Raw genomic sequence first — 113,365 nt, forward strand, 5'->3', positions numbered from 1 at the left:
CGTTCGAAACCGGCAAGACCGTCCGCCCGTGCCACATCCCCGCTCGACACCTCGCCGGGACACCCGTTTGCGGGTAACGATGTTCACAGCGCGAAGGAAAACCCCGCCGATATCGATCTGTGACCGCGGAAGTGTTGACCTGCTCCAGGAAATCTGTTTATCGTGTAAATAACAATGGTGTTAACCAGGAGGCCCCTATGTCCCAGAAGCGTTTGCGGAGACTCGCCGTCCCCGCAGCTGTCGTCATCCTCGCCGTCGTTCTGACCGGCTGCCAGGGAGCAAACCCCTCGGGCGGAGGTGACGGGAAGAAGATCGTCATCGCCTCCGTGAACAACGGCCCGATGATGACGATGCAGGAACTCGCCCCGGAGTTCACGAAGGAGACCGGCATCGAGGTCGAGTTCGTCATGCTCACCGAGAACGACATCCGTTCCAAGATCCAGCAGGACGTCGCCGTCAACGGCGGCCAGTTCGACGTCGTCACCCTCGGGACGTCCGACGCCGGCACCTACCTCGACTCTGGCTGGACCGTCCCGCTCGACCCGATGTTCGAGAAGATGGACGCCGACGAGAAGGCCGCGTACGACGAGGACGACCTCATCGCTGGCACCGTCTCGGCCTTCTCCTCCGAGAAGCAGGGTATGGCCGCGATCCCGCTCTACGGCGAGAGCACGATGACCATGTATCGCAAGGACCTGTTCGACGCCGCCGGGCTCACCATGCCGGCCCAGCCGACGTGGGACGAGATCTACGACTTCGCCACCCAGCTGAACGACCCGGCCACCGGCCAGGTCGGCATCGCGATCCGCGGCAAGGCGGGCTACGGCGAGAACATGTACATCCACAACACCATCCAGTACGCCTACGGTGCGCAGATCGCCGACGACGACTGGAACGCCGGCTACGACTCGCCCGAGATGGCCGAGGCGTGGGAGTTCTACCGCAAGCTGCAGAAGGACGCGGGCGCACCCGAGGCCTCGTCGAACGGCTACACCGAGACGCTCAACCTGATGTCGAGCGGCAAGGCCGCCATCTACTACGACGCGACCGTCTCGGCCGACGTCTTCGAGGGCGCCGACTCCGCCGTCGCCGGGAAGATGGGCTACGCCTTGTCGCCCGCCGGCCCCGGCAAGGGCAACACGCAGACCGTCGGCGGCTGGGGCATCGGCCTCACCTCCTCCTCGAAGAACCAGGACGCCGCGTTCAAGTTCATGACCTGGGTCACCTCGAAGGACTACGTCAAGCTCGTCGCCGAGAAGAAGGGATGGCTGAACGTCCTCACCGGCGCCCGTGCCTCCACCTACCAGGCGCCCGAGTACCAGGCCGTCGCCCCGTACGCGAGCCTCGTGCTCGAGTCGCTCGAGAACGTGGACTTCACTCACCCCGCCGTCGGTGACACCCCGTACGTCGGCAACTCCCTGCCGAGCATCCCCGAGTGGTCCGGCATGGGCGAGAAGATCGGCCAGATCCTCGCGGAGTACATCTCCGGCTCCGGGTCGACGAAGGACGCACTCGCGAACGCCCAGAAGGTCGCGACCGACGCGTTCGTCGACGGCGGCCGCACCAAGTAGCACCCCGGGCGGGCGGGCCAGGCTCATCAGCCGGCCCGTCCGCCCACCGCTGTCCCCCACCTCCCGAAGAGAATGGCCATGACCCTCGTCCGCAATCGTGTGAACCTGCTCCAGGTTCCCGGCTTGATCGTCGTCCTCGTCGTGACCCAGGTCCCCTTCCTGGTCACGATCGTGCTGTCGTTCGTCAGCTGGAACATCCGCCGCCCAGACCTGCCCGTGACCTTCACCGGCATCGACAACTTCCTCTACCTGTTCCAGGACGGCGACTTCTACGTCGTCCTGCGCAACACGCTCCTCATCACGGGAGCCTCGCTGGTCATCTCCCTCGTGCTCGCGTTCGTCCTCGCGCTCGCCTTCAACCGGCGGTTCCCCGGCGTGGCCATCGCCCGATCGCTGCTGATCATCCCCTACTTCGTGATGGAGCCGGTCATCGGCATCGTCTGGAAGACCCTGATCCTCAGCCCCTCGTTCGGGATCAACGACGTCGTCTCTCGCGCCCTCGGCGGCCAGGCCGTGTCCTTCTTCAGCGCTGACACCGCGCTGCCGACGATCATCATGCTCTGCGTCTGGCAGTGGACGCCGTTCCTCTTCCTCATCCTGCTGTCCGGGCTCCAGAGCCTGCCCGAGGACGTCCTCGAAGCCGCACACGTCGACGGCGCAGGCTTCCTGCGACAGATCTGGTACTTCAAGATCCCGCTCATGAAGCCCTTCTTCAAGGTCGCCGCGACCTTCGGGCTCATCAACCTCATGAAGGTCTTCGGCATCATCTTCGTCACCACCCAGGGCGGACCCGGTGTCGCCTCCGCGAACCTGCCGTACTACGTGTACCGCACCGCCTTCTACGACTGGCAGGTCGGCCGATCGGCCGCCATCTCGGTGGTGATGGTCGTCCTCACCCTCATCATCATCAATGTCTTCTTCCGGACGCAGAAGGATGTGACCGAGCGATGAACCGCACGCAGAAAGCACGAGTGAGGAAGGTCACCGGCGCCCTGGCAGCCGTGGCGCTGTTCGCCGTGGCGATCGTGTATTCCTTCCCGATCCTCTACATGGTGTACTCCTCCTTCAAGTCGGAGCAGGACATCGCGCCGCCGTCGTGGAACTTCGCGCCGACGCTCGAGAACTACCAGGCGGTCATCACGCCGGACCTCGTGCACCACCTCGTGAACTCGATCGTCATCACGGTGATCACGGTGATCCTGACGCTGATCCTCGGGGTGCCGATCGCGTACACGATCGTCTTCGGCCGCCTCAAGCGACCGACGGTCCACTTCAACTGGTACATCACGACGACCCTGCTCCCCGCGGTCGCGGTGATCATCCCGATCTACCTGATCGTGAACTGGCTGGGTCTGCTGGACTCGCCCGTCGTCCTCATCCTGCTGTACACCTCGATCGGCATCCCGCTCATGGTGTGGATGTGCACCACCTACATGACCGACATCCCGGTGTCGATCCTCGAGGCCGCACAGATCGACGGCGCCACCCGCTGGCAGTCGTTCCTGAGCGTCATGCTGCCGATCATCCGCGGTGGGCTCATCTCCACCGCGCTGCTCGTCTTCGTGCTCACCTGGAACGAGTTCCTCCTCGCGGTGTCGTTCACCTTCACCGAGTCGGGCACGCTCCCCGTGTACATGAACCGCTTCATGACCCAGCAGGGGCTGTTCTGGGGCAAGATGTCCGCCGTCGCGACGATCGCGGTGATCGTGCCGATCATCCTCGGCTTCGTCGCCCAGAAGAGTCTGATCAAGGGTCTGCTGAGCGGAGCCGTGAAGGAATGAGCACCACCATGCGCGCAGCGGTCCTGACCGAACCCGGCGTCCTGGAGCTGCAGGAGCGACCGATCCCCGAGATCGCACCGGACGAGGCGCTCGTCCGCGTGTCCTACGTCGGCATCTGCGGCTCCGACATGGCGCTGTTCCAGAACGGCTACATCGGCGAGAGCGTCGTGACCGAGCCGATGGTGCTCGGCCACGAGGCCTCCGGTGTGGTGGTCGCGGTCGGCTCCGCCGTGACCGACCTCTCCCCCGGCACCAGGGTCGCACTCGAACCGGGCGTGCCCTGCGGCGAGTGCGAGTTCTGTCGGGGTGGACGCTACAACCTCTGCCCGGACGTGTACTTCTGGGCCTCGTTGCCCGTGGTGGAGGGGACGTTCCAGGAGTACGTGCGTCACCGCGCGAGTTTCTGTCACCCGCTGCCGGACTCCGTGGGACTCCTCGAGGGCGCGATGATCGAACCGCTCTCCGTCGCCTTCCACGCCGTCGACCGCTCGGGCGTGGGGCTCGGTGCGAGCGCCGTGGTCCTCGGTGCCGGCTGCATCGGCCTCCTCACCCTGTTGACCCTCCGGGCCGCCGGGGTGCGGGACGTCGTGGTCGTCGACGTCGTCGACAACCGCTTGGATCTCGCCCGTCGACTCGGAGCCGAGGTCGTGAACGCGTCGACGACCCCGGACCTGTTCGCCGAACTCACGGCGCGCTTCGGCTACGGGCCGGACGCCGTCTTCGAGACCGCGGGCAACCGCGTGACCATGGACCAGTCCATCCGGATCGCGAAGCGGGGCGGGTCGGTCACCTTCGTCGGCTACACGAAGGACGGCCGCGCCGACCTCAACGTCAACCTCCTGATCGACAAGGAGCTCACGCTGACGACGGTCTTCCGCTACCGCAACACCTACCCCAAGGCCATCGCGGCCGTGGCCGCGGGCACCATCCCGGTGCAGGACGTCGTATCCGCCGTCTACGGACTCGACGACGTCCAGCAGGGCATGGACCACGCGGTGCACCACAAGGCCGAGGTCACCAAGTGCGTGATCCGGATCGACCCGACGGCATGAGCGGCGTCCAGCCGAACCTCGTCGCGGGAGTCGACTACGGCAGCGACTCGGTCCGCGTCGCGGTGGTCGACGCGTCCTCCGGCGAGGGGGTGCTGACGGTCAGTCGGAGCTACCCGCGCTGGGCCACCGGCGCCTACTGCGACCCGCTCGAACACCGCTTCCGCCAGCACCCGCTCGACCACCTCGAGACCTTGGAGGCCTGCTTCGCCGAGATCGCCGATCGCCTCGGTGACGGGGCCGTCGGTGCGATCGCGATCGACGCGACCGGATCCACGCCGGCGCCCGTCGACCGCAACGGCGTCCCGCTCGCCCTCCATCCCGAGTTCGCCGACGAGCCCGACGCGATGTTCTGGCTCTGGAAGGACCGGACCTCGGCCGCCGAAGCCGAGGAGGTCGACCGGGCCCTCCGCGAGTCGGAACCGGACCACACCTCCTACCAGGGCGTCTACAGCTCGGAGTGGTGGTGGGCGAAGATGCTGCGCGCCGTCCGCACGAACGGGCGGATCCTCGAACACGCCCACTCCTGGGTGGAGCACGCCGACTGGCTGCCGAACCTCCTCACCGGCGCCGACGACGTGGAGCGTTTCGCCCGCAACGCCTGCGCGGCCGGCCACAAGGCGCTCTACAACACGCGACTCGGCGGCATGGTGCCGCGCGCGGTGCTGTCGGCCGTCCACCCCCATCTGGCGGCGGTGGCCGACACCTTCGCGACCCCGCCCGTCCCGGCGGGCGCGCGGGTCGGCACCCTGAGCCCCGAGTGGGCCGCCCGGTTGCGGCTCTCGACCGAGACCGTCGTCGGCATGGGCTCGCTGGACGCCCACGCCGGCGGGGTCGGTGCGGGCATCGACGACCGCAGCATGGTCACCGTCATGGGCACGTCCACCGTCGACCTCTTCCTCACCGACGACGATGCGATCAGCGGTCGCGACCTCCGCCGCCTGTGCGGTATCGCCGAGGACTCGATCATCCCGGGTCGCCTCGGCGGCGAGACCAGCCAGGCCGCGTTCGGCGACCTCTTCGCCTGGTACGCGCGCGTGCTGCTCTGGCCCGTCCGCACAATGCTCGCACCGGAGTTGCGCGCCGTCCTGCCGGAGGACCAGGTCGCCGAGATCGTCGAGCGCACCGCCGACCGGCTGCTCGGCGACCTCGAACAGCACCTGGTCGAGCGCCCTCCGACCACGATCGTCGCCCACGACTGGATCAACGGGCGCCGCTACCCCGACGTCGACGAGGACGCGAGCGCCGCCCTCCTCGGCCTCCGGATCGGACACGACGCCGTCGACGTCTACCGCGCCCTCGTCGAAGCCGCCGTCCTCGGCACGAAGGCGATCGTCGACGGACTCGCCGCGAACGGCCTCCGCTTCGAACGGGTCATCCTCGTCGGCGGGATCGCCCGGAAGTCACCGTTCATCTGCCAGAGCATGGCGGACGCCCTCGGCGTCGACGTCCTCGTCAGCGAGGAACGCGAGGCGAGCGCGACGGGCGCCGCGATGTACGCCGCCACGGCGGCCGGCCACTACGAGACCCTCCCGGCGGCACAGCGCGCGCTCGGACGCGGCTTCGTCGCGCGCTACGCCCCGCAGCCCGCGGGTGTGGCCCACCTCGACGCTGCATTCTCGCGCTATCGGGCCGCCGGTAGACTCCTCGCAGGTGGGGGCGACCCGGTCGACCCTGCCGAGATCGTGAAAGGACGCTGATGGGTGGTCCGCAACGTGTGAACCCGGACGAGGTCCTCGGGCTCATCCTCCAACAGGCTCCCATCTCCCGCTCCGACCTGGCCCGAGAGGCCGGGCTCAGCCGCGCCGCCGTCACCCTGCTGGTGCAGGACCTCATCGGCCTCGGCATCGTCGAGGACAACATCCCGACGTTCTCCGCCGGCGGCCGGCGCGCCACCGGGATCCGGCTCGATCTCGCCGAGTACTTCATGGTGGCGGTCCGGATCAACCGCTACGAACTCACCTTCCGCATCTTCGACGGTTCCGGGATCGAGGTCGAGACGACCGAGGTCCCCATCGCCTCGGACATCAAGATCGAACCGCTCCTGGCGCTCATCGAACAGACCCTGCGCGGAATCCTGGAACGTCGGGATGAACGGTGCTTCCTCGGCGTCGCGATATCGAGCCTCGGTTGGCTCTTCGAGACCGACGGCGAGGTCATCCTCCACACCGACGGCTTCTCGGAACTCGGCAAGCGGGACATCCGGGCGTCCGTGCAGGCGATGTTCCCCGAGGTCCCCGTCCTGCTCGAACACGATGCGAAGACCAGTGCGCTCGCGGAGTACCAGGACCACGTCCGGGAGACCGGACGGAAGCCGGCCTGTCTGCTCAACATCGTCGGCGGTATCGGCTTCGGCGGTGGCATCATCATCGACGGCAAGATCTTCCGCGGCGCCCGGGGCGTTGCCGGCGAGGTTGGCCACCTCGGCATCAACTTCAACTCCGGCATCCACACCCGCAACGTCGACACCCACGAGTTCAACGGGCTCTTCGAGGACTACGCGTCACCGCGGGCCCTCCGGCAGCATGTGACGAGCCGGCTGCTCGACTTCCCGGAGTCGTCGCTCACCGAGCAGTCCACGCCGGAGGAGATCTTCGCCGCCTTCGAGGTGGACGATCCGCTGGCCGTCTGGGCCGTCGAACGCGTCTGCCAGCTCCTCGCCTACGGCCTCGCCGGACTCACCTTCGTCCTCGATCCGGACGTCATCGTCGTCGGCGACGCGTTCCCGGCCTCGGAGACGATCCTCGAGCGCATCCGCGGTTGCCTGGCGACGTACCTCCCCGCGGTCCGGATGGAGCACCTGGAGCTGAAGTTCTCCCAGCGCGGTACCTCCGGGGTCCTCTATGGCTCCTACCTCCTGCTCATCCAGTGGTACCTCACCAACGGCGAACTCTTCGCCCGGATCCAGCAGTCCCAGGCCGCGTCCGCGTCCTGATCACACCCCCAGGGGTGCCGGCGGCGTGCCGGCACCCCACCTCCCTGTCCCCGAAGGAGACATCATGCAGACCCTCGAACCCGGCACCGTCGCCGTCGTAACCGGAGCCGCCGGCGGGATCGGTTCCGCGATCGTCGCCGCGATCGCCGCGCAAGGCGTCGCGGTGGCCTGCCTCGACCGGGCCGGAGCCGACTTCACGAACACCCTTCGTCTGTGCGCGGACGCCGGCGTCGAAGCGAGGGCGATCGAGGTCGACGTCCGCGACCGCGACGCCATGCGCGAGGCGGTCTCGACGGCCGCCGAGCTCGGTCCGGTGCGCTACGCGGTCAACTGCGCCGGCATCGACCACCTGGAGCCGACCGTCGAGATGTCGACTGCGGACTGGGACCGCGTCCTCGACGTCAACCTGAGCGGCGTCCTCTTCAGCTGCCTCGCGGAGTTCGAGGTCATGCGCGAGGTCGGCGGCTCGATCGTCAACATCGCCTCGGCGAGCGGCACCATCTACAACCGCGGCGCGGAGCCGCACATCGGGTACGCCTCGTCGAAGGCCGCGGTCATCCACCTCTCCCGGTCGCTCGCCGTGGAGTGGGTCCCGCAGGGCATCCGAGTGAACGCCGTCAGCCCCGGGTACACGAGGACGGAGATGACGGACCTCAACCCGCCGGAGCGCAACCGCTTCCTCGCCGACCAGACGCCGATGGGTCGCATGGCCGAGGTGACGGAGATCGCCGCGCCGGTGGTGTTCCTGCTCGGCGCGGGAGCGAGCTACGTCAACGGCGTCAACCTCCCGATCGACGGCGCGCTCACCGCCTGGTAGCGGCGAGCGCACCGGTCGGCCCGGGGCGGTGTCGACCCGGGCCGTCGTGCGATCAGCGGGCGTCGGCGACCGCGCGGATCGCGTCTAGCACGCGGTCGACGGTCATCCCACGCTCGCGGAGGGCGTCTTCGGCCGGTGCGGACAGGCCGAACTCGTCGATGCCGACGATGCGACCGGCGGGCCCGGCGACGTCGTGCCAGCCGAAGCTCGTCGCCGCCTCGACGACCACCCGGGCGGTGACGTGCTCGGGCAGCAGGGTAGCCCGATCCTCGGCCGGCTGCTCGGCGAACCACTCCCGGCACGGCATGGAGACCACGCGGACGGAGAGCCCGTCCCGGCCCGCGTGTTCCGCCGCCTCGAGGGCGAGCGCGACCTCGGAACCGGTCGCGACGACGATCACGTCGGGCTCCTCACAGTCGAGCACGGCGTACGCGCCGCGGCGCACCCCGTCGAGGACGACGTCGCGGTCCGTGCCCGCGACGGGGAGGGGCTGCCGTGCGAGCACGAGGCCGGCCGGCCGACGCCGCTCGAGGATCGCGAGCCAGGCGGCGGCCGTCTCAGCGGCGTCGGCGGGGCGGACCACGTCGAAGCCGGGGATGGCCCGCAGGCTCGCGAGGTGCTCGATCGGCTGGTGGGTGGGCCCGTCGGCACCCAGTGCGACCGAGTCGTGACTCCACAGGTAGGTGACCGGCAGCTGCATGAGGGCTGCCAGACGGATGGCCGGTCGCTGGTAGTCGCTGAACACGAGGAAAGTGCCGGCGAAGAACCGGGACCCGCCGACGAGTGCGATCCCGTTCATCGCCGCGGCCATCGCGTGCTCGCGGACCCCCCAGTGCACATTGCGTCCGGTCCGCCCGGTCCCCTCGGTCGCCTCGGGCAGGAACGACCGGCCGCCAGCGATCGCGGTGCGGTTGGGCTCGGCGAGGTCGGCCGACCCGCCCCACAGTTCGGGGAGTCGGGCGGCGAGCGCCTGGATCGTCTGGCCCGATGCGTCGCGGGTCGCCAGGGTCTGTCCGGGCTCGTAGACGGGGAGGGCGTCGCGGAGGTCCTGGGGCAGGAGTCCGCTCCTCGCGCGGTCGGACTCGGCCGCGCGGTCGGGGTGGTCGGCCCGCCAGCGCGTGAACTCCTCCTGCCAGTCCTCCTGCGACGCCTGGCCGCGATCGGTCGCCTGTCGCGTGTGAGCGAGGACGTCGTCGTCGATCTCGAACGGTGCGGTGTCCACTCGGAGCACCTCGCGCAGGAGCGCTGCCTCTGTCGAACCGAGCGGAGCCCCGTGCGCCGCCGAGGTGTTCGTCGCGTTCGGCGCCGGCCAGGCGATCTGCGACTTGAGGACGACGAGCCGCGGACGGCCGTCCGCCGCCGCACGGTCCGCGAGGACGGCGTCGAGTCGATCGAGGTCGACGTCGCCGTCCGCGGCCAGTTCGATCCGTTCGACGTGCCACCCCTGCGCGGTGAAGCGGGCGACGACGTCCTCGGAGCTCGTCAGCGAGGTGTCGCCCTCGATCTGGATGTCGTTGTCGTCATAGACGACGACGAGGTTGTCGAGGCGATGACGCCCCGCGAGTGCACCGGCCTCGGCGGACACCCCCTCCTGGAGGTCCCCGTCGGAGGCCAGGACCCAGACGGTGCGGTCGAACACGGACGTCCCGGGTGCGGCGTCGGGGTCGAGCAGTGCGCGCTCGTGCTGCATCGCCATCGCCATGCCGACGGCGGTGGCGAGGCCCTGTCCGAGCGGACCGGTCGTGGTCTCGACGCCCGCGGTGTGCCCGAACTCCGGGTGTCCGGGGGTCTTCGCGCCGAGGCTCCGGAAGGCACGGAGGTCGTCGATCTCGAGTCCGTACCCGGTGAGGAAGAGCTGCGTGTAGAGCAGGATGCTGGCGTGCCCGCACGACAGGATGAACCGGTCCCGGCCGATCCAGGCGGGGTCGGCCGGGTTGTGGCGGACGTGCCGCTGGAAGAGCAGGTGGGCGACCGGGGCGAGCGCGATGGCCGTCCCCGGATGCCCGGATCCGGCCGACTCGACGGCGTCGAGGGCGAGGAGACGCGCGGTGGTGATCGCGCGGTCGTCGAGTGAGGGCATCGGTTCTCCTGAGGTCGTGGTCCGTCGAACGCTACGCAAGACGTCATGACGTAATAATGAATCGAGACGAATTCCGGCTGTCGTCGCACGACTCCGGAGACAGGTGGGCAGGACTCCGATGCGGATGAGCGGCAGCAAGTACCTCACGGTCAGGGCGCTCCTCCTGGCGCGAGTCCGCGTGCTCCCTGCGGGCGCTCGACTGCCGGCCGAGCCGACGCTCTGCACCGAATACGGTGTGAGCCGGATCACCCTGCGTCACGCCGTCGACGGGCTCATCGACGAGGGGTTCCTCGTCCGCGAACAGGGGCGCGGCACCTTCGTCACGGAGCCGCAGCACCGCATGCGCTACCGCGAGCGCTTCGCCGGGGCGGTCACCGGCTTCCATGCGCAACAGACAGCGCAGGGCTTCACGGTGTCGAGCCGGGTGGTGGAGCTGGCCGACCGTACCGTCCGCGAGCCGGCCGCCGGTCGGTTGGACCTCGTCCCCGGCGACCGGGTCGCCAGGCTGACCCGGCTGCGTTCGGTCGACGGCGCCGTGCACCATCTCGCGATCACCGAGTTGCCGCTGGACCGGTTCCCGGACCTCCTCGACACCGACCTGACCGATGCGTCCCTGTTCGCGGCCCTTCGCGACCACCACGGCGTGGACCTCGCTCGGAACGACCTCCTCGTCTCGATCCGCGGAGCAGAGGCTGAGGTCGCAGAGCACCTGTTCGTCGAACCCGGCGAGCGGCTGCTGACCGTCGAGTCGACGGTGTTCGACGCGGACGATCGTCCCGTCGCGTCCGGCATCTCCTGGCTCACCCCGCGGAACAGCGAGGTGGCGTTCAGCCTGCGGCCCTGAACGGGGTGACGGAGCTCAGCTCGTCCCTCAGCGAGCGGCACCGAGCCCGTCGATCCACTGCGCGAAGGTCTGCACACCGCGTTGTGCACCGGGCCCGGCGAGGGTGGTGCCGTCGCGCATCGCCTTGCCGAAGCCGCCGGGCAGCGGGATCTGCACGACCGGGCCACGGATGCCCGTGGCGGCGGTGTAGGCCTTGACCATCGCGGACATCCGCAGTTCCTCGGGGCCAGCGAGGTCGGCAGGGCGCCCCCGCGACTCACCCTCAGCCAGCTCCACCAGGTGCTCGGCGACTTCGCGTGCAGCGACCGGCTGCGAGGTCATCGTCGGCACCATCGTGACCGGACCGAAGCGAAACCGTTCGACCATCTGCTGCGCGAACTCGTGGAACTGCGTCGCCCGGAGGATCGTCCACGGGATGCGCCCGGTGCTGACGAGTTCCTCCTGCAGCGCCTTGCCCGCGTAGTAGCCGAAGGGCGCCTTGTCGCTTCCGACGATCGACAGCGCGACGTGGTGGGGCACGCCTGCGGCGCCCTCGGCTTCGAGCAGGTTGCGGGTGACCGCCCCGAAGAACCGGCGGGACGCGGCGCCCGACTGGGTGGCCGTCGACGTCACGTCGATGACGACGTCCGCGGCCTCCAGCTGCTGCGCGAGCCCGGCTCCGGTGGCGAGGTCGACGCCGGTGGCACGCGACAGCGCGACCACCTGGTGTCCGCGCTCCTGGGCCACCGCGACGACGTGTCGCCCGACCATTCCGCTGCCTCCTGCGACGACGATCTTCATGCGACACTCCCCTCTACTCGACGGATGTCACTCTATCGGCGGGAGGAAGCAGCCGTTCTCGACTGTGATCCGCAGCACGTCGGCATCGGATCGGAGCTCCCGTTCGAAGATGATGGCGTCGTCGCGGAGCTGCGCCGACAGCTCCAGCTCGCCGGGTGAGGGCACGATCAGCTCCGACCGGAACTCGTCCGAGTCGGCCGCGAGTTCGAGCGGCGGCGCGTACCCGTTGATGAGGTCGACGAGCACGGCGCGACTCGTTCCGACCGGCAGCTCGACCTCGACGGTCATGCGTGCCAGCTTCGTGGCCCGACCGGACGGCGCCAGACTGCTGCAGGGCGCCTCCGAGGCCTGGGGCGAGAACGCGAACGGCTGCCCACCCGTCGCCGTGTTGACCATCCGCCCGAGGAGGTCTGCAGCCACGGCGAACACCTCGTCTCGGGTGGGAAGCTCGTCGTCGCGCTGAGGAGCGCTCGGGTCGATCGCCGGCGCCTCGGGCACCGTCGAAACATGATCACCCCGCGGCTCCCCGACCTGACCCGTGCAGGCGACGATCACCAGGGCGAACACACTCAGCTGAGCGACCGCCGCGACGACGATCGCCGTGGTCGAGCGCCGCCCGAGCGACCTGGAACGGCCTCCTGGCGGCGCTTCCCGCGCTTCCCCGAGAGAATCGGTGCCCATGTCATCCGGGATCGTGTCCACACCTGCTCCTGTTCTGGCCATGCCGCGACGATGGCCGTCGCGATGCTGCAGCGACGGTATCGATCGGGAACCGGTCGACGGCTCGACACTTGGTGGGCATGACGCGGCGAGCGCGGATCGGGTGCCTGTGGAGCGGCGTCAAGCTTGTACACCGTGGGTGATGCCGCATCGACGACTTGCAGGCACGTCTACCACGGTGTATAACAAATCTGCACTTCAAGATACAGATTTGAACCCAACCGATCAGCGTCCCCGAAGCGCGTCTCCCGACCGAACCCGACCAGGAACCACCCGACTCCGATGACGACCCTGCAGCACCCCGCGACCACCGGCTCCATCCCCACCCCTCGGCAGCAGCTCGCGGCCCTTCCACGCACCCTTCGGCGGCGTATCCCGACCGAGCAGCGCCAGCGATTCCGTACGCTCGCTGCCACCATCGGCGGCTACATCCTCGCGACCGGCCTCGTGGGTGCGTTCATCACCGGCTGGTTGATCCTCCTCGGCCTCCCGGCCGCGGCGATCCTCCTGAGCGCGACCGCGCCCTGAGCGCGGCCGGCCCCGGTGGATGACAGCGCATCACCGGTGCCGAGCGGTGCCTAGAAGTGCGTCCGCAGGAAAGGCGCCTGCTCCGTCGCGAACGCGCGGTCGAGCGCTTGCACTGCGGCCGGCGAGCCGGTGATGAGTCCTGCTTCGGCGAGCGCCGACACGCGCGGGCCGCCGAGAAGGACGGCCGACAGCTCATTGATGGTGAGGCGCACGGCGTCCGTGTCGTCGTCGGCCGACTCGGGGACGTCGCCGAGGCGTTCCGCAGCCGCGGCACCGTGCTCGTCGATGCGGAGCGCGAACCGACCGCCTGCCAGTCCGAGGGCGTCATCGACGTCGAGCAGGTGCTCGCGACGCTCGGACGCCGCCGGGATCGCGAACCGGCGCGCACCGAGCACGGTCGGCACGTCGACGATGCGCAGCCAGAGGGAGTCGGCTCGCGCGGTGGTCTTGACGGCGCGACGGTCGACGAGTCGCCACTGGATGGCTTCGACGGCCGGCGACTGGTGGAAGGTCACCTTCGTGGTGAGGCTGATCCCGGTGAGGTGCCGCCAGAGCGCGTAGCGGGCCTCGGCAGTGGTGGCGACGAGGTCGTCGACGACGATCGTGCCCCACTCCTCGCCGACCCGGTAGAGCGCGTAGCCCTGCGGTTCACCGTCGGCGTCGTCGTAGCGGAGGGCGAGCGTGTCCCCCTCGCCGTGGCTGAAGTGGCGGATGGTCACCTCACGGAGGGCCTGCTTCCACCAGGCGACCCCGCGGTCGATGTCGCCCGCACCGCGGGAGCGCTCGAACAGCTCGGGTGCGACGATCGCGAGTGAGCGCGGGTCGAGCGTGTGGACGCGTCCGGCGGGCGCCGTACCCCGCCAAGCGACGCGCTTGGGGTCGACCTCGTGCGTGAACTCCCAGGTCGCCGGGGCGAAGCCGTAGCGACCGTAGATGGTCGCCTCGCTCGCCGTGAGCGCGACGACCGCGGCGCCGGTGGCCTTCGCGTGGTGGAGTCGGTTCTCCATCAGCGATCGGGCGATCCCTCGACGTTCGTGGGAAGTAGAGACGGTCACCTCGGTGATGGCCAGGGCGCGGACGGAGCCACCCGGGATCGACAGGGCGGTCGGGAAGGAACCGAGCGTGCCGACGGGGACGAGTGGTTCGGCCGCGGTGTCGTCGTAGACCCCGAGGATGGAGCTGCCGACGAGGAGCTGACGCCGCTCGGCACGCACCGCCACGTCGGTCTCGGGCTTCGAGAGGAAGCCGCGGGACGCCGCACCCCACCAGAGGTCCAGGGCGGCGTGGTCCGTGTGGTCGAGCTCGACGGTGCGCAGGTTCATGCGACAAGCCTATTGGGGGCGCGGTGACGGACCCCGGTCACTGAGCCCACCACCGGTCACCGAGCCCTCCACCGGTCACTGAGCCTGTCGAAGTGCACACGCAGAACACCACCCGAGGAGCAGAGGCAGCCCGAGAACCCTTCGACAAGCTCAGGGACCGGAGGAGGCTGAGCGCACGGACCGGAGGAGGCTGAGTGCAGGGACCGAAGGACCGAGTCAGGCGACGTAGACCTTGCGGAGGGTCTCGCGGACCGTCCAGGTGGTGCGGGTGCCGGCTGCAAGCCGGCCGATGGAGCCCGCACGGAGCTCGAGCGACGGGGTGCCGTCAGCGAAGTCGACGGTCGCCTCACCGGAGAGGACCACGAACACCTCGTCGATCTCGGTGTCCTGCACGACGCCGACACCCAGCTCCCAGACGCCGACCTCGGTATCACCGACGGCCGTGAGCGACACGATCCCGCTCCGCGGCGACCCCGAGACGACGTCCTCGGGCGCGAGCGGGTTGTCGGCGAGCGCCACGTCAGCGCCCTGGAGCACCGCATTCGGAGCGAGCAGGTGGTCGGTCATGAGGTACCTCTCTGAGCAGGACGGAGACGAGCGGGGTCGGCGCAGCCCGACGACCTACCCGACGCCCCAGCCGTAGGCGAGCTTGTGGGCTTCGAGCACGAAGAACGTCTCGGTCGACCGCACCCCGGGCGTCGGCTGCAGGGTGTCGAGGAGGAACGTCTTGTAGTGGTCCATGTCGCGGCACACGGCCTCGACCATCACGTCAAAGCCGCCGCTCGTGAGGACCACGTAGCTCGTCTCCGCGTGCTTCGACAGCTCCTGGCACACCCCACGCGCCATCCCCGGCTCGCAGCGGATACCGATGAGCGCCAGGTGGTCGAAGCCGATCGACAGCGGGTTCGCGATGCCGACGATCTGCAGGATCCCGGTGTCCTCGAGTCGCTGGATCCGGTAGCGGACGGACGACGCCGGCAACCCGGTTTCGGTGGCGATCTCGGAGAACGCCTTCCGTCCGTCCTGCTGCAGGATCGCGATCAGCCGACGGTCGATGTCGTCAAGGTCGTTCATGTGGCTCCTCCGGCAGCGGGCGGATGGTCATCTGGCAAGCGTAGCGAGGGAAGCCGTGCGGCCCGGGTGCGGTGTCCGCCCCACCCGAGCCACGAGCCCCGGCCGGCCGACCGACCCGAACGCGGGCGGTCGACCGGGGTGACGCCGATCGAGCGGACCGAGGGAGGTCGCCGATCGGCGGATCGGTCCGACTAGCGGACGTGGATCGCGCCGGTGCGGAGATCGGTCATGTCATGCAGCGTGTACATGCCGCCGATCCGACCCCAGCCGGTGCCCTTACCGCCAGCGCCACCGAACGGCATGTTGATGTCCCACCAGCCGTTGGAGTCGTTGACGATGACCTGACCGGTCTCGAGCTCCTCCATGAAGCGGTAGGCCTTCGACAGGCTCTCGGTGAACACCGCGGACTGCAGGCCGAGCGCGTCGGCGTTGGCGATGCGGAGGATGTCGTCGTCGTCCTGCGCCGTGAGGATGGGGAGGACCGGACCGAACGACTCCTCGCGCGACAGCAGGCTGTCCTCGGACACGCCGTCGACGATCGTGAAGTCGTAGTAGAGGTCCGTCGGGTGGCCGGTGGCACGGCCGCCGCCGAGCAGGATGTCGAAGCCGAGCGCGCGAGCTTCGTCGAGGTGGCGGTCCATCTTCGCGGCGACGCCCTCGTTGTTGAGCGGGCCGAGGTTGATGCCCTCGTCGAAGGGGTTGCCGAGTCGCACCGTGGCCTTCGCATAAGAGAGGGCCGCCTCGACGAAGACGTCGTGGACGTTCTGGTGCACGATGAGCCGCTCGGTCGCGCAGCAGACCTGCCCACCGCTGTAGAACGCGGAGTCGACGGCGGCCTTCGCGGCGCGTTCGATGTTCGCGTCCTCGAGGACGACGATCGGGCCGTTGCCGGAGCACTCCATGAGCGAGCGCTTGAGACCGGCGGTGCGGACGATCTTCGCCCCGGTGGCGGACGAGCCGATGAACCCGATCGCGTCGATGCCGTCGTGCGAGACGAGCTCGGAACCGAACGCGCCGTCGCCGGGGAGGACGCTGACGAGCCCGGCCGGGACGCCCGCCTCGACGAGGCAGTCCATCGCCGCGAGGACCGCGAGGGGCGTGTTGCTCGGCGGCTTGACGATGCAGGCGTTGCCGGTCGCGAGGCCGGGGGCGACGAACTCGCTGAACATGAGGAGCGGGAAGTTCCAGGGCGTGATGATGCCCCAGACGCCGACCGGCGCGCGCCAGGTGAACATGCGCTTGTCGATGTCGCTCGACGGCAGCGTCTCGCCGTAGAGACGGAGGGCATCCTCGGCGTGGAGGTGGAAGAGCTGCGCGGCCTCGGCGATGTCGGCGATCGACTCGGCGAGCGGCTTGCCCTGCTCCAGCGTCTGCAGGCGGGCGAGCTCCTCCACGCGGGCGTTGATCGCGTCGCCGACCCGGTGGCAGATCTCCGCGCGCTTGAACACGCCGAGCTTCCGCCACTCCCGCTGTGCCTCGTGCGCACGTCGCACCGCCTCGTCGAGTTCGGCGGTGCCGGCCACGGGGATCGACGCGATGACGTCACCGGTGACGGGGCTGATCACCTCCGAGCGCTCCGAGCTGGTTCCGTCGGTGAACTCGCCGGCGATGAAGAGCTGGGTGCGAGTGGGTGTCGGCAACGTGGTCATTCCGGACCTCCTGGTGTCGTGGCTGGGCCGACGACGCCGAACAGCGTCGTGCGGATGTCGTCGGGAGAATGTGGGATCAGCCTAGGACCTTGCGATTCCTCGAACAAGCAGTATTGTTTCGTCAAAGTTACGATTACAACAACGAGACCGACACGATCTTGTCGTCACAACAATTCTTCGGCACATTGAGTGCACCAGCAGCGAGACAGCGACGTCCCGTCCCCCACGAATCGAGAAGAGCCCATGTCGACCGAACACGTCACCAGCACCGACGAGACCACGCACCTGCCGAAACGGATGCGCTGGTTCGACGGCTTCGCCATGGCGATGACCATGCCAGCCGCGCTCATCGCCACCCTCGGCGCCTCCATCACCGGCCTCGGCGGCTGGGGGGCCGCCGTCCTGTGGGCGATCTCCATGATCCTCGCCATGGGCGTCAACTGGATCTACACCGAACTCGCCACCATGTTCCCGAACTCCTCCGGCGGCATCGCGCACTACGCGGCCGAAGCGTGGAAGTCGCGCGCGCCCTGGGTCGCTCCGATCACGGGCGTCGGCTACTGGCTCCCCTGGGGCACCAACCTCGCCACCTACGGCGCGGTGACCGGTGCGCTCATCCAGGCGCAGTGGTTCCCGAACGAGGACTGGGTGATCCAGCTCGGCCCGATCTCCATCACCTTCCCGATCCTCATCGGGCTCGGCGTCATCGGCGTGATGTACCTCATCAACGTCATCGGCGTCCGCGTCACGATGGCGTTCGTCTACATCACGGCGGGCATCCTGCTCATCCCGCTGTTCGTGTTCATCGTCTTCCCGCTCTTCAGCGCCGACTGGGCACCGCTCGACCTCACCTGGAAGCTCGAGGGGATCGAGGGCCTGCACACCGCGATCGTCTGGCTGTACATCATGGCGTGGACCACCTTCGGCATCGAGGTCTGCGCGACCTTCGCCCCGGAGTACCGCGACTCGGTCAAGGACACGACCAAGGCGATCAAGGCCTCCGTCCTCTTCTGCCTCGGCGTCTTCTTCGTCATCCCGCTGACCCTCGGCGGCTACGCGGGTGAAGCGGCGATCGCCGACAACCCGGCGACCTTCTTCGTCGCCAGCTTCGCCTCGCTCGTCGGTGGCGCCGCGGACGTCATGGTGCTCTGCCTCATCGCCTCGCTGCTGCTCATCATGACCACCTCGGTGGCCGACGCCTCACGCGTGCTGTTCAACATGGGCAAGGAGCGCGTCACCGTCCCGTCGCTCGGCGTGCTGAACCGTCGCGGTGTGCCGTTCCGCTCGCTCAACGTGATGCTCGTCATGAACGTCGTCATCCTCGTCGTGCTGCAGAACCCGCTCGCGATCATCGTGACCGGCAACCTCGGGTACATCCTCACGCACTTCTTCGCCGTCTCCGGCTTCTTCCTCCTGCGCAAGGACCGCCCCGACGCCGTCCGCCCGATCCGCCTGCCGCGCTTCTTCGTGCCGCTTTCGGTCGTGCTGTCGGTGCTCCTCGCGATCATCCTCATCGTCGGCGCCACCGGGTTCTCCACCACGGGCTACGGCGGGTTCCTCGAGCTCGGCATCGCGCTCGGACTGCTCGCGCTGGGCGTCGTGATCTGGCTGTTCGTGCAGCGGAGCACCAAGCGCGACGCGGGGCTCGGGACCGGCGGGGCATCCTCCGGAGCCCCACGTGCCGAGGCCGAACACACCGACGCCGCCCGCACCGACTGACCGCGCACCACGGACCGCACCGAACCACGCACCACAGGGGAACCCACCATGAGAACCACCTACGAACTGGCCGAAGAGCTCGCCGACACCGCACGCCTGCGGGAGCAGCTGGCGTCGGCCGAACCGGAGCCGTACTGGCTCGACGACCCGGCACGGCCCGCTCCGCTCCCCCGCCTCGAGGCGGACGTCGAGACGGACCTGGCGATCGTCGGTGGTGGGTACTCGGGCCTGTGGACCGCCCTGCTGGCGAAGGAGCGCGACCCGGACCGCCGGGTCGTGCTCCTCGAAGGCCGGCGCATCGCGTGGGCGGCGTCCGGTCGCAACGGTGGGTTCTGCGAGCCGAGCCTCACCCATGGTTCGTCGAACGGCAAGAGTCGCCTGCCGCACGAGTTCGACCGCCTGGAGGAGCTGGGGCGCGAGAACCTGCGCGAGATCGGCGAGACCATCGCCCGCTACGGCATGGACTGCGACTGGGAGGAGACCGGGCTGCTGCAGGCGGCGACGGCTCCACACCACGTCGACTGGTTGCGGGAGAGCGCCGAGGAGCACGGCGCGCGGTTCCTCGACCGCGAGGCGATGCAGGCGGAGGTCCACTCGCCGATCTTCCAGGCCGGCCTGTTCGAGCCGACCGGAGCGGCGCTCGTCAACCCCGCCAAGCTGGCGTGGGAGCTGCGCCGCGTCTGCCTCGACCTGGGTGTGGAGATCCACGAGTACACGCACGTCCGCTCGATCCGGTCTGACGCGACGTCGGTCACCCTGACGACGACGCACGGCTCGGTGGTCGCGAAGCACGTCGCCCTCGGCACCAACGTCTTCAAAGCCCTCATCCCGAGTGCCCGGAAGTACACGGTGCCGGTCTACGACTACGCACTCATGACGAACCCGCTCTCCGCCGAACAGCTCGAGAGCCTGGGGTGGAAGGGCCGGCAGGGCATCTCCGACCTCGACAACCGCTTCCACTACTCGCGGCTCACGACCGACGCGAACGGGTCGACCCGGATCCTCTACGGCGGCTACGACGCGGTCTACAACTACGGCGGGCGAGTCGAGCCGCGGTTCGACCAGCGCGAGGAGTCCTTCCTCAAGCTCGCCGCCCACTTCGCCCACACCTACCCGCAGCTCGCCGACCTCGGCTTCTCCCACAAGTGGGGCGGCGCGATCGACACCTGCGGGCGGTTCTTCTCCTTCTTCGAGACCGCGCACGGCGGCAAGGTCGCGCACGCGGCCGGGTTCACCGGGCTCGGCGTCGGCGCGACGCGGTACGGGGCGAACGTCATGCTCGACCTCCTCGCCGGAACACCGACCGAGCGCACGACGATGGACTTCGTCCAGAAGAAGCCGACGCCGTTCCCGCCCGACCCGCTCGCGTTCATCGGCGCGCGCATCTCGCTGTCGGAGATGGCCCGGGCCGACCGCAACGAGGGCAAGCGCGGGCTCTGGCTCCGCACGATGGACGCCGTCGGGCTGGGCTTCGACTCCTGAGCCGGGTTTCGACACAGGAGCCGCCGTCCAACCCATGACAGGCGGAGCCTGGTTCGATACGGTGCAGGTGGTGGTCCCGCTCACGTCGAACCCGCACAGCTCGCATCGGCCGCAACGGACACCGCACCGCACCAGCAGCACCTCAGACAAAGGAGCACACCAGTGAGCGACTACGCCGTCGTCAACCCCGCGACCGGAGAGACTCTCCGCGACTACCCGACGATCACGGACGAGGAGTTGCAGCAGGCGATCACCGCCGCCTACGACGCCCACGAGGAATGGTCGCGTCGCGCTCCCGTCGCCGACCGCGCCGCGCTCATCGCCCGCGTCGCCGCCTTCCACACGGAGCGCCGCGAGCAGCTCGCCGAGATCGCCGTCCGCGAGATGGGCAAGACGTACGAGCAGGCGCTCGGCGAGGTCGACTTCGCCGCCGCGATCTACCAGTACTACGCCGACAACGGTGAGGCATTCTCCGCCGACGAGCCGATCGAGCTGTCCGACGGCACCGGCTCGGCGTTCATCCGTCGTGCATCGCTCGGCGTGCTGCTCGGCATCATGCCGTGGAACTTCCCGTACTACCAGGTGGCGCGGTTCGTCGGTCCGAACGTCGTCAACGGCAACACGATCCTCCTCAAGCACGCACCGCAGTGCCCGGAGTCTGCGCTGGCGATCGCGCAGATCTTCGACGACGCCGAAGCCGAGCTGGGCGCCCACGACTCCGTGTACGTGAACATCTTCGCGACGAACGACCAGATCGCGACGGTCATCGCCGACCCGCGCGTGCAGGGCGTCTCGGTCACCGGCTCGGAGCGCGCCGGGTCCGCCGTCGCCGAGCTGGCCGGCAAGCACCTCAAGAAGGTCGTGCTCGAGCTCGGCGGGTCCGACCCGTTCATCCTGCTGTCGACCGACGACCTCGACGCCGCCGTCCAGGACGCCGTCAACGCCCGCATCGACAACAACGGTCAGTCCTGCAACGCCGCCAAGCGGTTCATCATCATCGACGAGCTGTTCGACGACTTCGCCGCCAAGTTCACCGAGGTCTTCACCGCGAACGCGCCGGCCGACCCGATGGCGGAGAGCACGCAGCTCGGCCCGCTGTCGTCGGCCGCCGCGACCGAGCGACTCGGCGAGCAGCTGGGCCGCGCAAAGGCGCAGGGCGCGACGATCCTGGCATCGGGCGAACCGGATGGGAACTTCTTCCCGCCGGCTGTGCTCACCGACGTGACGCCTGAGATGGACGCGTTCCACGAGGAGTTCTTCGGGCCCGTCGCGTCGCTCTACCGGGTCGCGTCCGAGGAGGAGGCCGTGCGTCTCGCGAACGACACCCCGTTCGGCCTCGGCTCGTACGTGTACACGACCGACCAGGAGCAGGCGCTGCGGGTCGCGGACGGGATCGACGCCGGCATGGTGTGGATCAACCTCGTCCTCGGCGACGCGGCGGAGCTGCCCTTCGGCGGCGTGAAGCGCTCCGGCACCGGCCGCGAGATGGGCAAGCCCGCGATGGACGAGTTCGTCAACAAGAAGCTCATCCGCATCGCGTAGGCGCGTCGGCCCCGGTCAGTGGGCTCGCACCACCGGTCACTGACGCCCCCACCCCGACACTGACGCCCCACCCGGCCACTGAGCTTGTCGAAGTGCTTCATACGCACCTCGACAAGCTCGGTGGCCGCGCTGTACTCGGTGGCCGAACGTCCCCCACAGAGCGTGCATCACTCCCGTTGTCCACAGAGCGTGCGCACCCGATCAGGTGCGATGACGTCGCGAGCTAGCCTTGCCCTGTTCTCCCGCACCGACAGACGACCAGGAGGGTGGCGGATGACCGCAGCAACCGTGACCAAGACGCTCGACGTCGTGACCTACCTCGACGGCAAGTGGTGGACGTTCGAGATCCCCGCGCTCACCGCCGGCTCCCCCCGCGGCGCAGGACACCGGATCGTCGCCATGGGCTCGGCGAAACGATTCAAGGACGTCGAGGCAGCAGCCCGCGACGTCGCGGCGCTGTGGCTCGATCTCGATGACTACGACGGGAACGTCGTTGTGACGGTCCGGGAAGAGGCGGTCGGTCTTTGGAGCGAATCCAACACCCTTGAAGAGCAGGCACGCCAGCAGGTGCGCGAGGCAGCGCGGAAGCGCCGCGAGGCCGTCCTGAGCCTCATCGCCAAGGGAGCCAGCCAGAGCGACGCCGCGGCCGTCTTCGGCGTCTCGGTGCAACGTGTGAGCCAGCTCGTGCACTGACGCTCCTCGACCGGCAGTCCCCACCGAGGCCCTCCCCCGCTCTCTGAGCCCCATCCGGTCACTGAGCTTGTCGAAGTGCAGTCCCGCCCCGATGACCACCGCCCTTCGACAAGCTCAGGGACCGAAGGGGTGACTCTGGGAACACGAGGGTGCACGACGCGCGAATCGTTCAGCCGTCGGCGAGCTGGAGGGCGCTCCACAGCTCGGCTCGGTCGCCGAAGCGCGAGAGGTCGAGGTCGAGCAGCGACTCGAGTGTGGTGATGCGCGCGCGGAGGGTCTGCCGGTGGATCCCGAGGCGGCCGGCAGCCTGATCGGTCACGCAGTTCGCCTCCAACCACACCCGGGCCGTCGCCACGTGGACCGCCCGCGCCTCGGTTCCGAGCCCACCAAGCGGCTCCAGCAGCCGGTTCGCCAGCACCTCCCCGCCCGACGCACTCAGCAACCCGAGCAACCCCTGCTCGGCGAGCGCCTCGTACCGCACGAGTCGCGGCGTCTCCCCGGCCGACGCGCGCGCCCGCTCGGCCTCGGACAGCCCGTCCCGCAAGCCCTCCCAGCTCGTCCTCGCCGACACCCCACCCGACAGCCCGTGGCGGCCGACGACGGCGTCCCAGAGTCCGGTGTCCGCGTCGCTCGACACGATGACGATCCGCTCGTCTTGCTCGGCGAAGAACAGCTTGCCGCCGTGCGCCGCGGCCTGCACGTCGAGTTCCGAGAGGAAGCCCAGCTCACCCTCGGGGATGTCGACCACGGCGACGCGGATCGGGTCGGGCGGCAGCGGCCCCCAGAGCCGCTGGGCGGTGCGCTCGGCGACGGCACGGTCCCCGGAGAGCAGCAGCTCGAGGAGCCCGGAGCGCAGCTGCCGGCGTGCGAGGTCGAGGGCGCTGTGCTGCTCGAGGGCGATGCTCGCGAGGCCGATGACGCTGGAGACGAGGTCGTGCTCGGCGTGGTCGAGCGGCACGCTGGAGCCGACCGCGAGGATGCCCCGCAGCTCGCCCCGTCGACCGAGCGTCAGCAGCGTCGCGCCCTCGGCTCCGTCCGCGAGGTGCAGGCCGGCCCGCGACCCACGGCGCAGCACCTCGGCGACGGCTGCCTCCACGCCCTCCGGCACCGGCTCGCGCGTCCTCGTGGTGACCCGGTTGCCGAGCGCGTCGTAGAGCGCGACCCAGCACCCGAGCTGCTGCCCCAGCTCCGCGAGGATGGCCGTCAGGCCGTCGGGTCGGAGCGCCGCCCTCGCGACCGCGCGCTGGGCGGCGAGCGACCACTCGAGCGACGCCACGCGCGCGGCTGCGACCGCGTCGGCGACGAACCGGATGATGCCGATGAACGGGGTCCGCTCCCCCACCTCGAGCAGGGTGAACCCGTGACGCTCGCACGCCTCGACGAGCCGCTGCGGGATGTCGGCGTGGATGATCCCGGTGGCGAACCCGAGCGCGAGCACGCCCCGGGCGGAGAGGCGGCGGACGTACTCGTCGGCGCGGCGGTCGGCGAGCTCGTCGCTCATCTCGCCGGTGAACTGCATGCCGTCGGTGAGGAGCAGCTGGCCGGGCTCCAGCCAGGGTGTCGGGTCGCCGAGGTCCGAGCTGTGCACCCAGGCGATGTCGCGGTCGAGGACGTCGGCGTCACCCGCGACGACGAGGCCGAGCTTGAAGACCGGCTCGGCCATGAGCGTGCGCAGGGACACGTTCGAGGACGCACGGCCGACCTCGCCAGCGATCACTGAAGTGGTGGACATTCACCGAAGCTATCACCGATCCCGCCATGTACATCTGCACCATCGATTGCCAGGCTGCAGGGGTGATCAATGACTTCCTCTCCGGCCTCGACAACGCCGGCGTCCGTGACGCCGACACCCAGCGCGTCCTGCACTCCTGGTCCGCCCAGAGCACGCTCAAGCCGCTCCCCATCGCGGGTGGGCTCGGCAGCACCGTGTGGGACCACGACGGACGCCACTACCTCGACTTCTCCAGCCAGCTCGTCAACGTGAACCTCGGGTACCAGCACCCGAAGGTGGTCGCGGCGATCCAGGAGCAGGCGGCGCAGCTCACCACGATCGCGCCCGCTGCGGCGAACGCGACCCGTGCCGAGGCGGCGCGGCTCATCCTCGACCGCGCCCCCGAAGGCTTCGAGAAGGTCTTCTTCACCAACGGCGGCGCCGACGCGAACGAGAACGCGATCCGCATGGCGCGCATCGCCACCGGCCGCGACAAGGTCATCTCGACCTACCGCTCGTATCACGGCAACACGGGCGCGGCCATCGTCGCGACGGGCGACTGGCGCCGCATCCCCAACGAGTACGCGCGCGGTCACGTTCACGTGTTCGGCCCGTACCTCTACCGCTCCGAGTTCTGGGCGACGACGCCGGAGGAGGAGTCGGAGCGCGCCCTCCGCCACCTCGAGCGCACCGTCCAGGCCGAGGGTCCCACCTCGATCGCCGCGATCCTCCTCGAGACCGTCCCCGGCACCGCCGGCATCCTGACCCCGCCGCCCGGCTACCTCGCGGGGGTCCGCGCGATCGCCGACCGCTACGGCATCATGCTCATCCTCGACGAGGTCATGGCCGGCTTCGCCCGCACCGGTGAGTGGTTCGCGTTCGACGCGTTCGACGTGCGCCCCGACCTCATCACCTTCGCGAAGGGCGTCAACTCCGGCTACGTGCCACTCGGTGGTGTCATCGTCTCCGAGCACATCGCTCGCGTCTTCGACGAGCAGGTGTTCCCAGGCGGGCTCACCTACTCCGGCCACCCGCTCGCCGCCGCGAGTGTCGTCGCGACGCTCACCGCGATGGCCGAGGAGGGCGTCGTCGAACACGCCAAGGCGATCGGTGCCGACCACATCGGACCCGCGCTCCGCTCCCTCGCCGAGCGCCACGAGCTCATCGGCGAGGTCCGCGGCAGCGGCGTGTTCTGGGCGGTCGAGCTCGTCGAGGACCGCGACACCCGCGCACCGCTCGATGCGGCGGCGATGGGGCGGTTCAAGTCGTCCCTGCTCGAGGCCGGTCTCCTGCCATTCATCAGCGAGAACCGCCTCCACGTCGTCCCGCCTGCCGTGATCACCGCCGACGAGGTCGCCTCGGGTGTCGCGATCATCGACGCCGCCCTCGGGGAGCTGCGCGCATGAGCGGCGACCCGGATCCGTTCTGGGACTCGGTGTCGGGACTCCCGGCACCCGTCCCGGCACGCCCAGCACCCAGCACCCCCGCACCCCACGACGCCCAGGAGCCCTCCGCATGACCACCACCGCCACGACCACCAGCCCCACCACCGACGCCGGTTCGCTGCCGGTCGTCCCGCACTGGATCGACGGAGCCGAGGCCCCGTCCACCTCGGGTCGCACCGCCCCGGTCTACGACCCGGCACTCGGTGTCGCGACCAAGCACGTCGCGCTGGCGAACCAGTCGGAGATCGACCGCGCCGTCGCATCCGCCGCTGCCGCCTTCCCTGCCTGGCGCGACCTGCCGCTCGCGAAGCGTCAGCAGATCGTGTTCAAGTTCCGTGAGCTGCTCGAGGCGAAGAAGGGTGAGCTGGCGGAGATCATCACCGCGGAGCACGGCAAGGTCGTCTCCGACGCACTCGGTGAGATCACGCGCGGGCAGGAGGTCGTGGAGTTCGCGACCGGCCTCGCCCACCACCTCAAGGGCGAGTTCTCCGAGCAGGTCTCGACCGGTGTCGACGTCTACTCGACGAAGCAGCCGCTCGGCGTCGTGGGCATCATCTCGCCGTTCAACTTCCCCGCGATGGTGCCGATGTGGTTCTTCCCCATCGCGATCGCCGCCGGCAACACGGTCGTGCTGAAGCCGAGCGAGAAGGACCCGTCCGCGGCGATCTGGCTCGCGAAGCTCTGGAAGGAAGCCGGCCTCCCCGACGGGGTGTTCACGGTGTTGAACGGTGACAAGGAGGCCGTCGACGGGCTCCTCACCCACCCCGAGGTCCGCGCGATCTCCTTCGTCGGTTCCACCCCGATCGCGAAGTACGTGTACGAGACCGGCACCGCCCACGGCAAGCGTGTCCAGGCGCTCGGCGGGGCGAAGAACCACATGCTCGTGCTGCCCGACGCCGACCTCGACCTCGTCGCCGACTCCGCCATCAACGCCGGCTTCGGTTCCGCGGGTGAGCGGTGCATGGCGATCAGCGTGGTCGTCGCCGTCGAGCCCGTCGCGGACGAGCTCATCGCCAAGATCGCCGAACGCGCGGCGACCTTGCGGATCGGTGACGGGCGTCGGAACTGCGACATGGGACCGCTCGTGACGAAGGTGCACCGCGACAAGGTCGCGTCCTACCTCGACATCGCCGAAGCCGACGGCGCGACGATCGTCGTCGACGGCCGCAACACACCCATCGACGGCGACCCGAACGGGTTCTGGCTCGGCCCGACCCTCATCGACAACGTCCCGACGACGTCGAAGGTGTACACGGAGGAGATCTTCGGACCCGTCCTCGCCGTCGTCCGCGTGCAGTCCTACGAAGCGGGCGTCGCGCTGATCAACGGCGGCGCGTTCGGGAACGGGACCGCGATCTTCACCAACGACGGCGGCGCTGCCCGACGCTTCCAGAACGAGATCCAGGTCGGCATGATCGGGATCAACGTGCCCATCCCCGTCCCGGTCGCGACGTTCTCCTTCGGTGGGTGGAAGGACTCCCTGTTCGGCGACACCAAGGCCCACGGTGCCGAGGGCGTCCGCTTCTTCACCCAGCAGAAGGCCATCACCTCCCGCTGGCTCGACCCCTCCCACGGCGGCATCAACCTCGGCTTCCCCCAGAACTGAGGTTCCCGGCCCCTCGGCAGTGCTCCCCGCGAGCCTGCCGAGGGGCCGCTTGCTGCCGGGGGCGCTTCGACAAGCGGTTCCTGAGCCTGTCGAAGGGCGGGACCAGGTACGGTCCTGCGCTTGCCATGGGTCGGACGCAGCCGCGACAATGGCCTCGCGACCACGACCGACGAGGGGCGCCACCGATGGCCATCGAACCGACCGAGCTCGACCACCGCTTCACCGCGCCGATCGGCGTCGACGTGAAGGGCGATGTCTGGTCCTGCGTCGGGATGCCCGGCTCGGCCGAGTTCTTCGGCACCGGCAAGTCCGTCCGGGTCGACGCGACCGTCGACGGTGTCGAGCTGCCGAACGTCGGCCTCATGCCGACCGGCTCCGGAGATCACATGCTCTCCATCAGCGCGAAGCTCCGCAAGCGTCTCGGCAAGGACATCGGCGATACCGTCGACGTCCACCTCAGCCGCCGCCTGAGCTGAGCACAGGAGATCCGCGCGACAGCAGGAGATCCTGAGGGAGAACCTCCTGCTGCCGCGCGGATCTCCTGTGCTCAGCCGCCCGTGACCCGACGGATGAGGTCCTGGATGAACGGGACGACGTCCGATGCCTGGTCGACGCCCGCGAAGGCGACCGCCAGCAGGGGCCACAGCGACACGAGGAGTGCCGAGATCACCGCGGCGACGGCGAGCACCCAGGAGAGTGCGCCATTGCGGCTGCGGACGCACCCGAGCAGGAACAGCAGCGCGAGGACGTACCCGATGAGCAGCGCGACCACGATGCCGCCCACCGGGACGTTGAGCGCACCGACCGTCGCGCCGTCAGCGGCGCCGATGAGCCCGAGGATCGGGATCAGCACGCCGACGACGATGAGGACGAGTACGACGACACCCGTGATCGCGGCGGCCCACACAGCACGCGGACGTGGGCGGACGCCGTACGACGTGGTGCGGCTGAAGAGCGGCATGTCACTGTTCCTTCGGTGAAGCCGTACCCTCGCCGGCCGGGCCGACCCCGCGCAGGGAGGTGTCGGCCGGATCGGTTTCGAGGTCGCCGACGTCGGCCACGACGAGGTCGCCGTCCGCAGCCTCGGGGGTGGTCGCATCGGCGAGGTTCGGGTCGGCGCCGTGCGTCACCTCCTGGGGCTCGGCCTCGACGGGGTCGAACGGCCCGTGGACGTCGGTGACCGTGATGTCGATGTCGACCGGCCCCGGGTGGCGGGCTTCCAGCGCCGCCGCGACGTCGGCCCGGACCGTGTCCGCGACCTCGTCGATGCTGGCCGGGTACTCGGCCACCAGTGAGACCTCGACGTTCAGCACGTCCTCGTCGGCCAGGACGTTGACGCCGGGGACGGCGGTGCGGCCGAGCAGGCGGGTGCGGGCGCTGTCGATGGCGCGGGCCGTCGGGGAACCGAGGGCGTGCACGCCGGGGACCGTCTCGGCCGTCGTGGCGATGACCTGAGCGAGTTCGTCGGCTTCCAGCTCACGTCGCCGGCCGGAGTCGAGCTCGACCACCGGTGCGTCCGCCGGTTCCGGCGAAGCCACCGGCTCCGACACCGTCACCGTCGGCGTCTCGGCGGAGACCGAGTCGGCCACGGCCGATTCAGCGGCCTCCGGACCAGCGACCTCGGCCACCGCGGCCGCACCCGTTCCAGGAGCAGCCGCGGTCTCGCGCACGTGCTCGCCGTCGTGCGACTCGATGCGGCGGACCTCGTCATCGGGATGCGCGGGGACGAGCACCGTCGGGTGCTCCGCCCGGACCTCGGCCGGGGTGGGGATGTGCTGCTGGTCCGGGTGCTTCGTGTCGTCGCTCATGCGATCCTCCTCGCACCGCGTCGGCGGTGCATCGGTCCTACTGCTGTCGGTTCGGGTGCCGCAGCGGCACCGCGGGGTGTCGGGTCAGACGACCCGGTTGGTGCTGGCGAGCCGCGTGCGCAGTCCGCTGACGATCTGGATGACCACCGGGGTGGACGTCCCGAGGACGCCGTCCCACTCGTGGATGGCCGCCTCGATGTCGCGCCGCAACTGGACGGGCGAGGCGCCGCGACGAGCGTGTGCGGTGAGGCGCAGCGTGGACTGCTTGCGGATCCGGAAGCCGGTGACGTCGACGGAGACCACGTCGGGGTTGCGCCCGATCGCCTCCTCGAGGACCTGCTCGGCGACCTTCACATCGAGCACGACCCGACCACCGGTCGGGGTGTCCTTCGTCCGCTGCTCGTCGACCTGCAGCAGCGTTCCGGTGTGCCCGCGGCCCTGCCGGAACACGAACCAGATGATGACGAGGATGAGCAGCAGGGCGACGACCGCCGCGACCCACAGGATCCACGGCTGGGCGTCGATGGTGTCGTTCGTCGGTCCGACGGCCCGCTCGGCGTTCTCGCTGATCGTCCGCTGCACGTCCGGCAGGAGTGCACCCGTGGACAGGGCCGCGCCGGCCGTGAGGACGACGAGTCCGACCATGAAGATGAAGAACCGGTTAAGGAATCGATTCGTGGAGTTCATCAGGCCACCGTTCCCTTGCTGCTCACGCGGACCGTGGCGCGGAGCGCCGGCCGGTAGTCGTAGGACGCGACCTCCGCGTCCACGGCCTGCTGGATCTCGCGCTGGTCGACGCGTCGGCCGCTCGTCGGCGTGACGTCGACGCGGGCGCTCCTGGCGCCGACGCTGACACGTACCTGCGAGGGGTCGATGTCACCGGCGTACGAGGCGACGCGGGCGAGCGACTGCGCGATCACGCGGTCGTCCACGACGGCCGCGGTGCGATCGGCGATCGACCCGCGACGCCCCTGGCGGGCGGGAGCCAGCGACAGGACGATCAGCACGAGGCCGACGATCGCCGCGACCGCACCGATGGCGACGAGCAGCGGGGCCGGCGCGGTCGCCGCGGTGAGCACCGCGGTGACGATGTCCTTCGGTGCGACGAGGAGCGGAGGCTGCCCGATCGCGGCCAGGACCGATTCGGTGCCGAGCCAGGCGAGCACGAGCGCGAGGATGATCGCGATCGTGATCGCGAGCGTCGACCGCGGCGAGTGGGTCTCGCGACGCACCGCGCGGCGATACAGGGCTGGGGTGCTCACAACACCCTCCTTCGTTCTTCGAGCTTCGCGCTCGTGATGTGGAGGTCGACGCGTCCGATCGTCGACCCGGTCAGGTCCAGGCACCGCTCACGGATGCTGGTCTGTGCGCGCGCCAGACGCTCGAGGACGGTTCCCGAGGTCCGGGATCCGGCGCCGAGCGGCGACACGTGGATGGGCGTGCTCGCGGTGACCGTGAGGGCCCCCTGGGCGTCGGAGAGCTCGACCGAGACCTCCGACGCCCGCACACCGAGTTCCTCCGCGGTGACGGCAGACACGACGCGACGCACGGCGCGGGAGCTGATCGTGTTGCGACCATGCACGGCCTGTTCGGCCGTCACCGCCGCGGTCACGACGACCGCCGCCCGCGGAGCGCGTCGGCGACACCGCGCAGGTCGAGCTTGCCCTCGAGCACGCGCCCGATGCCGAATCCGATCAGCATGAACAGCGCGACGAGGATCATGCTCCAGAAGCCGAATGCGACGGCCGCCAGTGCGAGGACGGCACCGACGAGGATGCCGCGATCGGTCGTGGTCACTGGACGCGGCTCTCGTCAGCGTCGTTGTCGTCGTCCGACGGGATGTGGACGTCGGAGACGGTGACGTTGACCTCGGTGACGTCCATGCCGACGACGTTCGAGATCGCGTCGGTGACGCTGCGGCGGACGTCGTCCGCGACACGCTGGAGGTCGACGGGGTACTCGGCGACGATCACGATGTCAGCGGCGACCTGCTTCTCGCCGACCTCGACCGAGACGCCCTGACCGCGGTCCTGGGCGTTGATGGCGTTGCGGATGGCGCCGATGGCGCGAGCCGCTCCGCCGCCGAGGTCGTGCACGCCGGGGACCTCGCGGGCTGCGATGCCGGCGACCTTCTGGACGACGCCGTCGGCGATGACGTTCTTGCCCGTGGAGGTGGTGGCGGCGTGGTTCGCGGTGTCGGTGGTGTTCGACATGGTGTTGCTCCTTCGGTGGCTGGTACTGCGGTTTCGCGTTCCGGATATCCGGTCGCGGTGCCCGTGTTCCGGGCGACATCTATGAGACTGATCGTCACGCCCGAACCTCACGGTCGATCTCGTTTTCGTCGCGAATCATTCAGTTTTTGGATATCCGCGACTCGTCGATCAACCGCGAAGGGTCTGGCTCGGGCCCTCGCCGAAGCGTGCCCGATAGGCCGAGGCGAAGCGGCCGAGGTGGACGAACCCCCACCGCCTCGCGACCTCACCGACGGTCGTCTCCTGCGGCGAGGTGTCGGCGAGCTCGCGCCGGGTGCGGTCGAGTCGGATGTCACGCAGGTAGGCGGTGGGCGACATGCCGAGTTCACGACGGCAGTGGAGCTGCAGCGTCCTCGTGTGCAGCCCGGCCGCCTTCGCCGCGTCGGCGGGCGTGATGGGCTCCGCCGCGTGATGGTGCAGGTACTCGACCGCGAGGCGGGTGCGCGCCATCGAGGGCTCGCGCAGCGGCTCCGGCAGGTCGACCACCGCCCACGGCGCGAGTTGGAGCAGCGCGAGGGCGAGTGGGCGTTGGGCGTTCATGCGGAGCAGCGGCGGTGCCGCCTCATCGGTGAGGACCGGGGTGGAAGCGTTCAAGGCCACGCGCCAGCGCTCGATCGCCTCGGCCGTCGGTGTCGCCTCGAGGTCGAAGGACACCTGCTGGCTCGGGCCGGCGTGGATCTCGGTCGCGATGTCCTCGAGGTACGGGGCGGAGAAGAGCACGGAGTTCTGCCGGTGCGGGGTGAGGTGCACCGTGTACGGCCGGTGGAACGGGAGGACGAACGGCGAGCGCGGGATCTCCATCCGTTGGCCGTCGCGACGCACGATCCAGCCACCGCCGGTCTGGACCCACGAGACCACGTAGTCGGTGAGGCCCGGGGTCTCGCCGGTGACGTGTCCGGTCATCGTCGCGGTGCGGAGCGAGACGCGGTCGTCGCCGATCGACACCCACTGGAACGAGAACGGCTCGGTGCCGCGGGTGACGGTGAAGCGGCTGCCGTCGTAGGCGCGCTCGTAATTCTGACGGGCGACCGCCGGGTCGTCGCCACTGACCGTGACCCTGCGGATCGGGACCGTCGACGCCATACTGCTCGCACTGCCGAGCGGCGGGCCGGTGTCGACGTCGCTCTCCGGATCTGATTCGGATGCGAGGAAGGAGTGTTGCATGGTCGTCCTTGTGCGAGTGGGGGTCTCTTCGTCGCGGGACGGGCCCCAGGGCCCCGTCGGTTTCCCGCGTCATTGGAGAGACGGACCGAGAAGACTGGATCTCACGGTCCTTACAGGTATTCGTCAGGGAAGCCCGATCGGATGCTTCGTCGCATTCCCCGATCCTCTCCCGGTACCCGAGCCCCCGTCCCGTCCTTTGAGCCCCCACCGGCCCCTGAGCCTGTCGAAGGGTGTCCGATACATTGAACTGAATCATATGTGTGGTATACTACATTTCGGCTGCCCAGATCGTGGGTGTGCCCGGAAGAAGCAGGGACGAGCGGGGAGTGATCATGCGGTGGCGAAAAGTGGCCTGGTCGGGAGCAGCAGCGCTGCTCGGGGTGTCGATGATGGCGGTCGGGTCCGGCCCCGCGAATGCGGTGGACCCCTACCCCCTGGTCATCCCGCCAGGGACCGCGCAGGCGTCCGGCGGCCTCCCGGACGTATTCGAGTATCGGACCGACTACTCGCAGGCGTTGGCGGGCAACGCATCCGGGGTGTCGTACACGGTGTCGGTTCCGACGCCTCAGTACTACACGAACGCCTTCCCGACGGCGCAGACCAACTATCAGACGGTGGGATACTTCGGGCTCCCGGCCGACACATGCACCTGGACCGGCTCCACCGACGACATCCACCGGACGGTTGCGGAGGTCCCCACAACCATCACGTTCTCGGAGCCGGTCACGGATCCGAGCCTCATGTTCGCGCTCGGATCGACCAGACAGGGCGGTGGGAACGCAGACGGATGGACGACCCAGGTGGTTTGGCGTGCGGGGATGTCCTTCACCGCGATCGACGGGGCGCCAGTGGCCGGTCGGATCACGCCAGTGAACCTGTCGGGTGAGTCCTTCGACGGCGAGACGTGGGCCCCATCGCAGCTCAGCGGGATGGAGTACAACGACACGACCGGCGGGGTGTCCTTCCGCGTCCAGGGAACGGTGACGTCGGTGAGTTACACCGCGATCGGGTACTGCCGGTGGCCGCTCAACACCGTCGACCGGCCATCGGACAGCATCGACGACGCTTCACTCCGCCTTGGTCTGACGGTCGCGGTGCAGAGCAGCGACCTGCAGGTCAGCACCAGCGCCCCCGCCTCGGTCACGGCCGGCTCGGCCTTCGAGTACTCCACCACGGTGACGAACGCGGGCTCGGGCGCGTCGCGCGGATTCGTGGTCCGCAGTGCCGTACCCGAGGGCGTCGTCGACGCTCGGTTGGTGGACCCGCCTGCCGGTTGCGCCCTGGTGGGGATGAATGTCGAATGCGTAGCAGCGCCGGGCGGCCGCACCGTGACCGCCCACGACGACGGCACCTTCCGGGCGGACCTCGTCGGGGGTGACACCGAACAATCCCCGGCGGATGTTCTGGCGGCCGGAGCGACGTTCCCGGAGATCCGGATCGCCGGCACCGTCTCACCGACCCGCACCACACCGATCACGACGAGCACCACGGTGTCCGGCGTCGACTCCGACCCCGACACCGCCGACAACACGGCCGTCACAACGACCGACGTCCTGGCGTCCGCGTTGACGACGACGAAGCGCCTCCTCGCGGTCAACGGCGAGGCGGCCGCCGCGACGACCCCGGTGAGCCCCGGTGACGTCCTGACGTACGAGATCGCGACCGAGAATGTCGGCACGATCGCGGCCAACACGATCGTCACTGAGCAGGTTCCCGTGAACACGGCCTACGTCGGTGACAGCGGTTCGTGGTCGTGCCCGGCCGAAACTATCGCCGGAACCGAGTGCACCGTCGACGTCACCGTCGATGCAGCCTCCAGCGTCGCCAGCACGTTCACCGTCCGCGTCCTCGACTCGGCGACGGTTTCGTCGATTGACAACACCGTGACGTCGACCGGCGACCCGACGTGCACCGCGTGCAGCACGTCGAACCCGCTGGTGATCGCACCGCCCCCGTCCGTGGGCGGGGGCGGCGAGGGCGTGCCAGACGTGGGAGCGTCGCACGGGAGGCTCGCGAAGACCGGCGCCAGCGACCCGACGACACCCCTGCTCTGGACCGGCTCGCTCGTCCTGCTCGGAACCGCCATGCTCATCGCCCGTCGCTTCCGCAAGCGGGCCTGAGTCACCCCTCCTCCCCGTCCCCGAGCCCCCGGTCCCTGAGCCTGTCGAAGGGCGCCCGAGAGCGCGCATTCCGTCCTTCCGGACCCACTCCAGAGGACCGAATGCGCGCTCTCGTGGTGTCGCCGTGTGCCTACGCGGCGTCCAGGTACCCGTTCGGGTTGAGGACGAACTTCTGCGCAGCCCCCGCATCGAACTCGGCGTACCCGCGCGGAGCGTCCTCGAGGGTGATCGCGGTGGCGTTGACGTTCTTCGCGATGTGCACCTTGTCGTGCAGGATCGCCATCATGAGGCCGTGGTTGTACTTCATGACCGGGCACTGACCGGTCGTGAACGACAGCGACTTCGCCCAGCCGGTGCCGAGGCTCAGCGAGAGCGCACCCTTCTTCGCGGCCTCGTCGATACCGCCCGGGTCACCCGTCACGTAGAGCCCGGGGATGCCGAGCGCGCCGCCGGCAGCCGTGATGTCCATGAGCGAGTTGAGCACCGTCGCGGGGGCTTCGTGACCCGCGTCACCGCCGTGGCCACGAGCCTCGAAGCCGACGGCGTCGACCGCGCAGTCGACCTCCGGGACACCGAGGATCTGTTCGATCTGCTCCGCCGGCTCACCCTTGGTGAGGTCGACGGTCTCGCAACCGAAGCTCCGCGCCTGGGCCAACCGGTCGGCGTTCATGTCGCCGACGATGACCGCAGCGGCGCCGAGAAGCATGGCCCCGGTCGCTGCGGCGAGTCCGACGGGACCCGCGCCCGCCACGTAGACGGTGGAGCCGACGCCGACACCCGCCGTCACCGCACCGTGGAAGCCGGTCGGGAAGATGTCGGAGAGCATCGTGAGGTCCATGATCTTCTCGAGCGCCTGGTCGCGGTCCGGGAACTTGAGAAGGTTCCAGTCGGCGTAGGGCACGAGCACGTACTCGGCCTGGCCGCCGACCCAGCCGCCCATGTCGACGTAGCCGTAGGCACTGCCCGGGCGGTCGGGGTTCACGTTGAGGCAGATGCCGGTCTTGCGCTCCTTGCAGTTGCGACAGCGACCGCAGGCGATGTTGAACGGCACCGACACGATGTCGCCGACCTTGATGAACTCGACGTCCGGTCCGACCTCGACGACTTCACCGGTGATCTCGTGTCCGAGGACGAGGTTCGGCGGTGCCGTGGTGCGGCCGCGGACCATGTGCTGGTCGGAGCCGCAGATGTTGGTCGCGACGGTCTTGAGGATGGCGCCGTGGGGGACTTTCCGGCCGACGTTGGCCGGGTTCACCCCCGGTCCGTCCTTGAGTTCGAAGGTGGGGTAGTCGATGTCGATGACCTCGACGACACCCGCTGCTTTATAGGCGACAGCTCTGTTACCTGACACGTGATCCTCCTTGATCGCGGGCGCCCGTTGTGGGGCACCCTGTGTCTGCTCGACCCTATCCCGCCCTTGTCGCGAGCGGCAGTCCCCCGGTCCCTGAGAACACCCCCGCCGGTCCCTGAGCTTGTCGAAGGGCATCCCTGTGGAAAACGCCCTCGGTCGTCTGCACACCTTGTCTAGGCTTCCCTGAGACCGTCGGCCGATGCCACGGTCATTTCCCACATGTACAGACGGAGGCTCAAAACGTACACTTGCGACATGTCCCGGATCAACGTCACCGAAGCTCGAGCGAAGTTCTCCGAGCTCATCACGCGATCCCACACCGAAGCCGTCTTCGTGGAGCGTCGCGGGCGCGCAGAGGCCGTGATCATCAGCCCCGAACAATACGACCGGATGATGGAAGCGCTCGAAGACGCCGAGGACGCCCGTGCCTTCGACGCGGCGATGGCCGAGGAGGGCGACAGCATCCCGTGGGCGCAGGCGAAGGCCGACCTCGGCTGGGAATGAGTCGATACGACATCGAGCTGCGGCCGGCCGCGATCAAGGCGCTCCGCAGGATCGACCATCAGGACCAGCGACGCATCCGGGCCGCGATCGCTCTGCTCGGGGAGATCCCACGCCCGCCGAGCGCCACGGCGCTGCAGGGGCGCCCCGGCTTCCGAGTCAGGGTTGGCAGGTATCGGATCGTGTACACGATCGATGACGGTGTACTCCTCGTGGTCGTCATCACGCTCGGCCATCCGAGCGACGTCTACCGGGGCTGACGTGCGGCATCTTCGTGTCGGCGCCCACCTCTACGCTGGTGGAGCAGACCCCGAGGAGAGCACCCAGCATGAAGAAGACTCCCTTGGCGTTGCTCGTCGCGCTCCTTGCAGCCGTCGTGGTGCTCGTCGCAACGCAGGTCGACGGCGGGATCGTCTTCGACGAGCCGGGGTCACCGGTGCCGACATCCGTCGCGTCGACGCCTGCAGCGGTCAGCCCGAGCGCGCGGGCATCGCTCGAGGCCGCCGGCTTCGCGGTCGTGGACGCGTCCGGGCAGTTGGTCGTCTCGGCCACCGCGGTTGAAGACGCACTGGCCGACGTCGACACCGCCACCCAGGTGGCCACCGGCTACGACCGGGACCGGTTCGGTCAGCGCTGGGCCGACATCGACCGCAACGGCTGCGACACCCGCAACGACGTGCTGGCGCGCGACCTCGTCGACGTCACCTTCAAGCCGGGGACCCGCGACTGCGTCGTCCTGACCGGGGTGCTGCACGACCTCTACACGGGGTCGACGATCGACTTCCAGCGCGGTGAGCTGTCGAGTCAGCTCGTGCAGATCGACCACGTCGTGCCGCTCGCGTGGGGTTGGCGTCACGGCGGCAACACGTGGACGGAGCAGCAGCGCGAGCAGTTCGCGAACGACCCGATCAACCTGCAGGCCGTCGACGGCGCGACGAACTCGTCGAAGTCGGACTCCGGCCCCGGCGACTGGATGCCGCCGGCGGCCGCCTCGCACTGCGAATACGCGGCGCGGTTCGTCCTCGTGCTGATGGCGTACGACCTCACGGTCGACGACGCCGACCGCCAGGCGCTCACGGGCACGCTGGGCAGCTGCCGGGCGTAGCGGCGCGTGGCCGCCGCACGAGAACAGGACAAACGCCCGAGGACCGGACGTTTCCCGCGATTCCAACCGGTTCTCGCGCCGATATCCTGGCGTCAGGCGGCACGAAAAAAGCGGCCCACCGAAGTGGACCGCTTTTCCGAATGTGCGCCCGAAGGGATTCGAACCCCCAACCTTCTGATCCGTAGTCAGATGCTCTATCCGTTGAGCTACGGGCGCATTGCTTGCTGAGAGAAGAGAACTTCGGCTCGGCAGGCCGAAGTAGAGCCTACAACACGGAAGCCGAAGACGCGAATCGTCCCTCGACAGGCTCGGGGAGCATGGGAGCACTCCCCATCGACACGACGGGCGCCGACATGGAACAGTCGATGCGACCACCTGCCGAGAGGACGACGTGAGCACAGCATCAGGACTGACGAACGACGGCTTCACCATGATCGGCCGCCCTCCCGTCCGGGCGAACCTCGTCCTCATCCTGATCCTGTCGGGCATCCTCGCCGCCGTCCTCGGCTGGATCACCGGGAGCGTCATCGACGGCATCTTCGACGTCGCACCCACGGCGCTCATCGTCATTCCGGTCTTCTTCATCATCACCGCCGGCATCTGCCTGTCCTACCTCCGGACCGCCTTCCGCCCAGTCGGTGTCGACACCGTCCGCGGCACCGCGCTCCTCCGGGGCGAGACGATCCCGCTCCGCTCGATCGTGAGCGGCGAACTCCTCACCCGCAATCCAGCCGCCACCACGCCGGCCCTCAGCCTGCGACTCACGACCGACTCCGGCGCACGCGCCCGCATCATCATGAACGGCGGCTGGCTTCGCAGCCTCCCCACGTCTGACCTCGTGCCACTCGTCGCGCTCATCGCCGGCAGCGGTATCCCCGACGACACCGGCCAGGATCCGCTCGACGTCGGCCGGGAACGCATCTCCCGTTCACTCGCCGGGAAGGGCTCGGACGTCGCGATCGGTCGACGCGGGTTCATCGGCGACTGCATCACCGTGGCGGAGTCCACCGGCGACGTGAAGCTGCTCGACGCGGTGGTCCAGGCCGCGGGGCCGCTCGGTCGGAGCATCCGGGACGAAGCGATGCGGGCCGCACAGGGCGCAGTGGAGGAGGTCGTGCGCGCGCATCAGGACGTGGCTCCAGCGGCGCCTGACGCCCCGAACCCGACTCCCCTCGTGCCGCCTGCGCCGCAGTACGGGTCGGTCGTCGCGGAGGAGGACAAGACGACGGCGGTCGACGACGACACGGACGACGACCGGTTCCGTCGACCGGACGACCCGGCCCGGCTGGCTGCGGAGCAGATCGTTGACCGAGTGCACCTCGACAAGCTCGGTGACCGGAATGGGGCGCTCGGCAATCGGGATGCAGAGCTCGGCAATCGGGATGCAGAGCGCGTCGACCCGGACGACGGACGCGAGTTGCCGTCGTGGATTCCGCCACAGGACCAGGCTCGGGTACGATCCTGGCTCGCGGACGACGACGACGTCGTCCACCTGCAACCGATTCCGGAGACGGTCGGCGCACGCACCCTCCGGAAGGTCTGCGACTGGATCCTCATCGGGCTCGCCGGCATCGGCCTGCTGGCGATCTTCGGGGCGGCCATCGCGGAAGGGGTCATCGACCGCCTCCTGCCGTCCGACGCGAACGCGCTCGTCGCCGTCGCCGTGGTCGGCTCGGCTCTACTCGCGTTCGTCGCGTGGATCGTCGGCGGCATCGCCCGGGCACGTGAGATCCGCATCGCCCAGCGCTTCTCGCTCGAGTGGCTCGATCGGCGCGGCCCGGAACAACGCCGCCGCGGACTCCCGCCGGTGCTCCTGCAGCACTTCCTCGGCCCGATCCCCGCGTCGCGCCTGTTCGCAGCCGGAGCCTACGCCGGCACCTGCGTCGGCGGTGTCGGTGTCCTCGCGGGCGCCCTCCTGTCCGTCGACCCGGAGGAGCTCGGCGCGACCGGGCCGATCATGCTCGTCGTCAGCCTCGTGCTCACGGCCATCGGCACGGTGCTCTTCATCGTGCGGTGGCGGCGGATCAAACGGCAGCGGGCGCTGGCGATCGAACTCGGCGGCGAGCGCCTGGCCTACCTCGGGAACCTGTAGGCAGAGGGCGGTCGGCGAGCCCTTCGACAGGCTCGGGGACCGGGAGAGGACCCACCGCCCTTCGACAAACTCAGGGACCGGGAGAGGACCCACCGCCCGTGGCGAGCTCAGGTTTCGTTACTGCGCGACGACCTTCGCGAGCACCCAGCGCGCCTTGTCGAGGGTGTTCGCGGGCGCCGGCAGGTACTGGAAGGTCCGCGCACCACGCTGCACCGGGACCCCCTGCGCCTTCGCGGCCTCCTCCAGCTGCGTGGCGAAGCGCTGCCAGCCGTCGAGGGCCTGTGGGAAACCGAAGTACTCGGTGAGCGACGTCACCAGCACCTCGGAACCCGCGCCCGTCGACTGGACTTCGATCGTGACGTCGTCCTTCGCGACGTAGTCGATGCCCCAGACACCAGGCTGCAGCGACTTCGCCTTCCGCTTCGCCAGCCCCTCGATGAGCGCGGTGGCACCGGCGGGGTCCGTGCCGAGGACGACCGAGCGCCCGAACTCCTGCAGCATCTCCGGCACCTTGGTGGCGCGACGGTTCGTCGCCGTCTCACGCAGCTTCCGGCGGCCGAGTCCCTTCAACACCGCCAACCCGACGATGGCGAGCAGGACGAGAATGGCGATGATTGCGAGTACGTTGCTGTCCACAGGAGCCCCCAAGGCTGTCGGCACGGGCCGGGTCGACCCAGGACGAGCATGCAGCACCTGACCTCGCGACTCAATGGGTACCGCTCCCCACCTCCGGCCACCGGCCCATGTGACGCACTGTTTCGGGCCCCTCGCGACTGCCCGAGCCCCCGAGTACCGTCGTGCTGGACGGCGCCGTGATCGCCGTCGGACCCAGCCCCGACGAGACGACCCGGTGGTATCCCTGTGAGCAAACGCATCATCCTCAACGCGTTCGACATGAGCTGCGTGACCCATCAGGCACCAGGCCTGTGGAAGCACCCCGACAACCAGGCGCACCGCTACAACGACATCGACTACTGGATCGACCTCGCCAGACTCCTCGAGCGCGGCACCTTCGACGCCCTGTTCATCGCGGACGTCGTCGGCATCTACGACGTCTACCGCCACTCCTCCGCGCCCGCGCTCATCGACTCAGCGCAGCTGCCCGTCGGCGATCCGATCATCCAGGTGTCGGCCATGGCGAAGGCGACCGAGCACCTCGGCTTCGGCGTCACCGTCGCGTCCACCTACGAGCTGCCGTACGCCCTCGCCCGCCGCTTCTCCACGCTCGACCACTTCACGAAGGGGCGGGTCGGCTGGAACGTCGTCACCTCCTACCTCGACTCCGCCGCCCGCAACCTCGGCCTCACCACCCAGATCAAGCACGACGACCGGTACGGCATCGGCGAGGAGTTCCTCGACGTCACCTACAAGCTCTGGGAAGGCTCCTGGGAGGACGACGCGGTCGTCATCGACCGGGAGAACGGCGTCTACACCAACCCCACCAAGGTGCACCCCATCAACCACCGGGGCGAGCACTTCCAGGTGCCCGGCATCCACCTCTCGGAACCGTCGCCGCAGCGAACCCCGGTCATCTTCCAGGCCGGCGCCTCGGCCCGCGGTCGCCAGTTCGCGGCCACCCACGGCGAGGCGGTGTTCATCAACGGGCTCGTCCCGGAGCTGACGCGCAAGACGACCGACGACATCCGCGACCGCGCCGAGGCCCTCGGACGCCCGCGCGACAGCGTGAAGATCCTCACCCTCGCGACCGCGATCGTCGCCGAGACCGACGAGGAGGCGCAGGCGAAGTACGAGGAGTACCAGCAGTACATCTCGCTCGACGGTGCCCTCACCCTCTACGGCGGCTGGTCAGGCCTGGACCTCTCGTCCTTCGACCCCGACAAGCCGCTCAAGTACGTCGACACCGACGCGGCCCGCTCGGCGCTCGCGATCTTCACACTGGCCGACCCGGAGCGCGAGTGGACGCCGCGCGACATCGCCCACTACATCGGCATCGGCGGCATCGGGCCGGTGTTCGTCGGCAGTGCCGCGACGGTCGCCGACGAGATCGAGCGCTGGATCGACGTCGCCGGGACCGACGGCTTCAACCTCGCCTACGTCATCACGCCCGGCACCTTCGAGGCCGTCGTCGACCTGCTCGTGCCCGAGCTGCGTCGCCGCGGCCGGGTCTGGGACGAGTACCCGGAGGGGACGCTGCGCGGCCGCCTGAACGGCACCGGCTCCCCCGTCGTGCCCGAGTGGCACCCGGCCCACCGCTACCGCGGCGCCTACGTCGGGCAACCGTCCGCCGCCGACGACACCGCACCTTCCCTGTTCGACACCGACACCGCCGACGCGGCAGACGACAACGTCTACGCCACCGAAGGAGCCTCCGCATGAGCATCGACACGACCAGCACTTCGACAGGCTCAGTGACCGGGTATCCGAGCACTTCGACAGGCTCAGTGACCGGGACAGGCTCAGTGACCGGGCAGGGCTCAGTGAGCGGGCAGCCGGTCCCCGAGTCCGCAACGGTCCCTGAGCCTGTCGAAGGGCGCACCCACTGGTCCGGCACCGCCGACGACGCCGAGCTCGCGCACTGGGACGCCGTCGCCACCGAGGTCGCCACCCAGCTCGCCGTCGACGTCCTCGAACGCGACCGCGCCAACCTCGACCCCACCACCGAGCTCGACCTCCTCCGCGAGTCGGGACTCGTCAACCTGCTCGACCCCGCCGAGTTCGGTGGCGGCGGCGGGCACTGGGAGAGCGCCTTCCGGGTCGTCCGCATCCTGTCGCGCGTGGACGCCTCCATCGGCCAGCTGCTCGCCTACCACTACATCAACGCCGGCAACATCGGCTTCACCGCCGACCCGGCCACGCAGGCCGAGTGGCACCGCAAGACCGTGGAGGGCCGGTGGATCTGGGGCGACTCCGTGAACCCGACGGACCCCGACCTCTCGCTCACCCAGGACGGCGACGCATTCCGCCTCAACGGCCTCAAGCGGTTCTCGACGGGCGCCTCGGCCGGCGACGTCATCCTCGTCAACGCGGTCGTCCGCGGTGGCGACCACGACGGCACGATCTTCCAGTTCGTCCTCGACCACGACCGCGCGGGCATCGCCTACCTCGGCGACTGGGACGCGCTCGGCCAGCGGCTCTCCGCATCGGGTTCCGTGCGGTTCGAGGACGTCCTCGTCGAGCAGGCGGACATCCTCGGCACCGTCGGTGACGAACCGTTCTCCTCACTCGTGACGCCCGGCATCCAGCTCGCGTTCGGCAACCTCTACCTGGGCATCGCGGAAGGTGCGCTCGCGCAGGGCACGGAGCTCGTCCGTGCACGGAAGAACGCCTGGTTCCTCAGCCACGCCGAGACCTACCGCGACGACCCGTTCGTCCAGCGCGTCATCGGGGAGTTCGTGTCGTCGATCGCCGCCGTCGAGGCACTCGCCGATCGCACGAACGCCCGCTTCGACCGCATCATCGAGCGGGGAGCTGACGTGACAGCGGAGGACCGTGGCGCCATCGCCATCGAGATCGCGAAGCTCAAGGTCGTCTCCACGGAGCTCGGCATCGAGGTCGCGAACCGCATCTTCGAGGTCACCGGTTCAAGCTCCGCGAAGGCGTCGGTGGGGCTCGACCTGTTCTGGCGGAACGTGCGCACGCACTCCCTCCACGACCCGGTCGACTACAAGAAGCTCGAGGTCGGCGCGAACCACCTGAACGGCGAGCTGCAGCCGATCTCGCTCTACACCTAGGCCTTCGCGCCACTCCCACCCTTCGACAGGCCCAGGGACCGAACCCAAGCGGCTCAACCCAGTCGCCGAGCACCTCCACCGGTCCCTGAGCACCTCCACCGGTCCCTGAGCCTGTCGAAGGGCCCACCGCCCGACCAGCCCACCGCCGCCTCCGGAACGGAACCAGATGACCTCCGCACCCTCCACCACCGCCCGCCCGGTCGGCTTCGCGGCCGCCCGCGAGCTGCTCCTGCCGCTGTTCGCCGAGATCCAGGCCGGCGTCGTGGAGCGCGAACTCGAGCACCGGCTCCCGCGCGATGAGGTGCGGAAGCTCGCCGCCGCCGGCTTCGGTGCGCTCCGGGTCCCCGCCGAGTTCGGCGGTTCGGGACTCACCTTCCCGGAGTTCACCGAGCTCCTCATCGAGCTCGCGGCGGCGGACTCGAACCTCCCGCAGATCTTCCGCGGCCACATCGCCCTCGTCGAGGATCAGCTGGTCGCGGCCCCCAGCGACCGACGGACCGCCTGGCTCGAGCGGTTCGTCGCCGGTGAGATCGTCGGCAATGCCTGGAGCGAGGTCGGCTCCGGCGCACTCGGTGTCTCCGGAACGGTCGTCACCGAGCGCGACGGCCGCTACGTCGTGAACGGTCGCAAGTTCTACACGACCGGCAGCATCTACGCCGACTGGACGGACGCCACCGCGCGCCTGGTCGTCGACGGACAGCCCGACGCCGAGGTCACCGTGCTCGTGCGCACGAACCAGCTGGGCGTGACGATCGCCGACGACTGGGACGGCTTCGGACAGCAGCTCACCGGCACGGGGACGATCGTCTTCGAAGACGCCGTCGTCGACGCTGACCAACTGCACCCCTTCACCGATCGGTTCCGCTACCAGACCGCGCTCTACCAGCACGTGCTCATCGCCGTGCACGCGGGGATCGCGGCGGCGATCGAGCGCGATGCCGGGGAGCAGATCCGCGCCCGTACCCGCGTCTACACGCACGGTCTCGCGCCGCTCGTGAAGGACGACGGGCAGATCCAGGCGGTCGTCGGCGAGATCTCGTCGATCGCGTTCGTCGCGAAGCAGACCGTCCTCGGGGTCGCCGCGGCGATCGAGCGGGCATCGGAGACCGCCGCCGACCGCGATTCCGCGGACGACCTGCAGGCGAACATCCAGGCCGAGATCCGTTCCGCCCAGGCGCAGGTGGTGCTATCTGAACTGGTGCCGAAGTCGGCGACGTTGCTCTTCAACACGCTCGGCGCCTCGGCCGTCAGCCGCACGAGCGCGCTCGATCGCCACTGGCGCAACGCCCGCACGGTCGCGTCGCACAACCCCGTGATCTACAAGACGCGCATCGTCGGCGACTGGTCGATCAACGGTACGCCGCCGCCCTTCGTCTGGGCCGTCGGCACGGCCAAGCCGGAGTAGCCCGCCGCGGCACGAGAGCCGAGGTGCCCGCTGCTCACAGCACGAGTTCGCGCGGAGTGGTCGCGTGGATGCGCGTGAGGATCACCTGCGCCATCCGCATGAAGGCGTCGGTCGCCGGGGAGATCGCCGCATTCCTGCGCGTGACGAAGGCATAGTGCTCCTCGACCGGCGGATCCAGCGGTGCCCAGTGCAGGCCCCGACGCGCGATCATCGACCTCCCGACGTGGAAGGACACGAGGGAGTCACCGACGCCCTGCGCGGCGAGTTCCAGCGCGTGCGTCTGGAACTCCACCTCCACGATCGGATCGAGGACCACCCCCGCCCGCTGTGCGCGCTCCAGCATCGACACGCGGAGCGGGTCGTCCTGTGACCAACGCGCCTCTGAGAGGATGAGCGACCGGGTCGCGAGGGTCTCGATGTCGATCGGCGTGAGCGTGTTCTCGCGATGCCGCGAGACGTAGACGGCCTGGTCGACGAAGACGGTCGGCGTGAGGGTCAACTCACGGTCGTCGATGGGGAGCTGGACGAGACCCGCTTCGATCTCGCCGTCGCGGACGGCATCAGCGACTTCGGAGGAGTTCAATCCCGTCACGCGGATCTGGACGGCCGGATGCTCCGCGTGGAATTCCCTGATCAGCTCGGTCAGGAGATACAGGTGAGCGCTGTTGAACGTGCCGAACGACACGGTCCCCTCGTCGACCGATCGCACGCGCCGACTCATCTCCGCGAGCTCGACCACCCCGCCGATCGCGCGTTCGGCGAGGGGCAACAGCTGCTTGCCGGCATCGGTCAGGAAGAGCCTCCGGGACGACCTGGTGAAGAGTGTCAGCTCGAGCGAACGCTCGAGTGCCTGGATCTGCTCCGACAGGCTCGGCTGGGCGATGTGGTGCTCCGCGGCCGCTGCGGCGAAGGTGCCGCAGCGCGCAGCGGCGACGAAGTACTCGAGTTGGCGCAGCGTCGGCAGTCCCATTCGTGAACGTCCTTCCCAAGGTTTTGCCTATGTCTAACACAAGAGACTCAGGATTGCCCTGGGTCAGGCGAGGCGATTCACTGAGTGCACACACCACGCACCGCGGCACGAACCTCCGCCGCCCCACCTGACAGGACATGCCAGATGCCCGAGCACACCACCGGAACCGCCGTCATCACGGGCGCTGCGAGCGGCATGGGTCGCAGCACCGTCGAACGGTTCCTCGCCGCCGGCTGGACCGTGATCGGTGTCGACCTCACCGCCGCCGAAGCGCCCGCTGACGCCGTCGGCACGCTCCTCCCGGTGATCGCCGACGTCCGCTCCCGGGAATCGCTGACCGAGGCGATCGACGCCGTCCTCCCCACGGGCACGTCCGTCGACCTGGTCGCCAACATCGCCGGGGTCTACCCGCCGAGCACGCTCGACGACTACGACGAGGCGACCTTCCACCGGGTGTTCGACATCAACGTCCTCGGTGTCTTGAACGTCATCGCCGCCGTCCGCCCTCGCCTCGGCGCCGGGAGTTCGATCGTCAACTTCGCCTCGGTCGACGCGTTCACGGTCTCACCCGGCCAGCTGCTCTACGGGGCGTCGAAGGCGGCGGTCGTGATGCTCACCAAGTCACTCGCGCTCGAGCTCGCGCCGGCCGGGATCCGCGTCAACGGCATCGCACCCGGCTGGGTCGCCACCCCGGGCAACGCCGCGACGGGTCGGATGGAGGCCGCGAGCGCCTCGATCCCGCTCGGCCGCGTCGCGCAGCCCGCAGAGATCGCGGAGTGGGTGTGGTTGCTGTCCACCGGGATGCACTCGGCCTTCATCACCGGGGAGACCATCGTGCTCTCCGGCGGCGACGTCATGCGCTGACACCTCCGACCACCGACCAGCTCGCTCCCCCGCACCACCGGTTCGCGCACCACCCCCACCTCCCGAAGAGAAAGCACTCATCACCATGATTCGCTCCAGCTCATCCACCAGCAGCACCCGCGCCCGCAGCATCCGCGTCGCCGCAGTCTTCGGCGTCGCAGCCATCGCCCTCGTCGGCTGCTCGTCGACGTCCGCCTCCCCGAGCGCCGTCGCAGCGGACTGCTCACCCGAACACGACGACCTCACCACCTTCACCGAGGGGACGCTCACCGTCGGTGTCCCCGAGAACCCGCCCTACACGAAGACCGAGGGCTCGTCCGCGTCCGGCCTCGAGATCGGCGTGATCGAGAAGCTCGCCGCGGCGGAGTGCCTCGACGTCGCGTACGTGCCGATCACCTATGCGAACGGCATCCCGATGATCAGCGAGCAGAAGCGCACCGACATCGCGACGGGCGGTTGGTACGTGACCGAGGCGCGCGCCGAACAGGTCGGCTTCACCACCCCCACGTTCTTCGACACCATGGGGATCGTCTCCAAGGACGGCGCGACCACCATCGAGGAGCTCACAGAGATCGGCACCGTCGGCACCGGAACCGGCTTCTCCTGGCAGGACGACATGACGAAGCTCCTCGGCGACAAGCTGACGCTCTACCCCGGGACCGTCGAGATGAAGCAGGACCTCGAGAGCGGCCGCATCCAGGCCATGCTCGACGGCTACGCGGTCGCCGTCGAGGCGTTCAAGGGCACCGACTGGAAGGTCGAGCCGGCGGCCGAGGACTCGCGGATCGCGATCACGACCGACATGCCGAAGATCGCCTTCCCGGTGTCCAAGGACAACCAGAAGCTGTCCGACGCGTTCAGCGAGCTGATCGACGGCTACCGCGAGGACGGCACACTCGCCGACCTCCTCGCCGAGTACGACCTGCCCGCCGACCTGCTGGTCCCGGCCGACCAGGCCGCCGCATCCATCCGGTGATCGAAGCCTGACCCCCCCCGACCATCCACTCATCCGGGGTCGGCCGACACCGGCCGGCCCCGCGAGAGGTGAGGAACCCTCATGAAGCAACCACTCATCACGCAGTCGAACGAACTCGCGATGGCCGGCGTCACGATCTCGAACCTGTCCAAGAGTTTCGGTGACAACCTCGTGCTCGACGACATCTCGATGACGGTGAAGCCCGGTAGTGTCACGGCGCTCATCGGCCCGTCCGGTTCGGGCAAGAGCACCCTGCTGCGGTGCGTCAACCTCTTGGAGCTGCCCGATCAGGGCACCATCACGGTCGGCACGCAGACGATCACCGCGGGCCGCAAGGTGTCCGACCGCGACCTGCTGGGCCTGCGACGTCAGGTCGGGATGGTGTTCCAGTCGTTCAACCTGTTCCCGCACATGAACGTACTGCGCAACATCGCCTTCCCGCAGGAGCAGGTCCTCGGTCGGAGCAAGGAGGAGGCGGAGGAGCGCGCGCTCGTCCTCCTCGATCGGGTCGGGCTGAAGGACAAGGCGCTGCAGCACCCGAGCAAGTGCTCGGGTGGCCAGCAGCAGCGCATCGCGATCGTCCGTGCGCTCGCCCTCAACCCGAGGGCGATCCTCTTCGACGAGCCGACGAGCGCCCTCGACCCCGAGGTCGGTGTCGAGGTACTCGCCGTCATGCGCGAGCTGGCCGAGACCGGCATGACGATGATCGTCGTCACCCACGAGATGCAGTTCGCGCGTGACGTCTCGGACCACCTCGTGGTCATGGCGGACGGCCACATCATCGAAGAGGGGGACCCCACCCGCATCCTCACCGACCCGCAGGAGGAGCGCACGAAGCGATTCCTCAACGCCGTTCTGGAGCGCTGACGTGGAAGCGCTCTTCGCGGTGCTGCTGGGACTGCCCATGACGATCCTCGTCACGGGCGCGGCGTTCGGCATCGGACTCGTCGGCGGCATCCCGCTCATGCTCGGGCTGCGGTCACCGCTGAAACCCGTGCGAGCCGTCACCCGACTCGTGGTCGACATCATCCGCGGCGTACCGACGATCGTCTGGTTGTTCCTGCTCTACTTCGGCGTCTCGATCGGCGGACTCCGACTCGACTCGCTGAGCGCGGCGATCGTCGGTCTCGGGGTCATCGCGAGCGCCTACCTCGCCGAGATCTATCGCGGCGGCTTCAGCACCGTTCCGCGCGGACAGTCGGAAGCGGCGCAGGCACTCGGTCTGTCGCGCGGGGTCACGTTCCGACGGGTCCTCTCCCCACAGGCACTCCGCACCTCGCTGCCGTCGATCACGACGTTCCTCCTCGCGCTCCTCAAGGACTCGTCGATCGCCTCGACCATCGGGGTCACCGAGATGGTGTTCGCGGCGACGACCTTCGCGAGGCAGAACCCCACCACGGCCGGTCTCACCCCCTTCTTCCTCGCGGCCGGCGTCTACGTCGTCGTCAGCATCCCGCTGGCGGTCGTCGCCCGACGCCTCGACTCGCGCCTGACCAGGAGCCGATGATGGACCTCTCCCAGTACCTCCCTCAGCTCGGCGCCGGGCTCCTCGTCAGCCTGCAGCTCACCGTCATCTCCGTGGTATGCGGGTACCTCGTCGGACTGGTCTTCGCCCTCGGCGTCTCCTCGACGCGAGGATGGCTGCGCTGGCCGACCCTGGTGATCGTCGAGATCGGCCGTGGGATCCCCGCACTCGTCGTGCTCTACATCGTCTACTACGGCCTCCCGTCGATCGGCGTGCTGTTCGCCAACTTCACCGCGGCGGCCATCGGTCTCACCTTCACGGTGGCCGCGTACTCCTCGGAGATGATCCGCGGGGGCATCCAGTCGGTCCCGATGGCCCAGCGCGAAGCGGCGAGCGCCCTCGGTCTCCCCCGCTTCGTCGGCTTCACGCGCATCGTCCTGCCGCAAGGGCTGCGGTCGTCCATCCCCGGTCTCATGGGCCTGGCGATCCAGTCGTTCCAAGGCACCTCGCTCGCCTACTCGATCTCGGTGAACGAGCTCATGAGCCAGGCGTACCAGGTGAGCACCGTGACCTTCCAATACCTGAGCGTGTACGCGATCACGGGCGCCATCTACGTCGTCATCGCGGTCCCCTCGACCTGGCTCTCCATGGTCGTCGAGAAGCGGCTCTCCCGCGGGCACGTGTGACCTCACGGCTGCACCCGGCCCCTCCCCCTGCCTCAGCATGATCGAAAGGAACACCCCCATGACCCGTTACTGCGTGATCGGCGCCGGAGCCGCCGGCATCTCCGCCCTACAGCAGCTGCGCGAGGCCGGCCACGAGGTCGACTGCTTCGAGCAGACCGACCGCGTCGGCGGCCACTGGCACACCGACTACGAGGCCCTGCACCTCATCACCTCCCGCGACATGACCGGTTTCGAGGACTTCCCGATGCCGGCCCACTATCCCCACTTCCCGCGACGCGACCAGGTGCGCGCCTACCTCGAGTCGTACGCACGTCACCACGGGCACTACGAGATCATCCGCTTCGGCACGGCCGTGCGATCGGTCGTCCCGATCGCGACCGATGGACCCGTGGGCTCGGCCGGGTGGACCGTCACCCTCGACTCCGGCGAGCGCATCGACTACGACGGCGTCCTCGTCGCCAACGGCCACCTGTGGGATCAGAAGGTGCCGACGTTCCCGGGCACCTTCTCCGGGAAGCAGCTGCACTCGGGCTCGTACCGGAACACGTCCGACATCGACGGTGATCGTGTCCTCGTCGTCGGCGCGGGCAACTCCGGTTGCGACCTCGCGGTCGACGCGGCGCAGCACCGGATCGACGCCGACATCGTGATCCGCGAGGGGGTGTACTTCCAGCCGAAGACCTACTTCGGCGTCCCCCGTCAGGAGGTCCCGTGGATGGCGCAGTTCTCCGCGGACGAGCAGGACCTCCTCGCACGGCTGCTCGCACGGGTGTCGATCGGCGAGTGGAAGGACTACCCGGGCATGCCCGAGCCGAAGTTCCGCACGCTCGCGGAGGGTCGGACGGTGGTGAACGACCTCCTGCTGTATTGGCTGCACCACGGCCGGGTCTCCGTCGTTCCGGGTATCGAACGGTTCGACGGTGCGACGGTGCACTTCACCGACGGCAGCGCTCGCGAGTACGGCACGATCCTCTGGGCCACGGGGTTCCACGCGTCGCTCCCGTTCCTCGGGGAGTCGCACGTCCACCGGCGGCATGGCGCTCCGCTCCGCCTGGGTGCCGGGGTCGTCCCGGAGGGCCTGGAGAAGCTCTACTACATCGGGCTCGCGGCCCCTCGAGGGCCGCAGATCCCGGTCTACGGCGTGCAGACGAAGCTCGCGATCCGGATGATCGCGCTGCACGAGGAAGCGTCGGACGGGTATGCGAACGTCCAGGGCTACCTGGCGTCGTTGCAGGAGCCCGAGTCGCGGATCGACATCCCGCGGGTGATCTGGAACGAACAGCTCGCAGACACCCACCGGCTGCTCGACGCCTTCGCGCAGGCTCGCTCGGTGGGCGACCGCACCGCGGCGCTCGTCTGATGCCGGAGCCCGTGTCCGTGGACCCGTACCCGCCGGAGCCGTTCGGCACCGAGACCGCTGCGATCGTCGTGCTCGGCTACGACTGACGGGACTTCGGAACGCCCTCGGCACGAGACCCACGTCCCTGAGCCCACGGCCCGGTCCCTGAGTCGGAGCCCCGACCTGCCGCGGTCAGCGGCCGGCGAAGGCGCCGCGGTAGGCGCGCAGCGGGTGCGTCTCCGGGAGGGTGGGCTCCGCACCGAAGAGTTTCTCGCGGAGCGTGCCCGGCGCGTACTCGCGCTGGGCGAGACCGCGCTCCTGCAGCACCGGCATGACCTCGTCGACGAAGACCTCGTAGGAGTGCGGGATCATCCAGTTGGCGACGTTGATCCCGTCGATCCCCGCCGCGCGCCACTCGGCCAGGTGGTCGGCGATCTGCTCCGGGGTCCCGACGACGCGGCCGCGCAGCTTCGCGGTGAGCTTCGCGAGGTCGCGCACGGTCGGTTCGCGGTCAGGTGAGAGAGCCTTGAGCGCCTCCAGCATGCTGTGCCCGCCCTGGGTCTCGACGTTCTTGAGCGGCGTGTCCGGGTCGATCGGCTTGCCGGTCGCCTGGTCGGTGCCGAGGTTCGAGTGCGCGAGGAACGCGTCGGCCGACAGGAGTTCGTCGTATTCGGCCTCGATGCGCTTCGCCTCCTCCTCGGTGCTGCCGACGATGAACGACATGGCCTGCCAGAACTTGACGTCACGCGGATCGCGGCCGGTCTCGGCGACGAGCGCGCGCGTCGACTCTGCGGACGCCCGTGCCGCCTCGATGCTCGGCGCCATCATGAACTGCACCTCGGCGTAGTTCGCGGCGAACGCCTTCCCCGCACCGGACGACCCGGCCTGGAACAGGAGCGGCGATCGCTGCGGCGACGGCGACGACAGGTGCGGGCCCTCCACGCGGTACCGTTCGCCGACGTGGTCGATGCGGTGCACCTTGGTGGGATCGGCGAAGACGCCGCTGGCCTTGTCGGCGAGGAGTGCGCCGTCGTCCCACGACCCCTCCCAGAGCTTGCCGACGACCGCCACGTACTCCTCGGCCCACGCGTACCGCTCGTCGTGCTCGACGAGGCGGTCGAGCCCGTAGTTGCGCGCCGCGTTCTCGAGGAAGCTCGTGACGATGTTCCAGCCGACCCGCCCACCGGACGCGTGGTCGATCGTCGAGATCTTCCGGGCGAAGGTGAACGGGTGCTCCTGCAGGATCGACGAGGTGAACGCGAGGCCGAGGTGCTCGGTGCTGATCGCGAGTGCCGACAGCAGCATCGACGGGTCGTTGCTGGGCAGTTGCATGCCCTCGCGCGCGTTCACGTCGAAGGACGCCCCGGCACCGCCGTAAACCCCGACGACGTCCGCGAAGAAGATCGTGTCGAACCGACCCCGCTCGAGCGTCTTCGCGAGGTCGACCCAGAGGTTCACGTCGTCGAAGGTGTGCTGCTTCGCGTCCGGGTGGCGCCAGAGGCCGTGCTGCATGTGGGAGCCCGTGTTCATCACGAAGGCACCGAACTGGAGGCGGGAGGGCTGAGCGGCGGTCATCCCCTCACGCTACCGGCAGGGGCTCAGCCGAAGGTGCCCTCGACATCCTGGTCGGTTCCGGAGGTGTTGATCGAGTAGTCGACCGGATATCCGGACGGGCTCGTTCCGGCGAGCGCCGGGTCCTGCAGGATGGCGACGATCGCGGCACCCTGCTCAGGCGTCACGTCGGTGATCCAGAGCTTCGGTTGCGTCGTCACCTCGATCTCGACATCGGGGTAGGCCTCCACGACGGCGAGGATGGCGTCGACCATCGGCACGCTCAGCTCGGCCGGGTCGTCCGTCATGGAGAACCGCTCCGGCACGCGATAGTGCGCGCCGCCCGGATACAGCACACGAAGCTCGCGAACCGCGGCTGGTAGGGCTTCCATGGAGAAGACCGTGATGAGCGGCGCCCCCTCCGTGACGGCGATCTACACCTGCAGCCGCTCCGTCACCATCAGTCGCTGCAGTTCGTCGGCGATCTCGTCGATGCTCTGATCGCTCGGCACGAGCTGCACGCGCCACGGGCCTCGCGGTGGGTCCTGTTGCTGGGCCGGCGACGTCGGATCCGACTCGCGCTGGATGACGACGATCGCGATGCCCTCGAGCTCCTCCCCGGCACGTTTCGCCGCATCGGCAGCGCCGAGCACCTGGCCGACGCCCGCATCGAGCGACATCGTCACCGTCGCACCGTGACCGACGACCTCGATGTCGGCGATCCCGTCGATGTCGGCAAGCGCGCGGGTGAACCCGTCAACGGCTTCTGAGCGTTGCGCCGCGGCCACGTCCTGCGCGGGCGGCGGACGGAACGCGCCGGTCGACGTCACGATCACGGCGACGAGAACGAGTCCGGCGAGCACCGCAGTGACGACCCGCACCCGTCTCCGGCCGATGATGAACGAGAGGAGCATGATGAGCGCGGCGACGATCAGCACGGGGATGCCGTAGGCGATGAGTCCGAAGACGAGGTACATGAGACCTGCTCCGAGATTGCTCACCAGCCCACTGGCGATCAGCCCCAGTGGTGGTAGCCCGAAGATCACGAGGACACCGAAGCCGATCCCGGCGACCACGACCGCCGCGAGGCCACCCAGGTAGGCGAGCCCACGCGAGGGGGTCATCCGACGGATGACCTCCATCATCGGTTGGACGATCACGAGCATGACGCCCACGGCGACGAGGATCCATCCGCCGAGCGAACCGAGCATCTGGTACCAGAGCTCCGCCGCCGATGGCCCGCCGAGCACGATCGGCGCGTCCGGGCCGTACGACCCGGTCGACTGATCGACGCGCATGGCGGTACCGACGATGTTGAAGAGCGTGGTGACGACGCCCCCGACGGCGACGATCAGGACGGCCGAGACGGCGAGGTCGAGGGATCGGGTGAGATATGCGATCAGGAACGCGACCCGGGGCGACCGGGGGGCAGGGTGCTGCGGATCCTTGGGGTCCGGCGAGGTCGCCACGGTCGAGGTCGCGACGACGGCTCCGACCTCGCTCGCCTCGGCGTCATCGCGCTCAGGCGATGTCCCGGCCGACTCCCCGTCGCTCATGGCTCCCCACTTCCGATGCGTCTCGATGACGCTCCCCCGCTCGTCAGTCTGACACGACCCCGTCGGGATGCCGCCGCGGCCGGGTAGGTCTCCGGTCAGCGCGCGTCGAGCGCGCGTAACTGCCGCTGCAGGGCGACCTGCCGGTACGAGGTGTCGATCAACTCAGCGATGAGCGCCCAGTCGACGTCGTCGAGCGTGCGGCCGTCGTTGCCGTCGAGGCCGGCGTCGAACGCAAGCTTGCCCGACGGGCCGTCGTACTTCGGCGACCAGAACCGCTCGTCCTCAAGCCAGGCGCCGCGTTCCTCCTCGGCCGGCGTGAACGTGATGCTGTGCGGGATGCGCATCTCCGACCCGACGGTCACGAACACTCGCTTGCCCGCCTTGAACCGCGGGCGTCCGTGGCCGAACGTCTCGACGGCCTCCGGATAGGCGAGGCAGATCCGCCTGACGCGTTCGACGAACGGATCGTCGGGATCGTGCACGATCGGATGCTCCATGCGCCGACGCTACTCCGCGCGGGCGTCACGCGACAGCCCAGCGAGCGTGCCCGTTCTGCCCTTGCAGGGCGTTCCAGGGAGCAGAACGAGCACGCTCGATGCGGGGCGCGACCGCGATCACCGGATGCGGTGCCCCGGGTGGGCGGCGTCGTACGCCGAACGGGACGCCGCGATCGCCGGCCGCTGCTCGAGCGACCAGTCGGCGAGCGTCTTGATCAGGTGGGACAGCCCCGCACCGGACGAGGTGAGGGCGTAGGACACCTGCGCGGGCACCGTCGGGTACACGGTCCGGTCGACGAGGCCGTCGCGTTCGAGCCGGCGGAGGGTCAGCGTCAGCATGCGTTGGGATATCCCGTCGATCGCCCGCTGGAGCTCGCGGAACCGACGGTCGCCCGACGCGAGTTCGACGACGACGAGGACCGACCAGGTGTCGCCGATGCGGTCGAGGACGTCCCGGATGCCGCAGTCCGGGTGGTCCTCCTTGCCGCAGGGTTCGAGGTCGGCGGCTACCGCGGTGTGCGTGAGTGACATGGAAGTGCCTTCTTGTGGGGCCGGAACAGGGGACGCAGACTCGTCCGAGTCATCAATCCGAACACCGAAAGGCCCTGAAATGATCCTCGTCACCGGAACCACCGGCCAACTCGGCAGCGCGATCCTCGATGCGCTCACCACCCGTGGGGCTGCACCGCTCGCGAGCAACCGCAGCGGACAGGGCGGCGCGCAACGGATCGACTTCGACGACCCCGACACCGTCTCCTTCGTCGGGGTCGACACGCTCGTCCTCGTGTCGGCGGGTGAGGCCGAGGACGACGTCGTGATCGCCCGACACGAGACGGCGATCGCCGCTGCCGAGCGGGACGGGGTGCAGCACGTGGTGTACACGAGCCTCACCTCGGCCGGAGACCACCTCGCGTTCGCGCTCGCGCACCGGTGGACCGAGCGTCGGCTGCAGCACAGCAGCCTGTCCTGGACGGTCCTGCGGAACGGCCTGTACGCCGAACTGTTCGGGTCGCTCCTGGCGCGGTCGGGCGACTCGCTCGGTTCGGCGTTCGGCGACGGGGCGCTCGCCGCCGTCGCACGAGCCGACCTCGCCGAGGCCGCGGCCGCCGTCGCGATGGCTCCGTCGGACCATGTCGGTCACAACTACGACCTGGTTGGCGAACCGATCACGGCCGCGCAGGTGGCGGATCACTTGGCCGTCCCGCTTCGCACCCTCTCCCTCGCCGAGCAGCGGATGGCGCTGGCCGAGGCACCGCTCAAGCCGTTCCAGCCTGCCATGCTCATGTCGATCTTCACCGGCGTCCGGCACGGATTCCTCGACGGGACGAGCGACGATCTCCGCGCCCTGCTCGGACGCGAACCAGCGGACACGGTCGCGGTCGCCGCCGCCGCACTCCCGCCCCGCTGAGTCGCCCGGAACCGCACGAATCCGAGGAGAAACCGCGCAGTCTCGGGCGACTCAGCGCTCAGGCGGCCGGCAGCGCAGCACCCCGCAGCGGGACGGCGCGACGCCAGGTGGCCATCCGCCACACCCACTCGACCGGTCCGTAGCGGAAGTGCCGCAGCCAGAGGCGGCTGAGCACCGACTGCGCCGCGATGAGCACGAGCGCTCCGACGCTCACCGCGGCCAGGTCGTCGAGTTCCCGGAAAGTGACGATCGACCCGGCGACGGCGAACACGACGCTCGCAGCGAGGTAGTTGGTGAGGGCCATGCGTCCGAGGGGTTCGAAGACCGCCGCGAGCACCCGACGGACGGGCGTCTGCCAGAGCAGCGCGAACCCGGTCACGTAGACGACAGCGAGGATCCCGCCCGCGATCCCGCCGGCGGTGGTGAACCGCGGGTCGCCGGGCTCGGTGGTCTGCCAGACGATGGCCGGGACCGCGAGGGCTGTCGCCACGAGGAAGGTGATCCACAGGGGCCGTCCTCCGGCGTCGAGCCGCCTGGGCAGGCTGTATGCCGCAGCTCCCGCACCGGCGAGAAACAATCCGGGCAGGGTGGTGAGGCCGCCACCGGTGACCGCATACGCGGCGACGGTGAGCACGACGCCGCCCCAGAGGATCGCCCATCGCGGGAGCAGGAGCAGCAGTGGCAGGACCAGCAGCCCGCAGATCGCGTACTCACGGAGGATCTCCCCCGGGTAGAGGAACCCGTGGGCGATCCCGATCAGGAGGAGCGCTCCGAGACGCAGCAGCATCGGGACGAGCGCTCCAGCGCCGCGCCGACGAGCGCCCTGGATCACGAGCATCGCGCTCAATCCGAAGAGGAAGGCGAAGATGGGGACGAACCGCGTCTGCACCGCGAACTCGAGGATCGTGTCCATCACGGTGCGCTGACGCTGGTCGAACGGGATGTCGCTGCCGAGGCGGGTGATGTCGGGGACGTTGACGAAGAGGATCCCGACGAGCGCGAACCCGCGGAGGGCGTCGATGAGGCGCCAGCGACGCGAGGAGGAGGCGGCGGTGGACTGGACCGGCGGCGTGGAGGAGATGTTCACCAGAGACATATCACCAGTTCAGCAGCCGTGGCGGAACGCCGCATGCACCCGGAGGATGACGTCCTGCCACCCGGGATGGAGATCACCCTCAGGCGGCGGGCTCCTTCGGGCAGTGCAGCTGCGTGCGCGGACCGGTCGTGCGGTCGACGATGTGCTCCGACATGGCGTGGCCGCAGATCGGGCACCCCGACTGCGCGGCCGGTGGCAACGGCTCCTCGTTGTAGGGACCGAGGGGCGGCGGGCCGAGCACCTTCCACATGCGGCCGTTCACCCAGCCGTACAGACCACCGGCCTCGCGCACGGACTCCCGGAAGGATCGTTTCTCGCTCATATTGATGAGTGTACTAATCATTTGGGTACGATGGGACCGTGACCGCCAACGAATCCACCACCGTCGCCACGGCCGACGACCTGCTCCAGCTCGAGAACCAGGTCTGCTTCGCGCTCGCCGTCGCGTCGCGCAGCGTCATCTCGCTCTACCGACCGATCCTCGAACCGCTCGGTCTCACCCATCCGCAGTACCTCGTGATGCTCGCGCTCTGGCAGCACAGCCCGCGCTCGGTCAAGGACCTCGGCGGCGCACTGCAGCTCGAACCGGCGACGTTGTCCCCACTCCTCAAGCGCCTCGAGACCGCCGGACTCGTCCGACGCGACCGCAGTCGACTCGACGAACGCGTGCTCGACGTCTCGCTCACCACCGCCGGCCGCGAGCTCCGCGCCCAGGCGGAGGCCATCCCGCACCGGGTCATGAACGAGCTCCGGATGGATGCCGAACACCTCACGCAGCTCCGCGAGATGCTCCACGCGGTGATCGGTGCGGCGACCACCGCGCCCGTCGTCACAGGCGACGACCCGCGCTGAACCGCACCGGCCGAGGGCTCGCCGCCCGGCGGGGTCGTCAGGCCGGCGACGAGGTCGTCGCCTCCGACGCGGTCGCGGCCCGCGGATTCCGGATGCCGACGAACGACACCACGCCACCCACGAACATGAACACGGCGGTGGCCAGGACCACCCGCGGGAATCCGTCGACGCCGAGTGCACCACCGGCGATGATGCCGACCAAGGCGATCGACACGAGACCCGCCACACGCGACACGGCGTTGTTGACCGCCGACCCGATGCCCGCATGGGCCGGGTCGATCGACCCGAGGATGCCCGCAGTGAGCGGCGCGACCGTGATCGCGAGGCCGAGCCCGACGAGCAGGATGCCCGGGAACAGCTGCAGCCAGTAGTTGAGATCCTGCTGAGCACCCATCATCAGGAGGAAGCCGACTCCGGCGACGATCGGCCCGATCGTCATGAACAGCCGTGGTCCGTGTGTGCCGGCCAGCTTGCCGAACCACGACGACAACGCGAGCATGACGAGCGTCGGCGGCAGGGTCGCGATGCCGGCCAGGGTCGCGCTGAAGCCCGCGGTCTGCTGGATGAACACCGCGATGGCGAAGAAGCCGAGCGAGAGGGCGCCGTAGATGAAGACCGTCGCGATGTTGCCGTAGCCGAAGTTCCGCACCCGGAAGAGCGACAGCGGCAGCATCGGATCGGGGTGGCGGTGCTCCCACCAGAGGAATGCGACGAAGGACACGACACCGCCGATGAGCGGCACGAGCAGCATCGGGCTCGACCAGCTGTAGCGCTCCTGCTCGATGAGCGCGAAGACGGGACCGCCCAGCCCGACGGCACCGAGCACGGCGCCGACGACGTCGATACGCGGGCGATGTTCGGGCTCGGGCACGCGATCGGTGCGCATCATGAGCCAGAGCGTCACCAGGATCGGGATGATGTTGATCGCGAAGATGAGACGCCAGGACAGCGTGTCGACGAGCACACCGCCGAGCAGCGGACCGGTGATGCCCGCAGCTCCCGTCCACGCCGTCCAGGTGCCGATCGCCTTGCCCTGCGCGACGCCACTGAACGTCGAGATGATGATCGCGAGCGAACTCGGGACGAGCAGCGCAGCCGCGCCACCCTGAAGCAGTCGGGCGATGATGAGGACCTCGGCGGTCGGCGCAAGGGCGCACAGGATCGAGGTGACGCCGAAGCCGATGAGCCCGATGCGGAGGATGCGGATGCGCCCGAACGCGTCGGAGAGCGACCCTGCGAGCAGGATGAGCGAGCCCAGGGTGATCAGGTAGGCGTCGACCACCCACTGCTGCACGATGAGGCCGCCGCCGAGTTCCTTCGTCATCGCGGGGAGTGCGACGTTCACGACCGAGCCGTCCAGGAACGCGACGAACGAGGAGAGGATCGCGATCGTGAGCACGAGGCGCTGCTGGCGGGTCATGGGTTCAGGGTAGCCCCGCGGACCGACGCGCCGAGCGCGATCCCGAGGAAGCTCGACAGGCGTCGGAACACCGTCGACGACCGATATCCCACGCCACGTCCTCCCCAGCCGATCCCCGTTCCGCGTTCGTAGACTGGAGCCCATGGACGACCTGTGGTGGCTCCCCTCGCTCATCGTGTTCGGGGGCGTCGGCATCATCGTCTGGTTGCTCGTCACCCTGCTGCGTCGGCGCAATCCGAAGACGCCCGTCGCCTCCATCGACGACCTCCATCGCCGCGCGGGCATCGCCCTCGTCCGAACCGACGACGCGGTCCGCGAGGCCGAGGACGAGGTCGGATTCGCCGAGGCGGAGTTCGGACGTGAAGCCGCCCGAGGATATGCGGCCGATGTCGCCTCGGCGCGCTCGGCGCTCGGAGAGGCGTTCCGGCTCCGCCAATCGCTCGAGGACGAGATCGCCGACACGGAGGCGCAGCGCCGCACCTGGAACGAGCGGATCATCAGCGTCTGCGAGGACGTCGAGCGCACCCTGAGCGCCCGACTGCGCGGCTTCGACGAACGGCGGGGAGCGGAGCGTTCGGCCCCCGACCTCTTCGACCAGCTCCGACGGCGCATCGACCGCGCCCGCGAGCGACTCACCACCACCGGCCTCGCGATCGCCTCAGCCGCCGATCGCTATGCGGCGAGCGCCGTCGAGGACGCCCGAGTGCTCCGCCGGGCCGCGCAGGACACGGTCGACCGGGCGACGGAGGATGCGGCGAGGACGAAGGATCGGATCGACACCGCCCAGCCGGCCGCCGCGGCGCTGCACGCCCTGGGGCGCGAGCTGCAACAGGCGGAGGACCGGCTGGACGCCGTCGAACGTTCGCTCGCGGGCATCACTGCGGCGGAGACCGAACTCGCCGCAGCGGGGCGGGAGCTCCGCACGGTGATCGCGGAAGCGGACGCCCTGGGCGCGACGATCGACCGCGCGGAGACGGCCGCCGTCATCGCCACTGCCGTGGAACGGGCGAACCGCGCGCTCCTCGAGGCGGAGTCGACCACGTCCACGGACGGCGACCGCGTCCTGCCCGACCCGGTGCGACGCCTGGAGGCGGTTCGCGCAGCCGACATCGACCTCGACGCCGCCCTCGCGACCGCCCGGAGCGCGCAGCAGCGCCTCGACAACGCTCGCGAGGCAATGCGCGGGGCCCTGTTCACCGCGGACAGCAACATCCGTGTCGCCGTCGACGTCATCTCCGCACACCGAGGCAGGGTGGGTGCCGACGCGAGGACGCGGCTCGCCGAGGCGCAACGGCAGCTCGCGCTCGCGGAGGCGGCAGCGGTCGATGACCCGGTCGAGGCGCTCGACGCCGCCCGCCGCGCGTCGCGGATCGCCCAGGACGCGGATGCGCTGGCGCGATACGACGTCGGGTGACGCTGGCTCGTTGACGAGTAGCGACCGACACCCGGCATTCATGTTCTAGAATATGAGTACCGCTGACGCGAAGCACTCACCGTGCATCGCACAGCCCTCGCCGTCGACTCCCGAGAGGACCCCGTGCCCAGCTCGTCCGCGCGCCAGCCGCGCTCCGCGTCCCCGATCTTCACGACGCTCACCCACGGGTTCGATGCGCAGGCGGCGGCGTCGGCTCCGGAGCAGACCCGCCTGTCCGGAGCACCGACCCAGCACGAGTCGCCGCTCGCCTCGACCGACTGCCCCATCTTCGACCAGCTCGCGGGCCGGCGCATCGCCCGCCGCCGGAGCAATTTCGTCCACCCCGCCTGACCCCACCCTTCGACAAGCTCAGGGACCGGAAGGGGAGCTCAGGGACCGGAAGGGAGCTCAGGGACCGGTAGGGGAGCTCAGGGACCGGTAACAGCTCAGGGACCGGTAACAGCTCAGGGACCGGCACCAGCAAAGGGACCCGGTGCCTGCCCTTCGACAAGCTCAGGAACCACCTGTCGACGTGCTACTTCAGCCCGGAGAACGCCAGCCCGTCGATCACCCGGCGCTGGAGCACGATGAACAGGATGAGCACCGGTGCCATCGCGAGGATCGACGCCGCCATCATCACCGGGTAGTCCGTCGTCTTGTCGCTCGAGAGCGTCGCGAGACCGGCGGCGAGCGGCATCGAGTTGGCGTAGGTGGAGACCACGAGCGGCCACAGCAGTTCGTTCCACGACCACAGCACGGTCGTGATCGCGAGGACGCTGATGCTGGGCCGCGCGAGCGGCAGCATGATCTTCCAGAAGATCTGGAACGGCCCGGCGCCGTCGATCCGCGCCGCCTCCTCGAGCTCCATCGGCAGGTTCAGGAACGCCGTCCGCATGAGGAAGGTGCCGAACGCGCTGAAGAGGCCGGGTGCGACGATGCCGAGCGTGGTGTTCAGCCAGCCGAAGCCCTGCACGATCTGGTACTGCGAGATGAGGTACGCCTGCGACGGCACCATCAGGATCGACAGCGTCACGGCGAGCAGGACCGCGCGCCCCCGGAACCGCATCCGCGCGAACGCGTACCCCGCCATCGTGCAGAGGACGATCTGCGCGAGCGTCCTGATGACCGTGATGACGATCGAGGTGCGCAGCTGATCGAGGAACGGGAGGCGCTCGAACACCGCGGCGTAGTTCTGCCACTGCAGTTCGGCCGGCCAGAACGTGGGGACCACGCTCTGCACCTCCGCGTTCGTCGACAGCGACATGATGATCTGCCAGATGAACGGGAACGCCATGATGAGGCCGCCGACGCCGAGCACGACGTGGGCGACGACGTGCGACCCGCGTCGCTGGCCGGGCCGACCGGCGTCGCGGCGTCGCGCGGATGCGGCGGACGGTCGACCCGACCCCGGGACGGTGACGGCACGGGTGGTGAGCGGTGCTGTTGCCGTGAGTTGCTCAGTCATTGTTGACCCATCGTTTCTGGAGCCGGAACTGGAGGAGCGTGACGAGTCCGATGATCAGGAAGATCACGATCGCGATCGCCGCCGCGTACCCCTTGTCGTTCTGGACGAAGCCCTGGTCGTAGAAGAAGTAGACGAGCGACATGCTCTTCGGGAGCACCGGGTTGGTGCTGCCGAGGATCGCGTACAGCAGGTCGAAGAGCTGGAAGCTCGAGATGACCGTGATGATCGTGACGAAGAAGATGCTCGGGGTGAGCAGCGGCACCGTGATCGAGCGGAACTGCCGCCACCGGGTGGCGCCGTCGAGCTCCGCCGCCTCGTACAGCTCCGGTGCGATGTTCTTGAGCCCGGACGCCAGGATGATCATCGAGAAGCCGAGCGACGACCAGAGCCCGACGATCGCCACGGCGAACATCGCGGTGCCCGGCGTACTGATCCAGTAGGGGCCGTCGACACCGACGAGCGACAGCGTGTAGTTGAGGATGCCGAAGTCACCGTTGAAGATGATGCGCCAGACGATGGCCACGGCGGTCGGCATCGCGACGTACGGCAGGAAGAAGAGCACCCGGTAGAAGCTCGCGAACCGGAGCCCCGGGAGGTTCAACAGGCTCGCGAGGTAGACGGCGATCGGGATACCGAGGAGCACCACCGCCGTGTAGATCAGCGTGTTGCCGAGGGAGGAGTAGAGCCGCGGGTCGGCGAACAACCGGACGTAGTTCTCGATGCCCGTGAAGGTGGCGCCGCCGAACACGCCCCACTCGGTGAACGAGTAGTAGGCGGTCTGGATCATCGGCCAGATGAAGAAGACGCCGATGCCGGTGAGGAGCGGGAGGACGAAGACCCAGGGCCAGGCGCCGTCGCCGCGGGCGGCACCCCGCCGGGCCACTCTCCGCGAGGAGAGCGGCGCCGACGGGGTGCGCAGCACGGTCTGACCGGTCACTTCTTGGCCAGCGCGGCGTTCATCTGCTCGGCGAGATCCTTCGCCACGTCGGCGACCGGCTTGTCGCCGCTGAACGCGTCGGGCAGGAGCTCGACCTCGAGCGCGTTCCACGCGGCGGTGTTCTCAGACACCGGCAGCGGCTTCGCGTAGTCGAGGGCGTCGAGGAAGACCTGCAGGTTCATCGTCGGGTAGGAGTCGACGAACGACTGCTGCGTGCCGGTGAAGGCGGGGATGACGGCGCCGAGGTCGCCCTGCTGCTGCTGGGCCTCCTCGCTCGCCAGGAACACCTGCAGCGCCTGTGCGGCCTGCTTGTTCTTGCTCGCCGACGCGACGACGTTGGAGACACCGTGGATGACCGTCGCCTGCTCCTTGCCGGTCGGCAGCGGGAAGGCCTGGGCGGTGGCGGCAACGTCGGACTCGCCGACGAGCGGACGCAGCCAGCTGCCACCCCAGTACATGGCGAGCTTGCCGGAGGTGAACCACTGGTCGGCCGGCGTGTCAGTCAGCTGTTGGATGCTGGGTGATGAGCCGTTCGCGATGAGGTCGGTCCAGAACTGGAGCCCCTCCTGGGCCTCGGGGCTGTCGTACTCGGACTCGGTCTGGTCGTCGTTGATGACCTCGCCGCCGGCCTGCAGGATCGTGTTGTAGTAGGTGGTCTGGCCGTCCATGCCGCCGGCAGCGCCGTAGACGCCCTGGTCCTTCAGCTTCGTCGAGATCTCCTGCGCGGCGGTGTCGAAGTCGTCCCAGGTCCAGTCGTCGGCGGGCAGCGCGACGCCGGCCTGCTCGAAGAGGGCCGTGTTGACCCAGACGCCGATCGTGTCGAAGTCCTTCGGCACGCCGTACTGGGTGTCGTCGAGCGAATACAGCTCGTTCAGTGCCTCGGGATAGTTCGTCGGGTCGATGTCGCCCGCCTTGACGGCACCGGTGATCGGTTCGATCTTGCCGTTCGCCGCGTAGACCTGGAAGTTCGGGCCGTTCAACCAGAAGAGGTCGGGCAGGGTGTCGCTCGAGGCCTGCGTCTGGAGCTTCGACCAGTACGAGGCCCAGGGCGTGACGTTCACGTTGACGGTGATGTCGGGGTAGACCTTGTTGAAGGCCTCGATGTTGGCGTCGATCGCCTCGACCTGGGCCTGGTCCCAGACGCCGTAGGTGATCTCGGCCTTGAGGTCCTTCGGGGCGGCGGCGTACTCGCCACCGGTGGCGCCCCCGCCACCGGTGCTGCAGCCGGCGGTGAGCGCGGCGGCTGCGAGGAGGCCGATGCCACTGAGGACGGCCCGGCGGCGGTTGCGACCGCCGGGAGCGGTGTTGCGGTTCTTGAACGGCGAAGGCATGACTGGAGTCCTTTCGAGGTGCGCTACCGGGCGGCGGCGTCGAGGGAGTGCGGTGCGGTGCTGGCGGTGAGGGAGGAGAAGTACTCGACGAGTGCGGGGTCGAGTGGCGGGACGTCGAGCGGGATCGAACCGTTGCGCAGGGAGTGTGCGGCGAGGGCTCCGGCGGCGACGGCCTGGCGTGCGGCGACCGGCGACAGCGTGGTCGGGGTGCCGTCGGCGACGAAGGCGAGGAACTCGTTCATCGTGTCGAGGTCGGCGTCGGCGTGCCCCTCCTCGACGCCCGCGATCGGGTACTCGACGTCGCCCTCGGTGCTCCAGGTGCGACGACGGTTCCAGACCTTGACGGTGCCACCGGCGGTGTCGCCGATGTTCTCGAGCCTGCCGTGCGTCCCGATGACGGTGTAGTTCCGCCAGTAGTCGGGCGTGAAGTGGCACTGCTCGTAGCTGGCGGTGATCTCGTGCTCGAGGGTCATGAGCATCATCGAGACGTCCTCGACGTCGACCACGGGGTTCAGGCCGCGCTGCGCCTCGGGCGGCCAGTTGTCGTATGAGAACCAGTCGGCCATGGTCTGGTCGCTGCGGTCCTCGTGGTCGTCGATGTCGCCGTAGACCGCGAGGTCGCCCATCGCGACGACGCGCTGCGTGTACGCGCCGGCGAGGAAGTGGACGACGTCGATGTCGTGGCTCGCCTTCTGCAGGAGCAGGGTGTTCACGCGCGAGCGGTCGGCGTGCCAGTCCTTGAAGTAGTAGTCGCCACCGTTGCCGACGAAGTGGCGGACCCAGACGGACTTGACCGCGCCGATCTCACCGCGCTCGATGACCTCGTGCATGAGCCGGACGACCGCCGCATGGCGGAAGTTGTGCCCGACGTAGAGCGGCGTCTGAGACTCGTAGGCGGCCTGGAGGACCGCATCGGCGTCGTCGAGCGTGATCGCGAGCGGCTTCTCCAGGTAGACCGCGATGCCGGCGCGCAGCAGGTCGACCGCGATCTCCTTGTGGGTCCAGTCGGGCGTCGTCACGATCGCCGCGTCGACACCGCCCTGCGCGATGAGCGCCTCGTGGGAGTCGAACACTTCGATGTCGTCGCCGAACAGCTGCCGCGCCCGACCCCGACCGATCTCGGTGGTGTCGACCGCCGCGACGACCGATGCCGACGTGGGGCTCGTGGCGACGTGTTCGGCGATGTAGGCCCGCTGGCCGGTGCCGATGACGGCGACCCGGAGGCCTTCGGGGGTGGTGGCTGGTGCAGTGCTCACTCGATCACATCCGCTTCCTTGCGTGAAGTTGATTCATATGATGCCAAAACGATCATGAAATGACAATAGGCGATCACAGCGTCGACGCAAGTGCGGGGCGGCCGATGTGGAGAGGTTTTACCGCGCCGAAACATGGGGAGCGGAGTCGCACTTCGACAGGCTCAGTGACCGGGAGGGCGGCTCAGTGACCGGGAGGGCGGCTCAGTGACCGGGAGGGCGGCTCGGTGACCGGGAGGGCGGCTCAGCGACCGAAGGGCGGATCAGTGACCGGAGGGCGGCTCAGCGACCGGAGGGCGGCTCAGCGACCGGGAGGAACCGGCGACCGCGGAGGACTCAGGCAGCGATGATGAGCTCGACGCCGGCCGCGGCCAGGGCGTCGGCGAGCGTCGGATCCACCGGCTGGTCGGTGACGAGCACGTCGATGCGGTCGAGCGGGCAGATGCGGGCGAAGGTCGCCTTCGTCATCTTGGTGCTGTCGGCGACCACGATGACCCGCTTCGCGACCTTGACGAACTCCTGGCTCACCGAGGCCTCACCCTCGTGGAGGGTGGTGGCGCCGAACTGCGCGCTCAAGCCGTCGACGCCCAGGATCGCGACGTCGAGGGCGATCTCGGCGAGCGCCCCTGCGACGAGCGATCCCACGAGTTCGTAGGACTGGCGTCGTGCGACGCCGCCGGTCACGACGATCTTCACGTGAGACCGCACCGACAGTTCGAAGGCGATGTTGAGCGCGTTTGTCACGATCGTGACCGAGGCGTCGCCGTCCGAGCGGACGAGGTGCTCGCTCCGCCCGATCACCCGCGCGACCTCGCTCGTCGTGGTGCCGCCGTTGAGTCCGACGGCGTCGCCCACGTTGATCAGGGCGGCCGTAGCCTTCGCGATGGCCATCTTGGCGTCGGCCTGGCGGGCGATCTTGTACTGCAGCGGCAGTTCGTAGCCGGTGCCGAGGGCGGCGGCACCACCGTGCGTCCGCGTGACGAGTCGCTGCTCGGCGAGCGCCGTCAGGTCGCGACGGGCGGTGGCCGCGGAGATGCCGAGCGCCTCACCGATCTCGGCGATCGTCACGTTGCCGCGTTCGCTCACGAGCTCGAGCAGGGCGTTGAGTCGCTGTTGCTGCGTCATCTGTCCTGCTTTTCCGGTCGGGTCGGGCGTACTGTGACCATCATATGGGCGCTCAGCCAGCGCCTGTCTGATTGATTCTGACGATTTGCACTGGTATCGATCAGATTCGATCCGGTATGGTTGCGGCAACGCATCGCCACGCTGCGATCGCGTCCCTTCACGTGAAAGGCACGTCATGCCCGAGACCTTCGTCGCCGCCGAACTGGCGTCGCAGCCCGAATCCTGGCGCACCGCCGCCGCCCTCGTGCCGGAGGCCGTCGCCGTGCTGCCGCAGCCGGGCGAGCGGGTCGCGGTGGTCGGGTGCGGCACCAGCTGGTTCATCGCGATGAGCTACGCCGTGTTGCGCGAACAGGCGGGGCTCGGCATCACGGACGCGTTCGCCGGATCGGAGTTCCCCGGCGTCCGCGACTACGACCGCATCGTCGCCATCTCACGCTCCGGCACGACCACGGAGATCGTGCAGCTCCTCGAGGCGGTGGGCGACTCGGTCACCACCGTCCTCATCACCGCGGTCGACGACTCCCCCGCGACCGTTCCGGCGGCGCACGTCATCGCCCTCCCCTTCGCCGACGAGCGTTCCGTGGTCCAGACCCGCTTCGCCACGACGACGCTCGCACTCCTCCGCGGCTCCATCGGCCACGACGTCGAGGCACTCGCCGTGGAAGCCGAGCGGGCGCTGCAGATCCCGATCGACGAGTACCTCGCCGCCGACCAGGTCTCCTTCATCGGAGTCGGGCACGCCGTGGGCCTCACCTTCGAGGCCGCGCTCAAGACCCGGGAGGCGGCACAGTTCTGGGCGGAGTCCTACCCCGCCATGGACTACCGCCACGGTCCCATCGCGATCGCGCAGCCCGGGCGACTCGTCTGGTCCCTCGGACCGACGCCCACCGGCCTGCCGGAGGACGTCGCGGCCACCGGAGCGACCTTCGTGCAGCACGACCTCGACCCCATCGCCGGGCTCGTCGTCGCCCAGCGCTTCGCGGTCGCGTTGGCGGAGGCCCGCGGCCTCGACGCCGACCACCCCCGTTCGCTCACGCGCTCCGTCATCCTGGCACCGTGACCGAGGGGGCGGTCCTCGGCATCGATGTCGGCGGGACCGGGATCAAAGCCGCACTGACGGATGCGGGCGGCACGGTCCTCAGGCGCTGGCGCGAGGCGACGCCGTCAGGCGACACCTCGGGCGTCCTGACCCGCGACGTCGTCCTCGGACTCGTCGCCACCGCGAGCCGCGTCGCAGCCCCGGTGGCCGTCGGCGTGGTCGTGCCAGGTGTCGTCGACGAGGAGCACGGCGTCTGCATCCACGCGGTCAACCTCGGTTGGCGCGACCTCGCCTTCCCCGAACTCCTCCGTCCCGCGCTCGACGTCCCGCTGGCCTTCGGGCAGGATGTCCGCGCCGGCGCACTGGCGGAAGCGGTCTCGGGCGCTGCAGCCGACGTCACGGGCACGATCGCGTTCGTACCGGTCGGAACCGGTCTGGCGTCGGCGCTCGTCATCGACGGCGTCCCCTTCGCCGGCGGCGGTTGGGCCGGCGAGATCGGCCAGCGCGTGATCCAGGACGGACCGCACCGCGGGCTCCGGGTCGAGGAACTCGCCTCAGCGGGCGGCATCGCACGACGCGCGGGCGCCCGCGACGCGAAGACCGTCGCCGACGCCGCCGCCCGCGGCGACGCCGCCGCCATCGCCATCTGGAACGACTGCGTCGATGCACTCGCCGAGGCCCTCGCCGGCATCACCGTCGTCGCCGCACCCACCGCCATCGTGATCGGCGGTGGGCTCGCCCTCGCCGGATCCGCCCTCTTCGAGCCGCTCGAGCACGGACTCCGCGAGCGGCTCGACGTCGTCCGCGTCCCGCAGCTCCTGCCCGCTCGTCATGGCGACGAGGCCGCCACGGTCGGTGCGGGGATCCTCGCCCGCCGACTGGTGGCAGCTCGATGACCATCCCCGCACCACGTCGCGTCGTGGTCCTGACGCCGAACCCCGCCGTCGACATCACCTACACGGTCGCGGAGCAGCAGCTCGGGGTCACGCAACGCGTCCAGTCCATCGTGCGGCGTGCCGGTGGCAAGGGCGTGAACGTCGCTCGCGTCCTCGAGTCACTCGAGGTCCCGACCCTGCAGGTGCTCCCGCTCGGTGGCGCCTCCGGCACCTGGCTCGCGGACGCTCTCGCGGCCGACGACCTCTCCACCCGGGTCGTGGAGCTCCGCGCCGAGACACGCTCGACGGTCGCGGTCGTCGACGGCATCCACCATCCGACCCTCTTCGCAGAAGCCGGTCCGGTCGTGACGCCCGAGGAATGGTCCGCCCTGACGGCCGAGCTCCGCCGCGCACTCCGCGACGCGAGCGCGCTCGTCATCTCGGGCTCGCTCCCGCCGGCCACACCCGACGTCATCGTCGAAGCCCTCGTCCGAACCGGGCACGACGCCGGCGTTCCCGTGATCGTCGACGTCAGCGGCACGGCGCTCCTCGCCGCAGCTCGCGCCGGTGCGACGATCCTCAAGCCCAACCTCGACGAGGCCCTCGAGGCGACGGGCGCCGCCGACCTCGCATCGGCACGCGCGGCACTCCTCGCGCTCGGCGCCCGCGCGGTCGTCATCTCCCGCGGTGCCGACGGCCTCACCGCCGGCGACGCCGAAAGCGCCCACGAGGTCCCGGCCGTCCCCGGCGTGAGCGGCAACCCGACCGGCGCCGGAGATGCCACCACGGCCGGCCTGGTCGCAGCGCTCCGCGCGGGAGCCGCACTCCCCGAGGCACTCCGCACCGCGGCGGCCGCAGGCGCGGCGGCCGTGCTCGAACCGATCGCCGGCGCGATCGACCTCGCCGCCTTCCACCGATTCATCGACGCACCCGCCGCATCCGACCCCATTGGAGCAACCGAATGACCACCGCCCTCGACTTCACCACGCTCCTGGCCAACGCCTCGGCCTCGAACGCCGGCATCGCGGCGTGCAACGTGGTCCTCCTCGAGCACGCCGAGGCGATCGTCGCCGGCGCCGAGGAGGCCGGGCTGCCGGTCATCCTGCAGATCAGCGAGAACTGCGTGCGGTACCACGGGTCGCTCGCCCCCATCACGCTCGCCTCGCTCGCCATCGCCAGGGCAGCGACGGTCCCGGTCCTCGTGCACCTCGACCACGTGGAATCGGCCGAGCTCGTGCACGAGGGCGTCGAGCTCGGGGTGGACAGCGTGATGTTCGACGCCTCGACCCTGCCGTACGAGGAGAACGTCCGCGCGACGAAGGAGATCGTGGACTTCTGCCACGCGCGCGGCGTCGCCGTCGAGGCCGAGCTCGGCGAGGTCGGCGGGAAGGACGGCGTCCACGCTCCGGGCGCGCGCACGGTGCCGGTGGAGGCCGTCGCGTTCGTCGCGGCGACCGGCGTCGACGCCCTGGCCGTGGCCGTCGGCACCTCGCACGCGATGACCAGCCGGGAGGCCGCTGTCGACCACGCGCTCATCGCGCAGCTCCGCGATGAGGTGACGGTCCCGCTCGTCCTGCACGGCTCCTCCGGTCTCCCCGACGACGAACTCCGGGCGGCGGTGCGTTCCGGGATGACGAAGATCAACCTCTCGACGCACCTCAACGGGCTGTTCACCCGAGCGGTGCGCGGCGTCCTCGACGAGCAGTCGAAGCTCGTCGACCCCCGCACCTACGTGCGCGCCGGTCGCAGCGCCGTCGCGACCGAAACCGCGCGGATCCTGCGCCTGCTCGCAACCGACTGAGCACTCCCAGCAATTCCACAGCAACACGCTACGCTGAGCTGTTAATATATATTGTGTTGGAGTTCTTCCAAGCCTCCACCGGTAACCGATCGTCCCCCCGCGATCACCCTCCGGCCTCCCGAGCCCGATATCCCTTCGGGTGCGCGGGAGATACGGCCACCCCTCCCCTAGGTGCGGTGGCCCGAAGCTCTGCGACACCGCCGGTCGATGCTCGGGTCTGATCTCGGGCATCGACCTGCGACGGCGATGACGCCGATCTTTCCCAGCTCGTTCTCAGCTTGGTCGCGTACGTTCATCCCTCGAGTGCCGATGTCACAACCGGCTTCCGTGTGCAGAGTCCACACCTCCACGGATACGCCGATGCTCCCGACACGACACCACCAGCCGTCATCCAGAACGGCGAACAACGATCCACCGGACGGCCCCAGCCGACCAGCGCAGCCGATCTCGGCGCAGCTGCACTCCGGACGGTCTCGTCGCTCCATCCATGCGACCTGCACCGATCGTCATCGCATTCCCCCTCTGGAACCGGCCCATCCATCATCCGCAACACCAGAATCGAGAACCACCATGTCCATCACCCAGACTCGGACCGCAGCGTCCTCCAACCGTTCCGCGGGCACCGCCGTCCACGGCCGCGGTCACTCCACCGAGAAGCTCACCTACCGCTTCGGTCTCCGCACTCGCGAGACCGGCGCGGAGCAGCGTGGCTCGAGCAGCGCGGCCAACCGCCGCGGCTGAGCCGCCTCTCCGTTCCACCCGACGCCCCCGCACGGCCTGACCGTGCGGGGGCGTCGCGCGTCCGGAACCGGTGCCGATCACGGCCGGTCCGGAGTTCGGACGATCGTGCGAACGACCACGGTCTCCCAGGTGGGAGAATCCCCACATGGATCCCGTCGCGCTCATCTCGTGGATCGTCGTGTTCGTCGTCGTCACCGTCATCGTCTCGGGCCTGTCCGGCCGAGCGGGCATCTCCGCCCCGGTGGCCCTGGTGCTCGTCGGCGGCGTCGCATCGTTCATCCCCGCCGTCCCGACCGTCGAGATCGAACCCGACCTGATCCTCTACGGACTGTTGCCGCCGTTGCTCTTCGCGTCGGCGATCCGCATCTCCCTCATCGACATCCGTGCCCGTAACGACGGCATCATCCTGCTCTCGGTGGGAGCGGTCGCGTTCACCGTCGTGTCGGTCGGGTTCGCCAGCTGGCTCCTCATCCCATCGATCACCCTCGCGGCGGCGTTCGCGTTCGCCGCGGTCATCGCGCCGACCGACGCCGTCGCCGTGAGCGCGATCGCCGGACGACTCGGGCTCCCCCGCCGCGTGCTGACGATCCTCGAGGGCGAGAGCCTGCTCAACGACGCCACCGCACTCGTGGCGCTCAACGCCTCGATCCTCGCGATCACGAGCGTCGTCAACCCGGTCATGATCGCCGGCGAGTTCGTCATCGAGGTCGTCGCCGGCGTCGGCGTCGGTCTCGCGGTCGGATGGGTGCTGTCCGAGGTCCGCCGACGCCTGCGCGCCCCGGTCCTCGACACCTGCCTCTCCCTCATCACCCCGTTCCTCGCATTCCTCCTGGCGCAGGCGATCCACGGTTCGGGTGTGCTCGCGGTCGTCACTGCCGGGCTGCTGCTCGGCTATCGGGCGCCCATCGTGCAGTCGGCCGAGGCGCGCATCGCCGAATCGCTCAACTGGCGCACCATCCAGTTCCTGCTCGAGAACGCCGTCTTCCTGTTCATCGGGCTCAACCTCGCCGGCATCCTCGAGGGAGCGGTTCAGACCGGACCGGGGCTCTGGCCGACCGTGTTCATCAGCATCGGGATCCTCGCGGCGCTGATCGTCTCCCGGTTCGTCTGGGAGATGACGGTCACGGCGATCTACCGGCTCGGGCCGAGACGGCTCCGTGAGCGGAGCTGGTCGTGGGGCAACGGGATCGCCGTCTCCGCAGCCGGCGTCCGTGGCGTGGTGACCCTGGCGGCGGTGTTCCTGCTGCCGGAAGACACCCCGTCGCGCGAGTTCCTGCAGTTCCTGGCGTTCGTCGTCGTGGTCGGCACGCTCCTCTCGGGGCTCGCGCTCCCCCGGATCATCCGCGCACTGCACCTCCCGCCGCCGAACAACAGCCAGGAGCGCGTCGAGCAACTGATGCTCATGGCGGAGGTCCAGACGGCCGGCCTGGACCGCCTCGACGAGCTGACGACGGAGGCGGACGAGGAGCAGGTGCTCAACCGTCTGCGGACCAATGCGAGCTTCGTGGCCAACGCCCTCGAGCAGTACACGGGTGACGGCTCGGAGCTCCGCACGGTCGCGTTCGCCCGACTCCGCCGCCAGATGATCGCTGCGGAACGCGAGGCGCTCCTCTCGGCGCGGGCCGAGGGTCGCTACCAGGAACCGGCGGTCGCAGCGGTCCTCGCGGCGATCGACGCCGAGGAGGCGACCCTCAAGGCGATGACGCCGAAGCCGCCGCGGTCATAGCACCCCGAATGCGCTGCCCGCACGCCCCATCCGCACGACCGGCGCAGGTCGATCGTTCGGGCAGGATGAAGGCATGATCATGTTGCTCCCGGCCGCCGTCTTCGCGGTGCTCTACGTCGCGAGTCGACGCCGCGACGCCCGCCGCCTGCGCAACGGGGTCTTCCTGGTCTCGGCGATCGCCTGCGGGCTGGTGGCACTCCTCTCGGAGGCGTCCCGCACGACGCCGTTCACCGTCATCCTCGCCGCGTTCGGCACGGTCCTGCTGGTCGGCGTGCTCGGGGTCCTCCTCATCGGCAACGGCATCACGATGCTCCGGCTCGAAGGACGCAGCCTGGGCAACCTGCTCTCGCTGTTCGCCGGGGTCGCGATCCTGGTCCTGCCCGTGCTGGCCGTGCTGCTGGTCCTCGGAGCGCACCCGCAGTCCCTGCCCTCCTGGCTGACGATCGTCCTCGTCGCGCTGGGGCTCCTGCTCGGGTTCGCGTGCTTCTACGCGGCGGCGACGTTCGCGGCCTTCGGCGTGTATTCGCTCGTCTACAGCCGCTACCGCCACACCCGGACGCCCGACGCCCTCGTCGTCCTCGGTTCCGGCCTCATCCAGGGCGAGGTCCCGCCGTTGCTGCGCAGTCGCCTGGACCTGGCGCTCCGCATCTACCGGGCCACTGCGCCGGGGACGAAGCGGCCGCTCCTGATCCCGTCAGGCGGTCAGGGCGACGACGAACCCCGCCCGGAGGGGACGGCCATGGCCGAGTACCTCGTCGCGCACGGCGCGGACCGGTCCGACGTGCTCGCGGAGACCGCGTCCACGAGCACGCGCGAGAACCTCCTGCTCTCCCGGGACCTGCAGCAGTCGGCCGGGCGGCACGGTGAGACGATCGTGGTGACGAACAACTACCACGTCCTCCGCGCGGCACTCCTCGCACGTTCGATCGGGAGCGACGCGCAGGTGATCGGCTCCCCGACGGCCGCGTACTACGTGCCGAGCGCGTTCCTCCGCGAGTACGTCGCCATCATGGTCGAGCACCGTCTGCTGAATGCACTGGCGATCGCGGGCGTCGCGGGCCTGATCGCCCTCGCGGTGGTCTGGTCACTCCTACCGATCTGAGCCGCCGACTCCGCCCCAGCACGATGTCCGGAGCGCACGACGGGCCGTCGTCCGATTGGATCGGAGGACGGCCCGTCGGTCGTATGGGGTCCGACTCAGTCGGGAGCGGTGTCGTAGACCTCGCGGGCGTCGTCGGTGGCCTCGGAGGCCGGCCCGGAGTCGGGCTGGTGGTCGGCCGAACCGTCGGCGTCGCCACCCTCTCCCTCGCCGAGCGGTGCGTCGAGTTCGGTCGAGGGCTCCGGGGTCTCGACGGCCTCCTCGGTCGCGTGCTCCTCATCGGGAGCCGCGTCCTCCGAGCCGGTGCCGTCGACGGTCTGACTCGACCCGTCCGAGCCCGGTCCGGCGGTCGTCTGGTCGGAGCTCACGAGCTCCGCGGTGTCGATGTCGGCACCCTCCCAGGCTTCCTGGTCTGCTCCGGCCGCACCGGTTGCGAGGTCGTCGCTTGAACCCTGATCCTGCTGATCCGTCATGATGCACTCCTCTCCGCGGAACGCGTCGCGCTCCGTGTCCTCGGACTCTACGACGTGATCCTCAACGGTTTCCCGGGGTTGACAGCCGTCCGCGGGCTCCCGGACCGTCGCGATAGCGTGGGGACATGAGCCTCCCCGTCGTCGATACGCGCGTCACCTATCCCACCGGAGCCCTCGTCTCGACAGGCACGGTGCTGCATGTCGAACCCGCTGGCGATCACCTCGCCGTCGTGCTCGACGAGACGGCCTGCCACCCGGTCGATGCCGCGTGGCCCGACCAGCCCGCCGACACGGCGACCATCACCTTCGGTGCGGGCACGAGCGCCGTCGAGGTCGCCGTGACCGATTGCGTCGTCGCCGCGAGCGACGGCACCCGGCTGTACCTCGGCGCCGACATCCCCGTGAAGAAGGGCACCGAGGGATGGGCCTTCCTCGTCGCCCACCTGGTCTCCACCGAGGCGGCCTCGAGTGCCGTCGAGGGCGTGGCAGCACGTGTCGAGGTGGACGCGTCCACCCGGCACGCGCTCTCCGCCGGGCACACCGGGTGCCACCTCGCATCGCTCGCCCTGAACGCCGCGCTCGCCGACGCCTGGCGCAAGGAGGTCGCCCCCGATGCCCTCGGGGCTCCGGACTTCGACACGCTCGCCTGCGAGTCGTCGCGGATCACTCGGAACGCGTCGACCGACCGCTACCGCATCGGCAAGTCACTCCGGCGGAAGGGGTTCGACCCGGCCGCCCTCGACGACCTCGACGCGCTGGGGTCACGCATCCGGAACACCCTCGACGGCTGGTTAAACAGCGGCGCCGCCGTCCGGATCGATCGCGAGGGCGAGCTGCTCACCGATCGACGCAGCTGGCACTGCGAGCTGCCGGGCGGCCCGGCGGTCATCGCCTGCGGCGGCACCCACGCGTCGTCACTGGGCGAGTTCTCGAGCATCGCCGTCTGGCTGGAGCGCGAGGAGGTCGACGGCGCCGTGGTGCTCTCGATGGTCAGCACGGTCGTCCCGGCCGGCTGACCGCGCACAACTCCTACTCGTCGAGCAGGACCACCCCGGCCAGGGCCGCACCGGGCCGCCTGGGCTCGAGATGCAGGAGTTGTGGACGGGCGGCTAGGCGGCGATGCCGGTGGAGGCCGCGCCGCCGACGCCGGCGAGCAGCCCGCCGATGACGAACACCCAGAGCAGGACGAGCGCCGCCCAGACGAGCAGGAACAGTCCGTTGAGCACGACGCCCGTGATCGCCATCGCCCGACCGGCGGGCTCACGGCGGAGCCCCATGAGTCCGAGGACGAATCCGACGATCGGGAGCACGAAGGTGAACCCGAAGAAGAGCGACACCAGGCCGATGACCATGCTGGAGATGCTGAGACCCTTCGGCGGCGACGCAGGGTACGGGTAGGGGTACGGCGCGGGGTATACGGGCGCATACGGCTGCATGCCGTACTGCGGCGGGTACGGCTGCTGCTGCGGGTAGGGCGCCTGCTGGACGTACGGCTGCACCTCGTACTGCGGCGACTGGAGCTGCGGCTGCGGGTACGGCTGCGGTGGAACCGGCTGCTGCGAGTGCGCCTGCTGCGGCGCGAGGGGCTGCGGCTTCGATCCGTCCGGTGTGCTCATGCCCGTCAGCCTATCGACCGGCCTGCGCTCGGTGCCCGAACCAGCGCTCCCACGGCAGCCTCCAGGTCTCTGGGAGCTCACGCTCAAGGGCGGTGCGGGGCCCGGAAAGCGACTACCGTATTCGTGCGGTCCTCGCAGGGAACCCGGAACACGGACCGCGCCACACCCAGAAGGAGCACCGTGCAGAACGACGCGATCGCCGAGGAACAGGACCATCTCGATCGGCTGCACGACGTGATCCGGTCGCAGTCCGACCTCGAGGAGCGACGCTCCGAACTCGCCCTCCGCGCCTTCGACGGCGACGACGACTCGAGCTTCTCGGAACGCGACGCCCTGGTCGCCCACCACCGCCAGCGGATGGTCGAGCTGCGTTCGTCCAGCTACGGACTCCTCTTCGGCCTCCTCGAACGCGAGACCGACGAGCGGCACCACATCGGGCGCATCGGCCTGCGCGACCCGGAGAGCGGCGATCAGCTCCTGTTGGACTGGCGCGCACCTGCCTCGCGCCCGTTCTACACCGCGACGCCACTCCGCCCCGAAGGCCTCCGACTGCGCCGCCGCATCGGCACGGCCGGTCGCCGCGTCACGGAGGTGCACGACGAGGTCCTCGACACAACCATGCTCAGCGACGACGAGCCGAGCGGCATCGGCGAGTCCGGTGCCCTGTTGGCGGCCCTCGGTCGCGCTCGGACCAAGCACATGGCGGACATCGTCGACACCATCCAGGCCGAGCAGGACGCGATCATCCGCGCGCCCCTGCCCGGCACCCTCCTCGTGCAGGGCGGGCCGGGCACGGGCAAGACCGCCGTCGCCCTCCACCGCGCCGCCTATCTCCTCTACGAGCACCGCGAGCGGCTCATGCGGAGCGTCGTGCTCATCGTCGGGCCGAACTCCACCTTCCTCGACTACATCAGCCGGGTGCTGCCGTCACTCGGCGAGACCGCCGTCGTCCTCGTCACACCGGCGACCCTCGTGCCGGGACTCGACGCACACGCGGAGGACTCGCTCGAGGCCGCCGAGCTCAAGGGCCGGCTGCGCATGGCCGACGTCGTCGCCCGGGCCATCCGCGAACGCCAGGTGCCGCTCGACCAGCCGGTCACGATCCGCATCGCCGGTGACGGCCCGCTCCGCGTCACGCCGGGCGTCCTGCGCCGGATCAAGGCCGGGATCGAGCGTTCGGGCACGCCGCACAACGAGGCGAAGCTGCGATTCGACCGGGCCGTGCTGACGCATCTCATCGGGCTCGAGGCGAAGCGCGACGGCTTCGAACCCCGCACGGGCGAGGACGCCGACGAGCGTCGACAGGAGCTGAGCGAGGAGCCCGAAGTTGAGGAGCTGCTCGACACGATGTGGCCGATCCTCGACCCGGCCGAGATCATCGACCGCCTCTTCACCGATCCCGAGCTGCTGGCACGCGTCGCCCCCGACCACACCGAGGAGGAACGTCGGCTGCTGCTCCGCGAACCCGCCGCCGGAACGGACGGCGCGGGCGAGACCGACTGGGCCGCGCGGCTCACGCCCGGCGACATCGCCCTCGTCGACGAGGCCGCCGAGCTCATCGGCGAGGACCAGCGCCCCGAACTGGAACGGCAGCGCCGTGCCGCCTACGAGCGCCGGCACGACGTCGAGTACGCGCGCAGTGTGCTCGAGATGATCGGCGACATCAGCATCGACGACGAGGCCCAGGACGACGACTATCTCCGGTCGGCCCAGGACCTCGCCGACCGCCAAACCGTGGAGGACGACCGCAGCCCCGCGGAACGCGCCGCGAGCGACCGCACCTGGGTCTACGGGCACGTCATCATCGACGAGGCGCAGGAGCTCACCCCCATGCTGCTTCGGGCCGTCCTGCGACGCGGGCCCAACCGCTCGATGACGCTCGTCGGCGACATCAACCAGCAGAGCACCTCCGCCACCCGCTCCAGCTGGCAGGAGCTGCTCGGCCCGCAGCTCCCGCGCTGGACCGAGGAGCTGCTCACCGTCAACTACCGGACGCCCGAGCAGATCATGGCGCTCGCGGATCCCGTCCGGCTCGAACTCGACCCGGACTCCCCGGCGCCCGTGTCGATCCGGCGCGGTGACGAGGAGCCTGTGCAGCTCACCGTCGACCCCTCGGCGCTCGCCCCGACCGCGGTCCGTGCCGCCGTCGCCGCGATCACCGCACACCCCGGCATCGCGGGCGTCATCGCACCCCGCTCGCTCCTGGCGGAGATCGACGAGCTCCTCGCCGACGCCGGTGCGGACCGTGCCCGGGTGTGGTCCGGCACCGCGCGCGAGAGCAAGGGCCTCGAGTTCGACAGCGTCGTCCTCGTCCAGCCCGATGCGCTGGGCGGGACGGGGCATGCGGCACTGTCGCTCCGGTACGTCGCGCTCACCCGCGCCACCCAACGGCTCACGGTCGTCGACGCGTCGAGCTGACCGTGGCCATCCGGCGACGCACCGTCGTCCGGACCCCTCCAGAGCACCGGGCGGCGGGAAGGACCGTAGGCTTGGGCTCTGCCAACAGAATGTGAGGCTGGGATGAAGGTCATCAGCTACAACCTCCGCAAGAACAAGGCCAGCGGCGAGCTCGTCGCACTCACCGAAGAGTTCGGCCCCGACGTCCTCGCGTTGCAGGAGGCCGACACCCTGCAGCTGCCCGCCGAGCTCGGCGGCCTGCACCTCGCCGACAGCACGCACCGCAACCGGCTCGGCCTCGCGATCTACTACCGCCGCGACCGTTTCACAGCGGAGTCGACGCAGACGTTCGCGCTGAAGAAGTCGCTGCACGACATGGTGCTCGCGCCGGCGCACGAGCGACTCATCGGCACCCGCCTCACCGATGTCGAGGCCGGGCGCGAACTCATCGTGGCCTCGTTCCATGCGGCTCCGCTCACCGCGCTCAACTCACTGCGTCGGCACCAGATCAAGGCCGCGCACGAGCAGCTGCACGCGATGGGCGACGTCCCGACCCTCATGGTCGGCGACTACAACTACCCGCTCTTCCAGAAGGGCCTCGGCACGAAGATGCAGGAGAGCGGGTACGACCTGAGCCTCAGCGACCGCAGCACCTACACGCGCTACAAGATGTTCAGAGGGCACTTCGACTTCGCGACCTCCGTGGGCCTGAAGATCGACCGCGTGCAGACGCTGCGCCGCGGCATCTCGGACCACCTGCCGATCCTCGTGGACGCGAGCTACGGTGCGGCTGTGCCGGTCGACGACGAGGCTCCGGAGTCCGCCGCCCGCTGACCCGGTTCACAAGTCAGGATGCGCTCGGCACGGCGACCTCCTGCCGCAGCGTGTCACGCGGGAAACGCCGCGTTCGTCCTGAGTTGTGAACTCGGAAGCGACGTCAGATGAGGCCGCGGCTCCGGAGTCCGCCTCCCGCTGACCTGCTCGCCTGACCCTGCGCGCGCCCCGACCGGTTCACAATTCAGGATGCGCTCGGCGCGGCGCCCTGCTGCCGCAGCGTGTCACGCGAGACACACCGCGTTCGTCCTGAGTTGTGAACTCGGAAGCGACGTCAGATGAGGCCGCGGAGGAATTCCTGGACGCTCGTCCCGGCCTCGCGGGCGCGGCGGACCAGGCGTTCATGCTCATCGGACGTGAGGTCGAGGGTGAGCTGGTGCCACGTCGGCTCGACGTCGAGTGAGAACAGCGCGCCGTCGTCCTCCGCGTCGAACACGGGGGCGGTGCGTTCCTCCTCCACCTCGAGGTCGGCGAACAGCTCCGGCTCGGTCGTCTCGGACGTGGCCTCGGTGTCTGCCTCGGAGGCCGCCGGGGTCTTCGTAGCACCGGCGCCGGTCCAGCCTGGTCCTTCCGGCACCGGCTGCTTGCGCTGGAACGCCTCGGCGGCCGTCCGCGCGCGGATGTCGGCGGCCTCGTTGAGTCGGTGACCGACGTGCCCCTTCACCCACTCGAACCGGTAGCGCCGCCCGGCGATGGCGGCGTCGATCTCCTGCATGAGCTCGAGGTTCATGACGGGCTTGCCGTCGCCCTTCTTCCAGCCCTTCTTCTTCCAACCCGGCATCCACTTCGTGATCGAGTCGATGACGTACTTGCTGTCGCAGAGGATGTGGAGGTCCTCGTCGAGGTGCTCGGTGGCGCGGAACAGTTCGAGGACGGCGCGCAGCTCGCCCATGTTGTTCGTGCCGTGCGGCCAACCCCCGGCTGACCAGCAATCGTCGTCGACATACCAGGCCCAGCCGGCGGGTCCGGGGTTGCCGAGGGCGGAGCCGTCTGCGGCAGCGGTGATCGTCATGAGCGCCTTTCGATGAGTGCCCTCCATCGTATCGACGCACCACCGACGCCCTGACGCCTGTCTCGCGGTGCCGGTGTCGGGCTGGCCCGGCGTCAGCTGGCCGGCGTCAGGCGGGCCGGCGTCAGGCGGGCCGGCGTCAGCTGGCCGGCGTCAGGGGGGCCGGCGTCAGGCGGGCGCGAAGACGCTGAGCGTGACGGCGACCGTGACGGTCGTGTAGCCGGGCAGGTCGGCGATCGCCTGCTCGAAGACGTCGTCGTCGAGGTGGTGCGCGCTCGGCCCCATGCGGACCTCGTCGCGCACCTCCTCCGGCATCAACTCGACGGCGTAGTCGAGTGTGTCGCGGGAGCGGAGCGCGAAGCCGTCGAGCTGCGCGTCGAGTCGGGCGTCCTTGCGCTCGGCGATCCCGATCATGCCGAGCCGATCGCGGAGTTCGGCGAGGTGACCGGGTTGCGGCGTCACGACGGTGAGCAAGCCGTCCGGGCGTAGCACCCGACGCATCTCGGGACCGTTCCGCGGGCCGAAGATGCTCAGCAGGTGGTCGACCGACGCCGCCTGCAGCGGGAACGGCGCCCAGGCGTCAGCGGTCGCCGCTGCGGCCCGGCCGTGCGCGCGGGCGGCGCGACGAGCGGCGAGCGGCGACAGGTCGAATCCGAACCCGCGCCAGGCCGGGCGAGCGTCGAGGATCCGGCCGAGGTAGTAGCCGGTCCCGCCGGCGATGTCCACGACGAGCGGGGCGCTGTCGTCGTCGACCGAGCCGTCCGGGAGGAAGCGCGCGAGCGGCAGGGTCGTGGCGACGTGATCCGCGATCGGCTCGTAGTGCTCGGCCTCGAGGAACGCTGCGCGGGCCGCGACCATCTCCTGCGTGTCGCCGGTCTTCGGCGTCCGACCGCCGACGACGAGCGAGGCGTACCCCTGCCGGGCGATGTCGAAGCTGTGACCGGCGGGGCAGCGCAACACGCGGTCGCCGAGCTCGAGCGTCGCGGTGCAGATCGTGCACGCGAGATCGGGGGCGACGAGGCTCAGCCGATCGTGCTGCGGGACGTCAGCGAGGATCGGCATGCCTTCGAAACGCTCCGATTCCAGCTGCTGTGTCCGTCGCCGCCGCGATGCTTCCGGTTGTCGCACTTCACCCACACGGTGAGTCTAGGCGCGTGCCGCACGGTGCGTGCGCCGGAACGTTCGAGCGGCGATCGGTCGCGGCGGGCTTCGGCACCGCCGTGACTCGATCAGCTCCCTGACTCAGTCCTCGAGCGCGCTCCGCAGACGCTCGACGTCCTCGTGTGCTGCGTCGCTCACACGCTGCGCCCGGTCAGCCGCTCGTTGGCGTCGGGCCCACTCCCGATCGGCGTCGGCGATGTCCGCGTCGAGCTCCTCGAGCCGCCGTGCGAGGTCCTCGCGGTCACGCAGGAGTCCCGATCGCCGGACCGCCGACTCGTCCAGGAAGGCTGTCGCCTCCTCACTCGCGCTGGACGCTGCCTCCTCGTCGCGCTCGGCCGCCTCCAGCCGGGCCCGAAGGCGTCGACGTCGGTCGTCATCGTCGGAACGGTCGCCGTCTCCGTCTCCCCGAGTCCCAACGGACCCGTCGGCGGTGGAGCGCCTACCGGAGGTTTCGACTCCGCCGACGACACCACCCCAGCCCGTTCCGCTCGACGTCGGGGCGTCGGTCAGTCGACCGGACGACACCTGCGCGGCGAGGTCGGCGTCAGCACTCGCCGCCTGGAGGCTCTGGCGGACGGTCTCGATCACCGTCCCGGAGAGCGACGCCCCCTCTGCTGCTGCGGCCCCGACGGTGGCGGTGACGAGCGTCGCGATCAGCGAGCGACGTTCGGCGCCGAGCGTGCGGAGCGCTGTGGCGTCTCCCGAGCGCTGAGCGTCGCCGAGCGCGGAACCGAGTCGTTCCAGTTCACCGAGCAGGTCCGGGCGGTGAGCCGTCAACACGTTGAGCGCCCAGGCGGCGACCGATGGTTTGCGGAGCGCGAGGATCGCCGTCGCCAGGTCGTCGTCCCCGTCGTCGCGTGCGGCGACGGCCAGGCGTTTGCGCTCCGCCACGAAGCCGCTGAGCGGGACGCGCAGCAGCTCGACGGCGGCGGACGCGAGGCCCGTCGGGGCCGGCGTTCCGGTGTGGCGGTCGTCGGGCACGGTGCCGCTCCCTCGCATCATTTCACGTCAGGCTAGCGCCCTCTTGCGCCAGAACGGAGTCCGACTGTCGCCTTTTCGGGGGTCGCTACCGACAATGTGGACATGGATGCCAGACCTTACCCAGACACCGTGGAGCCGCCTGAAACAGCCGCCTGCACCGATTTGAAGTCCCTCCTCAGGACCGTGGACTTCCCGATCTCCCGCCGCGAACTGCAGTCGATCGCCGTCCGGTCCGGACTCGACCGCGGGACGCTCGCCGCGCTCAACACGCTCACCGAAGAGCACTACGCCGGTTCTTTCGGCATCCTTCGCGAACTCCGCCACCACGGCGAGCTCCGTCGCTCCGCCTGATCGCTGACCGCCCTCCCGACGCCTGGTGGACTCCCCAGCGCGGTGCGCTGACGTGAGCGCGGGTCACGGACGTGAGCGCGGGTCTCCGGAGGGGCGCGCTCACGTGTGCGGGGCGCGGTGACGTCAGCGCACCGCGCTGGCGACTCCGACAGACGTCGTGCAACGCAGAAACCCCCGCCGAGGCGAGGGTTTCGAACTGAAGACCAGTGCGGAGACGGCGGGATTTGAACCCGCGGTCCCCGTGAGGGGACTCCACCTTAGCAGGGTGGTGCACTAGGCCGAACTATGCGACGTCTCCATGTGCGTTCGCAAGCGGACGCACGACGACCAGCATAACCGGAGATGGGCGTGGTGACGAATCCCCGGGTCCGCGACGCCCTTCGACACGCTCAGGGAACGAGGTCGGGACGCCTACTGGTCGTCGAGGGTGCGGCCGCGGGAGCAGGTGCGCTGGTCGGCGGTCTGGCCCGTCACCGTTGACGGAAGGACCACCGCACCGCCGGCGGACGTGTCGGTCGCATCGGCAGGCGGAGCCGTCGCGGCAGGATCGCCACCTGCATCCGCACCTTCTGCGGGATCGACCGCGGTCGGGTCGGTCGGGTTCGTCACCGCACCGGCGCCGGTCGCGCCCGAGAGCTGGATGGGCTGGTCGTTACCGAGGGCCTCGAAGAGCGCGGCGGCCGCGTCGTCGATCGGTTCGACCCCGCCCTCGACGGCCGCGTTCGGGTACTGCACGAACGCGATGTTCGACAGGTCGACGTCGCGCAGCGTCATGGCGATCGCGATCATCGTGTCGAGGCTCGTCAGGCTGTCGGACAGCTGCATGTTCTGCGCCGCCGCCTTGGCCAGGGAATAGAGGGTCCCGGGGTTGGTCAGCGTCTCGGCACTCTTGATCTGCTGCATCATCGCCGACAGGAACACCTGCTGGTTGCTGATGCGACTGAGGTCGCTGCCGTCCCCGACACCGTGCCTGGTGCGGAGGAACTGCAGCGCCTCGTAGCCCTCGAGCGTGTGTTCGCCGGCCGACAGGAAGGTGTTCGTGTACTCGTCCTCGATCGGGTCGGCGACGCACACCGTCACCCCGCCGAGTGCGGTCGACATCGCCATGACGCCGCTGAACTGCACCTCTGCGGCGAACGGGATCTCGAGTCCGGTGAGCTGCGACACCGTCAGCGCCGTGCACGCGAGCCCGCCGTAGCTCAAGGAGGTGTTGATCTTCTGCCGGCTCATCGAGTCGAACGAGCCGCCGGCCGGGTCGGGGCAGGACGGGATGGGGACGAACATGTCGCGCGGGAAGCTGACGACCGTCGCGTTGCTGTGGTCCTCCGAGATGTGCACGAGCATCGTGACGTCGTTGAGGTTGCCGGTCTCCTCCTCGGCGTCGCCGAAGACGGGGTCCTGGCCGGCGCGGGAGTCGCTGCCGACGATGAGGAGATTGACGCCGCCCGGATATGCGCCGATCGCCGGCAGGTCGGTGACGGCCTCACCCTGCGAGTCGACGAGCGCGACACCGGGCTTCACCGAGGCGGCGACGTCCCAGAGGGCGATCCCCGCGACGATGCCACCGCTGACCAGCGCGACGGCCAGGGTCGAAGCGATGATCTTCAGGCCGGTCCGCACGGCGCTCGGTCGCTGCAACCGCCCGTGACGGGCGATGGTGCTGAGCTTGCGGGAACGTCCCTCACGACCGGTTGCGCCACGGCCCGTGCGGTTCCGCGCGGGCTCGACGGCGTCAGACGTGATCGGGGGCATCGGAACAGTAAAGCAGGTCCGGCTGTGAACGGGGGTGCGCGACCGGGTTTCCGCGACGCATCAGTCCCAGCGCACCACCGGGGTTCCCGAGGTGAAGTCCACCTGCGGCGAGCCGAGCGCGGGACCGAACAGGATGTCGCAACCGCCAGTCGCTCCGTTCTGCGTGCAGCTCGTCGAGGACGCCTTGACGCTCCCGATGTAGTCGCCATAGACCTGGAGCGGGTTGACGAACGTCTCGCGCGGCTCGAGGTTGGCGAGGTTGGCCTGCGCGTCCGCACTCAGCGTGCGCGTGATGGTGCCGTCCGCGACCGCCGTGCCGTCCGACAGCGTGGCCGGGATGTCGAGACCGCACCCTGCGGTGAGGCTGGTCGAGGCGATGCAGGCGTTCACCGCTTCCGTCACGGCGTCGCGGAACTGCTTGACGCCTGCCTCGTTGAGCTCGACCTTCACGTCCGAGAGGAGGTCGTAGGAGTCACCGGCGGCGACGAGGTCGTCTGCTCCGGAGATCGAGAACGATTCCTCGAGTGTCTTGGGGAGCGCGAGCTGGTAGGCGCCGGGGAACACCGTCCAGGAGTCGCCCTTCGCTTCCTGTCCGTTGACCGTTACGGTGACGCCGTCGAGCATCGACGGGTACAGGCTGACCGTTCCCCCCGAGAGGATGGAGTAGCCACCTTTGTACGCCTTGTAGACGGTGAACTCCTGGGTCACGGGGGTGGAACCGACCGAGAACGTCGCCGTGACCGTGGTGGTGGAACCGGATTCCTTCGCGGAGGTCAGCTTGACCTTGCTGATCTTGCCGAGCTTCGCGGACGCTTTCAGGACGTCGTCGGTGAGCAGCGTCTTGTCGCTGATCGACTCGTCGAGGTAGCTCAGTGCCTGCTTGGCGTCGCCGTCCTGCAGGGCGGTGAAGTAGTCGGTGACGATGCTCTTCGGGTCACCCTGCGCCCCGCGGATCGCGGAGCTGATGCCGATACCGGCAGCCGTGACCACGATCATGACGAGGACGACCGCCCCCGCGATGATGCCGATGAGTCCGCCGCGGGACAACTTGCGCCGCTTGGCGGGACCGGCGACTCCGGGGGCGTAGGGGGACGGTGCGCCGGCGTAGGGGTTCTGGGACGCACCGTACGGATACTGCTGAGTCCCCGCACCGTTCTGCGGTGCATCGGCACGCGGCGTGGATCCGTCGGTCGACGGGTGCTGTGGGACGGGGCCCTGAGGCGGCGGCACCTGCCCGCCCGTCTCCTGGGGTTTCTCAGGCTGGTCGGATGGCTCGGTCATCGCTGGTTCTGCTTTCGAATCGTCTGCCGACGCGAGGCGACGAGTACGCACTCGAGCCGCTCCATGTCTGCATATCAGTCGATGAATATCATACCGATGAACTGTGCAGCGCAGGCCCAACCAGCCATCTCAAGAACGTGCGGAGGGCGTGGGATTCGAACCCACGAGACATTTCTGCCCACCAGTTTTCAAGACTGGCTCCATCGGCCGCTCGGACAGCCCTCCTGAAGGTCGATCGCCCGCGATGACGCAGCTGACGACCAGGATCGAGTGTATCGGATGGGGCCAGCGGTGAAGCGGCCCCATCCGATCACGCGGTGACTACTGGTCCTCCTCCGGACGACCGGCCGTGCACGTGTTCTGCGCGGCGTTCTGGCCGGTGATCGTGTCGGGCAGGGCGACGGGGCCGGCGGCGGTCGGGTCTGCGGGTGCAGCCGGGTCGGCCGGGGCGGCGGGATCGGCTGCCGCGTCGGTCGTCGCCGGGTCGGGTGTGACCGGGGCGTTCGGGTCGGTCACGACGTACTTGCCGGTGGCGGACAGGGCGACGGCCTGGTCGCTCTGCAGCGCCGTCCACAGGACGTCGGCATCGGACGTCGCCTCGACCCCGCCCTCGACCGTGGCCGTCGGCGTCTGGACGAACGCGACGCGGTCGAGGGGGATGTCCTTGAGCGCTGCGGCGATCGACACCATGGTGTCGATGTTGTTCAGGCTGCTCGACAGGGTCACGTTCTTCAGCGCGGCCCGGGCGATCGAGTAGAGCTTGATCGGGTCGGAGAGCGTGTCGCTGCTCTTCAGCGTGCGGACGAGCGAGGAGAGGAACACCTGCTGGTTCGAGATGCGAGAGAGGTCGCTGCCGTCGCCGACGCCGTGACGCGAGCGGAGGAAGGCGAGGGCGGACGCACCCGAGAGGTCGTGGGTGCCGACGTCGAGGTTGATGCCGCTCCACGCGTCGTTGAGGGGTTCGGTGATGCACACGGGCACGCCACCGACCGCATTCGACATCGAGATGACGCCGTCGAAGCCGATCTGCGCGGCGAACGGGATGGAGAGGCCGGTGATGCCCTCGACCGTGGAGACCGCGCAGGCGAGCCCGCCGTCGGCACCGCCGTACATGAGGGCGGTGTTCATCTTGTCGCGACCGTTACCGCCGTCGGCGCAGTCGCCGATCTGCACGTACATGTCGCGCGGGAAGCTGACGACGGTCGCGCTCGAGTGGTCTGCCGAGATGTGCATGAGGATCGTGACGTCGTTGAGGTTCTCGTCTCGTTCGCCGTACGCCTCGTTGCCGTCGCCCGAGTCGCTTCCCACGAGGAGCAGGTTGACGCCGCCCTCGATCGCGCCGATGTTGGGCGGCGGCGCACCCGGCGTCTCGTTGTCGAGGTGGGCGACGGGCTTCACGCTGTTGGCGAGGTCGAGCGCGGCGACACCGGCGACCGCGATGCCGCTCACGCCGACGACGGCGGCCGTCGCGGCGACGATCTTCGCGACGGTGACGAACGGGTTCGACTTGCGGAGTCTGCCGTGACGGACGGCGGCGCGCGGTTTGGACGCGTCGGCGTGGCGGGTCATGGATCTCGCTCTCGTCTCAGGAACAGGGGTTGCCGGAACCCTGGAGACCGGGCTGCGGCGAGTCGTCCGGCGTCACCTGGAGCAGGCGCGCACCGACGCCCCGTGCCCACCGGAAACGGCGTATCGGCACGGAGCTTTGGACGATGCTAACCCGAAATGCTCCTCAGGAGCTGAGAGAGACCGTCGTCGGTGACCGTGCCGGTGACCTCCGACGCGACCGCGAGGACCTCCTCGGGCGCCTGGCCCATGGCGACGCCGCGTCCTCCGGCCGCCGCCCAGCCGAGCATGTCGACGTCGTTGCGGCCGTCGCCGACGGCGACCATCTGCGAGCGTTCGAGCCCCAGCCACTCCCGGACCCGCTCCAGCGCGGTCGCCTTGTTGACGCCCTTCGGCGCGATGTCGAGCCACGCCGTCCACCCGATCGCGTAGCTCACCTGGCTGAGTCCGATCCTGTCGACGATGCGGAGGAACTCCTCCTCGTCGTGGCTCGGAGACACCACGACGACGCGCGTCACCGGGCTCGTCACGAGCTCCTCGAACGGGACCTCGACCGCGTTCTCGAGGTTCCAGTCCTCCATGCCGACCGTGTACTTGCGGAAGCCGTCGGGGTACTCGACCATGTAGCTGCCCTCGGAGAGGTGCGGCTGGATGAGCCCGAGCACCTCCGTCGGGTCGAAGGTCTCCATGAAGAAGCGCTCGTAGGAGTCGGGGTTCGACTCGTCGCGCTTCATGATGAGGGCACCGTTGGCGCAGACGACGTACTGCGGTGTCAGCTCGAGCTCCTCGAGCACCGGGCGTGTGCTCTCCCAGCTGCGACCGGTGGCCAACGTGACGATGTGGCCGAGCGAGACCACGCGGCGCACCTCGTCGGCGACCGACAGGCTGAGCGAACCGTCCTCGTGCAGCACGGTGCCGTCGATGTCGAGGGCGATGAGCAACGGGGTCGCGGTGGTGGTCGTCTCGTCCGTCATCGGATCGGCCTCGCGACCTCGGTGCCGCCCAGGTACGGACGCAGCACCTCGGGGATGACGACACTGCCGTCCTCCTGCTGGTGCGTCTCGAGGATCGCGACGATCCAGCGGGTGGTCGCGAGCGTTCCGTTGAGCGTCGCGACCGGCGTGGTCTTGCCCGACTCCGTGCGGTACCGGGTGTCGAGGCGACGCGCCTGGTAGGTGGTGCAGTTCGAGGTGCTGGTGAGCTCGCGGTACGCGTCCTGCGTCGGCACCCAGGCCTCGACGTCGAACTTGCGTGCCGCACTCGACCCGAGGTCGCCGGCGGCCGTGTCGATGACGCGGTAGCTGAGGCCGAGCGACTGCAGCATCGCCTCCTGGTACGACAGCAGGCGCTCGTGCTCGGCGGCGGCGTCCTCCGGCTTGGTGTAGACGAACATCTCGAGCTTGTTGAACTGGTGCACCCGGATGATGCCGCGGGTGTCGCGCCCGTAGGACCCGGCCTCCTTGCGGTAGCAGGTCGACCAGCCGGCGTAGCGGAGCGCGCCCTGCTCGAGGTCGAGGATCTCGTCGGAGTGGTACCCGGCGAGCGCCACCTCACTCGTACCGGTGAGGAAGAGGTCTTCGCCGGCGATCTGGTAGACCTCGTCGGCGTGCTCACCGAGGAAGCCGGTGCCCTTCATGATCTCGGGGCGCACGAGCGTCGGGGTGATGAGCGGGACGAAGCCGGCCTCGATCGCGCGGTCGAGCGCGAGGTTCATGAGGGCGATCTCGAGGCGGGCACCGATGCCGCGGAGGAAGTAGAAGCGCGAGCCGCTGACCTTGGTGCCGCGCTGCATGTCGATGGCGCCGAGGAGTTCGCCGAGCTCGAGGTGGTCGCGCGGGGCGAAGTCGAAGGAGGGGCGTTCACCGACCTCGCGGAGCGTGATGAAGTCGGCCTCGCCGCCGGCGGGCACGCCCTCGAGGACCGGGTTCTGGATGCGACCGGCGACGTCGGCGAAGTAGGCCTCGGCCTCGGTTGCGACCTGCTGGGCCTCCTTGACGCGGGCGGCGAGCTGCTGCGCCTGGGCGACGAGGGCGGCCTTCTCCTCCTTGGGGGCCTTGGCGACCTGCTTGCCGAACGCGTTCTGCTCGGCGCGGAGTTCCTCGAACCCGGTGATCGCGGCGCGGCGTGCGGTGTCGGCGTCGATCGCCTGGTCGACGAGGTCGACGGAGGACCCTCGCTTCTGCTGCGACGCTCGGAGGACTTCTGGCTGTTCGCGGAGGAGTACGGGATCGATCACCCGGCAAGTCTAGCGATCGAGGTCGGTGACGAGGCCCCGGGACAGTACCGTTGGGCCATGCCGACTCCCCCGCACGCCGCGCTCGTGTACAACCCGGTGAAGGTCGACGCCACCAGGCTGCGGAGCGCGTTGGAGGCACGGTCGCAGGAGGCGGGATGGGCGGCTCCGCACCTGTATGAGACGAGTGTCGACGACCCCGGTGTCGGTCAGGCGCGGCGCGCGGTCCTCGACGGTGCTCAGGTGGTGCTCGTGGCGGGCGGCGACGGGACCGTGCGTGCTGTCGCGGAAGGGCTGCGCGGGAGCGGCGTGCCGCTGACCCTCATCCCCTCGGGCACCGGCAACCTGCTCGCGAGGAACCTGAAGCTGCCGCTCGGCGACCAGGTGGCGGCGATCGGGGCGGCGTTCACGGGCGACACGCGCGCGATCGACATCGGCGTCGCCATGATCACCCGCGCCGACGGGTCGGAGGAGGAGCACGCGTTCGTCGTGATGGCAGGCATGGGCATCGACGCGATGATGATCGCCACCGCGAACCCCGACCTCAAGAAGTCGCTCGGGTGGCTCGCCTACGTCGAGTCCGGTCTCCGGTCGATCGCCACGGCCGCGCCGTTCCGCATCCACTACCAGTTGCGCGGGCACCGACAACATGCGGCGACCGTGAGCTCAGTGCTCGTCGGGAACTGCGGCACGCTGCAGGGCGGGGTGCAGCTCATGCCGGACGCCGAACTCGACGACGGGGTCCTCGACGTCGCGGTGCTGCAGCCGAAGGGTGCCTTCGGATGGCTCCTCGTGTGGCGGAAGGTCACGTGGGAGAACCGGGTCCTGCGGCGGACGGCCGTCGGGCGGCGGATGATCCGCTTCACCGAGGGCCGGGGTGGGAACACCGTGACGAACCTGCGTGCAGAGGCGCTGACCGTGCGGATAGACGAGGCGCAGGACCTCGAGCTCGACGGCGACGCGTTCGGCATGGCGACGATGGTCGCGTTCGACGCGCACCGAGGCGGACTGCTCGTCAAGCTCCCGTAGCCACCACCCGTCCCCGATCCCGACTCGGTTTGAGTGGGTTGCCAGCGCGGTGCGCTGACGCGAGCGCGGGTCATGGACGTGAGCGCGGGTCTCCGGAGGGGCGCGCTCGCGCGCCTGACCCGCAGTGACGCCGATGAGTGCGCGGTGACGTCAGCGCACTGCGCTGGCGGTCACAACTGCGCGCTCGCGTCAGAGCACCGCGCTGGCGGAGGACACGGAGGGGGCCGACGGCACTCCGGCGACGAGGTCCGCGATCTCGGTGACGAGCGCCGACGCGCGCTCCAAGTCGGGGCGGAGGTCGCGGTCGGCGTCGTCCGAGCCGAGCGATGCCGATGCCCGGGCGAAGACCGCGGCGAGCGTCCCCGTCAGCCGTTCGGCGACACCGCGGCGCCGCACGACCCGCACCGCTCCGAGGAGTTCGCAGGCGATGAGCGTCCTCGTGGCGACGACCGCGTCCTCCAGCTGCGCGACGGCCTGCGCGGCGAACGGCGCGTCCTCCTCGGCTCCGCGCGACAAGACGACCGTGCCGAGCGCCGCCGGTTGCGCCGCGTGCCGGATGTCGGCGACCGCGCCCGCCGCAACGTACTCGACCATCATCAGTCCTGAGGCACCCGGTTCTCCGTCGCCGAGGAACGGCGGCAGGCCCGTGAACGCGGGCTCGTTCAACAATCGCAGGCGCGACAGCGTCACGGTCGACGTCTGCGCGAGCGCGAGCACGGTCGAGTCGAGCTCCGCGGCCAGCTGCGCCTGGAAGAAGGCACCGTGGTGGAGGACCGCCTGTGATCCGGCATCGGCACCGAGGACGTAGAGGGGGTTCTCCTGCGCAGCACCGACGAGCGCTTCCACCTGGTCCGCGAGCCGGTCCGTCGCCGTCGCCACGACACCCTGCGTGATCGCCGCGATGCGGAGTGCGAACGGGTCCTGGATCCGGGCCGGTTCCGGCGCGGGTCCGATGAGCGCGCGTAACGACGCAGCAGCAGCTCCGACGCCGGGTGCGGCGGACGCACCCGCCGCCGCCTCGGCGTACGCCTGCGCATTGCCGTCCAGCGCGTGGAAGCTGAGCGCACAGACCGCCGACCAGGCACGGTCGAGTCCCCGCAGCTCCGTGACCGCGAGGGCCGCACGCGCGATGGTCAGGGCGCTGCTGCTGATGAACGACAGGGCACTCTCCGACCCCCAGGCGTCCAGCGGCTCCAGCGGCGTCGACGCCGGTCGTTCGCCGAGCAGGGTCAGCGCCGTACCGGCGAGCGCGGTGAGATCGCCGGTCCCGATCGACCCGAGGGTCCGGACGGTCGGCAGCGCGTCGCGGCGCAGCATCTCGGCGAGCGCCGCGACGACCGCGGGCTCGACACCCGATCCGCCGACGGCGAGCTGGTTGAGTCGGACCGCGAGCATGGCCCGTACGACCCGGTCGGGGACGACCTCGCCGGCGTCGACCGCGTGGCTGCGGAGCAGGCGGCGCGCGTGTGCGTCGCCGTCGTCGGCCACCGTGGTGTCCTTGTTCGCCCCCACGCCGGTACTCCTGCCGTAGACGGCCGCGTGCTCGGCGAGGTCCCGTGCGTCGTCGTGCGCTGTCGACAGCCGGTCGAGCACGGCGGGAGGCACGAAGGCCTCCTCCTCGAGGTCTGCGATCCGCCGCAGCTCGTCGATGCCCAGTGCTCCCGCGATCTCGATCATCCCGACACCCTCTCTTGCGCTCCGCCGTCGTGTGCACCATCCTTGCTCACACGGCGAACGTCCCACCAGATGAAATTCGAGTTTTACCTGACGGAAACATTCGAGGCGGTTCGCTGAAACGGCGGAGCCATAGCGTGGTGGCTCGACAGAGAGGGATCTGATGGCTGAATCATCGACTCGAACCGTGGAGCGTGCACTCTCGCTCCTCGCCGTGGTGTGCGACCGCGGCCGCACGACCCTCGCCGAGAGCGCGCGACTCGTCGACCTCTCGCCGAGCACCGCCCTCCGGCTCCTCCGCACCCTGGAGTCCACGGGCTTCGTCCGGAAGGACGCCGACGGCAGCTACCGACCCGGCAGCCGCGTCGTCCAGCTCGGCACGCAGGCACTCAGCAACGAGTCGCTCGTCGGCTTCTGCCACACGGAGATGCTCGACCTCGTCGAACGCACCGGCGAGTCCGCCTACCTGAGCGTCGAGGGTCACGCGTCCACCGCGCTCTACCTCGCGATCACGGAGGGCACCCACTCCGTCCGTCACGCGAGCTGGGTCGGTCGCACGATCCCCCTCGACGGTTCGGCCGCGGGTGCCGCACTCACCGGGCGGACCCCCACCGCCGGCTACGTCACGGTCGAGCGGGGCGTCGAGTCGGACGTCACCGCGATCGCCGCTCCCGTCCGCTCGGGAGCACGGATCGTCGCGGCACTGAGCCTCGTCATCCCGAGCTACCGGATGACCGACGACCTCATCGCCTCCTACGGCGAGCTCCTCGTCGCCGCCACGGAACGGCTCTCCAGCGGGCTCGCCTCGTACACCGGACCCACCGACAACACACCCGCGACCGTCCCCGACGACGCCGCGGACCTCCTGGAGGGACGCGCATGATCCGCTTCACGAACGTCAAGAAGGCCTACCCGGACGGCACGGTCGCCGTCCACGACCTCTCCTTCGAGGTGCCGACCGGATCCCTCACGGTGCTCGTCGGCCCGTCCGGCTGCGGCAAGACCACCTCGCTCCGGATGATCAACCGCCTCATCGATCCGACCTCGGGGTCGATCCTGCTCGACGACGTCGAGACCCAGTCGCTCGACCGCGTCACCCTCCGTCGTCGGATCGGCTACGTCATCCAGAACGCCGGTCTCTTCCCGCACCGCACCGTCGTCGACAACGTCGCAGCCCTCCCCCGCCTCCTCGGCGGCTCGCGCCGGGAGACGCGCACGGCGGCCCTCGAGCTGCTGGAGCGCGTCGGTCTCGACGAGAAGTTCGCGAAGAAGTACCCGTGGCAGCTGTCCGGTGGTCAGCAGCAGCGCGTCGGCGTCGCCCGCGCCCTCGCGACGAACCCGCCGTTCCTCCTCATGGACGAACCCTTCAGCGCGGTCGACCCGATCGTCCGGACGCAGCTCCAGGACGAGTTCCTGCGCCTGCAGGCCGACATCTCGAAGACGATCGTGATGGTCACCCACGACATCGACGAGGCCCTCAAGCTCGGTGATCAGGTCGCGGTCCTGCGGGAGGGCGGTCTCCTCGCGCAGATCGCGCCGCCCGTCGACCTCCTGACCCGCCCCCACGACGCGTTCGTCGCCGACTTCGTGGGTGAGGCCCGCGGCTACCGTGCACTCGGCTTCCTCGGCCTCGACCACGACGACGCCCTCCACCGTGAGCCCGTCGCCCGACTCGGCGACACCGCCGTGACCGGCGTGCACGCGAGCGGCTGGGTGGTGGTGACGGACGACGAACGCCGTCCGCTCGGCTGGTTCGACACCGCAGCCGGTCACGGCTCCGTCTCGACCGACACCATCAGCGGCCACGGCCTGTTCGTCCCGCGCACGGCGTCGCTCCGCATCGCGCTCAACGCCGCGCTCGCGCACCCGAGTCGGCGTGTCGGGCTCCTCGACGACGACGGCCGGCTCACCGGCACCATCGCCGCCAGCGAACTCCTCGAGCGCCCCGCCCCCGAGCGGAGCCTCCGATGACGATCGACTGGATCTGGGAGAACCTCCCGCTCATCGGCGACCTCACACTCAACCACCTCTGGTTGACGCTCACCCCGACGGCGCTCGGCCTCCTGGTCGCCCTCCCGTTCGGCTGGTGGGCGCACCGCTCGCGTCGCGGCCGTCCGTTCATCGTCGGTACCGCCGGGTTGCTGTACACGATCCCGTCGCTCGCACTGTTCATCATCCTGCCGACGATCCTCGGCACGAAGATCCTCGACCCGATCAACATCGTCATCGCCCTCACCGTCTACACGGTGTCACTCCTCGTCCGCGTCGTCTCCGACGGACTCTCCTCGGTGCCGGTGGACGCGGTGCAGGCGGCCGAGGCCATGGGCTACCGGTCCTGGCAGCGACTCGTGCTGGTGGAACTGCCCGTCGCCGTCCCGGTGATCGCCGCCGGCCTGCGCGTCGCGGTCGTGTCCAACGTCAGCATCGTGACGATGGCCGCCCTGCTCGGCATCCCGCAACTCGGGACACTGTTCACGCAGGGCTTCCAGCTCCGCCTGTTCGTGCCGCTCGTCACCGGCATCCTGCTCTGCGTCGTCCTCGCCGTCATCCTCGACCTCATCATCGTCCGGCTCGGCTCGCTCGCGACGCCCTGGCGTGATCGGACGGTGGCAGCATGAGCGTCATCGACTGGCTGACCGACCCCGCCAACTGGACCGGCTCCGACGGCATCCCCTCGCAGATGGGCTACCACCTGCTCTACACCGGCATCGCGCTCGTCATCGCCGCAGCGATCGCCGTGCCGCTCGGTGTCCTCGTCGGCTACACCGGCAAGGGCGAGCGCCTCGTCGCCGGATCGGCCAACGCCCTCCGCGCCCTGCCGACCCTCGGCCTCCTCATCCTGCTGTTCCTCCTCATCTCGCCCGTGGTCCCGGGGCAGCTCGTCTACGTCATCCCCACGATCGTCGTCCTCGTGCTCCTCGCCGTCCCGCCCATCCTGACCGGGACGTACACGGGCATCCAGAGCGCCGATCCCGACGCGGTGGGCGCCGCCCGCGGCATGGGCTACACGAAACTGCAGATCCTCTGGCACGTCCAGCTCCCGTGCGCCCTCCCCCTGCTGCTGTCCGGCATCCGCTCGTCCACCCTCCAGGTCGTCTCGACCGCGACGGTCGCCGCCTACCTCGGCCTCCAGGGGCTCGGCCGCTACATCATCGACGGCCGCGCCCAGGCCGACTTCTTCCAGATGGCCGGCGGCGCGATCCTCGTCGCCGCCCTCGCCTTCGCACTGGAGATCGCCTTCACCCTCCTCGGCACCCTCATCGTCTCCCCCGGTCTGCGGCGCACCAGCCGCAAACGGCGGACGGCGGCCCCGACCACCGTCACCGGGGCGATCCCCCGGCCGGCCTGAGCCGCACCCGCACCGCACGACCACCTCCGCACGACCGCACCACCGATCCGTCCATCTCACCGAATCGAGGTCCTCATGCCCTTCCCCACCTTCCCCCGTCGACTCGCGGCCATCGCCGCGACCACCGCAGCCGCCGCTCTCGTCCTCACCGGCTGCGGCGGCCAGGACGCCCTCAGCAGCGACAGCGCGTCCGGTTCCTCCGGCGACGCCGTCATCATCGGCTCAGCCGACTTCACCGAGAGCCAGCTCATCGCCACGATCTACTCCCAGGCGCTGCAGGCCAAGGGAGTCACGGTGAAGGAGCAGTTCAACATCGGCAGCCGCGAGGTCTACATGGCCGCGCTGCAGGACGGCTCCATCGACCTCCTCCCCGAATACTCGGGCGCGCTGCTCAAGTACCTCGACTCCGAATCCAAGGCCAGCACGAGCGAGGACGTCGTCGCGGAACTCGGCGACAAGCTCCCGAAGGGTGTCAGCATGCTCGACATCTCGCCCGCGGAGGACAAGGACGTGCTCGCCGTCACCCAGGAGACGGCCGACAAGTACGACCTCAAGACGATCTCCGACCTCGTGCCGTACATGTCCGAGCTCAGCCTCGGCGGCCCGCCGGAGTGGAAGACCCGCGTCAACGGCGTCGTCGGCCTCGAGCAGGTCTACGGCCTCACCTTCAAGGAGTTCGTCAGCCTCGACGCCGGCGGACCACTCACGATGACCGCGCTCACGAGCGGCCAGGTGCAGGTCGGCGACATCTTCAGCACCGACCCCGGGCTCACCGCGAACAAGCTCGTCGCCCTCGAAGACGACAAGTCGCTCTTCGCGGCCGAGAACATCGTCCCCGTCATCAGCACGAGCAAGCTCGACGACACGATCTCGAAGACGCTCGACAAGGTCTCCGCGGCCCTCACCACCGGTGACCTCATCGAGATGAACGGCAAGGCGTCCGACGGCACGAGCCTGAAGAGCATCGCCGAGGAGTGGCTGAAGGACGCAGACCTCGGCTAGCAGCACCCTTCGACGGGCTCAGGGGCGTCGATCCGCCCCTGAGTCCGTCGGAACAGCACCACCACCACCGCACCGCAGACGTAAAGGACCAGCGCATGCCGACCACCACCCGGACCATCCGTGCCGCTCGCGGCACCACCCTCACCGCCAAGAGCTGGCAGACCGAGGGCCCGCTCCGGATGCTCATGAACAACCTCGACCCCGAGGTCGCCGAGCACCCGGAGGACCTCGTCGTCTACGGCGGCACCGGGAAGGCGGCACGCAACTGGGAGGCGTACGACGCGATCGTCCGCACGCTCGAAGGGCTGGAGGCCGACGAGACCCTGCTCGTGCAATCCGGCAAGCCGGTCGGCGTCTTCCGCACGCATGAGTGGGCGCCGCGCGTGCTCATCGCGAACTCCAACCTCGTCGGCGACTGGGCGACGTGGCCCGAGTTCCGCAAGCTCGAGGCCGAGGGTCTCACCATGTACGGGCAGATGACCGCCGGCTCGTGGATCTACATCGGCACGCAGGGCATCCTCCAGGGCACCTACGAGACCTTCGCCGCGATCGCCGACAAGCGGTTCGGCGGGACCCTCGCCGGGACGCTGACCCTCACCGGCGGCGCCGGCGGCATGGGCGGGGCACAGCCGCTCGCCGTGACGCTCAACGAGGGCGTCGTGCTCATCGTCGACGTCGACCCGAGCCGCCTGGAGCGACGCGTCGAGCACCGCTACCTCGACGAGATGACGGACGACCTCGACGACGCCGTCGAACGCGTACTCGCCGCCAAGGCGGAACGGCGCCCGCTGTCGGTCGGTCTCGTCGGCAACGCCGCGACCGTCTTCCCCGAACTGCTGCGGCGCGGTGTCGCCATCGACATCGTCACCGACCAGACGAGCGCTCACGACCCGCTCGCCTACCTGCCGGAAGACACGGCGCTCGCCGACTGGCAGACCGAGGCGGCGGCCGACCCGGTCGACTTCACGCGCCGCTCGCGACTCGCGATGGCGAAGCAGGTGCAGGCGATGGTCGACTTCCAGGACGCCGGCGCCGAGGTCTTCGACTACGGCAACTCCATCCGTGCCGAGGCGAAACTCGGCGGCTGTGAGCGCGCCTTCGACTTCCCCGGCTTCGTGCCGGCCTACATCCGTCCGCTCTTCGCCGAGGGCAAGGGCCCGTTCCGCTGGGCGGCCCTCTCCGGCGACCCGGCCGACATCGCCGCGACCGACCGCGCCATCCTCGAGCTCTTCCCCGAGGACGAGAAGCTGCGCCGCTGGATCACCTCGGCCGGCGAGAAGATCGCCTTCGAGGGGCTGCCCGCCCGCATCTGCTGGCTCGGCTACCAGGAGCGCCACCTCGCCGGCCTGAAGTTCAACGAGATGGTCGCCTCGGGTGAACTGAGCGCGCCAGTCGTCATCGGCCGCGACCACCTCGACTCCGGTTCCGTCGCCTCGCCGTACCGCGAGACGGAGGCCATGGCCGACGGCTCCGACGCGATCGCCGACTGGCCGCTGCTCAACGCCCTGCTCAACACGGCGTCCGGCGCGACCTGGGTCTCGATCCACCACGGCGGCGGCGTCGGCATCGGCCGCTCCATCCACGCCGGTCAGGTGATCGTCGCCGACGGGACGCCGCTCGCCGCCGAGAAGATCGCGCGCGTGCTCGTCAACGACCCGGGCACCGGCGTCATGCGTCACGTGGACGCCGGCTACGAGCGGGCCTCCGAGGTCGCCCGCGAACGCGGCCTGCGGGTGCCGATGTGGGAGGGCGAGTGACCGACGGCCTGATCGCCCACGGTCGGCTCGCCGGGCTCGACGACATCGCCGGCGTCGGCGTCGATCCGGCACGCGGCGGGTACTCCCGACACGTCTGGACGCCGGCCGAGTTCGAACTGCGCGAGTGGTTCACCGCTCGCGCCACCCGACTCGGGCTCGACGTCGAGACGGACCGGAACGGCAACCTCTGGGCGTGGTGGGGTAGGCCTGGGCCCGACGCGGTCGTCACCGGCAGTCACCTCGACTCCGTCCCGGGCGGCGGCGCCTTCGACGGGCCGCTCGGCGTCGTCTCAGCGCTGGACGCCGTCGCGCGTCTGCAAGCCACCGGGTTCCAGCCGTCGCGTCCCGTCGCCGTCGTGGTGTTCGCCGAGGAGGAGGGATCCCGGTTCGGGGTCGCCTGCCTCGGATCCCGGCTCCTGTCCGGTGCGATCACCGCGGACGCCGCCCGGGCGCTGACCGACGCCGACGGGGTCACCGTGGCCGAAGCAGCAGCCGCGGCCGGGCTCGCTCCCAAGCACCTCGGCCGTGACGACGAGGCGCTCAGCCGCATCGGGCTGTTCATCGAGTTGCACGTGGAACAGGGTCGCGGCCTCATCGACCTCGGCTCGCCGACCGCGGTCGCCTCGTCGATCCTCGCCCACGGCCGCTGGCGACTCCGGGTGAGCGGTCAAGGCAACCACGCCGGCGCGACCGGCATGCGCGAGCGACATGACCCCGTGGTCGCCGCGGCACGCGCCGTCCTCGCGGTCGAGCAGGCCGCCCTCGCCACGGACGACGCCCGCGCCACCGTCGGCCGCCTGCGCATCGTGCCAGGCGGCACCAACGTCATCGCCTCCGAGGTCGACGCCTGGGTGGACGCCCGCGCGGCCACCGACGCCGGCACGCGCGCCCTCGTCGCGGACATTGAGAACCGGGTGCAGGAGGCCGTCGCCGATTCCGGGTGCGCGGTGGAGCTGATCGAGGAGTCGTGGTCGGGCGTCGTCGAGTTCGACCCCGAACTCGCCGCCCGGCTCGCCGGCACCCTCGGCGGGGTCCCGCTGCTGCCGACGGGCGCAGGCCACGACGCAGGGGTCCTGAGCGGCGCGGTACCGACGGCGATGGTCTTCGTCCGGAACCCGACGGGCGTCTCGCACTCACCCGAGGAGTTCGCCGAGACGGCCGACTGCGTCGCCGGTGTCGAAGCGCTCGAGGCCCTGCTGCGGAGCGTCCTGTGACGGTCGCGAGCGTCGACCCCGGCGCAGCTGACGTGCGGCCTCCCGTCTGGGCCGCGACGGCGATCATCGACGGTCGCCAGACCGACCGCGTGCGCTTCACGGCCGACGACTCCGGACGGATCGCCACCGTCGAGCGCGGCGTCGAGCCGGAGGCGGACGACCGACGTCTCGGAACGGTCATCCCGGGCATGGGGAACGCCCACTCCCACGCGTTCCACCGGCTGCTCCGCGGACGCACCCACGCCGACGGCGGCGACTTCTGGCAGTGGCGCGAGGCGATGTACGCGGCGGCCGCCAGCCTCGACCCGGACCACTACGGCCGGGTCGCCCGTGCCGTGTTCGGCGAGATGCTCGTCTGCGGCTGGACGGCGGTCGGCGAGTTCCACTACGTGCACCACCAGTTCGACGGAACTCCGTATCCGACCGCCCACGCGATGGAGCTGGCGGTCGCCGAAGCCGCCGCCGACGTCGGCATCCGGCTCACCCTCCTCGACACGGCCTACCTCGCGAGCGGCCTCGGGTCCGCCGGTGGCCCCGCCGCTCCGCTGCTCGCCGAACAGCTCGCGTTCGGCGACGGCGACGCGGCCGGCTGGCTCGCCCGCTGGCATCGACTACGCGACGCACTGTCCGGCTCCGTCGGCGCCACCGGGCTCGTCACGCTCGGCGCCGCGCTGCACTCGGTGCGCGCCGTGCCCGTCGACGCCATGCGCACGATCCTCGCCGGCCTGCCCGACGACGTCCCGCTGCACGTCCACCTGTCGGAGCAACCGCAGGAGAACGTCGACACGCTCGCGAAGACGGGACGGACACCGACCGGCGTCCTCGCCGCGCTCGGTGCGCTCGCTCCACGCATCAGCCTCGTCCACGCGACGCACCTGACCGACGCGGACGTCACGGCGATCGGACGGTCCGGTGCGACCGTCGTGATGTGCCCGACGACCGAGGCGGACCTTGGCGACGGCATCGGACCGGCCCGCCGCCTCGCGGACGCCGGGGCCCGAATCGCCGTCGGCTCCGACCAGAACGCCGTGGTCGACCCGCTGCTCGAACTGCGTGGCCTCGAAGCCGGGGAACGGCTCGCCTCCGGCAGACGGGGCCGGTTCTCGCCAGCCGAGCTACTCGAGGCGGGCACCGACAACGGATACCGTTCGCTCGGACTCGGGCGGCACACGCTGGATGTCGGCGACCCGCTCGACCTCGTCGAGGTGTCGACGTCGAGCCTCCGCACCATCGGCGCCGACCCGGCCCAACTCGCCCTCGTCGCGACCGCGTCTGACGTCGAGCGGATCGTCGTCGGCGGGCGGCTCGTGGTGGACCGAGGTCGGCTGCTCGCGACGTCGCGGGAGTCGACGCCGGAACGGCTCCTCGCGGTCGCGCTCGCCGAGCTGGCAGCATCGACGGAGACGCCCCGGGCAGCCACTTCGGCCCCGACACCTGATCACCCCTCGCAGGAGATGCAGCCATGACCAGCGAACTCATCACCGGCATCGCCGAGCTCACGACCAACGCGGGTTCCGGGCCGGGCGACGTCGACGGCAACCGGCTCGCCGAGGCGGCGCTCGTCATCGAGGACGGCCGGATCGCCTGGCTCGGCGCAGCGGTCGACGCGCCCGACGCCGACACACGGACCGACGTGGGCGGGCGCGCCGTGCTCCCGGGCTGGGTCGACACGCACACGCATCTCGTGTTCGCGGGCGACCGCTCGGCGGAGTTCGAGGCGCGCATGGCCGGCGGCCGGTACGCGGCGGGCGGGATCGCGACGACCGTGGCGGCCACCCGGGCGGCCTCGGAGGAGGAGCTCGTCGCGGGTGCGCGACGGTTGCGGGCGGAGGCGCTCGCGCAGGGGACGACGTTCCTCGAGGCGAAGACGGGGTACGCGCTCGACGTGGAGGGCGAGGCGCGCTCCGCTCGCGCGGCGGCCGAGGTCGCCGACGTCGTCACCTTCCTCGGGGCCCATCTCGTCCCGGCCGGTGTCGACCGCCGCGACTACCTCGACCTCGTGACCGGGCCGATGCTCGCGGCGGTGGCTCCGTTCGCGTCGTACATCGACGCGTTCTGCGAGGTCGGTGCCTTCGACGTCGAGGAGTCGCGCGAGGTGCTGCTCGCCGGTCGCGCCGCGGGCTTGGGTGTCCGGGTGCACGGGAACCAGCTCGGCGAGAGCGGCGGGGTGCGCCTCGCGGTCGAGCTAAAGGCCGCGAGCGTCGACCACTGCAATCACCTGTCCTCCGCCGACGTCGACCTCCTGGCGGGTTCATCGACGGTCGCGACCCTGCTGCCGGCCTGCGACCTGTCGACCCGCGAACCGTTCCCGCCGGCGCGCGCGCTCGTCGACGCCGGTGCTTCGATCGCCCTCGCGACCAATTGCAACCCTGGTACCTCGTACACGACCTCGATGGCGTACTGCGTGGCGACCGCCGTGCTGCAGATGCGACTGACGATCGCCGAGGCGGTGTGGGCGGCGACGCGGGGGGCCGCGGTGGCGGTCGGTCGCGAGCACGGGGCCGACGCCGTCGGATCGCTCCGCGTGGGTGGTCTTGCGGACCTGCAGGTGCTCGACGCACCCTCGATCTCGCACCTCGCCTATCGACCGGGCGTGCCCTTGACGGTCGGTGTCCGGCAGCGCGGCGAGCGCGTCACGGCTGGGACCACGCAGCGGTGAGCGACGCGACGGAGGGTCACGCACTCGTGCTGCTGCCGGCCGACCGGCATCGGAGCTACCGCTGGCGGAACGGGCTGGGGACCGCGACGGAGATCGCCGTCGGGGCCGTCGGGCGTCGGATCGATGGTGGGCGCGGCGATGGTGAGGGTGACGCGCCGGCCGCCCCGGGGTGGACGCTGAGTATCGCGACGGTCGAGTCGGACGTCGCCTTCTCGTCCTTCCCTGGCGTCGACCGTCAGCTGATGGCGTTGTCGGCGGGCGGACTCGGACTCGTGATCGACGGCGAGCCGGTCGAGTTGGACCGGTGGCAGGTCGCGGCCTTCGACGGGGCCGCAGCGGTGTCGTCGCGGGGCGTGGTCGGGCCGACGCTCGATCTCAACCTGATGGTGTCGCGGGACCGGTTCCGGGGATCGCTCGAGGTGGGCGTCGTCGACAAGTCGAGGCTCGTCACCACGCCGCCGGGAGCCACCACGTTCGTCGTGCTCCTGGACGGGCTGCTGTCGGCGGAGGGGCCAGGTCTGGACCCTGGTGTGCTCGAGCGGCACGACACGCTCCGACTCGAGGCCGGCACCCTGTCCCTGACCGGCGACGCCACGATCGCCCTCGCCCAGGTCCTCCCCCGTTCGTGAGGGACGCCAGCGCGGTGCGCTGACGCGAGCGCGCCCCACAGCCGTGAGCGCGGGTCTCCGGAGGGGCGCGCTCACCTCACTGACCCGCACTCACGCCGAACCGAGGGGTTTCGCGCCAGCGCACCGCGCTGACCTGAGACCTCCGCGCCGGGTGCCAGCGCGGTGCGCCCGCGTGAATGGCGCACACCCGGCGTGAGCGCGCCCCAGGCGCGCGAGCGCGGGGCTCCGGAGGGGCGCGCTCACGTCACAGACCCGCGCCCACGTCAGCGCACCGCGCTGGCGCAAACCCCCGCTGGCGCAAACCCCCGCCGGCGGCGACTACTTCGTGCGGTCGAGGACCGCGAAGCGGAAGGTGTAGGTGGCGTCGAGCGTGTCCTCGAGGCCCGTCACGTTCTTCTGGGCGAGGACCGTCTCGGTGCCCTGGAGCAGCGGGATGATCGGAGCCGCGGTCGCGGTCAGTACCTGGATCTGCTCGATCGCCGCGATACGCGCAGCCGGGTCGGTCGCCGTCGCCTCGGTGTCGATGAGCGCGTCGACGGCCGGGTCCGAGTACCCGTTGGCGACGGACGCCCCGGTCGTCGAGTACGCCGAACGCAGGAAGTTGTCGGGATCCGGGTAGTCCGGGAAGAACCCCAGCTGGTACGCCGGGTAGCCCGACTCCGGGTTCAGCTCCTTCACGTAGCTCGTCCACTCGGTCGACTGCAGGTCGACGGTGAACAGGCCGGACTCCTCCAGCTGCGACGTGATGAGCGCGTACTCCTGGTCGGAGTCGGGGCCGTAGTGGTCGCTCGTGTACTGGATCGGCAGGGCGACCGGGGTGCTGACGCCCGCGGCCGCAAGGATCGCCGCGGCCTTCGCCGGGTCCGGCGCGTCACCGTACGCGGTCTGGAATGCGGGCGTCGCACCCGTCTGGCCGTCGAGCACGACCGAGTACGCCGGCGCGTAGGTGCCCTTGTAGACCTGCTCGGCGATCTCCTCGCGATCGACGAGCGACGCGACCGCCTGCCGGATGGCGAGCTTCTGCGCGTCGTTCGCACCCGGCTGGGTGTTCAGGTTGAACGTGAGGAACCGCACCGAACCGCCCGGCCCCTCGACGACCTGCAGGTCGGAGTCGCTCCGGAGGTCGGCGACGTCCGTCGCGGTCAGTGAGCGGTAGGCGATGTCGACGTCGCCCTTCTCCAGGTCGAGCCGCAGGTTCGACGCCGTCGTGTACGGCTTGAGCACGACGTGCTGCGTCTTCGCGCGGGTCCCGGAGTAGCGCGAGTTCGCCTCGAGGGAGAGCAGTCCGCCCGCCTGGTAGCTGTCGACCGCGTAGGGACCGGAGCCGATCACGTCGTCGTCGCTCAGCAGCCTGTCCGCCGGGAAGACCTCCTCGTCGACGATCGGCCCCGCCATGCTCGTGAGCACGTAGGGCCAGGTCTGGTCGTTCGGGACCGTGAGGTGGAAGACGACCTGGTTGTCGTCACCCTCCTCGACGCTGTCGAGGTTCGCGAGCAGTGGCGACGGGCCGTTGTCGGCGGCGATCTCACGGACGCGCGTGAAGGAGTAGACGACGTCCTCGGCCGTGAGCGCGTGGCCGTTGGAGAAGGTCAGCCCCTCCTTGACCGTGCAGACGTAGGTGGTCTCGTCGGTGAAGTCGCACGACTCCGCCGCGTCGGGGGCGGGGACGACGTCACCCTCGTCGTAGCTGAGCAGGTGCTGGTAGATCTGGTTCTGCGGCGTGAAGGAACCGCGATCCCAGGCACCGGCCGGGTCGAGCGACACGATCTGATCGGTGGTGCCGATGACGAGCGCGGTGGTCGTGGTGGTGCCGCCCTGGGCCGTGCAACCGGTGAGGGCGGCGACGACACCGAGGCCGATGGCGACCGTGGCGAATCTGGCGGATCGGTTCATGGAGCGGTTCCTTCGGGTGACTGCGGGAGTGCTGATGCTGCTGGCGCGACGGGCACCGCGTGGGCGGCGAGCGCAAACCTCGGGTGCGGTTCGGCTCCGTCGACGAGATCGGCGATGAGTCGCCCCAGTACCGGGCCGAACTTGAAGCCGTGACCGGAGAATCCCGTCGTGACGATGATGCTGTCGATCCGGTCGATCACGAAATCCTCGCTGGGACTCAGGTCGTAGAGGCAGCTGATGGTATGGGGTGCCGACGCGTCGACGCCGGGCACCCATTCGGCGACGTAGGCGGTGAGCCGCGCGAGTTCCTCGGGTTCGGCGAGGCCGTCGCGTTCGTCGGGGTGGACGTGGACGGCACCGCCGTGCAGGCCGACCTTGACCCCCTCGCCCGGCGTCAGCAGCCCGTACACGCTCGACCCCTCGGCGGGGTAGTGGACGAAACTCGGCCAGGCGTCGGTGGCCAGCTCGCTCGGGAAGTGCGCGGGTTGGACCTGCGTCACGACGATCTCGGGCAGCGGACGACCGACGCTGCGAGCGAGGTCGCCGACGAGGTCGGGTGTCCAGGACCCGGCCGCGACGACCACGTGGTCCGCGACGACGTCGCCCAGCTCGGTGCGGACGACGGCGCCGGCGACGCCCGCGGTCGAATCGGTCGACTCGGCCGGTTCGACGCCCGTGACCCGCAGGCCGAAGCGCAGGGCCGCTCCTGCCACCTCGGCGAGGTCGAGCAGGGCCTCGATCGCCTCGGCGGAGTACAGTCGCCCACCGGTCGCGTGGTGGAGGACCTCGCGGTCGAACCGCAGTCCGGGCCAGCGGTCGCTCGCCTGCTCCGGAGTGAGGCGCTCCGACGCGATCCCAGCCCGGGTCATCGCCGCCTCGATCGCCGCGAGCATCTCCGGGCGGCCGTGGTCGAGCGCTCCGGTGAGGTCGAGCAGTGTCCGCCCGCTCGCCGATTCGAGCGCCCGCCAGGCCTCGAGCGCCTCCGAGGTCAGGGCGACGTAGTCGTCGGCGTCGTAACCCTGTCGGAAGATGCGGGTCGCGCCATGTGAGGAGCCGTGCTCGTGACCGCGCGGGTACCGCTCGAGGAGCAGCACGTCCCGGCCCTGCTCGGCCAGCGAGCGCGCAGCCGCCGCACCGACGATCCCGGCACCGATGACCACGACCTCGGCGCGCGCCGGCAGCGCGGTCGGCGTCGCGTCCGCTGCCGGACCCGGCGCGGTCATCGGCCCGACTCCGCAGGTAGGCCTGACTCCGTCGTCACGCGCGTCGCTGCGGCAGCGCGCGCGTCGACCGCCCGACGAGCCGGCATCGCGGCGGCCACGGCGGCCTCGTCGGCGAACGGACGGGACGGGAATCGACCCGGCGCGTACCGCGACGCGTCGACGAAGGGGCTCTCACCCGTGACCATCAGTTCGGCGAGCATCCGGCCGAGTCCGGGGCCGTGGGTGACGCCGGACTCGTTGTCGCCGGCGACGACGTACAGCCCGTCGAGCTCCGGGACGGGCCCCGCGATGAAGCGGCGGTCCGCGGTGTACGACACGATCCCCTGCACGGCTTCGGCGTCGTCGACGACGGGCGCGGCTGCCGGGATGAGCTCGGAGACGATCGGCGACAGGTGCTCCCGCATCGCCTCGACGAGGTCGGGGCGGTCCGGGCGCCGGTCCGCCGGGCTGTCGCGCACTGCCAGCGCCTCGTAGCCGACGCCGTTGCCGTAGGTGAGGCCGCCGAGGTGTTCTCGGATCCACAGCCCGTCGAGTTCCGGGATCATGAGGGTCGGCAGCTCGCCGAGGCCGAACGGGGCGGTGGTCAGGCGGCTCGCGATCACCCGCGCGAACGGCAGCACGCGGTCCGTGGCGGCGAAGAGTTCGTTCGTCCAGGACCCGGCGGCGAGGACGACCTCGTCGCCGAGGACGCGCTCACTGGCGGCGGTGAGGACACCGACGGCTCGGCCACCCTCGGCGAGGAGGTCGACGACGGGCGTGTGCTCGACGATCTCGACGCCCTCGGCCCGGGCGAGCGCCGCGAGCGCGAGTCCGGCGTCGGGCGCACTGATCTGGATGCCGTCGGGATGGATGAACGCCCCGACGATGGCCTCAGGGTCGAGACCCGGAACGAGCTCGGCGGTCTCGACGGCGGTCAGCAGGCGGGCGTCCTCGGGACGGAGCGGGTGCTCGGCGAACGGCAGCAGGTGGTCGAGCACGGCCTGCTCGGTGAGGGCGAGCCACACGTTGCCCGTGTTCCGCAGCCCGATGTCGTATCCGGCCGCGTCGAGCCCACGGTAGAAGTCGAGGCCCGCCTGCTCGAGGGCGAGTTCCGACTCGTCCCAGTACCAGGCGTAGCCCGCCGCCCAGAGGCCGACGAAGCCCGCTCCCGCAGCGGTCGTCGCACCGGCGGCGGTGCCCGACTCCAGCACCGTCACCCGTCGCCCGGCGCGGGCGAGGTGGACGGCGGTCGCCAGGCCGAAGAGTCCGGCGCCGACGATGACGGTGGTTGCGGGGCGGGGGTCGGTCACCCTTCGAGGCTAGTCACTCGCCGTCCAGGAGCCGACCACCCCGTCGCAATCCGACACCCGCCGTGTCCTGCTCCGGCGGCTTCCGCGTCGCCGACTCAGGAGGGGTGCGGCGCGCCGGGCCCGTCAGCGGTCGACGCGCCGGATCACTCCTGAGTCAGGGACAGTGGCGGGCTAGATGACGCCCTGGGCGAGCATCGCGTCCGCGACCTTCACGAACGCCGCGGTGTTCGCGCCGACGACGTAGTCGCCCGGCCGGCCGTAGCGTTCGGCGGCCTCGTAGGCGGCGCGGTGCACGCCGTGCATGATGCCGCGCAGCTTCACCTCGCTGTCGTCGAAGGACCACCGCTGCCGGGCCGCGTTCTGGCTCATCTCGAGCGCCGAGGTCGCCACACCACCGGCGTTCGCCGCCTTCCCCGGGCCGAAGAGGACGCCGGCCTGCTGGAACACCCGCACGGCCTCGGGCGTCGACGGCATGTTCGCGCCCTCCGCGACCGCGATGACACCGTGCTTCACGAGGGCGATCGCGTCGCGTTCGTGCAGTTCGTTCTGCGTCGCACTCGGCAGCGCGATCTCCCCCGGGACCTCCCAGACGCTGCCGCCGGCGACGAAGTGGGCGCCCTGACGGCGGGCTGCGTACTCGGAGATCCGGCCGCGCTCGACCTCCTTGATCTGCTTGAGGAGCTCGAGGTCGATGCCGGCGTCGTCGACCACGTACCCGGAGGAGTCCGACGCGGTGACGGCGGTGCCACCGAGTTGGTGGACCTTCTCGATCGCGTACGTCGCAACGTTCCCGGAACCGGAGACGATGACGCGCTTGCCGTCGACCCCGCGACCGTCGACGGCGAGCATCTCGTCCACGAAGAACACCGTCCCGTACCCGGTCGCCTCCGTGCGCACCTCAGCACCACCCCAGCCGACGCCCTTGCCGGTGAACATGCCCGACTCGTGGCGGTTGGTGATCTTCCGGTACTGGCCGAAGAGGAAGCCGATCTCGCGCGCGCCGACGCCGATGTCGCCGGCCGGGACGTCGGTGTGCTCGCCGAGGTGGCGGTAGAGCTCGTTCATGAAGCTCTGGCAGAAGCGCATGATCTCGGCGTCCGATCGTCCGTGCGGGTCGAAGTCGCTCCCGCCCTTCGCGCCGCCGATGCCCTGCGCGGTGAGGGCGTTCTTGAAGATCTGCTCGAACCCGAGGAACTTCACGATCGACAGGTTCACGCTCGGGTGGAAGCGCAGCCCGCCCTTGTAGGGGCCGAGCGCCGAGTTGAACTGGACGCGGAAGCCGCGGTTCACCTGCACGCGGTTGCGGTCGTCGGTCCACGGCACGCGGAAGACCACCTGCCGCTCGGGTTCGACGAGACGTTCGAGGATGCCCGCCTCGAGGTACTCCGGGTGTTCGTCGAGCGCCGGGCGGATGGACTCGAGGACTTCGATGAGCGCCTGGTGGAACTCGGGTTCGCCCGCGTTGCGCCGCAGTGCGGCCTCCGCGACGGCGTGGACGGGGTCGGTGGACATGGTGGTGCCGGTCACTGTGGTGCTTTCTGATCGGCCGACCAGGCGTCTCCGGCTGTCGCTCGACGGTGGTCGGAGGCAGTGGAGCGCGACTCGCCGGCGGGGAGGTACACGGGCCGTCGTGGGGCCTCGGCAAGCCTGGCAGCCGCGATAGATATCCGTCAAACGTCGACTAGATGAGCCATCCAGACCGGCGGACGCGGCCGAGCTAGAGGTGGTCGTGCTCCGCGGCCTCGCTCGGGATGATCGGGATCGCGAGGGCCGGGAGCACCGCGACCGCGAGGAAGGCGAGCGGATAGCCGACGAGGCCGATGAGCGCTCCGACCGCCGGACCGACGATCGACGCGGCGATGAACTGCCCGGTGTTCTGCGCCCCCAGCGCTCGTCCGGCCCAGGCTGGGCCGGCCATCTCGGCGACCGAGGTGAAGGCGAGCCCGTTGTCGGCGACCGTCACCGCGCTGGCCACGACGAGTACGACCGCGACCGCCACCGGCCACTGCAGCAGCCCGACGCCGGCGAGGAGCAGCATGACGACGACCGCCGACACCGCCACCCAGCGCAGCGGTCGCACCCGGCTGCCGACGCGGTCGCTCAACACCCCGACGCCGATCCGGCCGACGGCGCCGACGAACTGCGAGACACCGACGAGCACGCCCGCCGCGAGCGCGTTCCAGCCCTGATCGGCGACGAGCCAGACGAGCGCGAAGGTCGTGAGCGTGAACTGCGGCACCACGAGCAGGATCGACACGGCGTGGATGCGCCAGAGGAAGCCGTCACCTCGGTAGGGGTTGCGGGGTCGCGCGGCCACGGGGTTCGGCGTCGTCTCCGTCGGGACCGGCTTCGGCACGACGGTCCGAGGCGGATTCCGGAGTCCGATGGTGCAGGCCACGGCGAGGACACCCGTCGCGACGAGCGAGATCACGAGGGCGGCGGAGACACCCGACGCCGTCGCCACGGACGGCACCGTCACCGCGGCCGCCGTGACGCCGAGCGGCTGGGACATCTGGCGGATCCCCATCGCGAGGCCGCGGCGGTCCTTCGGGAACCAGCCGACGACGATCCGGCCGCTCGCCGAGTTCGTGCTCGCGGAGGCGGCGCCACCGAGGAGGAGCAGGATGCCGAGCGGACCGTAGCCGAGCGAGGGGATGAGGCCGTCCGCGGCGATCGCCCCGGCAGCGGCCAGCGCGGTGAGCGCGAGACCGCCAGCGATGACGATGCGCTCACCGACGCGGTCGGCCAGCCAGCCCCACGCGATGAGCGTCAGCACCATGCCGAGCGTGGGGGCAGCGGCCAGGACGCCGGCCTCGGCGAGCGACATACCCCGCTCGGCGTGCAGGAGCGGGATGAGGAACGCCGGGGTGCTGACGAAGAGCGTGCCGGCGGTCTGTGCGGCGACACCGAGCCCGAGGACGGTCCAGGCCCGACCGGCGTTCGGCATCGGTGGACGTGGTGCACGCGCGTCCACTGAGGCCACTGGGGCTGGTGTCGATCCGGTCATCGTGCCGCTTCCTGCCGAGGGTGTCTCCCCCTGCTAGCATGACGGTACACCATCTTGGTATACCAAGCGCCATCGACCGGATCGGGAACACGGATGAGCACTCCGACGCAGACCACGCAGCTCTACGGGCGCCTCCGCGGGGCGATCCTGACGCTGGACCTCGCACCCGGGCAGCCACTCACCGAGCGGGGGCTCGAGCAACGGTTCGCGGCGTCACGGACCCCCGTGCGCGCCGCACTCACCCGACTCGAGGCCGAGGGGCTGGCGCGTCGGGACGGCCGCGGCTGGATCGTCGCCCCCATCGACCTCGAGGAGATCGGCCTCATCGCCGAGGTCCGCGAGGCGCTCGAGACCGCCGGCGTCCGGCTCGCCGCCGAACGCGCGACCGAAGCACAGCTCGCCGCGATCCGCACCCTCCTCGACGAACCCGGACCCGACGACGAGCACACGGTGCTCCGTGTCGGCGGCGACTTCCACGAGGAGCTCGCGGCGCTGTCCGCGAACCACCTGCTCGCCGAGGGGGTGCACGGCGCGATGGTCCGGCTCGCCCGCACCCGCTGGCTCGAGGTGCGGACGCCCGAGGCCCGAGAGCAGGCCGCCACGGAGCACCGCGCCATCCTCGACGCGGTCGCGGCGCGCGACCCCGAGCGCGCGGCGGACCTCGTCGCGCGTCACATCCGCGGGACGAACGAGCGGCTCATCGCCTCGCTCACCGCCGACCAGCGTCGCCTCCGCGGTCACGGTGTCGACATCGTCAGCTGAAGCACCGTTGACGCGTGGTCGCCGTCCACAACTCCTGCACCCTGCCGCGGATACCGCCGACACGCCGTCCCCGACCTTGGACGCGGACCGACAGCAGGAGTTGCGCGCGAGCGCGACGACTCAGTCGTCGAGCGGCTCCGCCGAGAGCAGCCCGCGCAACCAGTCACGGGCTTCGATGAACACCTCGTCGTTGTAGCGCGAGTGGTAGTCGACGGCAGTGCGGTCGGCACTCGGGTACGAGCCAAGGAAGATCACGTTCGGGCTGAAGCGTCGGAGCCCCAGCAGGGCGTCGGCCATCCGTTCGTCTTCGATGTGTCCGAGGGCGTCGATCACGAAGCGGTAGCGGCCGAGCGCGTCGCCGATGGGCCGGGACTCGATGAGACTCAGGTTCACGCCGCGCGTGGAGAACTGCTCGAGCATGCCGAGCAGCGAGCCGGACTCGTCGTTCGGCAACTCGACGATGAGGCTCGTCTTGTCGGCGCCCGTCCGGGCCGGGATCTCCCGTGAACGACTGACGACGACGAAGCGGGTCACGGCGTTCGGGTTGTCACCGATGTTCTCCGCGAGGACGTCGAGGTCGTAGTGGTTCACGATGCCGGGCGGGGCGACCGCGGCGTCGGCGGTCGAGGTGCCGTCGAGGAGGGATGCTGCGGCGGCGACGTTGCTCGACGCCGGGATGTGTCCGTGCGAAGGCAGCTTGGCGTCGAGCCAGAGGTGACACTGTCCGTAGGCGACGGGGTGGGCGTTGACGACCGAGACGTCCTCGAGGCGGGTTCCGGGGCGGGCGACGAGCACGAAGTTCACCGGTACGAGCACCTCGCCGACGATGCGCAGACCGGGCATCGTCGCCAGTGCATCCTGCGCCACGGACACGCCCCCGTCGACCGAGTTCTCGATGGCGATGACCGCGGCCGTACTGCGGCCCTCGAGGACGTCGCCGAGGGCCTCGCCGACGTTCGACACGGGCTTCCAGATCTGCCCCTTGGCCTCCTCCACCTGGCCGAGCGCGACCTCGGTGAAGGTCCCGCTCGGACCGAGGAAACTGTAGCTCCGGAGGGCGTCGTCGGCGGGTGCGGCTGGCATGCCTCCGAGCGTACCGTGTGGTTCGCGACACGCCCTCGGGCGCCCGTTGACTCCCTTCCAGGTCACATTCGGGTGATTTCCAGGAAGATCGGGCCATTTCGGCCCAGATACCCCCCGTTTTGAGCTATTCAAATCCCGCCAATACCCGCCACAATGGATACAAGGGTGTATTGAGCGCTGCCGCTCGTCTCGGGAAGCGAGTTCACGGCCGTTCGTCTCCCCGATCTCGATGCGTGATCCATGTCGCGCGAGGCTCCACCCGACGGGCTGAGACAGGAACAGGAGTGACGTGACGAGTGTCTTCACCGACGCCGCCCCGCGGTCCACTCCCCGACTGAACCTGGCGAGCGGCGGCGAGGCCGCGTTCACCCTCGGCTCCTCCTGGAGCCTCCCGTCGTTGTCGCTGCCGACCTGGGTGCACCGGCCGATCTCGGCGGCTCGCGCGACGCTCGTCAAATCGCTCGTCATGACCGTCGCGATCGCCGCCATCCTGGCCGGCGTCGTCACCGTGACGCAGACCTCGACCGCCGGCGCGACCGCGATCTCCGCCACCGACTTCGCACCGGCGGCATCCTCCGTCCCGACGATGACGGCCGCCGCATTCACCACCGCCTACGCCGGGGACCTCGCCGCGGCGGCGACGGCCCTCACGACGATGTCCTCATCGCAGGTCGCGCAGCTGTGGACCGAGCTCGCCCCCGGATACCGTGCACTGCTCATCACCGGTTACCCGGCGGTCATCGGGAACCTCGAGGGCGTCGCCTACACGGACCGGGCGACGGCCAACGTCTCCCGCCTCGCCGGCCTCCTCGCCGAC

The 113,365-nt window shown here is 69.8% G+C and carries 107 protein-coding genes and 3 tRNA genes (1 of these 110 running past the window's edge); 58 read left to right on the forward strand and 52 right to left on the reverse strand.

The window, feature by feature from the left end; all coding sequences use genetic code 11:
* Positions 1-197 precede the first annotated feature (197 nt).
* The 7 genes from QRN19_RS09525 to QRN19_RS09555 all read left to right on the forward strand — a co-directional run bounded on the left by QRN19_RS09525 (position 198) and on the right by QRN19_RS09555 (position 8,153).
* Positions 198-1,571, forward strand: coding sequence for an ABC transporter substrate-binding protein (locus QRN19_RS09525; protein ID WP_285026574.1), 1,374 nt, complete (start codon positions 198-200; stop codon positions 1,569-1,571).
* Between the two features lie 78 nt (positions 1,572-1,649).
* Positions 1,650-2,522: a carbohydrate ABC transporter permease gene (locus QRN19_RS09530; protein WP_158596622.1), complete on the forward strand. Its 873-nt coding sequence runs from the start codon at positions 1,650-1,652 to the stop codon at positions 2,520-2,522.
* Positions 2,519-3,352 carry a carbohydrate ABC transporter permease gene (locus tag QRN19_RS09535; RefSeq protein WP_071258432.1) on the forward strand — a complete coding sequence of 278 codons (834 nt, stop codon included), beginning with the start codon at positions 2,519-2,521 and terminating at the stop codon, positions 3,350-3,352. The genes QRN19_RS09530 and QRN19_RS09535 overlap by 4 nt, the downstream gene beginning before the upstream one ends.
* Complete coding sequence (locus QRN19_RS09540) at positions 3,349-4,404, forward strand: alcohol dehydrogenase catalytic domain-containing protein (protein WP_285026576.1); 1,056 nt, start codon at positions 3,349-3,351, stop codon at positions 4,402-4,404. Before QRN19_RS09535 ends, QRN19_RS09540 begins: the two co-directional genes overlap by 4 nt.
* Positions 4,401-6,101, forward strand: a complete 1,701-nt coding sequence (locus tag QRN19_RS09545; RefSeq protein WP_285026577.1) for a ribulokinase — start codon at positions 4,401-4,403, stop codon at positions 6,099-6,101. The genes QRN19_RS09540 and QRN19_RS09545 overlap by 4 nt, the downstream gene beginning before the upstream one ends.
* On the forward strand, positions 6,101-7,336 hold the full coding sequence (locus QRN19_RS09550; protein ID WP_285026578.1) for an ROK family transcriptional regulator: 1,236 nt from the start codon (positions 6,101-6,103) through the stop codon (positions 7,334-7,336). The genes QRN19_RS09545 and QRN19_RS09550 overlap by 1 nt, the downstream gene beginning before the upstream one ends.
* Positions 7,337-7,400: 64 nt before the next feature.
* Entirely contained in the window at positions 7,401-8,153 is a 753-nt protein-coding gene (locus tag QRN19_RS09555) for an SDR family oxidoreductase (RefSeq protein WP_285026579.1), read from the forward strand.
* 52 nt (positions 8,154-8,205) lie between these two features.
* On the opposite strand, the gene tkt is transcribed toward QRN19_RS09555, so the two are convergent.
* On the reverse strand, positions 8,206-10,233 hold the full coding sequence (gene tkt, locus QRN19_RS09560; protein WP_285026580.1) for a transketolase: 2,028 nt from the start codon (positions 10,231-10,233) through the stop codon (positions 8,206-8,208).
* 124 nt (positions 10,234-10,357) lie between these two features.
* Between tkt and QRN19_RS09565 the strand changes: the two genes are divergently transcribed.
* Positions 10,358-11,077 carry a GntR family transcriptional regulator gene (locus tag QRN19_RS09565; protein ID WP_285026581.1) on the forward strand — a complete coding sequence of 240 codons (720 nt, stop codon included), beginning with the start codon at positions 10,358-10,360 and terminating at the stop codon, positions 11,075-11,077.
* 27 nt (positions 11,078-11,104) lie between these two features.
* Here QRN19_RS09565 and QRN19_RS09570 read toward each other — a convergent pair whose 3' ends face one another.
* The gene (locus QRN19_RS09570; RefSeq protein ID WP_285026582.1) at positions 11,105-11,857 is read right to left on the reverse strand and encodes an SDR family oxidoreductase; all 753 of its coding nucleotides are present in this window, start codon (positions 11,855-11,857) and stop codon (positions 11,105-11,107) included.
* A gap of 27 nt (positions 11,858-11,884) precedes the next feature.
* Complete coding sequence (locus QRN19_RS09575) at positions 11,885-12,538, reverse strand: hypothetical protein (protein WP_285026583.1); 654 nt, start codon at positions 12,536-12,538, stop codon at positions 11,885-11,887.
* Between the two features lie 321 nt (positions 12,539-12,859).
* Between QRN19_RS09575 and QRN19_RS09580 the strand changes: the two genes are divergently transcribed.
* A complete protein-coding gene (locus tag QRN19_RS09580) occupies positions 12,860-13,105 on the forward strand; it encodes a hypothetical protein (RefSeq protein ID WP_285026584.1) in 246 nt (81 codons plus the stop codon).
* Between the two features lie 50 nt (positions 13,106-13,155).
* Here QRN19_RS09580 and QRN19_RS09585 read toward each other — a convergent pair whose 3' ends face one another.
* The 4 genes from QRN19_RS09585 to QRN19_RS09600 form a co-directional block, all read right to left on the reverse strand.
* On the reverse strand, positions 13,156-14,427 hold the full coding sequence (locus QRN19_RS09585) for a GNAT family N-acetyltransferase (RefSeq protein ID WP_285026585.1): 1,272 nt from the start codon (positions 14,425-14,427) through the stop codon (positions 13,156-13,158).
* 216 nt (positions 14,428-14,643) lie between these two features.
* Entirely contained in the window at positions 14,644-14,994 is a 351-nt protein-coding gene (locus QRN19_RS09590; protein WP_285026586.1) for a cupin domain-containing protein, read from the reverse strand.
* A 54-nt stretch (positions 14,995-15,048) separates the two neighbouring features.
* A complete protein-coding gene (locus QRN19_RS09595) occupies positions 15,049-15,501 on the reverse strand; it encodes an Lrp/AsnC family transcriptional regulator (RefSeq protein WP_056013555.1) in 453 nt (150 codons plus the stop codon).
* A gap of 191 nt (positions 15,502-15,692) precedes the next feature.
* Positions 15,693-17,150, reverse strand: coding sequence for an aldehyde dehydrogenase family protein (locus QRN19_RS09600; RefSeq protein WP_285026588.1), 1,458 nt, complete (start codon positions 17,148-17,150; stop codon positions 15,693-15,695).
* 243 nt (positions 17,151-17,393) lie between these two features.
* On the opposite strand from QRN19_RS09600, the gene QRN19_RS09605 reads away from it, so the two are divergent.
* The 4 genes from QRN19_RS09605 to QRN19_RS09620 all read left to right on the forward strand — a co-directional run bounded on the left by QRN19_RS09605 (position 17,394) and on the right by QRN19_RS09620 (position 22,586).
* Positions 17,394-18,869, forward strand: a complete 1,476-nt coding sequence (locus tag QRN19_RS09605) for an APC family permease (protein WP_285026589.1) — start codon at positions 17,394-17,396, stop codon at positions 18,867-18,869.
* 48 nt (positions 18,870-18,917) lie between these two features.
* Positions 18,918-20,351: an NAD(P)/FAD-dependent oxidoreductase gene (locus QRN19_RS09610; RefSeq protein ID WP_285026591.1), complete on the forward strand. Its 1,434-nt coding sequence runs from the start codon at positions 18,918-18,920 to the stop codon at positions 20,349-20,351.
* A gap of 162 nt (positions 20,352-20,513) precedes the next feature.
* Complete coding sequence (locus QRN19_RS09615) at positions 20,514-21,893, forward strand: NAD-dependent succinate-semialdehyde dehydrogenase (RefSeq protein WP_285026592.1); 1,380 nt, start codon at positions 20,514-20,516, stop codon at positions 21,891-21,893.
* A gap of 273 nt (positions 21,894-22,166) precedes the next feature.
* On the forward strand, positions 22,167-22,586 hold the full coding sequence (locus tag QRN19_RS09620) for a helix-turn-helix domain-containing protein (protein ID WP_285026593.1): 420 nt from the start codon (positions 22,167-22,169) through the stop codon (positions 22,584-22,586).
* A 169-nt stretch (positions 22,587-22,755) separates the two neighbouring features.
* Here QRN19_RS09620 and QRN19_RS09625 read toward each other — a convergent pair whose 3' ends face one another.
* The gene (locus QRN19_RS09625) at positions 22,756-24,318 is read right to left on the reverse strand and encodes a PucR family transcriptional regulator (RefSeq protein WP_285026594.1); all 1,563 of its coding nucleotides are present in this window, start codon (positions 24,316-24,318) and stop codon (positions 22,756-22,758) included.
* 62 nt (positions 24,319-24,380) lie between these two features.
* Here QRN19_RS09625 and QRN19_RS09630 point away from each other — a divergent pair, with 62 nt between their 5' ends.
* The 3 genes from QRN19_RS09630 (at position 24,381) to QRN19_RS09640 (ending at position 27,824) form a co-directional block, all read left to right on the forward strand.
* Positions 24,381-25,703 carry an aspartate aminotransferase family protein gene (locus QRN19_RS09630; protein WP_502928120.1) on the forward strand — a complete coding sequence of 441 codons (1,323 nt, stop codon included), beginning with the start codon at positions 24,381-24,383 and terminating at the stop codon, positions 25,701-25,703.
* Between the two features lie 109 nt (positions 25,704-25,812).
* Positions 25,813-27,348 carry a CoA-acylating methylmalonate-semialdehyde dehydrogenase gene (locus tag QRN19_RS09635; protein WP_285026596.1) on the forward strand — a complete coding sequence of 512 codons (1,536 nt, stop codon included), beginning with the start codon at positions 25,813-25,815 and terminating at the stop codon, positions 27,346-27,348.
* Positions 27,349-27,533: 185 nt separating this feature from the next.
* On the forward strand, positions 27,534-27,824 hold the full coding sequence (locus QRN19_RS09640) for a DUF1905 domain-containing protein (RefSeq protein WP_285026597.1): 291 nt from the start codon (positions 27,534-27,536) through the stop codon (positions 27,822-27,824).
* 71 nt (positions 27,825-27,895) lie between these two features.
* Here QRN19_RS09640 and QRN19_RS09645 read toward each other — a convergent pair whose 3' ends face one another.
* The 8 genes from QRN19_RS09645 to QRN19_RS09680 form a co-directional block, all read right to left on the reverse strand.
* Positions 27,896-28,309, reverse strand: a complete 414-nt coding sequence (locus QRN19_RS09645; protein WP_285026599.1) for a hypothetical protein — start codon at positions 28,307-28,309, stop codon at positions 27,896-27,898.
* Position 28,310: 1 nt separating this feature from the next.
* A complete protein-coding gene (locus tag QRN19_RS09650) occupies positions 28,311-29,156 on the reverse strand; it encodes an Asp23/Gls24 family envelope stress response protein (RefSeq protein ID WP_285026600.1) in 846 nt (281 codons plus the stop codon).
* An 84-nt stretch (positions 29,157-29,240) separates the two neighbouring features.
* Positions 29,241-29,843 carry an Asp23/Gls24 family envelope stress response protein gene (locus QRN19_RS09655; RefSeq protein ID WP_285026601.1) on the reverse strand — a complete coding sequence of 201 codons (603 nt, stop codon included), beginning with the start codon at positions 29,841-29,843 and terminating at the stop codon, positions 29,241-29,243.
* Positions 29,843-30,418 (reverse strand): hypothetical protein, encoded by a 576-nt coding sequence (locus QRN19_RS09660; protein WP_285026603.1) that lies wholly within the window; start codon positions 30,416-30,418, stop codon positions 29,843-29,845. Before QRN19_RS09660 ends, QRN19_RS09655 begins: the two co-directional genes overlap by 1 nt.
* Complete coding sequence (locus QRN19_RS09665; RefSeq protein ID WP_285026605.1) at positions 30,415-30,768, reverse strand: hypothetical protein; 354 nt, start codon at positions 30,766-30,768, stop codon at positions 30,415-30,417. Before QRN19_RS09665 ends, QRN19_RS09660 begins: the two co-directional genes overlap by 4 nt.
* Complete coding sequence (locus tag QRN19_RS09670; RefSeq protein ID WP_064296821.1) at positions 30,765-30,953, reverse strand: DUF2273 domain-containing protein; 189 nt, start codon at positions 30,951-30,953, stop codon at positions 30,765-30,767. The genes QRN19_RS09665 and QRN19_RS09670 overlap by 4 nt, the downstream gene beginning before the upstream one ends.
* Positions 30,950-31,369: an Asp23/Gls24 family envelope stress response protein gene (locus QRN19_RS09675; RefSeq protein WP_079706516.1), complete on the reverse strand. Its 420-nt coding sequence runs from the start codon at positions 31,367-31,369 to the stop codon at positions 30,950-30,952. The genes QRN19_RS09670 and QRN19_RS09675 overlap by 4 nt, the downstream gene beginning before the upstream one ends.
* Before the next feature lie 168 nt (positions 31,370-31,537).
* Positions 31,538-32,572, reverse strand: coding sequence for a helix-turn-helix transcriptional regulator (locus tag QRN19_RS09680; RefSeq protein WP_285026606.1), 1,035 nt, complete (start codon positions 32,570-32,572; stop codon positions 31,538-31,540).
* A 332-nt stretch (positions 32,573-32,904) separates the two neighbouring features.
* On the opposite strand from QRN19_RS09680, the gene QRN19_RS09685 reads away from it, so the two are divergent.
* Entirely contained in the window at positions 32,905-34,692 is a 1,788-nt protein-coding gene (locus tag QRN19_RS09685; RefSeq protein ID WP_285026607.1) for an LPXTG cell wall anchor domain-containing protein, read from the forward strand.
* A 130-nt stretch (positions 34,693-34,822) separates the two neighbouring features.
* Here the strand turns inward: QRN19_RS09685 and fdhA are convergent, their stop codons facing one another.
* Positions 34,823-36,043, reverse strand: a complete 1,221-nt coding sequence (fdhA, locus tag QRN19_RS09690) for a formaldehyde dehydrogenase, glutathione-independent (protein ID WP_079706515.1) — start codon at positions 36,041-36,043, stop codon at positions 34,823-34,825.
* 255 nt (positions 36,044-36,298) lie between these two features.
* Between fdhA and QRN19_RS09695 the strand changes: the two genes are divergently transcribed.
* The 3 genes from QRN19_RS09695 (at position 36,299) to QRN19_RS09705 (ending at position 37,649) form a co-directional block, all read left to right on the forward strand.
* Positions 36,299-36,547, forward strand: coding sequence for a type II toxin-antitoxin system Phd/YefM family antitoxin (locus QRN19_RS09695; RefSeq protein ID WP_285026608.1), 249 nt, complete (start codon positions 36,299-36,301; stop codon positions 36,545-36,547).
* On the forward strand, positions 36,544-36,804 hold the full coding sequence (locus tag QRN19_RS09700) for a type II toxin-antitoxin system RelE family toxin (RefSeq protein WP_285026609.1): 261 nt from the start codon (positions 36,544-36,546) through the stop codon (positions 36,802-36,804). The genes QRN19_RS09695 and QRN19_RS09700 overlap by 4 nt, the downstream gene beginning before the upstream one ends.
* A gap of 68 nt (positions 36,805-36,872) precedes the next feature.
* Positions 36,873-37,649, forward strand: a complete 777-nt coding sequence (locus tag QRN19_RS09705; RefSeq protein WP_285026610.1) for an HNH endonuclease family protein — start codon at positions 36,873-36,875, stop codon at positions 37,647-37,649.
* Between the two features lie 143 nt (positions 37,650-37,792).
* Here the strand turns inward: QRN19_RS09705 and QRN19_RS09710 are convergent.
* Positions 37,793-37,865: transfer RNA gene (locus QRN19_RS09710), tRNA-Arg, on the reverse strand.
* Positions 37,866-38,040: 175 nt separating this feature from the next.
* Between QRN19_RS09710 and QRN19_RS09715 the strand changes: the two genes are divergently transcribed.
* Entirely contained in the window at positions 38,041-39,741 is a 1,701-nt protein-coding gene (locus tag QRN19_RS09715) for a hypothetical protein (protein ID WP_285026612.1), read from the forward strand.
* A 117-nt stretch (positions 39,742-39,858) separates the two neighbouring features.
* On the opposite strand, the gene QRN19_RS09720 is transcribed toward QRN19_RS09715, so the two are convergent.
* A complete protein-coding gene (locus QRN19_RS09720; protein WP_285026613.1) occupies positions 39,859-40,377 on the reverse strand; it encodes a hypothetical protein in 519 nt (172 codons plus the stop codon).
* A gap of 225 nt (positions 40,378-40,602) precedes the next feature.
* On the opposite strand from QRN19_RS09720, the gene QRN19_RS09725 reads away from it, so the two are divergent.
* The 3 genes from QRN19_RS09725 to QRN19_RS09735 all read left to right on the forward strand — a co-directional run bounded on the left by QRN19_RS09725 (position 40,603) and on the right by QRN19_RS09735 (position 44,838).
* Positions 40,603-42,078, forward strand: coding sequence for an LLM class flavin-dependent oxidoreductase (locus QRN19_RS09725; protein WP_285026614.1), 1,476 nt, complete (start codon positions 40,603-40,605; stop codon positions 42,076-42,078).
* Between the two features lie 101 nt (positions 42,079-42,179).
* The gene (locus QRN19_RS09730; RefSeq protein ID WP_285026615.1) at positions 42,180-43,433 is read left to right on the forward strand and encodes an acyl-CoA dehydrogenase family protein; all 1,254 of its coding nucleotides are present in this window, start codon (positions 42,180-42,182) and stop codon (positions 43,431-43,433) included.
* A 166-nt stretch (positions 43,434-43,599) separates the two neighbouring features.
* Complete coding sequence (locus QRN19_RS09735) at positions 43,600-44,838, forward strand: acyl-CoA dehydrogenase family protein (protein ID WP_285026616.1); 1,239 nt, start codon at positions 43,600-43,602, stop codon at positions 44,836-44,838.
* Positions 44,839-44,872: 34 nt separating this feature from the next.
* On the opposite strand, the gene QRN19_RS09740 is transcribed toward QRN19_RS09735, so the two are convergent.
* On the reverse strand, positions 44,873-45,808 hold the full coding sequence (locus tag QRN19_RS09740; protein ID WP_285026617.1) for a LysR family transcriptional regulator: 936 nt from the start codon (positions 45,806-45,808) through the stop codon (positions 44,873-44,875).
* Positions 45,809-45,952: 144 nt separating this feature from the next.
* On the opposite strand from QRN19_RS09740, the gene QRN19_RS09745 reads away from it, so the two are divergent.
* The 6 genes from QRN19_RS09745 (at position 45,953) to QRN19_RS09770 (ending at position 51,159) form a co-directional block, all read left to right on the forward strand.
* Positions 45,953-46,672: an SDR family NAD(P)-dependent oxidoreductase gene (locus QRN19_RS09745; RefSeq protein WP_285026618.1), complete on the forward strand. Its 720-nt coding sequence runs from the start codon at positions 45,953-45,955 to the stop codon at positions 46,670-46,672.
* 85 nt (positions 46,673-46,757) lie between these two features.
* The gene (locus QRN19_RS09750; RefSeq protein ID WP_285026620.1) at positions 46,758-47,648 is read left to right on the forward strand and encodes a substrate-binding periplasmic protein; all 891 of its coding nucleotides are present in this window, start codon (positions 46,758-46,760) and stop codon (positions 47,646-47,648) included.
* An 81-nt stretch (positions 47,649-47,729) separates the two neighbouring features.
* Positions 47,730-48,515: an amino acid ABC transporter ATP-binding protein gene (locus QRN19_RS09755; RefSeq protein WP_285026622.1), complete on the forward strand. Its 786-nt coding sequence runs from the start codon at positions 47,730-47,732 to the stop codon at positions 48,513-48,515.
* Position 48,516: 1 nt separating this feature from the next.
* Entirely contained in the window at positions 48,517-49,155 is a 639-nt protein-coding gene (locus QRN19_RS09760) for an amino acid ABC transporter permease (protein WP_285026623.1), read from the forward strand.
* Positions 49,155-49,799 (forward strand): amino acid ABC transporter permease, encoded by a 645-nt coding sequence (locus QRN19_RS09765; protein ID WP_285026624.1) that lies wholly within the window; start codon positions 49,155-49,157, stop codon positions 49,797-49,799. Before QRN19_RS09760 ends, QRN19_RS09765 begins: the two co-directional genes overlap by 1 nt.
* A 58-nt stretch (positions 49,800-49,857) precedes the next feature.
* Entirely contained in the window at positions 49,858-51,159 is a 1,302-nt protein-coding gene (locus QRN19_RS09770) for a flavin-containing monooxygenase (RefSeq protein ID WP_285026625.1), read from the forward strand.
* Positions 51,160-51,330: 171 nt separating this feature from the next.
* Here QRN19_RS09770 and QRN19_RS09775 read toward each other — a convergent pair whose 3' ends face one another.
* The 5 genes from QRN19_RS09775 to QRN19_RS09795 form a co-directional block, all read right to left on the reverse strand.
* Complete coding sequence (locus tag QRN19_RS09775) at positions 51,331-52,713, reverse strand: LLM class flavin-dependent oxidoreductase (RefSeq protein WP_285026626.1); 1,383 nt, start codon at positions 52,711-52,713, stop codon at positions 51,331-51,333.
* A 23-nt stretch (positions 52,714-52,736) separates the two neighbouring features.
* A complete protein-coding gene (locus QRN19_RS09780) occupies positions 52,737-53,081 on the reverse strand; it encodes a hypothetical protein (protein WP_285026627.1) in 345 nt (114 codons plus the stop codon).
* 42 nt (positions 53,082-53,123) lie between these two features.
* A complete protein-coding gene (locus tag QRN19_RS09785; protein ID WP_285026628.1) occupies positions 53,124-54,245 on the reverse strand; it encodes a hypothetical protein in 1,122 nt (373 codons plus the stop codon).
* A gap of 95 nt (positions 54,246-54,340) precedes the next feature.
* Positions 54,341-54,742 (reverse strand): MmcQ/YjbR family DNA-binding protein, encoded by a 402-nt coding sequence (locus QRN19_RS09790; RefSeq protein WP_285026629.1) that lies wholly within the window; start codon positions 54,740-54,742, stop codon positions 54,341-54,343.
* 117 nt (positions 54,743-54,859) lie between these two features.
* A complete protein-coding gene (locus tag QRN19_RS09795) occupies positions 54,860-55,273 on the reverse strand; it encodes a winged helix-turn-helix transcriptional regulator (protein WP_285026631.1) in 414 nt (137 codons plus the stop codon).
* A gap of 79 nt (positions 55,274-55,352) precedes the next feature.
* On the opposite strand from QRN19_RS09795, the gene QRN19_RS09800 reads away from it, so the two are divergent.
* The gene (locus tag QRN19_RS09800; protein WP_285026632.1) at positions 55,353-56,150 is read left to right on the forward strand and encodes an NAD(P)H-binding protein; all 798 of its coding nucleotides are present in this window, start codon (positions 55,353-55,355) and stop codon (positions 56,148-56,150) included.
* 58 nt (positions 56,151-56,208) lie between these two features.
* Here QRN19_RS09800 and QRN19_RS09805 read toward each other — a convergent pair whose 3' ends face one another.
* Both QRN19_RS09805 and QRN19_RS09810 read right to left on the reverse strand, forming a co-directional pair.
* A complete protein-coding gene (locus QRN19_RS09805) occupies positions 56,209-57,246 on the reverse strand; it encodes a DUF418 domain-containing protein (RefSeq protein WP_285026633.1) in 1,038 nt (345 codons plus the stop codon).
* Positions 57,247-57,325: 79 nt separating this feature from the next.
* Entirely contained in the window at positions 57,326-57,568 is a 243-nt protein-coding gene (locus QRN19_RS09810) for a hypothetical protein (RefSeq protein WP_086475317.1), read from the reverse strand.
* A 38-nt stretch (positions 57,569-57,606) separates the two neighbouring features.
* On the opposite strand from QRN19_RS09810, the gene QRN19_RS09815 reads away from it, so the two are divergent.
* Positions 57,607-58,098 carry a MarR family winged helix-turn-helix transcriptional regulator gene (locus QRN19_RS09815; protein ID WP_285026636.1) on the forward strand — a complete coding sequence of 164 codons (492 nt, stop codon included), beginning with the start codon at positions 57,607-57,609 and terminating at the stop codon, positions 58,096-58,098.
* A gap of 37 nt (positions 58,099-58,135) precedes the next feature.
* On the opposite strand, the gene QRN19_RS09820 is transcribed toward QRN19_RS09815, so the two are convergent.
* Positions 58,136-59,518: an MFS transporter gene (locus QRN19_RS09820; RefSeq protein ID WP_285026638.1), complete on the reverse strand. Its 1,383-nt coding sequence runs from the start codon at positions 59,516-59,518 to the stop codon at positions 58,136-58,138.
* 142 nt (positions 59,519-59,660) lie between these two features.
* On the opposite strand from QRN19_RS09820, the gene QRN19_RS09825 reads away from it, so the two are divergent.
* Complete coding sequence (locus QRN19_RS09825; RefSeq protein ID WP_285026639.1) at positions 59,661-60,932, forward strand: coiled-coil domain-containing protein; 1,272 nt, start codon at positions 59,661-59,663, stop codon at positions 60,930-60,932.
* An 81-nt stretch (positions 60,933-61,013) separates the two neighbouring features.
* Positions 61,014-61,283, forward strand: a complete 270-nt coding sequence (locus QRN19_RS09830; protein ID WP_285026641.1) for a hypothetical protein — start codon at positions 61,014-61,016, stop codon at positions 61,281-61,283.
* Between the two features lie 184 nt (positions 61,284-61,467).
* On the opposite strand, the gene QRN19_RS09835 is transcribed toward QRN19_RS09830, so the two are convergent.
* The 5 genes from QRN19_RS09835 to QRN19_RS09855 all read right to left on the reverse strand — a co-directional run bounded on the left by QRN19_RS09835 (position 61,468) and on the right by QRN19_RS09855 (position 67,043).
* The gene (locus tag QRN19_RS09835; protein ID WP_285026642.1) at positions 61,468-62,397 is read right to left on the reverse strand and encodes a carbohydrate ABC transporter permease; all 930 of its coding nucleotides are present in this window, start codon (positions 62,395-62,397) and stop codon (positions 61,468-61,470) included.
* Entirely contained in the window at positions 62,390-63,334 is a 945-nt protein-coding gene (locus QRN19_RS09840) for a carbohydrate ABC transporter permease (protein ID WP_285026643.1), read from the reverse strand. Before QRN19_RS09840 ends, QRN19_RS09835 begins: the two co-directional genes overlap by 8 nt.
* Positions 63,331-64,665 carry an ABC transporter substrate-binding protein gene (locus tag QRN19_RS09845; RefSeq protein ID WP_285026645.1) on the reverse strand — a complete coding sequence of 445 codons (1,335 nt, stop codon included), beginning with the start codon at positions 64,663-64,665 and terminating at the stop codon, positions 63,331-63,333. Before QRN19_RS09845 ends, QRN19_RS09840 begins: the two co-directional genes overlap by 4 nt.
* 23 nt (positions 64,666-64,688) lie before the next feature.
* The gene (locus QRN19_RS09850; RefSeq protein ID WP_285026646.1) at positions 64,689-65,921 is read right to left on the reverse strand and encodes a Gfo/Idh/MocA family protein; all 1,233 of its coding nucleotides are present in this window, start codon (positions 65,919-65,921) and stop codon (positions 64,689-64,691) included.
* Positions 65,922-66,254: 333 nt separating this feature from the next.
* Positions 66,255-67,043 (reverse strand): DeoR/GlpR family DNA-binding transcription regulator, encoded by a 789-nt coding sequence (locus QRN19_RS09855; protein ID WP_079706484.1) that lies wholly within the window; start codon positions 67,041-67,043, stop codon positions 66,255-66,257.
* A gap of 175 nt (positions 67,044-67,218) precedes the next feature.
* Here QRN19_RS09855 and QRN19_RS09860 point away from each other — a divergent pair, with 175 nt between their 5' ends.
* From QRN19_RS09860 to QRN19_RS09890, 7 genes are all read left to right on the forward strand, one after another.
* Positions 67,219-68,103, forward strand: a complete 885-nt coding sequence (locus QRN19_RS09860) for an SIS domain-containing protein (RefSeq protein WP_285026647.1) — start codon at positions 67,219-67,221, stop codon at positions 68,101-68,103.
* On the forward strand, positions 68,100-68,978 hold the full coding sequence (locus QRN19_RS09865) for an ROK family protein (protein WP_285026648.1): 879 nt from the start codon (positions 68,100-68,102) through the stop codon (positions 68,976-68,978). The genes QRN19_RS09860 and QRN19_RS09865 overlap by 4 nt, the downstream gene beginning before the upstream one ends.
* Complete coding sequence (locus QRN19_RS09870; protein ID WP_285026649.1) at positions 68,975-69,922, forward strand: 1-phosphofructokinase family hexose kinase; 948 nt, start codon at positions 68,975-68,977, stop codon at positions 69,920-69,922. The genes QRN19_RS09865 and QRN19_RS09870 overlap by 4 nt, the downstream gene beginning before the upstream one ends.
* Positions 69,919-70,758, forward strand: coding sequence for a class II fructose-bisphosphate aldolase (locus QRN19_RS09875; RefSeq protein WP_285026650.1), 840 nt, complete (start codon positions 69,919-69,921; stop codon positions 70,756-70,758). The genes QRN19_RS09870 and QRN19_RS09875 overlap by 4 nt, the downstream gene beginning before the upstream one ends.
* A 570-nt stretch (positions 70,759-71,328) precedes the next feature.
* The gene (locus QRN19_RS09880) at positions 71,329-71,499 is read left to right on the forward strand and encodes a hypothetical protein (protein ID WP_285026652.1); all 171 of its coding nucleotides are present in this window, start codon (positions 71,329-71,331) and stop codon (positions 71,497-71,499) included.
* A 145-nt stretch (positions 71,500-71,644) separates the two neighbouring features.
* Positions 71,645-73,225 (forward strand): cation:proton antiporter, encoded by a 1,581-nt coding sequence (locus QRN19_RS09885; RefSeq protein WP_285026654.1) that lies wholly within the window; start codon positions 71,645-71,647, stop codon positions 73,223-73,225.
* A gap of 73 nt (positions 73,226-73,298) precedes the next feature.
* Complete coding sequence (locus QRN19_RS09890) at positions 73,299-74,327, forward strand: YdcF family protein (protein ID WP_285026655.1); 1,029 nt, start codon at positions 73,299-73,301, stop codon at positions 74,325-74,327.
* Positions 74,328-74,422: 95 nt separating this feature from the next.
* Here QRN19_RS09890 and QRN19_RS09895 read toward each other — a convergent pair whose 3' ends face one another.
* A complete protein-coding gene (locus QRN19_RS09895) occupies positions 74,423-74,797 on the reverse strand; it encodes a hypothetical protein (protein WP_285026656.1) in 375 nt (124 codons plus the stop codon).
* Positions 74,798-74,922: 125 nt separating this feature from the next.
* Between QRN19_RS09895 and QRN19_RS09900 the strand changes: the two genes are divergently transcribed.
* Entirely contained in the window at positions 74,923-75,813 is an 891-nt protein-coding gene (locus QRN19_RS09900; protein ID WP_285026657.1) for an alanyl-tRNA editing protein, read from the forward strand.
* Between the two features lie 93 nt (positions 75,814-75,906).
* Here QRN19_RS09900 and QRN19_RS09905 read toward each other — a convergent pair whose 3' ends face one another.
* Positions 75,907-76,413 (reverse strand): DUF4190 domain-containing protein, encoded by a 507-nt coding sequence (locus QRN19_RS09905; protein WP_285026658.1) that lies wholly within the window; start codon positions 76,411-76,413, stop codon positions 75,907-75,909.
* 180 nt (positions 76,414-76,593) lie between these two features.
* On the opposite strand from QRN19_RS09905, the gene QRN19_RS09910 reads away from it, so the two are divergent.
* Both QRN19_RS09910 and QRN19_RS09915 read left to right on the forward strand, forming a co-directional pair.
* The gene (locus QRN19_RS09910; protein WP_285026660.1) at positions 76,594-78,831 is read left to right on the forward strand and encodes a HelD family protein; all 2,238 of its coding nucleotides are present in this window, start codon (positions 76,594-76,596) and stop codon (positions 78,829-78,831) included.
* Between the two features lie 102 nt (positions 78,832-78,933).
* A complete protein-coding gene (locus QRN19_RS09915; RefSeq protein ID WP_285026661.1) occupies positions 78,934-79,644 on the forward strand; it encodes an endonuclease/exonuclease/phosphatase family protein in 711 nt (236 codons plus the stop codon).
* Between the two features lie 274 nt (positions 79,645-79,918).
* Here the strand turns inward: QRN19_RS09915 and QRN19_RS09920 are convergent, their stop codons facing one another.
* From QRN19_RS09920 to QRN19_RS09930, 3 genes are all read right to left on the reverse strand, one after another.
* Positions 79,919-80,656, reverse strand: coding sequence for an RNase H family protein (locus QRN19_RS09920; RefSeq protein ID WP_285026663.1), 738 nt, complete (start codon positions 80,654-80,656; stop codon positions 79,919-79,921).
* A 165-nt stretch (positions 80,657-80,821) separates the two neighbouring features.
* Positions 80,822-81,715 carry a putative RNA methyltransferase gene (locus QRN19_RS09925; protein ID WP_285026664.1) on the reverse strand — a complete coding sequence of 298 codons (894 nt, stop codon included), beginning with the start codon at positions 81,713-81,715 and terminating at the stop codon, positions 80,822-80,824.
* A 180-nt stretch (positions 81,716-81,895) separates the two neighbouring features.
* Positions 81,896-82,795 (reverse strand): hypothetical protein, encoded by a 900-nt coding sequence (locus QRN19_RS09930; protein ID WP_285026665.1) that lies wholly within the window; start codon positions 82,793-82,795, stop codon positions 81,896-81,898.
* A 102-nt stretch (positions 82,796-82,897) separates the two neighbouring features.
* On the opposite strand from QRN19_RS09930, the gene QRN19_RS09935 reads away from it, so the two are divergent.
* The gene (locus tag QRN19_RS09935; protein ID WP_133060046.1) at positions 82,898-83,146 is read left to right on the forward strand and encodes a DUF2795 domain-containing protein; all 249 of its coding nucleotides are present in this window, start codon (positions 82,898-82,900) and stop codon (positions 83,144-83,146) included.
* Between the two features lie 209 nt (positions 83,147-83,355).
* Here QRN19_RS09935 and QRN19_RS09940 read toward each other — a convergent pair.
* From QRN19_RS09940 to serS, 7 genes are all read right to left on the reverse strand, one after another.
* Positions 83,356-83,444: transfer RNA gene (locus QRN19_RS09940), tRNA-Ser, on the reverse strand.
* Positions 83,445-83,557: 113 nt separating this feature from the next.
* The gene (locus tag QRN19_RS09945) at positions 83,558-84,898 is read right to left on the reverse strand and encodes an LCP family protein (protein ID WP_285026666.1); all 1,341 of its coding nucleotides are present in this window, start codon (positions 84,896-84,898) and stop codon (positions 83,558-83,560) included.
* A 60-nt stretch (positions 84,899-84,958) separates the two neighbouring features.
* Entirely contained in the window at positions 84,959-86,179 is a 1,221-nt protein-coding gene (locus tag QRN19_RS09950) for a hypothetical protein (protein ID WP_285026667.1), read from the reverse strand.
* A gap of 140 nt (positions 86,180-86,319) precedes the next feature.
* A tRNA-Ser gene (locus QRN19_RS09955) sits at positions 86,320-86,404 on the reverse strand.
* 96 nt (positions 86,405-86,500) lie between these two features.
* Positions 86,501-87,748, reverse strand: a complete 1,248-nt coding sequence (locus QRN19_RS09960) for an LCP family protein (protein ID WP_285026668.1) — start codon at positions 87,746-87,748, stop codon at positions 86,501-86,503.
* A 146-nt stretch (positions 87,749-87,894) separates the two neighbouring features.
* Positions 87,895-88,719, reverse strand: a complete 825-nt coding sequence (locus QRN19_RS09965) for an HAD family hydrolase (protein ID WP_285026669.1) — start codon at positions 88,717-88,719, stop codon at positions 87,895-87,897.
* Positions 88,716-89,981, reverse strand: coding sequence for a serine--tRNA ligase (serS, locus tag QRN19_RS09970; protein ID WP_285026670.1), 1,266 nt, complete (start codon positions 89,979-89,981; stop codon positions 88,716-88,718). The genes QRN19_RS09965 and serS overlap by 4 nt, the downstream gene beginning before the upstream one ends.
* Before the next feature lie 57 nt (positions 89,982-90,038).
* Here serS and QRN19_RS09975 point away from each other — a divergent pair, with 57 nt between their 5' ends.
* The gene (locus QRN19_RS09975) at positions 90,039-91,007 is read left to right on the forward strand and encodes a diacylglycerol/lipid kinase family protein (protein ID WP_285026671.1); all 969 of its coding nucleotides are present in this window, start codon (positions 90,039-90,041) and stop codon (positions 91,005-91,007) included.
* Positions 91,008-91,196: 189 nt separating this feature from the next.
* Here the strand turns inward: QRN19_RS09975 and QRN19_RS09980 are convergent, their stop codons facing one another.
* The gene (locus QRN19_RS09980) at positions 91,197-92,684 is read right to left on the reverse strand and encodes an aromatic amino acid lyase (protein WP_285026672.1); all 1,488 of its coding nucleotides are present in this window, start codon (positions 92,682-92,684) and stop codon (positions 91,197-91,199) included.
* A gap of 184 nt (positions 92,685-92,868) precedes the next feature.
* Here QRN19_RS09980 and QRN19_RS09985 point away from each other — a divergent pair, with 184 nt between their 5' ends.
* The 10 genes from QRN19_RS09985 (at position 92,869) to QRN19_RS10030 (ending at position 103,291) form a co-directional block, all read left to right on the forward strand.
* Complete coding sequence (locus tag QRN19_RS09985) at positions 92,869-93,564, forward strand: IclR family transcriptional regulator (RefSeq protein WP_285026673.1); 696 nt, start codon at positions 92,869-92,871, stop codon at positions 93,562-93,564.
* On the forward strand, positions 93,561-94,652 hold the full coding sequence (locus QRN19_RS09990; RefSeq protein WP_137244126.1) for an ABC transporter ATP-binding protein: 1,092 nt from the start codon (positions 93,561-93,563) through the stop codon (positions 94,650-94,652). Before QRN19_RS09985 ends, QRN19_RS09990 begins: the two co-directional genes overlap by 4 nt.
* Entirely contained in the window at positions 94,649-95,299 is a 651-nt protein-coding gene (locus QRN19_RS09995) for an ABC transporter permease (RefSeq protein WP_285026674.1), read from the forward strand. The genes QRN19_RS09990 and QRN19_RS09995 overlap by 4 nt, the downstream gene beginning before the upstream one ends.
* Entirely contained in the window at positions 95,296-96,030 is a 735-nt protein-coding gene (locus QRN19_RS10000) for an ABC transporter permease (RefSeq protein WP_285026675.1), read from the forward strand. Before QRN19_RS09995 ends, QRN19_RS10000 begins: the two co-directional genes overlap by 4 nt.
* Before the next feature lie 75 nt (positions 96,031-96,105).
* The gene (locus QRN19_RS10005; protein WP_285026676.1) at positions 96,106-97,032 is read left to right on the forward strand and encodes an ABC transporter substrate-binding protein; all 927 of its coding nucleotides are present in this window, start codon (positions 96,106-96,108) and stop codon (positions 97,030-97,032) included.
* A gap of 95 nt (positions 97,033-97,127) precedes the next feature.
* Positions 97,128-98,789, forward strand: a complete 1,662-nt coding sequence (gene hutU / locus QRN19_RS10010; protein ID WP_285026677.1) for a urocanate hydratase — start codon at positions 97,128-97,130, stop codon at positions 98,787-98,789.
* Positions 98,786-100,003, forward strand: a complete 1,218-nt coding sequence (locus tag QRN19_RS10015; protein WP_285026678.1) for an allantoate amidohydrolase — start codon at positions 98,786-98,788, stop codon at positions 100,001-100,003. The genes hutU and QRN19_RS10015 overlap by 4 nt, the downstream gene beginning before the upstream one ends.
* Positions 100,000-101,469 carry a formimidoylglutamate deiminase gene (locus tag QRN19_RS10020; RefSeq protein WP_285026679.1) on the forward strand — a complete coding sequence of 490 codons (1,470 nt, stop codon included), beginning with the start codon at positions 100,000-100,002 and terminating at the stop codon, positions 101,467-101,469. Before QRN19_RS10015 ends, QRN19_RS10020 begins: the two co-directional genes overlap by 4 nt.
* Positions 101,466-102,662, forward strand: coding sequence for an imidazolonepropionase (gene hutI / locus QRN19_RS10025; protein WP_285026681.1), 1,197 nt, complete (start codon positions 101,466-101,468; stop codon positions 102,660-102,662). The genes QRN19_RS10020 and hutI overlap by 4 nt, the downstream gene beginning before the upstream one ends.
* Positions 102,659-103,291 (forward strand): HutD/Ves family protein, encoded by a 633-nt coding sequence (locus tag QRN19_RS10030; protein WP_285026682.1) that lies wholly within the window; start codon positions 102,659-102,661, stop codon positions 103,289-103,291. The genes hutI and QRN19_RS10030 overlap by 4 nt, the downstream gene beginning before the upstream one ends.
* Positions 103,292-103,609: 318 nt before the next feature.
* Here QRN19_RS10030 and QRN19_RS10035 read toward each other — a convergent pair whose 3' ends face one another.
* The 5 genes from QRN19_RS10035 to QRN19_RS10055 form a co-directional block, all read right to left on the reverse strand.
* Positions 103,610-105,184: an ABC transporter substrate-binding protein gene (locus QRN19_RS10035; protein WP_285026684.1), complete on the reverse strand. Its 1,575-nt coding sequence runs from the start codon at positions 105,182-105,184 to the stop codon at positions 103,610-103,612.
* Positions 105,181-106,407, reverse strand: coding sequence for an FAD-dependent oxidoreductase (locus QRN19_RS10040; protein ID WP_285026685.1), 1,227 nt, complete (start codon positions 106,405-106,407; stop codon positions 105,181-105,183). Before QRN19_RS10040 ends, QRN19_RS10035 begins: the two co-directional genes overlap by 4 nt.
* Complete coding sequence (locus QRN19_RS10045) at positions 106,404-107,696, reverse strand: NAD(P)/FAD-dependent oxidoreductase (protein ID WP_285026686.1); 1,293 nt, start codon at positions 107,694-107,696, stop codon at positions 106,404-106,406. The genes QRN19_RS10040 and QRN19_RS10045 overlap by 4 nt, the downstream gene beginning before the upstream one ends.
* Positions 107,697-107,867: 171 nt before the next feature.
* Positions 107,868-109,208, reverse strand: coding sequence for an NADP-specific glutamate dehydrogenase (gene gdhA / locus QRN19_RS10050; protein WP_285026763.1), 1,341 nt, complete (start codon positions 109,206-109,208; stop codon positions 107,868-107,870).
* A 205-nt stretch (positions 109,209-109,413) separates the two neighbouring features.
* The gene (locus QRN19_RS10055; RefSeq protein WP_285026687.1) at positions 109,414-110,643 is read right to left on the reverse strand and encodes an MFS transporter; all 1,230 of its coding nucleotides are present in this window, start codon (positions 110,641-110,643) and stop codon (positions 109,414-109,416) included.
* A gap of 153 nt (positions 110,644-110,796) precedes the next feature.
* Here QRN19_RS10055 and QRN19_RS10060 point away from each other — a divergent pair, with 153 nt between their 5' ends.
* Positions 110,797-111,465, forward strand: a complete 669-nt coding sequence (locus tag QRN19_RS10060; RefSeq protein WP_285026688.1) for a GntR family transcriptional regulator — start codon at positions 110,797-110,799, stop codon at positions 111,463-111,465.
* Between the two features lie 120 nt (positions 111,466-111,585).
* On the opposite strand, the gene pheA is transcribed toward QRN19_RS10060, so the two are convergent.
* Positions 111,586-112,548 carry a prephenate dehydratase gene (pheA, locus tag QRN19_RS10065; RefSeq protein WP_285026689.1) on the reverse strand — a complete coding sequence of 321 codons (963 nt, stop codon included), beginning with the start codon at positions 112,546-112,548 and terminating at the stop codon, positions 111,586-111,588.
* A gap of 289 nt (positions 112,549-112,837) precedes the next feature.
* On the opposite strand from pheA, the gene QRN19_RS10070 reads away from it, so the two are divergent.
* Positions 112,838-113,365, forward strand: partial view of an alpha/beta hydrolase gene (locus QRN19_RS10070; RefSeq protein WP_285026690.1) — the start only. Its footprint extends 1,041 nt past the window's final position; only the first 528 of its 1,569 coding nucleotides appear in the window; its start codon is at positions 112,838-112,840; the stop codon falls past the right edge of the window.

It is taken from the genome of Plantibacter sp. ME-Dv--P-122b (assembly GCF_030209375.1).
GTDB lineage: Bacteria > Actinomycetota > Actinomycetes > Actinomycetales > Microbacteriaceae > Plantibacter.

Coding starts and splice junctions, on each gene's coding strand:
- QRN19_RS09525 (WP_285026574.1), top strand. CDS start 198: ATGTCCCAGAAGCGTTTGCGGAGACTCGCCGTCCCCGCAGCTGTCGTC.
- QRN19_RS09530 (WP_158596622.1), top strand. CDS start 1,650: ATGACCCTCGTCCGCAATCGTGTGAACCTGCTCCAGGTTCCCGGCTTG.
- QRN19_RS09535 (WP_071258432.1), top strand. CDS start 2,519: ATGAACCGCACGCAGAAAGCACGAGTGAGGAAGGTCACCGGCGCCCTG.
- QRN19_RS09540 (WP_285026576.1), top strand. CDS start 3,349: ATGAGCACCACCATGCGCGCAGCGGTCCTGACCGAACCCGGCGTCCTG.
- QRN19_RS09545 (WP_285026577.1), top strand. CDS start 4,401: ATGAGCGGCGTCCAGCCGAACCTCGTCGCGGGAGTCGACTACGGCAGC.
- QRN19_RS09550 (WP_285026578.1), top strand. CDS start 6,101: ATGGGTGGTCCGCAACGTGTGAACCCGGACGAGGTCCTCGGGCTCATC.
- QRN19_RS09555 (WP_285026579.1), top strand. CDS start 7,401: ATGCAGACCCTCGAACCCGGCACCGTCGCCGTCGTAACCGGAGCCGCC.
- tkt (WP_285026580.1), bottom strand. CDS start 10,233: ATGCCCTCACTCGACGACCGCGCGATCACCACCGCGCGTCTCCTCGCC.
- QRN19_RS09565 (WP_285026581.1), top strand. CDS start 10,358: ATGAGCGGCAGCAAGTACCTCACGGTCAGGGCGCTCCTCCTGGCGCGA.
- QRN19_RS09570 (WP_285026582.1), bottom strand. CDS start 11,857: ATGAAGATCGTCGTCGCAGGAGGCAGCGGAATGGTCGGGCGACACGTC.
- QRN19_RS09575 (WP_285026583.1), bottom strand. CDS start 12,538: ATGGGCACCGATTCTCTCGGGGAAGCGCGGGAAGCGCCGCCAGGAGGC.
- QRN19_RS09580 (WP_285026584.1), top strand. CDS start 12,860: ATGACGACCCTGCAGCACCCCGCGACCACCGGCTCCATCCCCACCCCT.
- QRN19_RS09585 (WP_285026585.1), bottom strand. CDS start 14,427: ATGAACCTGCGCACCGTCGAGCTCGACCACACGGACCACGCCGCCCTG.
- QRN19_RS09590 (WP_285026586.1), bottom strand. CDS start 14,994: ATGACCGACCACCTGCTCGCTCCGAATGCGGTGCTCCAGGGCGCTGAC.
- QRN19_RS09595 (WP_056013555.1), bottom strand. CDS start 15,501: ATGAACGACCTTGACGACATCGACCGTCGGCTGATCGCGATCCTGCAG.
- QRN19_RS09600 (WP_285026588.1), bottom strand. CDS start 17,150: ATGACCACGTTGCCGACACCCACTCGCACCCAGCTCTTCATCGCCGGC.
- QRN19_RS09605 (WP_285026589.1), top strand. CDS start 17,394: ATGTCGACCGAACACGTCACCAGCACCGACGAGACCACGCACCTGCCG.
- QRN19_RS09610 (WP_285026591.1), top strand. CDS start 18,918: ATGAGAACCACCTACGAACTGGCCGAAGAGCTCGCCGACACCGCACGC.
- QRN19_RS09620 (WP_285026593.1), top strand. CDS start 22,167: ATGACCGCAGCAACCGTGACCAAGACGCTCGACGTCGTGACCTACCTC.
- QRN19_RS09625 (WP_285026594.1), bottom strand. CDS start 24,318: ATGTCCACCACTTCAGTGATCGCTGGCGAGGTCGGCCGTGCGTCCTCG.
- QRN19_RS09635 (WP_285026596.1), top strand. CDS start 25,813: ATGACCACCACCGCCACGACCACCAGCCCCACCACCGACGCCGGTTCG.
- QRN19_RS09640 (WP_285026597.1), top strand. CDS start 27,534: ATGGCCATCGAACCGACCGAGCTCGACCACCGCTTCACCGCGCCGATC.
- QRN19_RS09645 (WP_285026599.1), bottom strand. CDS start 28,309: ATGCCGCTCTTCAGCCGCACCACGTCGTACGGCGTCCGCCCACGTCCG.
- QRN19_RS09650 (WP_285026600.1), bottom strand. CDS start 29,156: ATGAGCGACGACACGAAGCACCCGGACCAGCAGCACATCCCCACCCCG.
- QRN19_RS09655 (WP_285026601.1), bottom strand. CDS start 29,843: ATGAACTCCACGAATCGATTCCTTAACCGGTTCTTCATCTTCATGGTC.
- QRN19_RS09675 (WP_079706516.1), bottom strand. CDS start 31,369: ATGTCGAACACCACCGACACCGCGAACCACGCCGCCACCACCTCCACG.
- QRN19_RS09680 (WP_285026606.1), bottom strand. CDS start 32,572: ATGCAACACTCCTTCCTCGCATCCGAATCAGATCCGGAGAGCGACGTC.
- QRN19_RS09685 (WP_285026607.1), top strand. CDS start 32,905: ATGCGGTGGCGAAAAGTGGCCTGGTCGGGAGCAGCAGCGCTGCTCGGG.
- QRN19_RS09695 (WP_285026608.1), top strand. CDS start 36,299: ATGTCCCGGATCAACGTCACCGAAGCTCGAGCGAAGTTCTCCGAGCTC.
- QRN19_RS09700 (WP_285026609.1), top strand. CDS start 36,544: ATGAGTCGATACGACATCGAGCTGCGGCCGGCCGCGATCAAGGCGCTC.
- QRN19_RS09705 (WP_285026610.1), top strand. CDS start 36,873: ATGAAGAAGACTCCCTTGGCGTTGCTCGTCGCGCTCCTTGCAGCCGTC.
- QRN19_RS09735 (WP_285026616.1), top strand. CDS start 43,600: ATGACCTCCGCACCCTCCACCACCGCCCGCCCGGTCGGCTTCGCGGCC.
- QRN19_RS09740 (WP_285026617.1), bottom strand. CDS start 45,808: ATGGGACTGCCGACGCTGCGCCAACTCGAGTACTTCGTCGCCGCTGCG.
- QRN19_RS09745 (WP_285026618.1), top strand. CDS start 45,953: ATGCCCGAGCACACCACCGGAACCGCCGTCATCACGGGCGCTGCGAGC.
- QRN19_RS09750 (WP_285026620.1), top strand. CDS start 46,758: ATGATTCGCTCCAGCTCATCCACCAGCAGCACCCGCGCCCGCAGCATC.
- QRN19_RS09755 (WP_285026622.1), top strand. CDS start 47,730: ATGAAGCAACCACTCATCACGCAGTCGAACGAACTCGCGATGGCCGGC.
- QRN19_RS09765 (WP_285026624.1), top strand. CDS start 49,155: ATGGACCTCTCCCAGTACCTCCCTCAGCTCGGCGCCGGGCTCCTCGTC.
- QRN19_RS09770 (WP_285026625.1), top strand. CDS start 49,858: ATGACCCGTTACTGCGTGATCGGCGCCGGAGCCGCCGGCATCTCCGCC.
- QRN19_RS09775 (WP_285026626.1), bottom strand. CDS start 52,713: ATGACCGCCGCTCAGCCCTCCCGCCTCCAGTTCGGTGCCTTCGTGATG.
- QRN19_RS09780 (WP_285026627.1), bottom strand. CDS start 53,081: ATGGAAGCCCTACCAGCCGCGGTTCGCGAGCTTCGTGTGCTGTATCCG.
- QRN19_RS09785 (WP_285026628.1), bottom strand. CDS start 54,245: ATGAGCGACGGGGAGTCGGCCGGGACATCGCCTGAGCGCGATGACGCC.
- QRN19_RS09790 (WP_285026629.1), bottom strand. CDS start 54,742: ATGGAGCATCCGATCGTGCACGATCCCGACGATCCGTTCGTCGAACGC.
- QRN19_RS09795 (WP_285026631.1), bottom strand. CDS start 55,273: ATGTCACTCACGCACACCGCGGTAGCCGCCGACCTCGAACCCTGCGGC.
- QRN19_RS09800 (WP_285026632.1), top strand. CDS start 55,353: ATGATCCTCGTCACCGGAACCACCGGCCAACTCGGCAGCGCGATCCTC.
- QRN19_RS09805 (WP_285026633.1), bottom strand. CDS start 57,246: ATGTCTCTGGTGAACATCTCCTCCACGCCGCCGGTCCAGTCCACCGCC.
- QRN19_RS09810 (WP_086475317.1), bottom strand. CDS start 57,568: ATGAGCGAGAAACGATCCTTCCGGGAGTCCGTGCGCGAGGCCGGTGGT.
- QRN19_RS09820 (WP_285026638.1), bottom strand. CDS start 59,518: ATGACCCGCCAGCAGCGCCTCGTGCTCACGATCGCGATCCTCTCCTCG.
- QRN19_RS09825 (WP_285026639.1), top strand. CDS start 59,661: ATGGACGACCTGTGGTGGCTCCCCTCGCTCATCGTGTTCGGGGGCGTC.
- QRN19_RS09835 (WP_285026642.1), bottom strand. CDS start 62,397: ATGACTGAGCAACTCACGGCAACAGCACCGCTCACCACCCGTGCCGTC.
- QRN19_RS09845 (WP_285026645.1), bottom strand. CDS start 64,665: ATGCCTTCGCCGTTCAAGAACCGCAACACCGCTCCCGGCGGTCGCAAC.
- QRN19_RS09855 (WP_079706484.1), bottom strand. CDS start 67,043: ATGACGCAGCAACAGCGACTCAACGCCCTGCTCGAGCTCGTGAGCGAA.
- QRN19_RS09860 (WP_285026647.1), top strand. CDS start 67,219: ATGCCCGAGACCTTCGTCGCCGCCGAACTGGCGTCGCAGCCCGAATCC.
- QRN19_RS09870 (WP_285026649.1), top strand. CDS start 68,975: ATGACCATCCCCGCACCACGTCGCGTCGTGGTCCTGACGCCGAACCCC.
- QRN19_RS09875 (WP_285026650.1), top strand. CDS start 69,919: ATGACCACCGCCCTCGACTTCACCACGCTCCTGGCCAACGCCTCGGCC.
- QRN19_RS09880 (WP_285026652.1), top strand. CDS start 71,329: ATGTCCATCACCCAGACTCGGACCGCAGCGTCCTCCAACCGTTCCGCG.
- QRN19_RS09885 (WP_285026654.1), top strand. CDS start 71,645: ATGGATCCCGTCGCGCTCATCTCGTGGATCGTCGTGTTCGTCGTCGTC.
- QRN19_RS09890 (WP_285026655.1), top strand. CDS start 73,299: ATGATCATGTTGCTCCCGGCCGCCGTCTTCGCGGTGCTCTACGTCGCG.
- QRN19_RS09895 (WP_285026656.1), bottom strand. CDS start 74,797: ATGACGGATCAGCAGGATCAGGGTTCAAGCGACGACCTCGCAACCGGT.
- QRN19_RS09900 (WP_285026657.1), top strand. CDS start 74,923: ATGAGCCTCCCCGTCGTCGATACGCGCGTCACCTATCCCACCGGAGCC.
- QRN19_RS09905 (WP_285026658.1), bottom strand. CDS start 76,413: ATGAGCACACCGGACGGATCGAAGCCGCAGCCCCTCGCGCCGCAGCAG.
- QRN19_RS09915 (WP_285026661.1), top strand. CDS start 78,934: ATGAAGGTCATCAGCTACAACCTCCGCAAGAACAAGGCCAGCGGCGAG.
- QRN19_RS09920 (WP_285026663.1), bottom strand. CDS start 80,656: ATGACGATCACCGCTGCCGCAGACGGCTCCGCCCTCGGCAACCCCGGA.
- QRN19_RS09925 (WP_285026664.1), bottom strand. CDS start 81,715: ATGCCGATCCTCGCTGACGTCCCGCAGCACGATCGGCTGAGCCTCGTC.
- QRN19_RS09935 (WP_133060046.1), top strand. CDS start 82,898: ATGGATGCCAGACCTTACCCAGACACCGTGGAGCCGCCTGAAACAGCC.
- QRN19_RS09945 (WP_285026666.1), bottom strand. CDS start 84,898: ATGCCCCCGATCACGTCTGACGCCGTCGAGCCCGCGCGGAACCGCACG.
- QRN19_RS09950 (WP_285026667.1), bottom strand. CDS start 86,179: ATGACCGAGCCATCCGACCAGCCTGAGAAACCCCAGGAGACGGGCGGG.
- QRN19_RS09960 (WP_285026668.1), bottom strand. CDS start 87,748: ATGACCCGCCACGCCGACGCGTCCAAACCGCGCGCCGCCGTCCGTCAC.
- QRN19_RS09965 (WP_285026669.1), bottom strand. CDS start 88,719: ATGACGGACGAGACGACCACCACCGCGACCCCGTTGCTCATCGCCCTC.
- QRN19_RS09975 (WP_285026671.1), top strand. CDS start 90,039: ATGCCGACTCCCCCGCACGCCGCGCTCGTGTACAACCCGGTGAAGGTC.
- QRN19_RS09980 (WP_285026672.1), bottom strand. CDS start 92,684: ATGATCGAGATCGCGGGAGCACTGGGCATCGACGAGCTGCGGCGGATC.
- QRN19_RS09990 (WP_137244126.1), top strand. CDS start 93,561: ATGATCCGCTTCACGAACGTCAAGAAGGCCTACCCGGACGGCACGGTC.
- QRN19_RS09995 (WP_285026674.1), top strand. CDS start 94,649: ATGACGATCGACTGGATCTGGGAGAACCTCCCGCTCATCGGCGACCTC.
- QRN19_RS10000 (WP_285026675.1), top strand. CDS start 95,296: ATGAGCGTCATCGACTGGCTGACCGACCCCGCCAACTGGACCGGCTCC.
- QRN19_RS10005 (WP_285026676.1), top strand. CDS start 96,106: ATGCCCTTCCCCACCTTCCCCCGTCGACTCGCGGCCATCGCCGCGACC.
- hutU (WP_285026677.1), top strand. CDS start 97,128: ATGCCGACCACCACCCGGACCATCCGTGCCGCTCGCGGCACCACCCTC.
- hutI (WP_285026681.1), top strand. CDS start 101,466: ATGACCAGCGAACTCATCACCGGCATCGCCGAGCTCACGACCAACGCG.
- QRN19_RS10035 (WP_285026684.1), bottom strand. CDS start 105,184: ATGAACCGATCCGCCAGATTCGCCACGGTCGCCATCGGCCTCGGTGTC.
- QRN19_RS10040 (WP_285026685.1), bottom strand. CDS start 106,407: ATGACCGCGCCGGGTCCGGCAGCGGACGCGACGCCGACCGCGCTGCCG.
- gdhA (WP_285026763.1), bottom strand. CDS start 109,208: ATGTCCACCGACCCCGTCCACGCCGTCGCGGAGGCCGCACTGCGGCGC.
- QRN19_RS10055 (WP_285026687.1), bottom strand. CDS start 110,643: ATGCCGAACGCCGGTCGGGCCTGGACCGTCCTCGGGCTCGGTGTCGCC.
- QRN19_RS10060 (WP_285026688.1), top strand. CDS start 110,797: ATGAGCACTCCGACGCAGACCACGCAGCTCTACGGGCGCCTCCGCGGG.
- pheA (WP_285026689.1), bottom strand. CDS start 112,548: ATGCCAGCCGCACCCGCCGACGACGCCCTCCGGAGCTACAGTTTCCTC.